The organism is Bradyrhizobium sp. AUGA SZCCT0222 (assembly GCF_018130205.1).
GTDB lineage: Bacteria > Pseudomonadota > Alphaproteobacteria > Rhizobiales > Xanthobacteraceae > Bradyrhizobium.
Genome location: NZ_JAFCLX010000012.1, coordinates 115344 through 198501, shown reverse-complemented (window position 1 = coordinate 198501; position 83158 = coordinate 115344). Strand labels below are relative to the sequence as shown.

At 62.9% G+C, this 83158-nt stretch carries 68 protein-coding genes (1 of these 68 running past the window's edge); 25 read left to right on the top strand and 43 right to left on the bottom strand.

Annotation, left to right across the window (positions count from 1 at the left end):
• Positions 1 to 410: 410 nt before the first annotated feature.
• Both JQ629_RS13700 and JQ629_RS13695 read right to left on the bottom strand, forming a co-directional pair.
• Entirely contained in the window at positions 411 to 1118 is a 708-nt protein-coding gene (locus tag JQ629_RS13700) for a TetR/AcrR family transcriptional regulator (RefSeq protein ID WP_212413125.1), read from the bottom strand.
• Between the two features lie 135 nt (positions 1119 to 1253).
• Complete coding sequence (locus JQ629_RS13695; RefSeq protein WP_212413124.1) at positions 1254 to 2168, bottom strand: VOC family protein; 915 nt, start codon at positions 2166 to 2168, stop codon at positions 1254 to 1256.
• Between the two features lie 245 nt (positions 2169 to 2413).
• On the opposite strand from JQ629_RS13695, the gene JQ629_RS13690 reads away from it, so the two are divergent.
• From JQ629_RS13690 to JQ629_RS13680, 3 genes are read left to right on the top strand one after another with little or no spacing between them, the layout of a single operon-like run.
• Positions 2414 to 3307: a sugar kinase gene (locus JQ629_RS13690; RefSeq protein ID WP_212413123.1), complete on the top strand. Its 894-nt coding sequence runs from the start codon at positions 2414 to 2416 to the stop codon at positions 3305 to 3307.
• A 20-nt stretch (positions 3308 to 3327) separates the two neighbouring features.
• Positions 3328 to 4236, top strand: coding sequence for a ribokinase (locus tag JQ629_RS13685; RefSeq protein ID WP_212413122.1), 909 nt, complete (start codon positions 3328 to 3330; stop codon positions 4234 to 4236).
• Between the two features lie 19 nt (positions 4237 to 4255).
• Positions 4256 to 5365, top strand: coding sequence for a mandelate racemase/muconate lactonizing enzyme family protein (locus JQ629_RS13680; protein ID WP_212413121.1), 1110 nt, complete (start codon positions 4256 to 4258; stop codon positions 5363 to 5365).
• Positions 5366 to 5413: 48 nt separating this feature from the next.
• Here the strand turns inward: JQ629_RS13680 and JQ629_RS13675 are convergent, their stop codons facing one another.
• A complete protein-coding gene (locus JQ629_RS13675) occupies positions 5414 to 6400 on the bottom strand; it encodes a sialic acid TRAP transporter substrate-binding protein SiaP (protein WP_249135020.1) in 987 nt (328 codons plus the stop codon).
• Positions 6401 to 6503: 103 nt separating this feature from the next.
• Complete coding sequence (locus JQ629_RS13670) at positions 6504 to 7739, bottom strand: NAD(P)/FAD-dependent oxidoreductase (RefSeq protein ID WP_212413120.1); 1236 nt, start codon at positions 7737 to 7739, stop codon at positions 6504 to 6506.
• 267 nt (positions 7740 to 8006) lie between these two features.
• Between JQ629_RS13670 and JQ629_RS13665 the strand changes: the two genes are divergently transcribed.
• Entirely contained in the window at positions 8007 to 8810 is an 804-nt protein-coding gene (locus JQ629_RS13665) for an enoyl-CoA hydratase/isomerase family protein (RefSeq protein ID WP_212413119.1), read from the top strand.
• Positions 8811 to 8826: 16 nt separating this feature from the next.
• Here the strand turns inward: JQ629_RS13665 and JQ629_RS13660 are convergent, their stop codons facing one another.
• Positions 8827 to 10536 carry an IlvD/Edd family dehydratase gene (locus JQ629_RS13660; protein ID WP_212413118.1) on the bottom strand — a complete coding sequence of 570 codons (1710 nt, stop codon included), beginning with the start codon at positions 10534 to 10536 and terminating at the stop codon, positions 8827 to 8829.
• A gap of 169 nt (positions 10537 to 10705) precedes the next feature.
• On the opposite strand from JQ629_RS13660, the gene JQ629_RS13655 reads away from it, so the two are divergent.
• On the top strand, positions 10706 to 11713 hold the full coding sequence (locus JQ629_RS13655; protein ID WP_212413117.1) for a Gfo/Idh/MocA family protein: 1008 nt from the start codon (positions 10706 to 10708) through the stop codon (positions 11711 to 11713).
• Positions 11710 to 12402 carry a GntR family transcriptional regulator gene (locus JQ629_RS13650; RefSeq protein WP_212413116.1) on the top strand — a complete coding sequence of 231 codons (693 nt, stop codon included), beginning with the start codon at positions 11710 to 11712 and terminating at the stop codon, positions 12400 to 12402. Before JQ629_RS13655 ends, JQ629_RS13650 begins: the two co-directional genes overlap by 4 nt.
• Before the next feature lie 107 nt (positions 12403 to 12509).
• On the opposite strand, the gene JQ629_RS13645 is transcribed toward JQ629_RS13650, so the two are convergent.
• Positions 12510 to 13328 carry an NAD-dependent epimerase/dehydratase family protein gene (locus JQ629_RS13645; RefSeq protein ID WP_212413115.1) on the bottom strand — a complete coding sequence of 273 codons (819 nt, stop codon included), beginning with the start codon at positions 13326 to 13328 and terminating at the stop codon, positions 12510 to 12512.
• A 94-nt stretch (positions 13329 to 13422) separates the two neighbouring features.
• Here JQ629_RS13645 and JQ629_RS13640 point away from each other — a divergent pair, with 94 nt between their 5' ends.
• The gene (locus JQ629_RS13640; protein ID WP_212413114.1) at positions 13423 to 14388 is read left to right on the top strand and encodes an SMP-30/gluconolactonase/LRE family protein; all 966 of its coding nucleotides are present in this window, start codon (positions 13423 to 13425) and stop codon (positions 14386 to 14388) included.
• Positions 14389 to 14415: 27 nt separating this feature from the next.
• On the opposite strand, the gene bla is transcribed toward JQ629_RS13640, so the two are convergent.
• From bla to JQ629_RS13625, 3 genes are all read right to left on the bottom strand, one after another.
• A complete protein-coding gene (bla, locus tag JQ629_RS13635) occupies positions 14416 to 15306 on the bottom strand; it encodes a subclass B3 metallo-beta-lactamase (protein WP_212413113.1) in 891 nt (296 codons plus the stop codon).
• 149 nt (positions 15307 to 15455) lie between these two features.
• Positions 15456 to 16886 carry an aldehyde dehydrogenase family protein gene (locus tag JQ629_RS13630; protein ID WP_212265013.1) on the bottom strand — a complete coding sequence of 477 codons (1431 nt, stop codon included), beginning with the start codon at positions 16884 to 16886 and terminating at the stop codon, positions 15456 to 15458.
• A gap of 284 nt (positions 16887 to 17170) precedes the next feature.
• Entirely contained in the window at positions 17171 to 19537 is a 2367-nt protein-coding gene (locus JQ629_RS13625; protein WP_212413112.1) for a thiamine pyrophosphate-binding protein, read from the bottom strand.
• Positions 19538 to 19677: 140 nt separating this feature from the next.
• Between JQ629_RS13625 and JQ629_RS13620 the strand changes: the two genes are divergently transcribed.
• A complete protein-coding gene (locus JQ629_RS13620) occupies positions 19678 to 20139 on the top strand; it encodes an Lrp/AsnC family transcriptional regulator (RefSeq protein WP_192734786.1) in 462 nt (153 codons plus the stop codon).
• Between the two features lie 1007 nt (positions 20140 to 21146).
• Here the strand turns inward: JQ629_RS13620 and JQ629_RS13615 are convergent.
• The 3 genes from JQ629_RS13615 to JQ629_RS13605 form a co-directional block, all read right to left on the bottom strand.
• Positions 21147 to 22787, bottom strand: a complete 1641-nt coding sequence (locus tag JQ629_RS13615; RefSeq protein ID WP_212413111.1) for an acetolactate synthase large subunit — start codon at positions 22785 to 22787, stop codon at positions 21147 to 21149.
• On the bottom strand, positions 22784 to 23323 hold the full coding sequence (gene msrA / locus JQ629_RS13610) for a peptide-methionine (S)-S-oxide reductase MsrA (RefSeq protein ID WP_212413110.1): 540 nt from the start codon (positions 23321 to 23323) through the stop codon (positions 22784 to 22786). Before msrA ends, JQ629_RS13615 begins: the two co-directional genes overlap by 4 nt.
• 253 nt (positions 23324 to 23576) lie before the next feature.
• On the bottom strand, positions 23577 to 23960 hold the full coding sequence (locus JQ629_RS13605) for a GYD domain-containing protein (protein ID WP_212265020.1): 384 nt from the start codon (positions 23958 to 23960) through the stop codon (positions 23577 to 23579).
• A gap of 579 nt (positions 23961 to 24539) precedes the next feature.
• Between JQ629_RS13605 and JQ629_RS13600 the strand changes: the two genes are divergently transcribed.
• The 3 genes from JQ629_RS13600 to JQ629_RS13590 all read left to right on the top strand — a co-directional run bounded on the left by JQ629_RS13600 (position 24540) and on the right by JQ629_RS13590 (position 27945).
• The gene (locus JQ629_RS13600; protein ID WP_212413109.1) at positions 24540 to 26342 is read left to right on the top strand and encodes an NAD(P)/FAD-dependent oxidoreductase; all 1803 of its coding nucleotides are present in this window, start codon (positions 24540 to 24542) and stop codon (positions 26340 to 26342) included.
• A 208-nt stretch (positions 26343 to 26550) separates the two neighbouring features.
• Positions 26551 to 27357 carry a hypothetical protein gene (locus tag JQ629_RS13595; protein ID WP_212413108.1) on the top strand — a complete coding sequence of 269 codons (807 nt, stop codon included), beginning with the start codon at positions 26551 to 26553 and terminating at the stop codon, positions 27355 to 27357.
• A 381-nt stretch (positions 27358 to 27738) separates the two neighbouring features.
• The gene (locus JQ629_RS13590) at positions 27739 to 27945 is read left to right on the top strand and encodes a hypothetical protein (RefSeq protein WP_212413107.1); all 207 of its coding nucleotides are present in this window, start codon (positions 27739 to 27741) and stop codon (positions 27943 to 27945) included.
• A 38-nt stretch (positions 27946 to 27983) separates the two neighbouring features.
• Here the strand turns inward: JQ629_RS13590 and JQ629_RS13585 are convergent, their stop codons facing one another.
• Positions 27984 to 28187 (bottom strand): hypothetical protein, encoded by a 204-nt coding sequence (locus tag JQ629_RS13585; protein ID WP_212413106.1) that lies wholly within the window; start codon positions 28185 to 28187, stop codon positions 27984 to 27986.
• Between the two features lie 276 nt (positions 28188 to 28463).
• Between JQ629_RS13585 and JQ629_RS13580 the strand changes: the two genes are divergently transcribed.
• The 6 genes from JQ629_RS13580 to fsrB all read left to right on the top strand — a co-directional run bounded on the left by JQ629_RS13580 (position 28464) and on the right by fsrB (position 36907).
• On the top strand, positions 28464 to 30779 hold the full coding sequence (locus JQ629_RS13580; RefSeq protein WP_212413105.1) for a tetratricopeptide repeat protein: 2316 nt from the start codon (positions 28464 to 28466) through the stop codon (positions 30777 to 30779).
• Positions 30780 to 31019: 240 nt separating this feature from the next.
• Positions 31020 to 31364 carry a hypothetical protein gene (locus JQ629_RS13575; protein ID WP_212413104.1) on the top strand — a complete coding sequence of 115 codons (345 nt, stop codon included), beginning with the start codon at positions 31020 to 31022 and terminating at the stop codon, positions 31362 to 31364.
• A gap of 166 nt (positions 31365 to 31530) precedes the next feature.
• A complete protein-coding gene (locus JQ629_RS13570) occupies positions 31531 to 31704 on the top strand; it encodes a hypothetical protein (RefSeq protein WP_212413103.1) in 174 nt (57 codons plus the stop codon).
• Positions 31705 to 32006: 302 nt separating this feature from the next.
• The gene (locus JQ629_RS13565) at positions 32007 to 32960 is read left to right on the top strand and encodes a cyclase family protein (RefSeq protein ID WP_212413102.1); all 954 of its coding nucleotides are present in this window, start codon (positions 32007 to 32009) and stop codon (positions 32958 to 32960) included.
• Positions 32961 to 33529: 569 nt separating this feature from the next.
• On the top strand, positions 33530 to 35518 hold the full coding sequence (locus JQ629_RS13560; protein WP_212413134.1) for a TonB-dependent siderophore receptor: 1989 nt from the start codon (positions 33530 to 33532) through the stop codon (positions 35516 to 35518).
• A gap of 99 nt (positions 35519 to 35617) precedes the next feature.
• Positions 35618 to 36907: a siderophore utilization protein FsrB gene (fsrB, locus tag JQ629_RS13555; RefSeq protein WP_212413101.1), complete on the top strand. Its 1290-nt coding sequence runs from the start codon at positions 35618 to 35620 to the stop codon at positions 36905 to 36907.
• A 5-nt stretch (positions 36908 to 36912) separates the two neighbouring features.
• Here the strand turns inward: fsrB and JQ629_RS13550 are convergent, their stop codons facing one another.
• From JQ629_RS13550 to JQ629_RS13540, 3 genes are read right to left on the bottom strand one after another with little or no spacing between them, the layout of a single operon-like run.
• Positions 36913 to 37752, bottom strand: a complete 840-nt coding sequence (locus JQ629_RS13550) for a GNAT family N-acetyltransferase (protein ID WP_212413100.1) — start codon at positions 37750 to 37752, stop codon at positions 36913 to 36915.
• Between the two features lie 35 nt (positions 37753 to 37787).
• Positions 37788 to 38480, bottom strand: coding sequence for an endonuclease/exonuclease/phosphatase family protein (locus JQ629_RS13545; protein ID WP_349631260.1), 693 nt, complete (start codon positions 38478 to 38480; stop codon positions 37788 to 37790).
• A complete protein-coding gene (locus JQ629_RS13540) occupies positions 38477 to 40510 on the bottom strand; it encodes a VTT domain-containing protein (RefSeq protein WP_212413098.1) in 2034 nt (677 codons plus the stop codon). The genes JQ629_RS13545 and JQ629_RS13540 overlap by 4 nt, the downstream gene beginning before the upstream one ends.
• 207 nt (positions 40511 to 40717) lie before the next feature.
• On the opposite strand from JQ629_RS13540, the gene JQ629_RS13535 reads away from it, so the two are divergent.
• Complete coding sequence (locus JQ629_RS13535; protein WP_212413097.1) at positions 40718 to 42781, top strand: ATP-dependent helicase; 2064 nt, start codon at positions 40718 to 40720, stop codon at positions 42779 to 42781.
• A gap of 304 nt (positions 42782 to 43085) precedes the next feature.
• Complete coding sequence (locus tag JQ629_RS13530) at positions 43086 to 43301, top strand: hypothetical protein (RefSeq protein ID WP_212413096.1); 216 nt, start codon at positions 43086 to 43088, stop codon at positions 43299 to 43301.
• Positions 43302 to 43410: 109 nt separating this feature from the next.
• Here JQ629_RS13530 and JQ629_RS13525 read toward each other — a convergent pair whose 3' ends face one another.
• From JQ629_RS13525 to JQ629_RS13495, 7 genes are all read right to left on the bottom strand, one after another.
• The gene (locus JQ629_RS13525; RefSeq protein WP_212413095.1) at positions 43411 to 44583 is read right to left on the bottom strand and encodes a fumarylacetoacetate hydrolase family protein; all 1173 of its coding nucleotides are present in this window, start codon (positions 44581 to 44583) and stop codon (positions 43411 to 43413) included.
• Positions 44584 to 44642: 59 nt separating this feature from the next.
• Complete coding sequence (locus JQ629_RS13520) at positions 44643 to 46154, bottom strand: hypothetical protein (RefSeq protein WP_212413094.1); 1512 nt, start codon at positions 46152 to 46154, stop codon at positions 44643 to 44645.
• A 162-nt stretch (positions 46155 to 46316) separates the two neighbouring features.
• The gene (locus JQ629_RS13515; protein WP_212413093.1) at positions 46317 to 47399 is read right to left on the bottom strand and encodes a zinc-binding dehydrogenase; all 1083 of its coding nucleotides are present in this window, start codon (positions 47397 to 47399) and stop codon (positions 46317 to 46319) included.
• A gap of 79 nt (positions 47400 to 47478) precedes the next feature.
• Positions 47479 to 51411, bottom strand: coding sequence for an autotransporter domain-containing protein (locus tag JQ629_RS13510; protein WP_349631259.1), 3933 nt, complete (start codon positions 51409 to 51411; stop codon positions 47479 to 47481).
• A 201-nt stretch (positions 51412 to 51612) separates the two neighbouring features.
• Positions 51613 to 52602 (bottom strand): DMT family transporter, encoded by a 990-nt coding sequence (locus tag JQ629_RS13505; RefSeq protein ID WP_312012000.1) that lies wholly within the window; start codon positions 52600 to 52602, stop codon positions 51613 to 51615.
• 190 nt (positions 52603 to 52792) lie between these two features.
• Positions 52793 to 53680: an aldo/keto reductase gene (locus tag JQ629_RS13500; protein WP_212413092.1), complete on the bottom strand. Its 888-nt coding sequence runs from the start codon at positions 53678 to 53680 to the stop codon at positions 52793 to 52795.
• Positions 53643 to 54272 (bottom strand): LysR family transcriptional regulator, encoded by a 630-nt coding sequence (locus JQ629_RS13495; RefSeq protein ID WP_212413132.1) that lies wholly within the window; start codon positions 54270 to 54272, stop codon positions 53643 to 53645. Before JQ629_RS13495 ends, JQ629_RS13500 begins: the two co-directional genes overlap by 38 nt.
• Before the next feature lie 186 nt (positions 54273 to 54458).
• Between JQ629_RS13495 and JQ629_RS13490 the strand changes: the two genes are divergently transcribed.
• On the top strand, positions 54459 to 55136 hold the full coding sequence (locus JQ629_RS13490) for an L-2-amino-thiazoline-4-carboxylic acid hydrolase (RefSeq protein ID WP_212413091.1): 678 nt from the start codon (positions 54459 to 54461) through the stop codon (positions 55134 to 55136).
• 138 nt (positions 55137 to 55274) lie between these two features.
• Here the strand turns inward: JQ629_RS13490 and JQ629_RS13485 are convergent, their stop codons facing one another.
• The 7 genes from JQ629_RS13485 to JQ629_RS13455 all read right to left on the bottom strand — a co-directional run bounded on the left by JQ629_RS13485 (position 55275) and on the right by JQ629_RS13455 (position 64091).
• A complete protein-coding gene (locus tag JQ629_RS13485) occupies positions 55275 to 57977 on the bottom strand; it encodes a nitrate reductase (RefSeq protein WP_212413090.1) in 2703 nt (900 codons plus the stop codon).
• A gap of 13 nt (positions 57978 to 57990) precedes the next feature.
• A complete protein-coding gene (locus tag JQ629_RS13480) occupies positions 57991 to 59208 on the bottom strand; it encodes an NAD(P)/FAD-dependent oxidoreductase (RefSeq protein ID WP_212413089.1) in 1218 nt (405 codons plus the stop codon).
• Positions 59209 to 59217: 9 nt separating this feature from the next.
• Complete coding sequence (locus JQ629_RS13475; RefSeq protein WP_212413088.1) at positions 59218 to 59643, bottom strand: globin family protein; 426 nt, start codon at positions 59641 to 59643, stop codon at positions 59218 to 59220.
• A 99-nt stretch (positions 59644 to 59742) separates the two neighbouring features.
• Positions 59743 to 60537 (bottom strand): ABC transporter ATP-binding protein, encoded by a 795-nt coding sequence (locus tag JQ629_RS13470; RefSeq protein ID WP_212265048.1) that lies wholly within the window; start codon positions 60535 to 60537, stop codon positions 59743 to 59745.
• A gap of 13 nt (positions 60538 to 60550) precedes the next feature.
• Positions 60551 to 61456 (bottom strand): nitrate ABC transporter permease, encoded by a 906-nt coding sequence (ntrB, locus tag JQ629_RS13465; RefSeq protein WP_212413087.1) that lies wholly within the window; start codon positions 61454 to 61456, stop codon positions 60551 to 60553.
• A 62-nt stretch (positions 61457 to 61518) separates the two neighbouring features.
• Complete coding sequence (locus JQ629_RS13460; RefSeq protein WP_212413086.1) at positions 61519 to 62832, bottom strand: CmpA/NrtA family ABC transporter substrate-binding protein; 1314 nt, start codon at positions 62830 to 62832, stop codon at positions 61519 to 61521.
• Positions 62833 to 63152: 320 nt separating this feature from the next.
• Complete coding sequence (locus tag JQ629_RS13455; RefSeq protein WP_212413085.1) at positions 63153 to 64091, bottom strand: dioxygenase family protein; 939 nt, start codon at positions 64089 to 64091, stop codon at positions 63153 to 63155.
• A gap of 134 nt (positions 64092 to 64225) precedes the next feature.
• Between JQ629_RS13455 and JQ629_RS13450 the strand changes: the two genes are divergently transcribed.
• Positions 64226 to 65488 (top strand): serine hydrolase domain-containing protein, encoded by a 1263-nt coding sequence (locus JQ629_RS13450; RefSeq protein WP_212413084.1) that lies wholly within the window; start codon positions 64226 to 64228, stop codon positions 65486 to 65488.
• A gap of 48 nt (positions 65489 to 65536) precedes the next feature.
• Here the strand turns inward: JQ629_RS13450 and JQ629_RS13445 are convergent, their stop codons facing one another.
• The 3 genes from JQ629_RS13445 to JQ629_RS13435 form a co-directional block, all read right to left on the bottom strand.
• Entirely contained in the window at positions 65537 to 66856 is a 1320-nt protein-coding gene (locus tag JQ629_RS13445; RefSeq protein ID WP_212413083.1) for a TRAP transporter large permease, read from the bottom strand.
• Entirely contained in the window at positions 66853 to 67368 is a 516-nt protein-coding gene (locus JQ629_RS13440; RefSeq protein WP_212265054.1) for a TRAP transporter small permease, read from the bottom strand. Before JQ629_RS13440 ends, JQ629_RS13445 begins: the two co-directional genes overlap by 4 nt.
• 138 nt (positions 67369 to 67506) lie before the next feature.
• Entirely contained in the window at positions 67507 to 68505 is a 999-nt protein-coding gene (locus tag JQ629_RS13435) for a TRAP transporter substrate-binding protein (RefSeq protein WP_212413082.1), read from the bottom strand.
• 276 nt (positions 68506 to 68781) lie between these two features.
• On the opposite strand from JQ629_RS13435, the gene JQ629_RS13430 reads away from it, so the two are divergent.
• Positions 68782 to 70290, top strand: coding sequence for a sensor histidine kinase (locus JQ629_RS13430; protein WP_212413081.1), 1509 nt, complete (start codon positions 68782 to 68784; stop codon positions 70288 to 70290).
• Between the two features lie 194 nt (positions 70291 to 70484).
• Here the strand turns inward: JQ629_RS13430 and JQ629_RS13425 are convergent, their stop codons facing one another.
• The gene (locus JQ629_RS13425; protein ID WP_212413080.1) at positions 70485 to 70808 is read right to left on the bottom strand and encodes a hypothetical protein; all 324 of its coding nucleotides are present in this window, start codon (positions 70806 to 70808) and stop codon (positions 70485 to 70487) included.
• A 591-nt stretch (positions 70809 to 71399) separates the two neighbouring features.
• On the opposite strand from JQ629_RS13425, the gene JQ629_RS13420 reads away from it, so the two are divergent.
• On the top strand, positions 71400 to 71795 hold the full coding sequence (locus JQ629_RS13420) for a helix-turn-helix domain-containing protein (protein ID WP_192734827.1): 396 nt from the start codon (positions 71400 to 71402) through the stop codon (positions 71793 to 71795).
• A 193-nt stretch (positions 71796 to 71988) separates the two neighbouring features.
• Here JQ629_RS13420 and JQ629_RS13415 read toward each other — a convergent pair whose 3' ends face one another.
• Positions 71989 to 72324: an aromatic-ring hydroxylase C-terminal domain-containing protein gene (locus tag JQ629_RS13415; RefSeq protein WP_349631261.1), complete on the bottom strand. Its 336-nt coding sequence runs from the start codon at positions 72322 to 72324 to the stop codon at positions 71989 to 71991.
• Positions 72325 to 72498: 174 nt separating this feature from the next.
• Here JQ629_RS13415 and JQ629_RS13410 point away from each other — a divergent pair, with 174 nt between their 5' ends.
• The gene (locus JQ629_RS13410) at positions 72499 to 73320 is read left to right on the top strand and encodes an enoyl-CoA hydratase (RefSeq protein WP_212413078.1); all 822 of its coding nucleotides are present in this window, start codon (positions 72499 to 72501) and stop codon (positions 73318 to 73320) included.
• Positions 73321 to 73488: 168 nt separating this feature from the next.
• Here the strand turns inward: JQ629_RS13410 and JQ629_RS13405 are convergent, their stop codons facing one another.
• The 8 genes from JQ629_RS13405 to JQ629_RS13370 form a co-directional block, all read right to left on the bottom strand.
• Positions 73489 to 74571: an isocitrate/isopropylmalate dehydrogenase family protein gene (locus JQ629_RS13405; RefSeq protein ID WP_212413077.1), complete on the bottom strand. Its 1083-nt coding sequence runs from the start codon at positions 74569 to 74571 to the stop codon at positions 73489 to 73491.
• 109 nt (positions 74572 to 74680) lie between these two features.
• Positions 74681 to 75748, bottom strand: a complete 1068-nt coding sequence (locus JQ629_RS13400; protein ID WP_212265062.1) for an alcohol dehydrogenase — start codon at positions 75746 to 75748, stop codon at positions 74681 to 74683.
• Between the two features lie 109 nt (positions 75749 to 75857).
• Complete coding sequence (locus JQ629_RS13395) at positions 75858 to 76838, bottom strand: ABC transporter ATP-binding protein (RefSeq protein ID WP_212265063.1); 981 nt, start codon at positions 76836 to 76838, stop codon at positions 75858 to 75860.
• Positions 76835 to 77830, bottom strand: coding sequence for an ABC transporter ATP-binding protein (locus JQ629_RS13390; RefSeq protein WP_212413076.1), 996 nt, complete (start codon positions 77828 to 77830; stop codon positions 76835 to 76837). Before JQ629_RS13390 ends, JQ629_RS13395 begins: the two co-directional genes overlap by 4 nt.
• Complete coding sequence (locus JQ629_RS13385) at positions 77827 to 78699, bottom strand: ABC transporter permease (protein ID WP_212413075.1); 873 nt, start codon at positions 78697 to 78699, stop codon at positions 77827 to 77829. The genes JQ629_RS13390 and JQ629_RS13385 overlap by 4 nt, the downstream gene beginning before the upstream one ends.
• On the bottom strand, positions 78686 to 79636 hold the full coding sequence (locus JQ629_RS13380; protein ID WP_212413074.1) for an ABC transporter permease: 951 nt from the start codon (positions 79634 to 79636) through the stop codon (positions 78686 to 78688). Before JQ629_RS13380 ends, JQ629_RS13385 begins: the two co-directional genes overlap by 14 nt.
• Positions 79637 to 79642: 6 nt before the next feature.
• Positions 79643 to 81184 carry an ABC transporter substrate-binding protein gene (locus tag JQ629_RS13375; RefSeq protein ID WP_212413073.1) on the bottom strand — a complete coding sequence of 514 codons (1542 nt, stop codon included), beginning with the start codon at positions 81182 to 81184 and terminating at the stop codon, positions 79643 to 79645.
• A 153-nt stretch (positions 81185 to 81337) separates the two neighbouring features.
• A complete protein-coding gene (locus JQ629_RS13370; RefSeq protein ID WP_212413072.1) occupies positions 81338 to 82543 on the bottom strand; it encodes a CaiB/BaiF CoA transferase family protein in 1206 nt (401 codons plus the stop codon).
• A 191-nt stretch (positions 82544 to 82734) separates the two neighbouring features.
• Here JQ629_RS13370 and glgA point away from each other — a divergent pair, with 191 nt between their 5' ends.
• Positions 82735 to 83158, top strand: partial view of a glycogen synthase GlgA gene (gene glgA, locus JQ629_RS13365; protein ID WP_212265069.1) — the 5' portion only. 1001 nt of this gene lie beyond the right edge of the window; the window shows 424 of its 1425 coding nt (coding positions 1-424); the start codon lies at positions 82735 to 82737; its stop codon lies beyond the right edge, outside the window.

Sequence of the window (83158 nt, the reverse complement as noted above, 5' to 3'; positions counted from 1 at the left end):
ACGGCAGCGACGGAGTCAACCAAGAACTCGTCTCCGGGGAGAGCACGGCATAAGCCGTAAAGCCATTGCGCAGGGAATGTCGGATGTTCTCCGCTGCCCTGTATGCTCATGTGCAGCATTTTTTGTGCTAACCGCACATGAGACCGCGGGTGCAGCGCGCATCCGGCATTCCCTGCGCCCTCTATCTTCGAGGGCAAGGAATTCTGGCAAAAGCTCGGGCGCAATGCGTCGCGAGAATGCGAAAGTGCGTTTTGGATGATAGTGTCAACAACAAACACAGCCGTCGTCCCGGGCTTGACCCGGGACCCATACGCCGCGGCCCATCGGTGAGAGCGCTGACGTTAGATACCTTCCGTTACAATAGCCGCCGCGGAGTATGGGTCCCGGCGTTCGCCGGGACGACAAAAAGCTCAAACCGGCTGAATTGCCGGAGCCCGCAATCCCGCCGCCTTGACCTTACCGAAATCCGCGGTGGATTTTCCGGTCAGGGCCGCCAGCACCAGCGCGACCATGTGGGCGAGGCGTTCGTCCCGCGCTTCCTTCTTCAGGAGGTCGCGGCCGAAGATCACGCTCAGCGTCGCGCTGTTCGACAGATAGAAGAAGCACAGTCCGGCGATCGAGATATAGAGCTGGACCGGATCGACCGCGACGCGGAAGTCGCCGCTTTCGACGCCGCGATTGACCACCGTGCGGATCATCTCGACGAACGGCGAATGCATCGATTTGACCTTGGTCGAGCGCTTGAGGTGGCGCGCTTTGGCAAGGTTTTCCGTATTGAGCAGCGCCAGGAATTCCGGATTGCGGATGAAGTAGTTCCAGGTGAAATCGATCAGCCGTTCGATCGCCTTGGGCGGATCGAGATGTTCGAGATCGAGGGTGCGCTCCTCGGCGCGGATCTGCTCATAGGCGCCTTCGAGCACCTCGAGGTAGAGGTCTTCCTTGTTGCCGACGTGATAATACAGCATGCGCTTGTTGGCGCCGGCATTGGCCGCGATCCGGTCGACGCGCGCCCCGGCGAGGCCGTGGGCGGCGAACTCCTGCTTGGCGGCCTCGAGAATGCGGATCCGCATCCCCTCGGGGTCGCGCTGCCATTTCAGAACACGTTTTGCCTTTGCCAATTCAATCGCTCGATGATCGCCTGGACGGGATGTAGCACGCTATCCCCGTCATTGCGAGGAGCGTCAGCGACGAAGCAATCCATGTATCCCCAGCGGCGGCATGGATTGCTTCGCTTCGCTCGCAATGACGTTGAATCAATCGAGCGCGCCCGGCTTCACCGACGGCTGTACCAGCAGCGTCGGCACGCCGCAGGTGCCGTTGCGCACGGTCATCACCCGCGTCCCCGGCTTGCGGCCGGTGCGGATTTCGGAGACGTCGACGCCGGCAGCCGTCAGCCGCGCATGGGTGGCGTCGATATCGGCGACGCGCCAGCACAGGCCCCGCAGCCTGTCGTGAAGTTTATCTTGGAGTTTATCTTGGAGTTTATCTTGGAGTTTATCTTGGAGTTTATCTTGCGCCCCGTCCGCCGGCTTGCCCGGCCGGTGTGTCACCTCGACGATGAGATCGCCGCAGCGGAAGAACATCAGCCGGCCCCAGTCCGGATGCGACCGGTCGAGCGCCATGTCGAGCCCGAGCCGCGCGCCATAGAGCGCGGCGGCCCGCTCGGGATCCGGCGTCGAGACCACGACATGATCCATCGCGGTGATCGATGCCGGCCCGGTTCGCATCGACAGCGGGCGCTCCTTTGCCAGTTCGAGGAAGAACATGCGGATGCCACGCGTCGCATCGGACGCGGCGCGGGTGCGCTTCCACGACAAGGTCGCCTCCGTGACCGCATCGCGGCTTTCGACCTCGGCGACCGGCTCCGGCTTCAGGGTCAGCCGGTCGAGCCTGCGATGCAATTTCGTGATGTCGTTGGTGCGAAAACAAAGGCTCGCCAGCCCCTCACCCTGCGCCGCGAGCACGGCGCGAATGCGCTCCGCCGCCTCGCCGTCGCCGCTCGGCGCCATCAATTCCAGCGTCACGTTATCGAGCGTGAACAACACGCGCTCGGCGCCGTCGCCACTGTTGCGCCAGGCCGGCGTCCGCCCAAACAGCGCCTGATAGGCCGCCTCGCCCGCCGAAATATCGCCGGTGAGTACGACCACATGATCGAGACCTGTAATCACGGCAAAAGCCCTCCCCCTTTTGTCGCACCGTCCGGAACCCCGGGCAGCGGTCAGCCGTTATGGCCCGGCATCCTGACGATGCCTCAAGGACGGTCCTAATCCCCTGACATGCCCTTCTCAAGCCGCAAACACGGCACGGCTGCGAATAATTTCAGCGAATGCATCCGACAAGCGGTGCTAGTGTAGCGCGCCGGGCCGGACCCACCCTTCAGCCCAACACTCTGAAGTACAATGACGGAAAACGAATGCAGGCCCTCTTCATCGGACAGACCTATATCGACGTCACCTTCATCACCGACCACATGCCGACCGGCGATGAGAAGCATGTGGCCTCGGCCTACGCGGTGTCGTTTGGCGGCAACGCCGTCACGGCCGCGTTCTGCTGCGCCAAGCTCGGCATCGTGCCGGACCTGATTGCGACTGTCGCCAACGACTGGCTCGGCCGCATGTTCTGGGACATGAGCGCGAAATACGGAATCTCGATCCATCCGCGCAAGGTCAACGCCTCCTCGCTGTCCTTCATCATGCCAAAGGACGGCAAGCGCGCCATCGTGCGTTGCCGCGACGACGAACACATCCATCCCTTCCCCATCCTCAATATCAAGGGATGCCGCGCGCTGCATATCGACGGCCACCAGCCGGACGCTGCCATCCATTACGCCAAGCTATGTCGCGAAGCCGGCATCCTGACCTCGCTCGACGGCGGCGGCCTGCGCAACAACACCCATGAGCTCCTGGAATTCATCGACGTTGCCATCGTCGCCGAGCGGCTGTGCGAACAGATGGACAAGACGCCAGAGACAATGCTGGATTATCTCAAGAGCCGAGGCTGCCGGGTCGGCGGCGTCACGCTCGGCGAAAAGGGCCTGCTGTGGTACGACGAGACCGGTTCGGTTCGCAGCCTGCCCGCACTGCCGATCCCGCGCGAGCGGGTGATCGACACCAACGGCGCCGGTGACGTCTTTCATGGCGCCTACGTCTATTCCTATTTGAGCAACCCCGGCAAAAGCTGGCGTGACCATTTCGAATTTGCGCGCGCCGCGTCGACCTTCAAGATCCAGCGGCTCGGCAACGAGGCGGGATTGCCGACGCTGACGGATATCGAAGTGGTCAAGATGGCGTTTGCGGCCAGCTCGTGACCGGATGAATCGGAGCTAGAATGGGGCGCGTCTTCGTCGCCGGCAGCATCAACATGGATGTGGTGGCGACCGCCGACCGGCATCCGCTTGTCGGCGAGACCGTCGCCGGCAAAGCGGTGCTGTATTTCCCCGGCGGCAAGGGCGCCAACCAGGCGGTGGCGGCCGCCAAGCTCGGGGTATCAACCACGCTGATCGGCCGGCTGGGAACGGATGCCTTCGGGCAACAATTGCGGGCGTTTCTCGCCGCGCAAGGCGTCGACCTCGCGCATCTCAAGGACACCGCCGAGGCCCACACCGGAACGGCGCTCATCACCATCGCCAATGCCGACAATACCATCGTCGTCGTACCCGGCGCCAATGCGCTGGTGAGTGCCGAGGATGTCGGCACGCCCGTTCTCGCCAGGGGCGACATCGCAGTCAGCCAGTTCGAAATCCCGCTGCCCACGATCGCTGCATTCTTCGAGCGCGCCCGCGCTGCAGGTGCGACCACGATCCTCAACCCCGCGCCCGCGACCAGGTTCGGACGCGAGCTGCTCGACCTCGTCGACATCCTCGTTCTCAACGAGACCGAGCTTGTGCTTCTCGCCGGCACCGAGCTTCGCGATACCGATGATGACAACAGCTTCATCGAAGCTGTCCGGTTGCTGCCGTCAAACCGCGACCAGATCGTCTGCGTGACGCTGGGCAGCCGCGGCGTGCTTGCGATGATCGATGGTCAGCCGTCGGTCATCCCCGGCCGCAAGGTGAAGGCGGTGGATACCACCGGCGCCGGCGATTGCCTTGTCGGCGCGCTCGCGGCGCAGTTGGCGGATGGAAAAGCCATCCGCGACGCCCTCGCCTATGCCAATGCCGCGGCATCGATCTGCGTGCAACGGATGGGCGCGGCACCCTCGATGCCGACGGCCGCGGAAGTAGCGGCCGCTATCTGAGCCAACAAGAAGGAAAAACATGGCCAAGATCGAACGCGTCGAAATCCTGCAGGTCGATCTGGTTCCGAAGGTGGTGCGCACCGACGCGATCCAGTCGTTCGCCGCGCAGGAAACCCCGATGGTGCGCATTCACACCAGCGACGGCGTCGTCGGCACCGGATACTCCTACACGATCGGCACCGGTGGCTCGTCGGTTGTCGGCTTGCTGCGGGATCATCTGGTGCCACGGCTGCTCGGCCGCGATCCACTCGACATCGAGGCGATCTGGAAGAGCCTGTTCTTCTCAACCCATGCGACCGCGGTCGGCGCCATCACCAGCCTCGCACTCGCCGCCATCGATACCGCGCTGTGGGACGTCAAATGCCTGGCCGCAGGCCGGCCGCTCTGGAAGGAGGCCGGCGGCGCGCAAGCCGCCATGCCCGTCTACTCCACCGAAGGCGGCTGGCTGCATGTCGAACCGCAGGCGCTGGTCGATGACGCGCTCGCGGTGCGCGCGCAGGGTTTTGGCGGCGCCAAGATCAAGGTCGGCCGGCCGCATGTCAGCGAGGACATCGCGCGTCTCTCGGCGGTGCGCGAGGCGGTCGGGCCCGGATTCGAGATCATGGTCGACGCCAATCAGGCCTTCACCGTCGGCGAAGCGATCCGCCGCGCGCGACTTTACGAGCCGCTCGACCTGGCCTGGTTCGAAGAGCCGCTGCCGGCGGAGGACCTCGGCGGCCACATTCGCCTCGCGGCCTCGACCTCCCTGCCGATTGCGGTCGGCGAGTCGATCTATCACCCGAGCCACTTCCGCGAATATCTGCAGCGCGACGCCTGCTCGATCGTTCAAGCGGATGTGGCGCGTATCGGCGGCATCACACCGTGGCTCAAGGTCGCCCACCTCGCTGAAACCTTCAACGTTCCGATCTGTCCGCATTTCCTGATGGAATTGCACGTCTCGCTGTGCGCCGCCGTGCCGAATGCGGCCTGGGTGGAGTGGATCCCGCAGCTCGACACCATCACCACCAGCCGCCTTGCGATCGAGAACGGCAAGGCCAAGCCGCCGTCGGCGCCCGGCATCGGTATCGCGTGGGACTGGCAGGCGATCGCAAAGCTGCAGGCGTTCACGCCGATCGTCGTGAGCGCCTGACGTCACCTGAGCAGGAAAATGCGCGGCGGTGGCATCGAAACGCAGCCGTTACTTCAGCGACTGCAATTCGTCGTACTGCGCCCGCGTCCATCCGGCGCCGGCGGCGGCATCATTGTGCAGCGGAACCGCTGCTTGCCGGAATGCCTCTCGATCCGGCTCGACCACGGTCATGCCGAGCTTCTTGAGCTGTGTCGCCAAAACCCGCTCGGAAGCTTCGATCGCCTCCGTCGCCTTCGCAGCGGCCTCCTTCATCGTATCCGCAAACAGCTTCTGCTCGTCCGGCTTCAGCTTGTTCCAGACGTGGCTGCCGATCACCGTCACCATCGATTCCGTGATGTGGCCGGTCAGCACGATGTGACTCTGCACCTCGTAGAATTTCTTGGCCATGATGGTGGGCAGCGGATTCTCCTGACCGTCCACCAGGCCTTGCCGGAGCGCATTATAAACGTCGGAGAATGCGATCGGCGTCGCGTTGGCGCCGACGGATCTGGTGAACATCAGCACCAGCGGCGCCGGCGGCACACGCAGCTTCATGCCCTTCATGTCGTCGGGCTTGCTGATCGGCTCGTTGGCGGTGACATGACGCTGCCCGTAATAGGTCAGCGCGACGATCTTGTGCCGGGTCTTGTCTTCATAGTCCTTCGCAAGATCGGCAAACAGCTTGCTGGCGCGATAGGCCTTCCAATGGTCGAAATCGCGCAGCATGAACGGCGCGCCGGTGATGCCGAGCGGCTTGTAGGTTGCCGCGACGAAGTTGATGCCGACGTAGACGATATCGATGGTGCCGAGCCCGAGCCCCTCATTGAGCTGATTCTCGTTGCCGAGGCGGGAAGCGGGAAACACCTCGATATCGAATTTGCCGTTGCTACGTTTCCTGATCTCGCTCGCCGCCCACAGCGCTTCGGTGTGGTAGGGCTCGGTGATTTCATAGACATGCGCCCATCGGAGCTTGGTCTGGGCCGAGGTCGGGCTGGCCATGACCACGGCAAGGATGACGGCATTGCTTAGCATCAGACAGCGTGTCCAGGCGGACATGCTACCCTCCCCGATTGACTCACCGAAGCCTCTGGCGGGCCTGCTGCAGCGTTGCCGAAATGATCCGCCGATGCAAGTGGACCGGCGGCAGAGCCCCTCCGACTTAAGTCAGCACGCTCTTCAGATCGAAGCTGCTATCAGCCGCCTGCTCCGGCCCGATCGAGCCGTTGGCGGCCAGCAGGCGCCGTCCGAACATGTGATCCCCGGCGCGGTTGACGGATTCGATGCCGACGAGTTGCCCGGACTTGTAGCAGAAGGCGGAGAACGCTCCCGCCCCTTGATCGCCGCGCACCACCACCTGGTCATAGCCCGTCGTCAAACCCGCGATCTGAAGCTTGTGGGGACCCTGGTCGCTCCAGAACCACGGCAGCCCGTCATAGACTTTGGCATCGCCAGTGAGCCGCGCCGCGACACAGCGCGCGTGGTCGGTGGCGTTCTGCACGGATTCCAGCCGCAGCGATCCGCCGAAGCGCGGGCTGGCATAGAGCGCGCAATCACCGACCGCCGAGATATCCGGATCGGCCGTCAGCAAATGTTCATCGACGATGATGCCGGCCGCAACCGGCAGGCCGGCATCGGCCGCCAGTTCGACGTTCGGCAGGACGCCGACACCGACCACCACGAGATCGGCTGGCATATGCCGGCCATCGCTGAGGCTGACGCCGGTAACATTGCTGCCGGTGCTCTCGATGCTCGTGACCTGCACGCCGAGATGAATGCGAATGCCGGCCGCCGTGTGGCTCGACTGGAAGAATTCGGAGATTTCCGCGGTCACCGCGCGCGCCATCACGCGGGTGCCGAGTTCGACCACGTCGACTTCCAGGCCCTTGCCCCGGGCGGTCGCGGCGAATTCCAGTCCGATGAAGCCGGCGCCGATCACAACGACGCGCTGGCCGGATCCGATCCGGTGCCGCAACGCCTCGCTTTCGTCGAGGGTGCGCAAATAGCGCACGCCCTCCAGATTGGCGTTGGGAATGTCGAGCAGGCGATTGCGCGCGCCGGTCGCCAGCACGAGGTGGCCGTAGTCGAGGAAGGAACCGGAGGCGAGCAACAATTTATGCGCCCCGCGGTCGATCGACACCGCCCGGTCGGAAATCAGCTCGATCTTCTGGTCGGAAAAGAATTTTTCCGGCCGGAACATCAGGCTGTCAGGCCCGCCGGTTCCCTTCAGATAGGCCTTGGACAGCGGCGGCCGCTGGTATGGCAGATGGCCTTCGTCATTCAGGAGCACAATGCGCTCGGCAAAGCCGTGCTGGCGAAGCGAGGCCGCAACCTGAAAGCCGGCATGTCCGGCGCCGACGATTACGACAGGCCCTTGCAAATCCGGTCCTTGCGTCATCGGGACAACCCAATTGCAGGCGCACAGGAATTACCCATGTCGTCTCCTCTCACTGCTGATGTTGGCTTGCTCGCCTCGTGAGAGCGGCGCTCGTGTCCGCGTCCCGAACGATGGGCACCCATTAAGCCCAAAGGTTCGGCAACGCGCAAGGGCACCCCTGCCCCGGAAGGACGGATAAGGCCGCATCCTGCGGCCGGGTCCGGGATTGTCTCCCCCGGGCTTCTGCGATTTAAATGCGGGCGTCCGTTCCGCCCGGAGGATTTTCCGATGACGACACAAGATCATACCGCTGCCCCATCCGATGAGCCGGCACGGCTCACGATCGAAGGTCCGATTGCGACCATCACGCTGAACCGGCCCGCGGCGTTCAACTCGATCGACCTGTCAATCGCGAAAAAGCTGGAACAGCTTGGCGCCGAGGTCGAGGGCAATGACGCGATAAGAGTGCTGGTGATCCAGGGCGAAGGCCGCGCCTTCAGCGCCGGCGGCGATCTGCAGACCATCGGTGCTGCCGCAGCCGCCGACACCATTGCGCCGGTGGTCGGCGAACTCTTGAGGCACTACCACGCCTTTATCGAAACCATCCGGCGGATGCCGAAGATCGTGCTGTCGAGCGTTCACGGCTCGGCGGCCGGCGCCGGCATGGGCCTCGCCTTCGTGACCGATCTTTGCATCGCCGCTGAAGACGCCCGCTTCACGCCGGCTTACGCCAAGATCGGCGTGTCGCCGGATGGCGGCAGCACCGTCGGCATGGTGGGCACCGTCGGCACCCGCCGCGCGCTGCAGCTGTTTCTCGCCGAAGACAGTTTTTCGGCGCAGCAGGCTTACGATTGGGGTTTGGTCGCCAGGGTCGTTCCGGCCGCAGAACTGAAGGCGGCGACGCAAAAATTCGCCGAGCGATTGGCCCAGAACCCGCCGGCGGCGATCAGCGGTACCAAGTCACTGGTCTACCAGGCCGCGGTCACCCCGACCAAACAGCAGCTTGATGCCGAGGAACAGAAGATCATCGACGCCATGCACACCGATGATTTCCGTGTTGCGGTGAAGAAGTTCACCAGCAAGGGGAAGTAGAGGCGGCAACCGAAGCCTAGCCCTTCCCCTCGCCGCGCATGAAATCGAAATCGCAGCCTTCGTCGGCCTGCAGGATGGTCTCGTTGAACAGATGCGCGTATCCGCGCCTGGCCCATTCGGGTGTTGCTGCCGGCGCCAGCGCGGCGCGGCGTTTTTCGAGCTCGGCATTGTCGACCAAGAGATCGATGCTGCGTTTGGCGACATCGAGCCGGATCATATCGCCATTCCTCACCAGCGCCAGCGGACCGCCGACAGCGGATTCCGGCGTGATGTGCAGCACGATGGTGCCGAACGCCGTCCCGCTCATGCGCGCGTCCGAGATCCGCACCATGTCCTTGACGCCTGCGCGTCCGAGCTTTTTCGGGATCGGCAGATAGCCCGCTTCCGGCATGCCCGGCGCGCCCTTCGGCCCGGCATTGCGCAGCACCAGCACGTCGTCGGCATTGACGTCGAGCGCGGGATCGTCGACCCGCAGCGTCATATCTTCAACGGACTCGAACACGACCGCACGGCCGGTATGTTGCAAGAGCTTGGGGCTTGCCGCCGAATGCTTGATTACGGCGCCGCGCGGCGCAAGGTTGCCGTGCAACACCGCCATCGCGCCTTCCGGCTTGATCGGATTGCTGCGGGGACGGATCGCGTCCTGCCCCGGTACTTCCTCGGCGTCAGCCACGACATCGCGCAGCGTCGCACCGGTGATGGTCTTTGCATCGAGATCGATGAGATCGCCGAGCTGCGCCATCAGCTTCGGCAGGCCGCCTGCATGATGGAAGTGCTCCATGTAGTGCTCACCCGACGGTTTCAGGTCGATCAGAACAGGCACCTCGCGGCCGAGCTTGTCAAAACCTTCGAGATCGATGCGGTGTTTGGTGCGGTTGGCGATCGCGGTCAGATGAATGAGGCCGTTGGTGGAGCCGCCGATCGCCTGCAGCACCACTTGCGCATTCCGGAACGACGAGGCGGTCAAAAACTCGCTCGGCCGCGGCCCCTTCGCCTTGGCCAACGCGGCGGCGACCTTGCCGCTCGCTTCCGCGGAACGGAAGCGTTCGGCGTGTGGCGCCGGAATCGTCGCGCTCATCGGCAGCGACAGGCCCAGCGCCTCGGTGATGCACGCCATCGTCGACGCCGTGCCCATCACCATGCAGGTGCCGACCGATGGCGCCAGGCGGCCGTTCACGGCTTCGATCTCAATATCGTCGATTTCGCCGGCGCGGTATTTTCCCCACAGCCGTCGGCAATCCGTGCAGGCGCCCAGCACTTCGCCCTTGTGATGCCCGACCACCATGGGCCCTACGGGAATGACGACGGTCGGAAGGTCCGCACTAACGGCAGCCATGATCTGCGCAGGCAGGGTCTTGTCGCAACCGCCGATCACGACAATGGCGTCCATCGGCTGGGCGCGGATCATCTCCTCGGTATCCATCGCCATCAGGTTACGCAGATACATCGAGGTCGGATGCGAAAAACTTTCGGCGATCGAGATGGTCGGGAACACCATCGGCATCGCACCGGTCAGCATCACGCCGCGTTTCACCGCCTCGATGATCTGCGGCACGTTGCCATGGCAGGGATTGTAATCGCTGTAGGTGTTGGTGATGCCGACGATCGGGCGGTTGAGCGCGTCGTCGGAATAGCCCATCGCCTTGATGAAGGCCTTGCGCAGGAAAAGCGAGAAGCCAGCATCGCCATAACTTGCCAGTCCCTTGCGAAGTCCGTCATCAGCCATCTTGTTCTTCCCTGTTGCTGCAGACTCGCACTAAAGGAGCCTGAGAAATTATTGTCAATATTTGATATCCGGCGTCAAAACTACGCTGTTTCGTCACCAATCATGTTGCATTATTGACAATAATACCCGTGCGTGCTGACTTCCAGCGATGATCGGAAGCGAGCATCCCATGAACAAGCCGTTGCGCGTTGGCCTCGTCGGCGCCGGCATGGTGAGCCGCCATCATCTGATCGCCTGGGCCAGTATAGCAGATCAGGCGCGCGTTGTTGCGGTCGCCGATCCCTCGGCCGACAACGCCGCACGCCGTGCAACCGAATTCGCAATATCCAACACCTACGCCAGCGCGGAAGCGATGCTGGCCGAGACCGAACTTGACGCCATCGACATCGCGGCGCCACGCGAGATGCACGCGCCGCTGGTCCGGCTCGTGGCAGCTAAGCGCCTGCCGGTGCTCTGTCAGAAGCCGCTGGCACCGAACCTGCAGCAAGCGACCGACCTCGCTGCCGAGGTCCGCGACCTGACGCGGTTGATGGTGCACGAGAACTGGCGTTTTCGCGGATATTATCGTGACGCCGCGGCCTGGCTGCGAGAGGGCCGTATCGGCAACATCAAGCAGGCGCAACTCACCTTGCTCACGTCGGGTGTGCTGCCGGGACCCGACGGGCTGTGCCCGGCGCTGGAGCGACAGCCCTTCATGCGGCGCGAGAAGCGCATGCTGGTCGCGGAGGTCTTGATCCACCACCTCGATACGCTGCGGATGCTGCTCGGGCCGCTGCGCGTGACGGCGGCTGCGCTTTCGCGCTCGAGCGAGCAGTTGGTCGGCGAAGACGGCGCGGTGATCCAGCTCCAGGCTGGCAACGGCGCCGGCGTCACGGTGTTTGCGAGCTTTGCCGCGCACGGGCATCCAGCCACCCAGATCGATCGGCTGGAAATTCTCGGTGACAAGGGCGCCATCAAGCTCGACGGGCCGCAACTCATCTGCTCGGGTGCTGCGCCCCAGGAAAAGGTCTACGATCTCGCCACCGAATATCAGGGGTCGTACAACCGGACGATTGCGCACTTCGTGCAATCATTACGGGACAACACGCCGTTCGAGACCGCACCGCAGGATAATCTCGAGACGCTGCGGCTGGTCGAGGATTGCTATCGGCTGTCAGGCTGGGAGGCTTTGCAATGAAGCCGCAGGAAGCTTTGACCGAGATTTCCGCGCTGACGCGCGAGGAAGAGCAGGCGGAGGTGATCCGCCGGCTGGAAGAGGACATCATCTTCGGCCGCTTCGCGCCGGGTTCGCGGCTGGTCGAAGACACGCTGATGACGCGCTACCGCGCCAGCCGGCATTTCGTGCGCCAGGGGCTGTTTCAACTTGAGCGCCAAGGCATCGTGCTGCGCGAGAAGAACATCGGCGCCACCGTGCGGTTCTATTCGGCCGAGGAAGTGCGGCAGATCTACGAGGTGCGGGAAATGCTGACGCGGCAGGCGGCGCTGATGATCGCCCTGCCCGCGTCAGCAAGCCTGATCGAGCAGTTGAACGAATTGCAGCGGCAATATTGCGCCAGGGCTGACGCCCAGGATCTGCGCGGCATTCACGAAGCCAACGACGCATTTCACGTCGCGCTGTTCTCCGCCTGCGGCAATCCCTATCTGGTGCGTTCGCTGCAGGACTACATGAACCTGACGCTGCCGATGCGCGCCAAGAATCTGGCCGACAAAGAGGGGCTCGCGCTGTCACGGCGCCAGCACGAATTCATGATCGAACTCTTGAAAGGCCGTGACAACTGGGCGCTGGCGCAGCTTTGCGTCGACCACATGCAATTTAGCAAGTCGGATTATCTCCGGCGGATCGCGGGGGATGAGGGCACGACATAGACGCCGTCATTCCGGGATGCGCCACTTGGCGCAGGCCCGGAATCCATAACCACCATCGGGAGTATGGATTCCGGGCTCGTGCTTCGCACGCCCCGGAATGACGGAAGTCACTTCCAATCCACGATCCTGCTCTTGTCGCCGTCGAACTCCATGCCGCAGAACGTGCCGCCCTGGTAGAAATCGCTGACGGGATCAGGCTTGAGCTTGGCCTGCTCGGCCATCGCATGCTCGCGATGATCTTCGCCGCGGCCGGTCGGGCGATAGCCGAGCTCGTAGGCGCGGTGATTATCCCACCACGCGCGCTCGTTGTACGACGCGCCGTAGAAGATCTCGAAATGAATGTCGGGGTGGTCGAGCCCGATCCGGCAAAGCTGCACCAGATCTTCCGGCTTCAGCCAGATCGCGAGCCGGCGATGGTCGAGCGGCTTTTCGCCGAAATTGCCGATGCGCAGACACGTTACCCCAAGCCCGTGCTTGTCGGCATAGAGCGATCCGACCGCTTCACCGAACACCTTGCTGACGCCGTAGCGGCTATCGGGACGCGGGGTGACATCGGTGCCGATCCGGTGGTGGCGCGGATAGAAGCCGACCGCGTGGTTGGACGAAGCAAACACCACGCGCTTGACACCCTTTTTGCGCGCCGCCTCGAACAGATTGTAGCAGCCGATGATGTTGGACTGCAGGATCGAATCCCACGGCCCCTCGACCGAATAGCCGCCGAAGTGCAGGATGCCGTCGACACCCTCGCAGATCGCCTCGACCTGCGCGGGATCGGCCAGATCAGCCGCCTTGAATTTCTCGTTTGCGCCGAGATCAGCAGGCGTCGCAAGGTCGCTCAGCAGCAGATCCGGATAGATCGGCGGCAACAGTTTGCGCAGGCTGGTGCCGATTCCTCCGGCGGCGCCGGTCATCAATATGCGTGGCATTTCTTTCCTCTTCGTTGCGACCGATTTGCGGTCGCTGGCCGACAATGATAGCAAACCAAACCGCGAGGAAACGCAACAGCAACGAGAACAGCAAATGTCCGAGGTAACACCCCGCGCCGGCTGGCAGCCGGCGACCTATTATCCCGATCCGGCGATTCACGCCCTCGATCCGCGATTTGAGAAATACTGGCTCAAGCTTTCGGCGGTAGAACGGCTGACCACCGGCCTGCGCTGGGCCGAAGGACCGGTATGGTTCGGCGACGGGCGCTATCTGTTGTGCAGCGACATTCCCAACAACCGCATCATCAAGTGGGAAGAGGAGACCGGCGCGGTCAGCCACTACCGCAAGCCGTCGAATTTCGCCAACGGCCATACCCGCGACCGCCAGGGCCGCCTGATCACCTGCGAGCACGGCGGCCGGCGTGTTGTCAGAACCGAATATGACGGCTCGATCACGGTGCTGATCGATTCCTTTGGCGGCAAGCGGCTGAATTCGCCGAACGACGTCGTGGTGAAATCGGACGGTTCGATCTGGTTCACCGATCCGATCTTCGGCCTGCTCGGCAATTACGAGGGCTACAAGGCCGAGCCCGAACTCGACATGAATGTCTACCGGATTGATGGCGCCACCGGACAAGCGACCATCGTCGCCGAGGGCATTTTGGGGCCGAACGGGCTTTGCTTCTCGCCGGATGAGAAGATTCTCTACGTCATCGAATCCCGGGGCGTGCCGACCCGCAAGATCCTCGCCTACGACGTCTCGCCCGGCGGCAACACGCTTTCCGACAAGCGCGTCTTCGTCGATGCCGGTCCCGGCACGCCCGACGGCATGCGCGCCGACATCGACGGCAATCTGTGGTGCGGCTGGGGGATGGGCGATCCCGAACTCGACGGCGTCGTCGTGTTCGCGCCCGACGGCGTCATGATCGGCCGCATCGCCCTGCCCGAACGCTGTGCCAACCTCTGCTTCGGCGGCCTCAAGCGCAACCGGCTGTTCATGGCCGCGAGCCAGTCGATCTACGCGCTGTATGTGAACACGCAAGGCGCGCTCGGGGGATAAGTCAGCGCCATCCCTGCCCGCGCCGGTTCAGCCCTTCTTTTCCTGCGCGGCGGCGGTCTGCTTGGCCAGGCCCTCCTCGAAGGCCTTTTCCAGCGTCGCGGCATAGGTGTTGAATTCACCGGGATTGACGAACGGATTGGGCGCGCCGTCGGCCAGTTTGGCGCGCTTCTCCTGCATCTTGTACATTTCCGGATGCGGCGCGAGCAGGACGTCCACCTTCATGTCCTTGGCCCGCGCGAACGTCTTGCGGTAATCGGCGACGATCCCGGGATAGGTCGGGTTGGTCACGAGGCGGTTCAGTGCCACCGTGCCGCTGCAGAAAATCAGGACCGAGCGGGTGGCATCGCCGTCCTTCACCGAAAATTCCCAGCTGGTGCAGCCCGGCGAATGGCCGGGCGTTTCGCGCGCGGTCAGCTTCACGTCGCCAAGCGTAACCGTGTCGCCCTCGCGAACCGTGCGGTCAACCTTGACCGGCGGAAACGCGAGCGCGGTGTCCTCGCGCGCTCCCGGATAGTAGCCGCCTTCGAGCAACGGCTTGTCGGCTTCGCCGGCGACAAGCTGGGCGCCGCTCGCAGCTTTCATTTCGGCCAGACCACCGGCGTGGTCAATATGGGCGTGGGTATTCAGGAGATATTTGATGTCGGTGATCTTGAAGCCGAGCTTCTCGATATTGCCTTTGATCTGCGACGTGGCGTCCGGCATGACAGTATCGACCAGGATATGCCCCTGCGGCGACGTGATGAGATAGGACGCAAGGCCGTTGGTGCCGACATAGTAGACGTTGCCGATCATCTTGAACGGCGGCGTCGGCTCGTTCCATTTCACCAGCAGCGCGGCGATCAGATCCTTTGGAGTCTGGGCTTGAGCTGCGCCGGTCAACGGAATCAGCGCGACAAGCGCAATGGCCAGTTTCCTCATATCCGATCTCCCTTTTTGTTTTTTTGTCTTCGCATCATTGCGGCTGCGCGTTGATGCAAGCCTCTACCATGCACTCTAACGACAATGCCGGCTGCTTTGGGGCAGCCGGCATTGTTTTGAATAGACGGCGTTAGCAGCGCCGCATCAGCTTACGCGGCGTTGTAGCCGGCGACCGCCTTCACTTCGAGATATTCCTCCAGGCCGTACTTGCCCCACTCGCGGCCGTTGCCGGACTGCTTGTAGCCGCCGAACGGCGCGGTGCGGTCGTTCGGGACGCCCTGCAGGTTGACGTTGCCGGCGCGGATCTGCTTGCCGACGCGGCGCGCGCTTTCGACGGTGTCACCGGTGACGTAACCGGCCAGACCATACGGCGTGTCGTTGGCGATCTTGACCGCCTCGGCTTCGTCCTTGGCACCGAGGATCGTGAGCACCGGTCCGAAGATTTCCTCGCGGGCGATGGTCATGTCGTTGGTGACGTCGGCGAAGATGGTCGGGCGTACGTAGAAGCCCTTGTTGACGCCCTCGGGCAGACCGGGACCACCGGCCACGAGGGTTGCACCTTCCTCGATGCCCTTGTGGATCAGCGCCTGGATCTTGTCCCACTGGATGCGGGACACGACCGGGCCGATGGTGGTGCCGTCGGCACGGGGATCGCCCGCCTTGGTCTTGTCGGCGACCGCCTTCGCGATGGCGGCGACTTCCTTCATCTTCGACAGCGGCACGATCATCCGCGACGGCGCGTTGCACGATTGTCCGGAGTTGTTGAACATGTGCATGACGCCGCCGGTGACGGCCTTGGTGAGGTCGGCGCCTTCCAGGATCACGTTCGGCGACTTGCCGCCGAGTTCCTGGCTGACACGCTTCACGGTCGGCGCGGCGCGCTTGGCGACATCGACGCCGGCGCGGGTCGAGCCGGTGAACGAGATCATGTCGATGTCAGGATGCTCGCTCATCGCGGCACCCACCTCGGGGCCGAGGCCGTTGACGAGGTTGAACACCCCCTTCGGCACGCCGGCTTCATGGAGGATTTCCGCGAAAATCAATGCCGAGGTCGGCGTGAATTCCGACGGCTTCAGGATCATGGTGCAGCCGGCGGCAAGCGCGGGCGCGACCTTGCAGGCGATCTGGTTCAGCGGCCAGTTCCACGGCGTGATCATGCCGATGACGCCGACGGGCTCACGCAGCACCGTGGCGGTGCCGAGGTTTTCCTCGAAATGATAGTTCTTCAGCACTTCCAGCGTGGAAGCGATGTGGCCGAGGCCGGCGCCGGCCTGCAGGCGCTCTGCCATCGGCAGCGGCGCGCCCATTTCGTCGGAAACGGCAGCGCCGATGTCCTTCATGCGGCCCTTATAGATCTCGATGATCTTTTCCAAGAGCGCGACGCGCTCCTCGCGGCTGGTCTGCGAGAAGGTCACGAAGGCGCGCTTGGCGGCAGCGACGGCCTTGTCGAGATCGGCCTTCGAGCCGAGCGCAACCTCATACATCGCCTCTTCGGTCGCCGGATTGACGACGGGCGTGGACTTCTTGACGGCGGGATCGACCCAGGCGCCGTCGATGTAGAATTGCATACGGTTGACCATCGGAAACCTCGTTATTTCACAGGACGGAAGGATTAAGGGAACGGGGGCGTTCGGCAGGCATCCTTGCACGAAAATCCCGGCAATTGAACCCGCCATATGCGGGATGCCGCGTCGCGGCAGGCACCGGATATAAGGTCAGGCGCGTGACGGATGCAAGACGGTAACCGTCGCCCCGGCGAAGGCCGGGGCCCATACGCCGTGAACTCTCATTTTGGCACTCCGGCCGACACCGATTAACACAACCACTGCGGAGTATGGGCCCCGGCCTCCGCCGGGGCGACGCGTCACACCGCCATCTTCCGATGCCGCACCGGCGCTCCCACCGTGAGGCTTTCCGCCGCATCGATGATGGCGTTGGCGTCCATGCCGTGGTGGCGGTAGAGGTCGGCGATGGTGCCGGTCTGGCCGAACTGCTCGACGCCCAGCGCCTCCACCCGGTGCCCGCGCACGCTGCCGAGCCAGCCCAGCGCCGCCGGATGGCCGTCGATCACGCTGACAATGCCGCAGTCGCGCGGCAGCGGCGCCAGCAATTGTTCGATATGGCTGAGATGCGCCACGCCGCGGCGGTCGCGGCGCAGTTTTCGCGCCGCGGTCCAGCCTGAATGCAGCCGGTCCGCCGAGGTCACCGCCAATAGTCCAACGTCCCGGTGGCTCTCCCCGATGAAGCCGACCGCCTCGATCGCCTCGGGCGCGACCGCGCCGGTATAGGCGATCACGACGTCGCAGTTCGCACCCGGCTTGCGCAGCCAATAGGCGCCTTCGGTGATCTCGCGCTGCAGGTCCGGTGTCATGATCCGCTGCGGCTGGTCGATGGTCCGGGTCGACAGCCGCAAATAGACCGATCCGCCTTCACCCGCTTCGCGCTGCATATGCGCAAAACCCCAGCCCATGATCACGGAGAGTTCATCGACAAAGGCCGGCTCGAATGAGGCCAGGCCGTCCTGTGCAATGCCGATCAGGGGCGTGGCGATCGACTGGTGCGCGCCGCCTTCCGGCGCCAGCGTAATGCCCGACGGCGTCGCCGCCACCATGAAGCGCGCGTCCTGGTAGCAGGCGTAATTCATCGCATCGAGGCCGCGCTGGATGAAGGGATCGTACAGCGTGCCGATCGGCAGCAGCCGCTCGCCGTTGATCTGATGCGACAAACCCAGCGCCGAAAGCATGATGAACAGGTTCATCTCGGCGATGCCAAGCTCGAGGTGCTGGCCCTTCGGCGAGAAATCCCAGTTGAAGGTCGAGGGGATTTTCTCCTGGCGGAACAGATCGTGGTTTTCAGCCTTGGCGAACAGGCCGCGCCGGTTGACCCAGGCGCCGAGATTGGTCGACACCGTCACGTCAGGCGACGTGGTGACGATGCGCGAGGCCAGTTCGGTGTCGCCGCGCGCCAGTTCGTTGAGCACGAGGCCAAAGCCTTGCTGGGTCGACATCTGCGCCGCCGCCTTGAAGGCGAGCCGCTCGGGCACCTCGATTACGGGCGCGGTGAGGCGCCGGCGGCCCTCGGCGTTGAACGGCGCTTCGGTGAGGAACGCTTCGAGATCAGCTGCATCATGCGACAACCCTTCGAACTTCTCCCATTCATGACCGGGGCGGATGTTCTGCGCCGCACGCCATTTTTCCATCTGCGCGACCGTCATCAGACCCGCATGGTTGTCCTTGTGGCCCTGCATCGGCAGCCCGACGCCCTTGATGGTGTAGGCGATGAAGCAGACCGGGCGATCATGATCGATCGACTCGAAGGCATCGATCATGCTGGTCATGTCGTGGCCGCCGAGATTGGACATCAGCGCCAAAAGCTCCTCGTCGCTGCGCCGGTCGATCAGTTGCGTCACCAGACCTTGATCGCCGATGTCGTCCTGCAGGTGCTTGCGGAACGCGGCACCGCCCTGGAAGCACAGCGCGGCATACATCTGGTTCGGGCAATTATCGATCCAGCGCCGCAGCGCCTCGCCGCCGGGTTCGGCGAACGCTGCCTGCATCAGCGTGCCATATTTCACGATTCTGACGTCCCAGCCGAAATTGCGGAACATGGATTCGAACTTTTCCCAGAGCCCTTCGCGCACCACGGCGTCCAGGCTCTGGCGGTTGTAGTCGACCACCCACCAGGTGTTGCGCAGCCCGTGCTTCCAGCCCTCGAGCAACGCCTCGAAGATATTGCCCTCGTCCATTTCGGCGTCGCCGACCAGCGCGATCATGCGCCCCTCGGGACGATCTTTCATCCAGCCATGCGACGTGATGTAATCCTGCACCAGCGAGGAGAACAGGGTTTGCGCCACGCCGAGGCCGACCGAGCCGGTGGAGAAATCGACGTCGTCGGCGTCCTTGGTGCGCGACGGATAGGATTGCGCGCCCTTGAAGCCGCGGAAATTCTCCAGCTTCTCGCGGGTCTGATGCCCGAACAGGTACTGGATGGCGTGAAACACCGGGCTCGCATGCGGCTTCACCGCGACGCGGTCCTGCGGCCGCAGCACCGAGAAATACAGCGCCGACATGATGTTGGCGAGCGATGCCGAAGAGGCCTGATGGCCGCCGACCTTCAGGCCGTCGGCGTTGGCGCGGATGTGATTGGCGTGGTGGATGGTCCACGACGACAGCCAGAGCACTTTTCGCGACAGCGCGGACAATAATTCCAGGCGTGCGGGCTCGATGGGCATGGCGGTGCTCCGGACTCAGGGGTCAAGCTGGCGAAATTTTAGCGGTCATCAGGCTCACAGAAATCTCAAATTTACGCGACATACCGGCCAAAATTGGGATAAAATCCCAATCTGAACCCCATTATCCAGAGTTCATTCCAATGCACGCCCTCGACGCCATCGACCGCAAGATCCTCAGCCTGCTGCAATCCGACAGCCGCATGACCATGCAGGAGCTCTCCGAGAAGGTCGGACTCTCGGTGTCGCCCTGCCACCGCCGGGTGAAACTGCTCGAAGAGCGCGGCGTCATCACGCGCTATATCGCCACCGTCGACCAGAAATCGCTCGGCCTGCATGTCAGCGTCTTCATCTCGATCAAGCTGGCGCGGCAGAAGGAAGAAGACCTCAACCGGTTTGCGAAAGCGATCTCGAAATGGGACGAGGTGCTGGAATGCTACCTGATGACGGGAAATCGCGATTACCTGCTCCGTGTCGTCGCCGCCGATCTGTCGTCCTACGAGGCGTTCTTGAAGAACAAGCTGACGCGGCTGGATGGGATTGCGTCGATCGAGTCGAGTTTTGCGCTGAGCCAGGTGAAATATTCGATCGCGCTGCCGGTGTGAGGAAAAGCACTCATCTCTCGTCGTCCCGTCTTTCGTCGTCCCGGCGAACGCCGGGACCCATACTCCGCGGCGGTTATTTTGCGAAAGGTATCTAACGTCAGCGCACTCACCGATGGGCCGCGGCGTATGGGTCCCGGCGTTCGCCGGGACGACGGCGGTGTTTGTTGTAGGCACCATCATCCAAAACGCGCCTTCGCATTCTCGCGACGCGATGCGCCCGAGCTTTGCCAGAAACTTCCCGCCCTCTCATCAAGAGGGCGCAGGGAAGACCGGGTGCGCGCTGCACCCGCGGTCTCGCGTGCGGTTTGCACAAAACAATGTGCACACGAGCATACAGGGCAGCGGAGAACACCCGGCCTTCCCTGCGCAATGGCTTTACGGCTTATGCCGTGCTCTCCCCGGAGACGAGTTCTTGGTTGACTCCGTCGCTGCCGTTCAGCTCTCGCCTACCCGACAGCTTGACACCTGCAACGGGTGCCAGGACCACACGGTTTTGCCGTACGCTTAGTCCGCGCCATCGTCTCAGCGCAAACAAGCGTCCACCGCAACCCGCCCAACGTCCGTGACGACGGCCGACGCCCTTCTGAGTAGGACGGGATGGACAAACACATACCTCTGATTTCTATTCTGGTAAACAGAAATATTTTTAATTTCAGGGCTTGACAAGAATTCCGTAAATCAGAACTGATTTGCCCGACGGGCTAGATGTTGTAGTCCGTAGCCCGGATGAGCAACTCGATATCCGGATCTTGTGTCGCATCGCCCCGCATATCGCGGAGCTCATGCGGGCTACGCGCTTCCGGTGTGAGGAGAAAGGTATTTCGTCGTCCCTGCGAACGCAGGGACCCATAACCCCGGTCATCTGTTGTTGAAAAAAGCCGTCGACCATCGTGCGCAACAATCTCTGCCGCGGCGTATGGGTCCCCCGATGCGCAATTGCGCATCTGCGCTCAAGGCCGGGACGACGGGGGTGTTTGTCGTTGGCACTTGGCGCCAGAAGCGCGCTTTCAGACCGCCTGGGCCACCGAGTGCAGCTCGTCGACCAGCACGCGTATGTTCTCGCTGTAGTCGACGGGCACCACGACGAGATGCACGCCGCCTTCGCTGAAAGCTCCCTCCAGCATGGTCGAGAGCTCCGAGACCTTGCCGACGCGCGCGCCCCTGGCGCCGTAGGACTTCGCATAGGCGACGAAATCAGGATTGCCGAACTCGAGGCCGAAGTCGGGAAATTCATCGACTTCCTGTTTCCAGCGGATCATGCCGTAGGCGCGATCCTCCAGTATCAGCACGACGAGGTTCAACTTGAGCCGCACCGCCGTTTCCAGCTCCTGCGAATTCATCATGAAGCCGCCGTCGCCGCAGACCGCCAGCACGCGGCGCCTGGGGTGGAGCAGCGCCGCTGCGATCGCCGAAGGCAGCCCGGCCCCCATGGTCGCGAGCGCGTTGTCGAGCAGCAACGTGTTGGCGACGCTGGTGCGATAGTTGCGGGCGAACCAGATCTTGTACATGCCGTTGTCGAGGGCCACGATGCCATCCGGCGGGATGACGGAGCGGACGTCGTGCACGATGCGCTGCGGCGTCAGCGGAAACCGGTCCTCGGTCGAGCGCTCGGCGAGGTGGGCAAGAATCCCTTCGCGCAAACTTAGCAATGCCGAGGCGTTGGGGAGCTTGCCTTCGAGGCGATCGGCCAATGCGGCAAGGCCGGCGCCGACGTCACCGACGATCTCGGCCTGCGGGAAGTAGACCTGCTCCACCGTCGCCGGCGTGACGCCGACATGGATCACCTGCGGTCCGTTATGGCCCATCAGGAACGGCGGCTTTTCGACGGTGTCATGGCCGATCGAGATGATCAGGTCGGCCTGGTCGATGGCCTCGTGCACCCAATCCCGTTCCGACAACGCGGCGGTGCCCATATAGAGATTGGAGCCGGCATTGACGGCGCCCTTGCCCATCTGGGTGTTAAAGAACGGAATCTTGCATCGCCGCACGAATGCCGACAGCGGCTCGGCGAGTTGCGGGCGGCTTGCCGCGGCGCCCAGCATCACGAGCGGCTTTTTGGCGGCCATGATCATGGCAGCGGCGCGATCGATCGCCGCTGATGGCGCCACCGGCAGCTCGACGGTGTGCGGCGGAATCATATCGGCAGTGGCTTCATCGGCCGCGATGTCCTCGGGCAGTTCGAGATGCACCGGGCCCGGCCGCTCCTGCTGCGCCACGCGGAAGGCATCGCGAACCAGGGTCGGAATACTCTGCGCTGACACGATCTGCGTCGCCATCTTGGTCAGCGGCCGCATGGTCGCGACGATGTCGACGATCTGGAAGCGCGCCTGACGGCTGCTCCGGATCGCCTTCTGTCCTGTGATCATCACCATCGGCATCGCGCCGAGATGCGCGTAGGCCGCTGATGTCGTCAGGTTGAGCGCGCCGGGACCGAGCGTCGTCAGGCAGACGCCCGCCCGTCCGGTGAGCCGGCCATAGGTGGCCGCCATGAAGCCGGCGGCCTGCTCGTGCCGCGTCAGCACGAGCTTGATCTTCGAACGCCGCAGCGACTCCAGCACGTCGAGGTTCTCCTCGCCGGGAATGGCGAAGATGTATTCGACGCCCTCGTTCTCGAGGGCCGCCACCAGGAGATCGGAGGCTTTGGTCACGCGGCTCCCCTCACACCCGGCTCCGCTTTCTCCGCCCGGTGCGGCAGCGTCCAGTCCGGCCGGATGAAGTGGCAGGTGTAACCGTCAGGATATTTCTCCAGATAATCCTGATGCTCGGGCTCCGCCTCCCAGAACGGCCCGACGGGCGCCACCTCGGTGACGACCTTGCCCGGCCACAAGCCGGCGGCATCCACGTCGGCGATGGTGTCTTCCGCGACCCGCTTCTGCTCATCATTGGTATAGAAGATGGCCGACCGGTAGCTCGGGCCCAGATCGTTGCCCTGGCGGTTCAAGGTCGAGGGATCATGGATCTGGAAAAAGAACTCCAGCAGCTTGCGATAGCCGATCACTTTCGGATCGAAGATGATCTCGATGCCTTCCGCGTGATTGCCATGGTTGCGATAGGTCGCATTCGGCACCTCGCCGCCGGTGTAGCCCACGCGGGTTGAGATCACGCCGGGATAGCGGCGCAGCAAATCCTGCACACCCCAGAAGCAGCCACCGGCAAGGACTGCGCGTTCCGTCGAAACCGTCATGTCGGTCCTCCCTTCGCTTCGCTGCGGGCGTCATTCCCCGCAAGCCATCAAGCGCGCATAATGCGGCCGAACGATGCCAAATTGCAAACGGCAACAAGCGGCTGCCTTGCGCCGGAAACGGCCGTTCATTCGAGTTGCATGAGCGATCCGGCAGCCCACGCTCAGCTGACGAAGCAGCAGCGGGCACGCCTATTGCCCACGACCCTGCTGGCTCCGTCATGTCGGCGGCAGCGCAGATCCCAGAATTTGGCATTCAAGCCTCGCCAATCTCACGGCCCGAATCGATCCCTACTCCGTAGTAATCGGCACGGCCCGCCGATCTGAATTTCAGAGTAAGCTCGCCTGCCCGCTGGAAGGCCTTTGCCGTATCACTCGCCGTGAGCGCCACGGTAGTGGTTATGTCTGAAAGGCTTCCACCCGCCGCGGCCGCAAGCACCGCTGAAATCATCGTGGGTTCATCCGGCGCTTCCGCTATGATTAGCCAATCGTAGGGTCCCAAAGTCAGATACCAACTGATCAGTCGAGCACCGGCGGCGGCGAACAACTCCGCGACCGCCTCGGAACGGTCCTCCGGCTTCGCAGTCATCCCCTTGATGGCCGCTGCGGTGTAACGACCTTGAGAAATGTAAATCGTCATGCTGGCCTCCTCTGCATTCGCTAGTGGACCATTCTCCGAAGTAACGTCGTGTCGCGGTGATGTTCGCATTAACATTGCAATCGAATGTCCGAAATGGGGGGTGGGCTCAATTGGTCAGCGCAACACTCTAATCTTTTAGCAAGGATGGAGTGTGGACATGAAGCAGCGACGTCGCATTTACTACTCGGCGGGCCCAGCGATCCGAGATCCGGGATCGCTGGCAGGCCGGCGGCATTCGTCCTCCGGATCGGCACCGTGCCAAACAGGCGCTCAGCCTTTCTGAACGAGAGGAGATCGCTCGATGGCTCAGCATGCGCTGCTCGTTGCGGTCGCTTGCGCGTCAAAAAACCGGACGTTTCCTGAAAATCAGGTGTCGGACCCAATCCCGATGCCTGGCCGCATTCTGACCCCGATTGGCTGATTCCCCCTCGCCTCTTCGGCGCAAAGTGCTAGAATTTAGATATGTCCTGAATGACCGAATGACACTGCGCGAGCTCATCGCTTTCGTCGGAGCCTCGGCTTCAGTTCGCCGGAACGAGAAAAGAGCGCAGCTCTGCCATCGGCACAAGGGAGGACATCATGCTCGACAAGGCCCCGGACGGAAAAGTGTCTGATCTGCTCAACGCGCTCGACAAAGCGCTGTCCGCTGGCGAGGTGGAACGCGCCGTCGATCTCTTTCAGGCTGACTGCTACTGGCGCGACCTCGTTACCTTCACCTGGAACATCAAGACAATGGAGGGCAAGGAACAGGTTCGCGACATGCTCACGGCGCGGCTCGCCGATACGAAGCCGTCGAGCTGGAAAATTGCGGACGGAGAGGACGCTTCCGAAACAGATGGAATTATAGAGAGCTGGATACAATTCGAAACGGAGGTCGCGCGTGGCTTTGGCCACATCCGCCTGAAAGACGGCCGGATCTGGACGTTGCTGACGACCATGAGCGAACTCAAGGGACACGAAGAGGCCGTGGGCTTCGACCGTCCGATGGGGGCAAAACACGGCGCCGAACGCAACCGAAAAACGTGGAAGGAAGAACGCGAGGCCGAAGCGGCCGAACTCGGCTACACGCGCCAACCCTATTGCGTCATTGTTGGTGGCGGTCAGGGCGGCATCGCACTCGGAGCCCGGCTGCGCCAGCTCAATGTGCCGACAATCATCATCGAAAAGAACGAACGACCTGGCGACAGCTGGCGCAAACGCTACAAGTCACTCTGCCTGCATGATCCTGTTTGGTATGATCATCTGCCCTATCTGCCGTTTCCCCGGAACTGGCCGGTCTTCTCACCGAAGGACAAGATCGGGGACTGGCTCGAAATGTATGCAAAGGTGATGGAGCTCAATTACTGGGGCTCAACCGAATGCAAGAAGGCATCCTACGACGACAAGAGCCGCGAGTGGACCGTCATCGTGCAGCGCGACGGCAAAGAAATCGTCCTCAAGCCAAAACAGCTCGTACTAGCGACGGGAATGTCAGCCAAGCCCAACACGCCGAAATTCGAAGGCATGGAGATTTTCAAGGGCGATCACCACCATTCGTCGCAGCATCCGGGGCCGGACAAATACAAGAACAAGAAAGCCGTGGTGATCGGCTCGAACAATTCCGCCCACGATATTTGTGCCGCGCTTTGGGAAGCCGGAGCGGACGTTACCATGGTTCAGCGCTCGACGACCCACGTTGTGAAGTCGGACTCGCTGATGGAGCTCGGATTGGCCTCGCTTTACTCCGAACAGGCGGTCCAGTCCGGAATGACGACGGCCAAGGCCGACCTGATCTTTGCGTCACTGCCTTACAAGATTCTGCACGAGTTCCAGATCCCGGTTTATAACGCGATCAGGGAACGCGATGCCGACTACTACAAACGCCTCGAGAAGGCAGGCTTCCTGCTCGATTATGGTGACGACGATTCCGGTTTGTTCATGAAATACCTGCGGCGTGGATCCGGATACTACATCGACGTCGGCGCTTCGGAATTGGTAGCCAATGGCAGCATCAAGCTGAAGAGCGGCGTCGATGTCAAAAAGCTCACGGAACATTCCGTCATCTTGACCGACGGGACCGAGCTGCCGGCTGATCTCGTCGTTTACGCCACCGGCTACGGTTCGATGAACGGCTTCGCCGCGGACCTGATCTCCAGGGAAGTTGCCGACAAGGTAGGCAAGGTCTGGGGACTAGGCTCGAATACGACCAAAGACCCCGGCCCATGGGAAGGCGAAGAGCGAAATATGTGGAAGCCGACGCAGCAGGAGGGGCTTTGGTTCCATGGCGGTAACCTGCACCAGTCACGTCACTACTCCCAGTTTCTGTCCCTCCAGTTGAAGGCACGAATGGAAGGCATTCCAACATCGGTTTACGGCCTCCAGAAGGCCCACCATCTGAACTGATTGCCTGTTCGATTGCTTTGAGCAGGCCTGGAGACGGCACCTATCGGCCGGCCCGGCTGGTCTGCTGATGTCCGACCAGCATAGGAGCATTCTCTCCATCATGCGGCCATTCTTTGAACAAGACTGAACGCAGTGTCGGCGGCTGGTCGACCCGACGAATAGTCGACCTCAACCTTGGGATGACGTTGGACGGAAAAGGGAAGCGCCAATGAACTCCACACCCACTTCGAAGGCAAATGCCTCCCCCGATGCCCCGGTCCCGCGCCCCGATGAACGACTCGCGCACGCCTACGGACAGATCACACGCGCGAGTGAAGAGCTTGCGCGTGTGAGTGAACAGGTTGCAAAAATGGAGCACGATGCCGAGCGCCCACCTTCGGCCGGACCTCCTTCGGCCGGACCTCGCCCGCAATCACCGCCTGGAAAGCCGGCGCGCCGGGCGCTCGTCGGCTTGGTGCTGGCGGCGTGCATCGTTGTCGCTGCCCTGGTTTTGCAGTCCTCCTATGGAGCCGGGGCCAAGCTGGTCGTCGCCCGTTGGGCCCCCCAGCTCGTTTCAACATTGCCGCCGGAAAATCCGCCGGTACCCGCCCTGCAGGCGCCCTCTACCGTTCAAGTGGCCGCGGCGGAGCCAACACCACCGCCAGCATCGCCCTTGCCCCAGCCCGCACCGCAAGACGCCGCGCCGACAACCACTGCAGCGCTTCCTGATCACGCAGAGTTGCTGCAAACGATGGCACGCGATCTGGCGGCTCTCGAGCGAAACATCGAACAGCTCAAGGCGAACCAGCAACAAATAGTCCGCGACAGTTCAAAGGCCATTGAGGAGCTCAAGGCGAACCAGGAAGAGATGAAACGCGCACTGGCGAGGGTTTCCGAGCAGAACCCGCCCAAGACGTCACCGCCTCCGGCGCAGCCGACTCCGACCTTGCGCAAGCCCGAGCGCACGCTTCAGTCGCCGCACGTAAGGGCGCGGCCTCGAATCCAAAGAGAGTGGATCTACGACGAGGACTGGTAACCTTCGATGCAACGTCCATCAAAGTCTTGTGCTGAAACAGCGATTTGATCCGATACAGCGCGTTAAGCGTCGCGCGATGTCGTCGTCGTTTGTAGCCACCGATCGATTCGCGTTTGACGTAAGGCACTGACATCCGCATTTGGCCGAATGACCGCTTCGCGCCAGAAGCGGCCGTTTGCGCCCGATGGTCCGTTACACTTTGCTATCAGGCTACCAACTCCATTTCGCGCGACGAACATTCGTGCCGAGCCGCCAAAGTTCCACTGATCGTTCATTTTGCATGCTCTTGTGATCTCGTTCACACGAGCGTTTTCAGGGCTCTGCTAATCGTTCCAAGCCACTAGCCGCTGGATGCCGGACCTGCAGCATTTGGGGATCTTTATGGACGACGCGTTTTATAAAGACCGAGCCCGGCATATCAGGCAACTTGCCAACGAAGCCGACCCCTTCATCAAGAAACGACTGTTGCGTCTTGCGAGTAACTACGACGCCATGACGACGCCCGTCAAAGGGGGGCCTGCTCCGTCCAACGTGACCGAAGGCCCGGAAGATAACCTGGCAGAAACCGGAAGAGGTCACGGGGAGTGAAGTCCACCACCTCATAGTGCTTCAATCCATTTCCGCCCCTACAGCACCAGATCCCGGATCAGACAGTCGCGCCCGATGCTCATCGGAGCCAATCGGCAATATTTGAAGTACGCCATCGCGCGATTCGTCAAATCTTGAGAGAGGCGCTTCAAACCCTGCGCATCGATGCATCGGCATGCACAACGACATTGGTCCTGTTCATTCGCAATCAGCCACGAGCTCAAATGCATTTGCTTGCGCATTAACGTCTCCTTTGCGGCCCGAAGCGGCCGTTCGAAAGAGGGCGGCGGCTATTTCCGGTAAGTAACGGTGAGTTGCCCGCCATGGCCGCACGCGCTCGCACAAGACGACAGAATGCACATGGGCATGGACGAGCCTTTCATCTCGCCTTGCGCAATCGCGCGAGCGGCCTCATTCTCGTCGCAGGCTATGCTGGCCATACCCGGGGGGGCGATCCACGCCGTGACGACAATATGCGCCGCGCCGCCTCCCCCTACGCGCTTTGGATGGAGTACGAGATGTTTCGGCGTTGCCTTTTCCTAACCCTTTTCCTTGCTCCGGCGTTCCTGCCCCTGCTCGCGTCGCCGGCCCGCGCGGCGGACAAGGCGTGGGAGGATTGCGGTCAAATCGCCGACCAGGAACGCAAGATCGCCGGATGCTCGGAGGTGTTGGCGCGCGGCGCAGCAGAGAGCGAGACGAGCCGGGCCAACGCCTATGTCAATCGCGGCTATGCCTACGGCACCGTCGATAACGACCGCGCCATCAAGGATTACAACGAGGCGATCCGCCTCGATCCGAAAGCGGAGCGTGCCTATAACGCCCGCGGTCGAGCCCACTTCTTGAAAGGCGATTACGACCGCGCCATCAAGGATTACGACGAGGCGATCCGCCTCAATCCGAAATATGCACTTGCTTTTACCGGTCGCGGCAAGGCCTATCACAGCAAGGGCGACAACGACCGTGCCATCAAGGATCACGACGAGGCGATCCGCCTCGATCCGAAATTGGCGGATGCCTATAGCAATCGCGGCAATGCCTACTCCGGCAAGGGCGACAACGACCGCGCCATCAGGGATCACGACGAGGCGATCCGCCTCGATCCGAATTTTGCGGAGGCCTATTTCAATCGCGGGCTTGCCTACACCAGCAAGCGCGATCACGACCGCGCCATCAAGGATTACAGCGAGGCGATCCGCCTCAATCCGAAAGATGCGAGCGCCCATTTGCATCGTGGCGGCGCCTACTTCTTCAAAGGCGATTATATCAGCGCCATCAAGGAGTACGACGAGGCGATCCGCCTCGATCCGAAATATGCGCTTGCCTATGAGATCCGCGGGCGGGCCCATGAAAACAAGGGAGACGCCGCCCGGGCCAGGAAGGATTTCGACGAGGCGGCGCGGCTGCGGCCGAGAGCGGGGCAAACGGCGTTGGTCCCAAAGAATGCCGACGACTATAACGATCGCGGACACGCCTACGCCGAAAAGGGCGATCACGACCGCGCCATCAAGGATTTCGCCGAAGCGATCCGCCTCGATCCGAAAAATGCGACGTCCTACAGCAATCGGGGCGGCGCCTACGCCAACAAGGGCGACAACGACCGCGCCATCAGGGATTTCGACGAGGCAATCCGCCTCGACCCGAAATTTGTGGCCGCCTATTTCAATCGCGGCAATGCCTCCAGGGAAAAGGGCGATCACGACCGCGCCATCAAGGACTACAGCGAGGCGATCCGCCTCGACCCGAAATATGCGGCGGCCTATTTCAATCGCGGGGCGGTTTACACCACCAAGGGCGATTACGACAGCGCCATCAAGGCTTACGGCGAGGCGATAAGTCTCGATCCGAAAGATGCGAAAGCCTATTACAATCGCGGCGTCGTCTATTCCAACAAGCGCGATAACGATCGCGCCATCAAGGATTTCGACGAAGCGATCGGTCTCGACCCGAAGTACGTGGCCGCCTATTACAATCGCGGCAATCTCCACAGGGAGAAGGGCGACAACGACCGCGCCATCGAAGATTACAGCGAGGCGATCCGCCACGACCCGAAATATGTGGCCGCCTATTTCAATCGCGCGGCTGTTTTCGTCGCCAAGGGTGATCCTGACCGCGCCATCAAGGAGTACGACGAGGCGATCCGCCTCAGGCCGGACGATGCGGCGGCCTATGCCAATCGCGCCAGCGTCTACGCCAGCAAGAGCGACAACGACCGCGCCATCAAGGATTTCAGCGAGGCGATCCGACTCGACCCGAAGAATATGCGGGCATACAGCGGTCGCGGCGATGCCTGGCGCCGCAAGAGCGATTTCGATCGCGCCGCCAGGGATTACGGCAAGGTCATCGAACTGGCCGGCAAGCCGGAGAAGGCGCACTGGACCTACTGGCTTTACCGCGGCGTGAGCTTTGAGCGGCTCGGCAAATGGCCGCAGGCGGAGGCGGATTTTCTCAAGGCGATGGAGCTCGATCCCGATCAACCCGACGTGCTCAATCAACTCGGCTTTAACTGGGTCGATCGGAAGCTCAAGCTCAGGGAAGGCCTGGCGCTGCTCGAGAAGGCCGTCAAGCTCAGGCCGGACGACGGCTATTTGCTCGACAGTCTCGGCTGGGCGCACTACCGCCTCGGCGATTACAAGGAGGCGATCAAGCTGCTGGAGCGCGCGGCCGCGCTTGAACCGGACAACAACGAAATAAGAGACCATCTCGGCGATGTGCACTGGCGGGCGGGACGCCAGGACGAGGCGCGCAAATCCTGGGAGCAGGCCTTGTCGCTCAGGCCCGATCCGGCCGAAGCAAAGAAGATCAAGGGCAAGATTGCCAAAGGGCTGGAAAAATGAGGCGCCTGGCGGCGCAAGCGGCGACACGACCGGCCGCGTCCGCCTCTTTCGCCTGCACTGCTTTGAAGCAAAGCCTTCTTTGAAGCAAAGCCTTCTTTGAAGCAAAGCCCTGGGAACATCTAAAAAGATACACAAAACGGAGCGAAATCCAAAACGGTTCGCAACCTATCTAAATTGAGTGTTCCTCAACTTCGCAGGTCGATGCTCAGTGCAACCGATGGGGCGCATCAGGAGCCGATCATGCCGACCAAAGCCCGAGCAACCGCAACCACCGGCCCCGCGCAAGCGCGCGAAGATATCATGAGCGCGCAAGCCCTCAGTACCCTGAGCGCGGGTGCGGTCAGTGCGATGAGCGCCGTTGGGGCCGCAGTCCTCAAGAGGCACAAGCATGCGATGGCTAAAAAGCCGGAATGGTTTTGGCACATCTTCGCGAAGTGCGAGGCAAAGGCCGCTCGCATCGCCGAGCAGGCCGCCCGCGCCCCTCAAGCGTGCGGCGATGCGGCATTCATCGAGTCCTATGCCAGGAGCCTGCCGAAGCTGATGGCCGCCGCGCTGAAAGCTCACGAGAAAGCTCTAGGAGACTGAGCCTGAGGCATCAGACTGAGCCCGAGGCATCAGAGACTGAGCCTGAGGCATCGCTTGGAGCAGCCTACGGAGACCGACCTCTCTTTGTGGGTTCGACCAGCAAGCTGCGAAGTTCGTCGATCCGTCGCGCGAGATCTATCGCATTTTCCTTCAACACGTTCATCGCATGACCGCGATGACCCTCATCTTCCAATTCTGCGATCCGGTCGTTGAAGGCGTGCAGTTCCTCTTCCAATTGCTGAATTCCATGCTGAATAGGAAATCGCCGAGCAGGATATTTATCGACGGTTGGTCGCTTCGCTGGACCCGCACCCTGCAAACCTCGCCGGCGCTGTGTTGACATGGCTCCTCCGAATCGCGAGCACGTGGCGACCTCAATCTACCGTGTTTTTCGTCGGAGGCACCATGTTGTTTGCTGCGGTGCAGGGTCTGCTTTGGCACCCAACCGACGTCGATAGTTGCGTCTGCTTCGCGCTATCTTAGCGTGCTTCTGCAATTCCGTTGCAGCACAATGTGGATTACCTCGCCCGGATGGCACATCGTCTCAGGCACGTTGTCATGCCTTGAACCGCCCGGACGGGACCCGCATACTCTATTCTGGGGTGCCGTTTTCCAGAGCACCCGCTCTTGGGAGGAACAGGGATGAAAGCATTCACTTTGGGTGCGGCGATCACGCTTGCGTTTTCCGCCGCCGCCTATGCGCAAGCGCCAAGCTGGACCGTTCCGGCGGAAAGCCAGCGCTGCCCTTCGAAATGGGGCGCGGCCGACGAGCGCGGATCGGCCAATCACCAGAAACCCGCGGCCGTGATGAACGCCGCGAAGCTGATCAAGAGCGGCGAGGTGATCGAGCTCGCATACGTGCTCGGTCCCAGCATGCCGTTTTTCGGGACACGGCGCTTCGACGTGCACACCAAACGCACCTTCATGAACCAGTTCTCCAACATGCGCGGTTCGAACGAAGAGCTCGTCGTCACCGAACTCGGCCAGGTCGGCACGCAGTTCGACGGCTTTGCGCACCAGACCCATCTCAATAGCTGGTACAATTGCCAGAAGGTCGACGAGAACGCCGAGCGCAACGGCTTCAAGAAGTTCGGCATCCACAATGTAGGCACGCTGTTCACGCGCGGCGTCCTGATCGACGTCGCAGGCTTCAAGGGCGTCGAGATGCTGGGTGACAATTACGAAATCACCGTGGAGGATCTCGAGGGCGCGCTGAAGAAGCAGAATCTGACGCTGCAGCCCGGCGACGCGGTGCTCATCCATACCGGCTGGGGCAAGATCTACGGCAAGGACAATCCGCGCTACGTGAAATCCTGCCCGGGCATCGGCGTGCCGGCCGCGCTCTGGCTCGCCACGAAAGACCCGATGCTGCTCGGCGCCGACAACTGGCCAGTCGAAGTCTCGCCCAACCCCGACAAGCAATTGTCGCTGCCGGTGCACCAGATCGCGCTGGTGGTGAACGGCATCCACCTGCTGGAGAACCTCAAGCTTGACGAACTCGCGCAAAAGGGCGTCGGAGAATTCGCCTTCGTGATGCAGCCGCTCAAGATTCAGGGCGGCTCCGGCTCGACGGTTTCACCGGTCGCGGTGAGGTAGCGTAATCCGCGATCACGCCCGGGCGCCGTGCGATGTCCGCTCTGGAAGCAGAGCGGACGTCGCACGAGACATGTCTCACTTGCAGATTTGGCGGGACGACGGTCGCTGGTCGCTAGCATCGCGGGCGCTAGCCCGCATTTGAACCGGAAGTTTTCAATCTGGAGCAATTCTAGTAACCACCCATCGCGCTGCGAAGGTGCCTGCGTTAGAGCGAAGGCTCAAAAATCGTACCGGCCAAGCCGGCAGGCTTCAGGATACATCGCAGCGTGATACCCAAAGAGTTCCACTCGCCTTCCGCCACCCGACTTCAGCTGACACGAATGATCTGCCTCGGGGCAGTCAGCGGATTTGCCCTCGCCCTGCCGACCGGCGCCGCGCTGGCGCAGTCGTCACTCCCGCCAATCACAGTGGAATCGCCGCAGCAGCGCGCGCGCCCGGCCACGGCCCAGCCATCCCGCCGCGCCGCAACCGCGCGCGGCGTACGCGCCAATCGCGCAGCCCGGGCGCCGCAAGCGGCGCCGGCTGCGATCCCATCGGGTCCCGGCGCCGGCGAGCGCGCCAATGGTCCGGTGCGCGGATTCGTCGCGACTCGCTCCGCCACCGCGACCAAGACCGACACGCCGCTCATCGAAACCCCGCAATCGATTTCCGTCGTCACCACCGACCAGGTCAGAAACCAGGGCGCGGTGTCGATCGGTGAGGCGTTGCGCTACACCGCCGGCGTCAGCGGCGATGTCAACGGCGGTTCAGACACGCGCTTCGGTGGCCTGCAGATCCGCGGTTTCGACATGACCATGCCGGGACTCTACATCGACGGCCTGCGGGTGCCGTCCAGCAACTACGTGCATTTCAACGGTCTCGATCCATACGGTGCCGAGCGCCTGGAGGTCCTCAAGGGGCCGTCGTCGGCGATGTATGGCGGTAGCGGCACCGGCGGCATCCTCAATTACGTTACCAAGCTGCCGACCGCGCAACAGTTCGGTGAAGCCTCGATCTCGGGCGGCAGCTTCAACCGCTATCAGGGCCAGTTCGACATGGGCGGTCCCGCCAACAAGGAAGGCACCGTGCTGTGGCGGCTGACCGGCGTCGTTCGCGACGGCGAGACCCAGGTCGATTTCACCAAGGACAACCGCGTCTTCATCGCGCCGGCCGTCACCTTCAAGCCGAACGAGGATACGACCATCACCTTCCTGGCCAACTATCAGAGGGACCGGGCAGGATGGGGACTGCAGTTCCTGCCGGCTTCGGGCACGGTGTGGCCCAATAACGGCCGCACCATCCCGGTCTCGTTTTTCGCGGGCGTGCCCAGTTTCGACGCTTTCAACACCGAGATCGCGACCGCCGGCTACCAGCTCTCGCACGACTTCAGCGACGCCATCACCTTCCGGCAGAATCTGCGCTACGCCTACCAGCACAACGAAGAAAAAGTGTTCTATGGCGGCGGCTACACCAACGAGGCCGCAGGTCTGCTAGCGCGCTACGGCAGCACGAGCAACTCGTACATCAATTCCTTCGCGGTCGACAATCAACTGCAGGGCAAGTTCACCACCGGCTTCCTCAGCCACACGACGCTGGTGGGCATAGACTACCGCAACACCTCATTCCGCGACACCGCCTATGGCGTGACGACCTCGGCCCCCGAGATCAACGTGTTCGCCCCGGTCTACAGCTACGACTGGACCATTGGGGCCATGAGCGACAACACCGGCATCAAGCAATCGCAGGTCGGGCTCTACGCGCAGGACCAGATCAAGCTCGGCCGGCTCTCGTTCCAGCTCGGCGGCCGCCAGGATTTCGTCACCACGAAGGTCGACAGCGGTCTCTTCAACACCTCGGCCACGACCGACGCCTCGGCGTTCACCGGCCGCGCAGCGGTCATGTACAATTTCGACAATGGAATCGCGCCATATTTCAGCTATTCCGAATCTTTCCTGCCGGTGCTGGCGACCAACGCGGCGGGCCAGTTGCTCAACCCCGAGACCGGCGTTCAGTATGAGGTCGGCGTCAAGTACCAGCCGGTCGGCCTGAACGCGCTGTTCACGTTCGCGGCGTTCGACCTGACGCGCTCCAACGTCGTTACATACCCGCCACCGCTCTATACCGCTGAACAGACCGGCCAGGTGAAGTCCCGCGGCATCGAGCTCGAAGGCACGGTGTCGCTGGCCGACGGCTGGAACCTGCGCGCCGCCTACGCCTATGTCGACGCCGTGATCACGCAGGACCCGGTCAACGTCGGCAAGGCGCCCCCCACGGTGCCGCTCAACCGCACCTCGCTGTGGAGCGACTACACGCTGCGGAGCGGCCCGCTTGCCGGGGTCCAGTTCGGCGGTGGCATCCGCTATGTCGGCGCGACCTGGGGCGATGACGCCAACACCTTCAAGGTCGAAGCGGCCACCGTGCTGGATGCGCTGCTCGCCTACAACAAGGACAATTGGCGCCTCTCGCTGAACGTCACCAATCTCGCCGACACGCGCTATGTCGCCGCCTGCTACAGCCTCTCGGGATGCTTCTACGCGGAGGGGCGCAAGGCGATCGGCAAGGTGACCTATCGATGGTAGGTCAAACACGACACACTGCGACGGATACGTCACCGCCGGTCGGCCGACCGGCGGTGACGATGTTTGATAATTGAGGCAACCCCAACACGGGCGAACGCCATGAGATCGATCTTCGGGCGACTGCATCGCTGGGCCGGCCTTCTCACGGCCGGCTTTCTGTTTTTTTCGGGCATTACCGGCGCGATCATCTCGTGGGATCACGAGATCGACGATTTGCTCAACAAGCAGCTGTTCGACGTGACCAGCAGCGGTCCGGCTATACCCTCCATCGATCTCGTCAAGCTGATCGAGCAGCGCGATCCCCGTGCGCGCGTCGTCCACATGTTCATGACGCCGGAAAAAGACCACTCGCTGTGGTTCTTCGTGCTGCCGCGGATCGATCCCGCCACCGGCAAGCGATTCAGCCTCGATTACAACCAGATCTTCCTCGATCCCAACACCGGCGTAGAGCTCGGGCGGCGCTACTGGGGCGCGGTGTGGCCGGTGACGCGCGAGAACTTCGTCTCGTTCCTCTACAGGCTGCACTACACCATGCACATTCCGGAGTTCTGGGGCAGCGACCGCTGGGGCATGCGCGTGCTCGGCGTCATCGCCATCATCTGGACCATCGATTGCTTCGTCGGTTTCTATCTGACGCTGCCGTCGCGTCGCCGCGCCCGGGCGGGCCGCGCCCCTGCCGTCGAGCGCGAGCTCGGCCGTGGCTTTTGGGCGCGCTGGGCGCCGGCCTGGAAGATCAAGACTTCGGGCAGCACCTACCGGATCAATTTCGACATCCACCGCGCCTTCAGCCTGTGGACCTGGGCGCTACTGTTCGTGATCGCCTTCACGGCGTTCTCGCTCAACCTGTATTTCGAGGTGTTCTCGCCGTTGATGAAGACGGTGTCGGACTACACCCCGACGCCGTATGAGCAGCGTCCGTACCGGCATCTCGACGATCCGATCGAACCCAAGGTCAGTTTTGCCGACATCGCCGCGCGTGCGGCGGCCGACGGCAAGAGCCGCGGCTGGACCACGCCGGTCGGCTCGATCAATTACGGTCCGGCGCACGGCGTGTATGCCGCGGGCTTCTTCCACCCCGGCGACGATCATGGCAGCGGCGGCGTCGGACCGGCGCAGCTTTACTACGACAGCGAGGACGGGCGCCCGATCGGCGCGCGGCTGCCGTGGGTCGGCACCGCCGCCGACATCTTCGTGCAGGCGCAGTTCCCGTTGCATTCCGGCCGTATCGTCGGGCTGCCCGGCCGCATCCTGATCTCGATCATGGGCTTGGTGGTTGCGGCGCTGTCGGTAACCGGCGTCGTGATCTGGTGGCGCAAGCGACGTGCCCGGGTCCGGGTGCGCGAGACCGCGGCGACACGGCCTGGCGGACAGCTCGCGCCCGCGGAATAGCGCCGCTACCCGAGCTCAAACGTCGTGACGCCGAACACCCGCTCCAGCCGCAGCGGCGGGATCGCGCCGGTATACATCCGCGCCGTCTCGAACACCGGCGTGAGCCCCAGATCCTGCGCCAACGCGACGGCGTCGCGGTTGATGCCGGGAACGTCGAGGAAGATCTCGCCGCCGCCCACGCTGGCCAGCAAAGCCGATAGAACGACCTCGGCCGTGGCGCGATCGTCGGCCACCAGCGGGCCGATCTTGTGGCCCTTCCGGCATGCGCGGATCACGCCCCATCCGGCAAGCGCGCCATCGCGCACGAGGGCGCGACCGCTATGCCCGGGCGCGTTGATCCAGGCGCGCAGGAACGCGGTGCGCGGCGCCGGAAACACGGTCGCGTCGTAGGCCGCCACGGCCGCCAAGGGTATTTCGGTCAGCGCCACGACGCCAGATGGCACGGCCGGGGCCGCGACGGTGCCCCCGTAACGGACGTTGGCATAAGCCAGTTCGAACCCGGACCGCCGATAGTTTTGCTGCTGCGCGACCACGCCGTCGAGCCCGATCACGCGCGGGCCCGCATGCGCGATGGCCGCGTTCCATATCCCCAGCCCGTAGCCGCGGCCGCGCAGATCCGCGCGCACGATATAGAAACCGAGGAAGGAAAAATGATCGCTGTAATTGACGCAGGAGACCGTCGCCGCCGGAGCGCCATCGAGCTCGCCGATGAAAAAACCCTGGGGATCAACGGTTGCGAAGCAGGCGGCGTCGGCGAAGCCCGGGTTCCAGCCTTCGGCCGCCGCCCAGTCGACGGCTATCGAGATGTCGTCCGGCCGCATCGGCCGGATGCGCAAATCATTCATGGCTGCGATCGCACAGTTGGAATTATCAACCGATATCACAAATTATCATGAGAAAACGCGATGTCCGCAATAACCGGCAGATGATCTGAACAACTCCTCGCCTCGTGATCGGACCACGCCTTCACAATCGTCCCGCTCGGGGTGGCGTAGACGCGGTCGAGGCGCAGGACGGGGAATCGCGACGGGAACGTCCGCAGGCGCGTTCGAACCGGACATCGCGCTGCCAGGGCCCGGCGCACGGACTTGAACCAGAACCAGTCGTTGAAGTCACCGAGGACGATGGTCCGGGGCGCATTCACCAGCGCAGCGAGCGCCTGCGCCTGCGCGTAACGTTCGTGCATGCTAAGACCAAGATGGGTCGCCACCACATTCACCTCGCCGATCGGCGTGAGGATGCGCGCGGAAATCGCCCGGCGCGGTTCCCTCTCCTGATAGGAGACGTCGGTCACTGTGGGTTCGCAGGCGAAGGGCCATCTGCTCAGCAGGACTTGGCCATAGTGACCATCCTGCGTGACGATCGAGTGGGCTTCCACGCGGTGCTCGCCGACGGCGTCCGCCAGCCGTCCGAACACATCGTCGAGGCGTCCGCGCGAGTCGACTTCCTGCAGGGCCACGACGTCAGGCGACCATTTCTCAATGACCGAACAGACACCTTCAAGGTCGAAGTCCGGATTGAGATTGAACGTGCCGTGCACGTTCCATGTCATGACGCGCAGCGTATCCGTCACGAGCGCCGACCGCTCAGCCAGGTCACGAGGAACTGGACCGCGAGACAAACGGCGATCCACAGCACGATGGTCAGGCCGAGCGGCACGATATTCGACCATGATGCATTCCTGGCGAAGTCCGCGATCTGCGCGCCCAGCGCGGCCATCGTGATGATGCCCGGCGCCATTCCAAGCAGGGTTCCGATCAGAAAGTCGCTCAGCCTTAGCTGGCTCGCGCCAGCCAGAAGGTTGACCAGCGTAAAGGGAGCGATCGGGACCATCCGGATCATCGCCACCGCGACAACACCCCGGCCGGTGATGCGGTTCTGAACGCGCAAGGCGCGGGCGCCGAGTACCGCCTGAAGGCGTTTGTGACCCACTAGACGGCCGATCATGAACAGCAGCAGTGAGCTCAAGAGGACCCCGACCGTGGCGCTCAGGGCGCCGATCCAGGGCCCCAGCGCCGCCGCCGTCGCGGCAATCAGGACGATCACTGGAAATACCACCAGCCCGCCCAGCACGAACAGCGCAACCGCATAGAGCGGCGCGAATGCCGATTGCGCGTGCTGCGAAATCAGCGAGGCTACGTATCCGAGATCGGTGTAGTTGCTCAGCGGCGTATAGCGCCAGGCAAGGGCCAGTCCCGCCAGCGCGGCCGCGGTGCCGGCCGCCGCCATCACGGTACGCCCGTTCCACATCCGCCGCGCGGCGCGCTGGAGGTTGAGCGGATGCCTTGGATCCGCGAGCGGCTGGACGATACCGATCAGCGCCGGCGCATGTTCGAAATCGATCGGCACCAGCGCCCTGCCCGCGCCACTCGCCGCATGGCGGTCGATAAATCCAAACAGGTCGTCCTCGTTGTCCGCGATGACAGCTTCGTCAAGCCCGCAAAAATGCCCGATCAAGCGGCGCCGCTGGCTGCGGATGAAATCACGGTGACGTTCGGACGTCGCCTCGAACGCCAGGTCGCATTCGGTATCCGCCCCCATGGAGCGGTTGTTGATATTGGCGGAGCCGACGCGGAGAAAGCCGTCGTCGACGATCATGACCTTGCTGTGCACCATCACCGCCGCGGATGATTTCTCATCGGCGACCGACGGATAAAGGATACGAAGACGATCGGTAACACCGGCGGCAACGAACGGATCGAGGAAGCCTCCCCGGCCGCCCTGCATCGCCTGGGATTCGAACCATGACGAATGCCCCTTCGGGGTCACGATGAGAACACGCAGCGCGGGAACGTCCACCATTCGCCGCGCCAGCGAGCGCGCGATCTCGTTGGCGCTGGTGAACTGGTTCTCGATATAGATGAAGCGGTTCGCCGCGTTGATCGAGGCCTCGAACAGCCGGGCGACCTCATCTATTTCCTCGCAGGTCTCGGTTTTCGGTTCGGTTCTCGCAATGCCGGCCGTAATCGCCTGCGCCTGCGCCAGTACGGATGCCGGCCAATGATCGCCTGCGACGGGCAGCAAAGGTTCACTGGTGCAGCCGGCCGCCGTCCACCTCGCCATTGCGATTTCGCCGAGCGCGGCTGCCGCCGGGCCCTCGACCATGCACTGGACATCATGGAATGGCGGGTAAGGCTTGCCGTCGGGATCGCGGCGCAATGGATGGTCGAGACGGTGCTCGCTGGTGTCCCACCTGCGGATCGTGAGGTCGAGGCCACCGACGAAGGCGATCGAATTGTCGACCACGACGATCTTCTGATGCTGGGCGGAGCCCAGGGGCAGACAGGCATCCAGGCAGAAGCAAAGTCGTCCGTCGCAACCCGCCGTGAATTTTGCAGCGGAATTCCATTCGCGCTCCGCGGCATACAGCGCCGCGAAGTCCCAGGTCAGGATGTTGATGCGCAGCGCCGGCTTGCTCTGCAGCAAGGCCTTCAGGAAGGCGCCGAGCTTGATCGGCAATCCATCTTCGGCACGGCCTGACGGCCCCACCAGGTCGGTCTCGCTGTGAATATCCCAGCCGACGATATAGATCTGCCGCTCCGCGCGGAGCAGCACGTCCCGCAGGGCCGCGAAATATTCGGCCGCGTCGTTCAGCACAGCCACCCGGCTTGCGTCGCCCTTTTTCCAGATGGTCTGGCCAGGGACGAGAATGGATGCACGTTGAAGCAGTCATCACCTCTGCGGAATGAGAACGCATACCCATTCAAACGCCCTGGAACTTGCTGAGTTCCCTGCCCGGCAATGGCGAGGGATCATTGCGAACAAAGCGAGAATCAGTGACCGTTGATTCGCTCCTGGGGACGATCATTCGTGTCAATTGCCGCTGCCTATCTCGACAATCTCAATCCGGAACAGCGCCGTGCGGTCGAGCATGGCGCGATCGGGCCGGGCCCTGTTGCGCCGCTCCTGGTGATTGCCGGAGCCGGATCCGGCAAGACCAACACGCTTGCGCATCGCGTGGCCCATCTGATCGTCAGCGGTGCCGACCCCCGCCGCATTCTTCTCATGACGTTTTCACGCCGCGCCGCATCCGAAATGAGCAAATGCGTCGAACGGATCGCGCGGAAGGTGATGGGTGACAATGCCGGCGTGATGACCGATGCGCTGGCCTGGGCAGGCACCTTCCACGGCATCGGCGCGCGTCTGCTTCGCGAATACTCCGACCAGATCGGCCTCAACCCCGCCTTCACGATCCACGACCGCGAGGACTCCGCCGACCTCATGAATCTGGTCCGGCATGACCTCGGCTTCTCCAAGACCGAAAATCGTTTCCCGACCAAGGGTACGTGTCTTTCGATCTACTCGCGATGCGTCAACGCCGAGGCGCCGATCGAGCAGGTTTTGGGGGCATCATTCCCCTGGTGCGCCGGATGGGCAGCCGAATTGAAAGAATTGTTCGCCGGCTATGTCGAGGCCAAACAGCGCCAGAACGTGCTCGATTATGACGACCTCCTGCTCTACTGGGCGCAGACCATGAACGATGCTGAAATCGCCGACGATATCGGCGGCCGCTTCGACCATGTCCTGGTCGATGAATACCAGGACACCAACCGCCTGCAGTCGTCCATTCTGTTGGCACTCAAGCCCGGCGGCCACGGCCTCACGGTCGTCGGCGACGATGCGCAGGCGATCTATTCATTCCGCGCTGCGACGGTGCGCAACATCCTCGACTTCCCGACACAATTCTCGCCACCGGCCAGCATCATCACGCTTGATCGAAACTATCGGTCGACACAGGCCATCCTGGCCGCGGCCAACGGCGTAATCGATCTGGCCCGCGAACGCTTCACCAAAAATCTATGGACCGACCGGAATTCGGGGACAAAACCCCAGCTTGTCACGGTGCGCGACGAAGCCGACCAGGCGCGCTGCATCGTGGAACGCGTTCTGGAGAACCGGGAGTCCGGCGCGCGGTTGAAGGAGCAGGCCGTCCTGTTCCGGACATCCAGTCATAGCGGTTCGCTGGAAGTCGAGTTGACCCGGCGCAACATCCCCTTCGTCAAGTTTGGCGGCCTCAAGTTTCTCGACGCCGCCCACGTAAAGGACATGCTGGCGTTGCTGCGCTTCGTCGAGAACCCGAAAGACCGTGTGGCCGGCTTTCGGCTGATGCACCTGATCCCGGGCGTCGGCCCCGCCTCGGCGCAGCGCGTGCTTGATCACATGGCTGATGATCCCGACCCGATCGCAGCCCTCGCCCGGGCACCGATCCCGCCGCGCGCCGGCGAGGACTGGAAAACATTCACCGCCGTCATTGCGGACCTGCGCCGTTCAACCTGGCCTGCCGATCTCGAACGCGCGCGTTTGTGGTACGAACCGCATCTGGATCGAATTCACGAGGATGCCGAAACCCGCCGGGCCGATCTTGTCCAGCTTGAACAAATCGCGAGCGGATATGCTTCCCGTGAACGCTTCCTCACCGAGCTGACGCTCGATCCGCCCGACGCCACCAGTGACCAGGCCGGGGTTCCCCTGCTCGACGAGGACTATTTGATCCTGTCGACGATTCACTCTGCCAAGGGCCAGGAGTGGAAGTCGGTGTTCGTGCTCAATGTGGTCGACGGCTGCATGCCCTCCGACCTCGGTACCGGAACGACGGCCGAGATCGAAGAAGAACGACGGCTGCTCTACGTCGCCATGACCAGGGCCAAGGATGATCTGCATCTTGTCGTCCCGCAGCGTTTCTTCACGCACGGGCAGCACGCGAAGGGCGACCGCCACGTCTATGCGTCGAGAACCCGCTTCATTCCCGATCGCCTGCTCGCCTTGTTCGACAAGACGACCTGGCCGCTCGCGGTGAGCGGAGCCGCTTCCCGGCCCGCAAGCAACGGTCCGCGCATTGACGTCGGTGCTCGCATGCGCGGGATGTGGCGGTAGAGCGTTTTCCAGCGAAGTGGACACCGGGTCGCGTCAAGAAAACGCGTCAAAGCAGAATCCAGAGCCCCGTTCCGATTCCATCGGAACGGAAAAGGCTCTAGTCCGCTGGACAACACTCAGGCATCTGCCAATGAGATGGGCAGTTCGCAGAGCTGCGCTGGTTCCAATTGTCTTATGTTTGCAACAGGTGCGGCGAAAATTTCCGGCGACACAATCGCGCCGCACGAAAATCCAAATTGAAAACGCAACTGGTCCCCGATCGACGCAAATCAGGGGACACTGAATGCGACATGAACGAAATCGAATGAATGGCGATGGGGAACCGGGTGGCTACAGTTTCTTCTTCCAGATCGCGAATGACGGTGAACGTCGGGCCTGCTGCGTCAAGGTCGACGCGCCAAGCATACAGGAGGCGTCGGTTCTGTTCCGCGAGAAATGGCCTGTCATCGAGGAGATGGCGCGCGACGGCATCAAGGGCGGCACCGTCGACGACGGTGTCATTACGCTCGTGATGCCGTAATCACAGGCATCGTAGGGTGGGCAAAGGCGCCCTTGCGCCGTGCCCACCATCACCTGCACGAAGCGAAATGGTGGGCACGCTTGCGCTTTGCCCACCCTACGAAGCAACGCTACAGCACCTTCCGCTTGGAGAGGTTCCGCATCAGTTCGCCGATGCCGAAGGTCCAGGGCTCGCATTCGTCGCTGGTGCGCATGCGGTTGACGAGCTTGCCAAGCTGCGGCGCCGAGATCGTGACGATGTCGTCGCGCTTGTGGGTAAAGCCCTCGCCCGGCGCATCGCGGTCTTTCACGGGCGCGAACATCGTGCCGAGGAACAGCGCAAAGCCGTCGGGATATTGATGCACCGGCCCGATGGTCTGGGCGACGAGGTCGGTGGGATCGCGGCTGATCTTGCTGATCGAGGAATGGCCGTCGAGGACAAAACCGTCCTGTCCCTTCACGGTCAGCCCGACATCCATTTTCCGCACGTCATCGAGCGAAAAACCATTGTCGAACAGCCGCAGCAGCGGGCCGACGGCGCAGGAGGCGTTGTTGTCCTTGGCTTTCGACAACAGCAGCGCCGAGCGCCCCTCGAAGTCGCGAAGATTGACGTCGTTGCCGAGCATCGCGCCGACGATCGCGCCGCGGCTCGACACGACCAGCACGACTTCCGGCTCCGGATTGTTCCAGGTCGATTTGGGATGCAGGCCGGCATCCATGCCCGTGCCGACGGAAGACATCGTCGGCGCCTTGGTGAACACTTCGGCGTCCGGACCGATGCCGACTTCCAGATACTGGCTCCAGGCGTTCTGCTCGATCAGCACCGCCTTCAGCTTCATCGCTTCGCCCGAGCCAGGCTTGAGCTTTGAAAGGTCGTCGCCGACCAGCCGCACCACTTCCGTGCGGATCGCTTCCGCCGAGGCCGGATTGCCGCGCGCCCGCTCCTCGATCACGCGCTCCAGCATCGAGATCGCAAAGGTGACGCCGGCGGCTTTCAGGACCTGAAGATCGAGCGGCGCCAGCAGCCAGGGTTTTGCCCGGTCGCGGCGATCGGGCGGCGTGTTGGCGACGATGCTTTCGAGATCGCCGATGCGCGTCCCCGCGGTGCCGCGCAGCGCCTCCGCGGGGTTGGCCTCCTCGCACAGCGCGCTGACGGTAGAGAACCGCGCGCTGACATCGAAGACGCCGTCGTTGCGGACTGCGACCACGGCCGGCCCTGCGAGATCAGGCATCCAGACCCGCCCCACCAGCGTGCCATCAGCGCCGTCTTCCGGCAGGACGTCTTTTGTGGTCAGTGTGATCATTTACTCGTCTCCCCTTGCGACTGGTTTTTTATCACTCTACACGCGCGCCGGCTTTGGTGCTAACGCGCCGATCGAAGCGCGGTCAGCGTTGCCAGCATTTTCGCCCGATCGGCCGAGTCCTGATACGCCTTCACCAGCGCTATGGCCTCATCCAGTTCGGGCCCCGCGGCGCAGCCATGCCGCGACAGCCATATCAGATTGGGCAGCTGCTCGCTGGTTCCCAGCCGTTGCAGCAGTTCGGAATAGGGCCGCGGCTCGTCGGTCGGCGCCGGGCGGTAGATTTTTGCAAACTGGGCGTGCAGCTCGCTCAGCGCGTTCATGCACAGAGGCTGCGTCGCCTCGAGGTCGAGCCTGACGAGGAAGCGCTGCAGTTTCCAGCGGCTTTCCTCGTCGTATTTGTCGCGCAGGATTTCGACGGCGTCGGCGGTGCGGCTGCCCACCTGGCGGGCGCCGGCCAGCGCCTGTGCCTGCAGGCCGGCCTCATCGACAAACCTGAGCCATCCCCGCAAATGCGATTGCGCGTTCAGCATCGAGAAGCGCTCCGGACGCTCCCGCGCAGTTCGTCCGAGTTGTTTGGGGTCACGAAGCTCGGCCAGGCGATGAAGGTCGTAGCTGGGGTCGGTATACGCCTTCGCCATGGTTTCCCACGCCGTCGATTCCGCATCGCAGGAACAGCCATATCCGACCAGCCAGCCCATCGCGGCGAGCGCACCGGATACCTGGTCGGCGATCGCTGCATAGGGTTGGGGCTTGGCGCTATTAAGCACAAGCGGCTCAACCTGCATGCCGAGCAACGCGCGGGCTTTCGCACACAGCGCCGGCGTCGGATCGAGATCGAAGAAGGCGAGGTAGCGAAGCGGAAAGTCACCACGCTCAAGCATCGCCTCGGCCTGGACCTGGCGCTGATCCAGCTTGCGAATACTGTCGAGCACCTTCTGTTGCTTGGTGCCGTCACGCGTGTCGAGGAACGGCGTCCATTCCCATAGCGGCGCATTGGCGGCCACGCGCGCGAGATCGGCGTCGTATTTTTGCAGTCGCGCGGCCTCCTGATCGTCCACCGCCTTGCGCATCTGCGACAGCGGCCAGATCGAGGCGCAGACGACAACGATCGCCGCCAGCAGGACCCCGCCGACAATCCGAACGATGCTGGCGCGCAACCGCGCGGCCGACAGCGCGAACAGAGCCCACACAACGATCAGCGGCGGCACCAGCGCCGGAATAACGATGGGCCACGAAAACGGTGCAACGAAAGGGCGCCCGAGCAAATCAGCAGCAAGCGCCGCCACGAGACCCGAGGCCGGAACGATGACAAGCGCGGCAATTTTAGCGGCCCGGGGTGCTACACCTCTGGCGCCGGCGAGAATCGTCAGGACCATCAGCAGCAGCCACAGCACGATCATCTGGATCGCCGCATAGGCCTGCGCGAGGCCGTTGCCCGCCGGATCGCTCTGGCCGAGGCTGGCCACGGTCACCAGCTGCAGGGCCCATAGCAGGAGAATGACGGCGCTGAGCACGGCACCGGCGGCGATCGCACCGACGGGAGGTTTTGGCAGGGCTGGTGTGCTGTTCATCGTCCCTGCCTAGCACACGGATCACGTCGTCGTCCCGGCGAAGGCCGGGACCCATAATCCCGATCATCTGTTGTTGAAAGCAACCGTCGAGCATTGTGCTCAACAACTACTGCCGCGGCGTATGGGTCCCGGATCGCGCTTCGCTTGTCCGGGACGACGGAATCACCGCCACGGCTCCACGATGATCTTGGTATGCCGCTCCGGATTGGCCAGATCGGCAAATGCTTGCGCGACGCCGTCGATGCCGACGCTTGCGGTCACCAGCGAGGCTGCATCGACCTCGCCTTCCGCGATCAGGCGCAGGGAATAGGCGAATTCATCCGCCGTGTAGCCGAGCACATATTGGACGTTGAGCTCTTTGAGGATGCCGAGCATCGGCTCGGAGCGGTCGGTCTCCATGCAGACGCCGACCACGACGATGCGCGCATCGCGCGGTGCGCCTTCGAACACCTGCTGGATCACGCCGGGGATGCCGACGCATTCGAAGATCAGCGCGGGTTTCAGCGCCGGCAACAGGGCCTGCAGCGGCGGCCGCGCGGCTTTTTCCTCCGGTGACATCGCCGCGTGCTCGGCCCAGGTCGTGTAAGGTTGGGTGCGCGCAGGGTCCACGACGATGTCAGCGCCGAGCTTTTCGGCCAGCGCCCGGCGCGCCGGTGAATAATCCGCCGCGATGATCGGGTGCAATCCCCTGATCTTGAGGGCCGCGATCACGGCGAGCCCGACCGGGCCGCAGCCGATCACCAGCGGCACTTCGCCTCCTTTGATATTGGCTTTCGCAACCGCGTGAACGCCGACCGCAAGCGGCTCGGTCAGCGCCGCATGCTCGGCCGCCAATCCGTTCGGGACTTCGAGCAGCAGCGCTTCGCTGAGCAGCATGCGCTCGGCATAGGCGCCGACATTGTCGTTGGAATAGCCGATGCCTTGCGGGCCTTCCGCGGTCAGCAGCGCCGGCAGCGAACATACCCTGGTGCCGGCCTTGAGTTTTCGCGTAGTGCCTGGGCCGTAGTCGACAATTTCGCAGCAGAATTCGTGGCCGAACACGACGTCACGCGAAAGGTCCATCGGTTTGCGGCCGGGAAAATGTTTTGCAAGTTCAACCATGCGGTGGGCGTGCTTGCGCGCATGCAGGTCAGAGCCGCAAATGCCGCAGGCCAACGATTTGACCAGCACCATGCCGGGGCCCGGCTTGGGCTCCGGCATCTGGTCGACGACGATCTCACCGTTCCGGAAGATTGCAGCCCGCATCGGCGTTCTCTCCTGTTATTCGTTGTTTCCTTCCTGTCCCACAGCCGGGCGCAGAAGGGAAGAACGAAAGCAGGCGACGCTACCAGCTGTAGCGCACGACGCCCTTGCCGGCGTAAGACCGGGTGATGTCGGAGAACTCGCCCTCGAAGGTAGCGGCGGCGGACCAGCCGTTCAGCCATTTCATTTCGGCGGAGGCCGTGGTCAGCGCGGTGTTCGGCGCCTGCGCCGCGCCGCTGACCAGGAAGGTGGCACCGGGCACCGACTGGAACAGCGCCGTGATGCTGCGGTCGGTGTTGAAATTATGCGCCCAGGCGGCGCGGCCGCGCAGTGTGAGGACCGCGTTCTGCATCGCAAAGGAGCGGTCGAGCCGGACGCCGAGTTCGCTGCGCCCGGTCGTGACATCCTTGGCCGCATAGTTCAGCGCAAAGGCATTCGAACCCGACAGCACCTGTTCGGCATAGGCCGGCAATTGATAGGTGGTGAACTGGCCGGCGGCATAGGGCGTGATGCCCATCCATGGCGTGACGTAGCGGTAGCCGCCCTCGACGCGGCCGGACCAGGCGTTGGCGTTGAACTCGGCGCGCAGGCGGTCGACGCCGGCCACGGTGACGGTGCGGTCCGTCGTCACGTCCTGCCAGCCATAGACCGCCGCGGCGGTGACATAGGCCGCACCCATAGTGTGGCGCACGAAGGCGCCGGCCTGGAACAGGTCCGACCGCCCGTAGCCCGAGCCATTGACGCTGAAATTGGTGCCGCCGCCGGCCAACGCGAAGCCGACCAGCGTCGATGGCGAGATCCGGTAGTCCGCGCCGGCGGCGAGACCGAATGCGCGCACCGAGGCGTTGTTCGATCCCACATTGGCGTTGCCGTCGCTGTTGCTGCCGCCACCAAAGGCCGAACCCCACACGCTCCAGCGCTGATCGAACAGGTCGTTGCGCGCGACATCGGCCTTGGTCGGGAATTTGGCGAAGGCGTCGCGCGCAGTGCCCTGCCGCTTCGCGGCGTAGGCGTATGAACCGCTCTCCGCGGCGAACGACGCAGCGCTGCCGCCGCCCACGCTCGCGCCGCCATTGCGGCCGGCGATGAAGGGATCGGTCAACAGGCCGAGGAAGATGTTCATCGCATCGAAGGTGGCCTGCTGCGATCCGGTCGCCAGTTCGCCCGAGATCTGCGTCAGGCCCGCAGGTGTCAGGGAGCCGACCGCGACCGGAACGCCGCTACCCGCATTGAAGGCGTTTGCCAGCGCGTTGCCGACGTTCTGCTGGTTGGGGGTGAGGCCAGGGCCGAAGCTCAGCGCGAGATTGAGATAAACATTGTTGAGGTCGTAGCTCAGGGTGGGTTTGAAGTTCGGCGCGTTGGTGCCGACCACCGGATTGAACGTGCCACCAACGCCACCTGCAGCGTTGAGGATGGTGTATTGCTTGACCACGTTGCCGGGTCCGAAGCTCGCATTGACGGCCGCGCCGCCGAGCGTCGCGGCTCCCGTCACATTGGTGCGGTCGGCGGTGGCTCCCGAGACATCGACCAGATAACTGGCCGCGGCGGTGAATGCCAGACTGCCCTGCACCGTGAGCAGGCCGACCGAGTTGCCCGGCGCCAGCGCGCCGCCGTTGATGGTGGTGTTGCCGACAATGCCGTTGCCGCCGAGCGTGCCGCCGGCGTTGACGGTCACGCCGCTCGACGCGACGATCGAACCGTTGACGGTGAGCGTGCCGCCGTTCACCGTCGTGCTGCCGGTGTAGGCGTTGACGCCGGACAGGATCAGATTGCCGGTACCGACCTTCTCCAGCGAACCGGGACCCGGGAAGCAACCGCAGTCATCGGCAATCACGCCGGTCACCTCGGTGGAGAGGTTGTTTCCACCGACGAGCAGGGTATTGCCGCCACCGATATAGTAAGTGCCGGAACCGGCAAGCGAGCCTACCGTGATGCGTCCATCACTACCCGGACCAATGCTGCCGCCGAAGTTGACCTCGCCGGTGCCATTGGTGATGAACTGCGCGGTTCCGCCGTTGGCATTGTCCAGGAATCTGGTTATGCCGCCGTCGTTGGTCACGATTTTGGCGTTGCCGGCGGTGCTGTTGTCCCAGAAATTGGTGACGCCGCCGTTGTTGGTCGTGATGGTCGCATTGCCGGCGGTGGAGAATGCGTTGAACTCCGTAAACCCGAAATTATTGTTGGTGATCGTGGCGCTGCCGGCGGTCGAAGTATCCGTTCCTACGGCCAGACCAAACGACGTCCTGCCGCCGAGTTCGTTGACGATGCTCGCGTTGCCGGCACTGGTGCTGGCAAAGAAAGTGGTCTCGCCACCGAGATTGTTCTGGATCGTTGCGTTGCCGGCTGTGCTGGTTTCGATGCCGCCGGCCTGACCGAACACCGTGGTGCCAGCCGTGGTATTGATGATGGTGGCGCTGCCGGCGCTGCTGGTCTCGAGGAACACCGTGGAGCCAAAGGCCTGGTTGGTGATCGCAACGGTGCCGGCGGTATTGCTGCCCATGAACGTCGTGACGCCGAACCCGAACGAGGCGTCGTTGGTGATCGACGTAACGCCCGCCATGTTGGCGTTGACGATGAACAGCCGGCCCTCGTTGAAGACGGTGCCGACGATTGACGCCTTGTGGGTGGCGTCGCCGAGTTGCAGCGTCGCGCAATCGCAGATCGTCGTGCCGCCGGTATAGGTGTTGGTGCCGAGCAGGACGACGGTGCCGTTGCCGCCGCCCGCGCTGTCCAGCACCGTCAGCTTGCCGGCGCCGACGCCGTCGGAGATGTTGCCGACGATCGTCAGGATGACGTTGTTGGCGTCGAGCGCACTGCCTGCGGGGGAGTTGTTGATCCTGAAATTGTTGTTGAAGGTCAGGTCGCCGCCGAGACCATCGGGCTGGAACACCGCGTTATCGAGCGTGACGGTTCCGGTGCCGACCGAATTGTTGTTGGTGACCTGCAGCGTGGTGTTGGTGACCGTCGTTCCGCCGGTATAGGTGTTGTTGATGCCGGACAGCAGCACCACGGTGCCCGCGGTGTTGGTCGAATCGGTGATCTTCAACGCGCCCGCGCCGCTGATGTCGCCTGCGATCGCCAGGCTGAAGCTGGCCCCGACGAAGCCGTTGGCATCGATAGTGCCGCCACCGGCATTGAGCGTGAAGTTATTGTTGAAGACCATGTCGGCAGCAGCAACCTGGAACGTGGCGTTGCTGAGCGCTACCGTCGCGTTGCCGACCGAACCGACGGTGGTCGCTCTCACCGTAGCTCCGGTCACGTTCAGCGTGCCGGCGATCACGTTGGCGTTCGTCAGCACCAGGGTGCCAGGACCACCGGAACTGATAACGTTCAACACGGGCAATGCGGCAATGTCGTTAATGATGCCGGAGAGCGTCAGTTCGAAGGAGTTCACGTCGATGGTGCTGCCGCCCGCGCTGTTGACGAGAAAATTGTTGGCGATGGTCAGATTGCCTACGGCCTGCAACGTGCCGCCGCCCATGAGCACCGTGCTGATGCCGAGCGCGCTGGCGTTGGAAACCTGCACGGTGCCGGCCCCGATCACCGTGAAACCACTATAGGTGTTGGCAGCGGACAGTTGAAGCGTGCTCGATCCGGCCTGCACCACGTTAATGCCCGCGCCGCCGATGATATTGGAGATGCCGATAGTCTGGCCGGCATTGGCGACGTTGAAGATGCTGCCGCCGCCGGTGAAGGTTACATCCCCGCCGCTGATCGAAAACGATTTCGAATTGGCATTGAAGGTCCAGGAATCGGGGGTGATCGGCCCGAAGGTTACATTGACCGTGCTAGATCCCGTCGCGTCGAAAACGGCCGACTGGCCGCCAGAAATGGGCGCGCCGGTGGGGGTCCAGTTGTTGTCGTCGTTGTAGTCCGACGTGTTGGCGGGGCCGCCCCAGATGGATTGGGCATGAGCCGCCGGCACAACCGCGACAGCCAGGCCAATGCCAAACAGCGGCGCAACCAAGCGCTGCCGCAGCCGTTTTTCCACGCCGGATGCCGATCGAAAAGCCACGCCCAAACCCCACTACCCCCAGCGCTCTCTGGCGCTGTCCGGGCACAACCTAGCATGGGGTTCCACCGTACAATTACGGTTTGGCGGGAATCCCTTGTTCTGGCTTCGGAAAATGGGTGTTTTCCGGACACACTGTGGTACCCGGGCAACGCTTGGGGCGCGGTCCTTCTCATCCAGCGCAAGGTCGTCGGCCGGGATCGCTCAGGCGTTCGGAGACGACTCGGCCGCGACCGTCAGAAGCTGCGAGCGGCGCACCCGTTCGCGATGGGCGGTGTAGAGGCCGCTGGCGACGATGAAGCCGGCACCGGTCACGGTGTAGACGTCAGGCACCTCGCCGAAGATCAGGAAGCCGAGGATGCTGACCCAGAGCAATTGCGTGTAGGAGAACGGCGCCAGCACCGAGGCGTCGGCGTAACGGAACGCCAGCACCACGATCCACTGTCCCGCGGTCGAGGCGACGCCGATGAAGACGCCGAAAGCGATGTCGTGCCAGCTCGGCGTCACCCAGACGAACGGCACCAATGCAGAGAGGATGCAGACGCCCGCGATCGACGAATAGGTCATCACGGTGATGGCGCGCTCGGTGCCGCTCATCATCCGCGTCATGATTAGCGTGCAGGCCCAGGCCAGCGCCGAGACCAGCGGAAAGAACGCGGCGGGGTGAAACGCACCGGTGCCGGGACGCAGGATGATGATGACGCCGATCAGGCCGACGCCGGTCGCGATCCAGCGCCGCATGCCGACCTTCTCGTTCAGAAACACGATCGACAGCGCGGTAACGAGCAGCGGCGCGACGAAGCCGGTGGCGGAGGCTTCCGCGATCGGGAGAAACCGAAGGCCGGAGATGAAGAACAGCGAAGAGGCCAGCACGGTCAGGCCACGCATCAACTGCAGGCCGGGCCGTTTGGTTTGCAGCGCGAACAGCGGCGAGCCCGGCAGCATCGCCGGCGTCATGATCATGGCGAACACCACGAACCGGATCCACGCGATCTCGATCGAAGGCAGCGTCGCGGACAGATATTTCGCCGTCACGTCCGAGATGCCGAGGAAGACCGTCGACGCCAGGATCAGCGCGATGCCCTTGAACGGACGATCAGCACGAGCGGGCGCTTTCGGGGTCGAGTACTTCTTCTCGGGCAACGGCAATGGCGCGCTGTCCAGCCTGGCGGCTGCGGCGGGGGGCGGTGTCACGGCAATCTCGAAAGCAATAATGATCGAATCGGGCGAGGCTCTAAAAAACGCCATTTGAGGGGGAACAACAAGGTCCGATAACGGGATGCGGATATGCGCTGAGGGCGCGATTGCAACACTTTGTTAAGAACCGTGCCCCGCTACAAGATGCCTGTCATGGCCGGGCATGACGCAAGGTGAAATGTGTTCACTACAGCATAGGCAGACCGCGCGGCTTCGGGCCACGCGGAAAAGCGTTGTCGAGGGCTTCGATCTCGCTGGCGCTCAGCGTCAACTTTCCCGCCGCCGCATTATCCGCGGCATGCTCCGCGCTCGCGGCTTTCGGAATTGCAAACACCGCTGGAATGCGCGTCAGAAATGCGAGCGCGATCTGCCGCGCGGTGACGCGGCGCGCATCGGCAATCGCCTGCAACACCTCGCCTTCCCTGCTGTGCGGCGAGGGGAAATCATTGTGACCGAACGGTGAATAGGCGACGACGGCAACGCCGTGCCGTTCGCACCACGGGATGACAGCATGCTCGATCGCGCGCTCCTGCAAATGATAGAGCACCTGGTTGCAGGCGATCCTGCCCTCACCGGCGACCGCCAGCAGTTCGTGGAGATCGTCGGTGTCGAAATTGCTGACACCCCATGAGCGGATTTTTCCGGCTGATATCAACTGATCGAACGCAGCCACGGTATCTTCAAGCTCATGGGATCCGCGCCAGTGCAGCAGATAGCAATCGAGGTAATCGGTCTTCAGCCGCTTCAGCGATCGCTCGCAGGCGGCAATGGTGCCGCGACGCGACGCGTTGCTCGGCAGCACCTTGGAGACGAGATAGAGATCCTCGCGCTTGCCGGCGGCCATCGCCTCGGCGATCACGAGTTCGGCATCGCCGTACATTTCAGCGGTGTCGACATGGGTCATGCCGAGCTCGATGCCGCGGCACAGTGCTGCGACCGCGCTCTTGCGGTCGCCGCGATCGATGTACCAGGTGCCCTGCCCGATGACGGACACTTCCGGGCCTTTGACGCCGAATTTCTTTTGCTTCACGGTCGCCTCAACTTCTGATGTTGCCGACCAGACGAGGGCGGCCATGGACTTCGAGCGGGTTCTCGACCGGCAGCGCGCGCAACCAATCGCGGAAGCTGACGATTTCGGGACAGTCAGCGGTGCCTTCAGGCGCAATCAGCCAGTCGCCCAAACCGGATCCCTCATTGACGCGGTCGCAGCGATAGCCCGGATGGTGGCCAAGACCGCGGGCGATCAGCAGGTCGACTTTGCCCTCGACCAGTTCGTGCAGGCCAGCGGGCTGCAGCACCCGCAAGCCGATTTCCGCATACGCGCTGCGAAACGCCGCCAACTCCAGCCGGCGCAGGTCGAAGCTGCCGTGGACCCCTAACTGCAGCAGCACCGCGCCCGCCGGTTTCAATTGCGAGGTCGCGTCCGCAATGCGACGAAAGCCGTCGGAAATCTCGGGCAGATAGGCCTGGCCGGCCGCGGTCAGGATGAGCTGCTTATGCAGCCGCTCGAACAGGCGTACGCCGAGGCGCGCCTCCAGCGCTTTCACCTGCTGCCCGACGGCGGCAGGTGTCACATGCAGCTCGTGCGCAGCCAGTTTGAAGCTGAGATGTCGCGCGGCGGCTTCGAACGCGCGGAGCGCGTTGAGTGGCGGAAGGGTGTAGGTCATCGCGTCGTAGTTTGACACCGATAGGTGACAGCCTTGCAATAGATTTTCTAGGGCTTGAGCGAAGGAACTATGCTTTGCGCTGACTTGATCTCCCCGGTTACGGTCGCCGCAACATCCGGAGATCCCATGCCCCGCCGACTAGATCCAGCGGCTCCTGCATGGGGCTGGAACCAGAGAGGATGTCCAATGGCTGAGATCATCCATCCCTTTTACGAGCAGCATCGCGGTGCAATGGAGGCCGCCATGCGCCATCGCCTCGACCTTGCCGAAGCGATGTTGTGCGAGCGCGCGCATCTATCCGATATTGGTGGGATCAGGCAGGAGGTGATGGACGAATTCGAAATCGTGCTCACCCAAATGCCCTATGTCGGAGGCGCGGCAAGTCGTATGAGCGACTTCTTCATGCGCCTTATGGGTTTTATCGCTATCAGCCGGGTGCTCCGGCGACACGGCGTATCGCTGTCCGTGATCGGCGAAATCGAGCGCGAAACCTACAAGGCGCAATTGCTCACCGTGCCCGAAGCGGAACGCCTCGCCTCGGGGCGTCAATTCATGTCGCCAGAGAATCAGACGTTGCTGCGCGAGCAGGCTGCAAAAAGCCATCGACAAGAATTTCCGGAAGATTTCGTCTACGATTTCGTCGAACCGGGCCCGGGTGACAAGTTTGAATTCGGCATCAACTACAAGGCTTGCGGCTTCTGCAAATTCGCGGCCCGCCATGGAGACAAGGAAATCCTACCGAACATCTGCGGGCTTGATTTCGACGCCTATGCAACGCGAGGCATCCACCTCGAAAGGACACAAACGTTGGCTGGCGGCGCCAACCACTGCGATTTCCGATTCTCGCGGCTCCCGTCGGAGTAGGATGACGTACGTGTGTGCTTGGCCCGTTCGCGTCGCCTCCTCCGTCATTGCGGCGAAGCGAAGCAATCCATCGGGCGGCAAAAACGAAGAAAGAATGGATTGCGTCGCTACGCTCGCAATGACGTTGAGGGACCGGTTTTAGTTCGCCACGGCCAATTGCTGCGGCACGGCGTTCGGCGCGGTCTGCGCGATCAGCCGCTTCAACTCCGGAATGCAGGAGCCGCAATTGGTGCCGGCCTTCAGCTTGGCGCCGATGTCGGCAGCGGAACGCGCGCCGGCTGCGATTGTCTCGCAGATGGTGGTGCGGCCGACGCCAAAACAGGCGCAGACGATCGGGCCGGCATTGGCCAGGCCATCGATCGATTTGCCCGACAGCAGCATGCGGCGCTGGTCGTTGCTGAGCGTGTCGGCGGCAAACAGGCCCTTGACCACATTCCAGTCGCCGGCGTCCCGTGCCGGCCCGATGAACAGGCAGGTCTCGATACGGTCGGCGGCAAAGGACGCCGCGCGATAGACGCCGCCGCCAAAGTCCTTGTATTCGGCGAGGTCATCGCCGGCGATGGCGCCGAGCCAGGACTGCCAGCCCCTGAGATCGGCATTGTCGGCGAGCAGATAGCCATAGCCGCCATTGACGGCGACGCGCGCCCACCAGGCATGATCGGGCAGTTCGAGCGGCGTGCGCGACAATGCAAAGCCGCGGAACACATATTCGTAAGGGGTGATCGAGGCCGGCGTCGCCTTGTTCTCGGGCTGGCCGGAAAACGGATCGGTGAGCGGTGCGACAAGCGATCCCACGCGTGCGCCGGTCGCCGTGACCGCGCTCCAGTGGATCGGCGCGAACAACATGCCGCGCTGCTGGCGCTCGCTGACGACAACCCGCAGCGTGCATTGTCCGTAATCGGTCGTGACCCGCGCAAAGTCACCATCGGCGACACCGTGCCGTGCGGCGTCGTCCGGGTGCACCTCGACGAACGGCTCCGGCAGATGCTGGCCGAGCCGCGGGCTCATCCCGGTGCGGGTCATGGTGTGCCATTGGTCGCGGACACGGCCGGTGTTCAGCCGCAGCGGGCGCGCGGCCGTGGTCTCGGTCCGCAGCGCGGGAGTCTCGGGTGCGATGAAACGGGCCTTCTGTTCGTTGGCAAAGAATCCGCCTTCGGCAAAGAACCGCGCCTGCGGTTGCGCATCGAGCCGGATCGGCCATTGCACCGGCGCCATCGCGTCGAACGCTTCGTCCGACAGCGCCTGCAAGCCGCCGATGTCGAAATCGCGGCCACCATCGTTCTCGAACGCCGACAGTGCGGCGTGCTCGCGAAAAATGTCGGCGGCTGATGCAAAATTGAATGCCGCGCCAAAGCCGAGCCGTTTTGCGATCTCGCCGATGATCCACCAATCCGGTCGCGCCTCGCCCGGCGCGGACAGGAATGCGCGCTGCCGCGAGATGCGCCGTTCCGAATTGGTCACGGTGCCGGATTTCTCGCCCCACGCCTGCGCCGGAAACAGCACCTGCGCCCCCGCATCGACGGTGTCGTTGGTAACAACGTTTTCGGAGGCGACGAACAATTCGAGCTTCTTCAGCGCCGCGCTGACGGCATCCGCGTTGGGCAGCGACACCGCCGGATTGGTGCCGATCACCCACAGCGCCTTGATCTCGCCGCGTGCGATGGCCTCGAACATCTGGACTGCTTTCAGCCCTTCATGGGTGGCGATCCGCGGCGCCTTCCAGAACCGGCGCACGCGGTCGATGTCCGGCGGCGTAAAACCCATATGGGCCGCCAGCTGGTTGGCGAGCCCGCCGACCTCGCGGCCGCCCATCGCATTGGGCTGTCCGGTCAGCGAGAACGGCGACGCGCCCGGCTTGCCGATCCGACCCGTCGCAAGATGGCAGTTGAGGATCGCATTGACCTTGTCGGTGCCCTGCGCGGACTGGTTGACGCCTTGCGAATACATCGTGACCACGCGCGGCGTGCTGGCAAACATCTGGAAGAACGCCGCGACATCAGGCTCGGACAGGCCGGTTGCCAGCGCGGTTGCACTGAGGCTGCCGGCCATGCTGCGCGCCCGCGCCATCGCGTCGTCGAAGCCTGACGTGTGGCGTTCGATGTAATCGCGGTCGAGCGCCCCATTGTCGGCGAGGTGCACCAGCAAGCCGCTGAACAGCGCGGTGTCGGTGCCCGGCTTCAACCCCAGAAACAGATCGTCATCGCCGACCGTATCGGTCCGGCGCGGATCGATCACCACGATGCGGGCGCCGCGGCTCTGCTTGTTGACCAGCATGCGCTGGTACAGCACCGGATGACACCAGGCCGCGTTGGAGCCGACCAGCACCAGCAAATCGGCCTCGTCGAGATCTTCGTAACAGCCGGGCACCGTGTCCGCGCCGAACGCGCGGCGATGGCCGGCGACCGATGACGCCATGCACAGCCGTGAATTGGTGTCGACATTGGCGCTGCCGACGAATCCCTTCATCAGCTTGTTGGCGACGTAATAGTCTTCGGTCAGCAGCTGCCCCGAGAGATAGAACGCGACGGCGCCGGGGCCGTCGCGTGCGATGATGTGCTGGAACCGGTGCGCGACATGGTCGAGCGCGTCGCTCCAGGCCACGCGCTCCATGGTCCCATTGTCGCAGCGGATCATCGGATGCAGCAGGCGATTTTCCAGGCCCAGCGTCTCGCCGAGCGCCGAGCCCTTCGAGCACAGCCGGCCGAAATTCGCCGGGTGTTCGGGATCGCCCGAGATCGCAGCCCCGCCCCGGCCGTCGGGCGTCGCCAGCACGCCGCAACCGACGCCGCAATAGGCGCAGGTGGTCTGGGTGGCGCGCAGATGGGGATCGACGGCGGTCATGCGAGCAACCGGCTCATGCTGCCTCTGAACGGATCGCGAGCGAACGGCCGAACATCATGTCGGCGCGAATGCGCGCGGTGGGCTGACGGGTGCGGATCAGTTCGAGATACCAGAGCGCGTCGCTGACATCGCCGATCAGCACCGCGCCGGTCAGCCGTCCGTCCGCGACCACGAGCTTCTTGTAGGTGCCGCAGTTGAGATCGCTGAGAACGATGGTCTCGGAGCCCTCGGTGCCCACGAAATCTCCCGCAGAGAACACGCTGACGCCGGAGACCTTCAGATTGGTCGCCACGATGCTGCCGCTATAAGAGGCGTCGCTGCCGGCGAGATGCCGCGCCAGCACGCGCGCCTGCTCATAGGCCGGCTCGACCAGGCCATAGCAGATGCCGCGGTGTTCGGCGCATTCGCCGATCGCAAAGATGTCAGGCGAGGCGGTTTGCATGACGTCATCGACGACGACGCCCCGGTTGACGGCGATGCCGGCTTCTTTTGCCAGACCGATATTCGGCCTGATGCCCGCTGCGAAGATCACGGCATCGGCGTCGATACGGCGGCCGTCCGTCAGTTCGACGCCCTCGACCCGGGTTTCGCCATGGATGCGCGCAGTATTGGCGTTGAGCAGGATCTCGATGCCCTTGCGCTCGACCAGCGATTTCAACAGTTCCGCGGCGGGCGCATCGAGCTGGCGCTCCATCAGCCGGTCCATCAAATGAACCAGCGTCACCGGCGCGCCGGCCTTGGCGAGCCCGTAAGCCGCTTCCAGTCCGAGCAAACCGCCACCGACCACCACCACGCGCTTCTTCTGCGCGGCCAGCGTCAGCAGGAGATCGACGTCGCGGCTGTCGCGAAACGTGTGCACCCCGGCAAGATCGGCGCCGGGCACATTGAGCCGCAACGGTGACGAGCCCGTGGTCAGGATCAGTTTTGAAAACGGGATGCTTTCCTCGTTCGCGATCTTGACTTCGCGCCGACCGACATCGACCTCGGTGGCCCGGCAGCCATATTTCAGGGTAACGCCGCGGTCGCGCCACCATGAAGCCGGGCGGAGCTCGATGTCATGCGAGGCGGTCTCGCCGGCGAGAACCGACGACAGCAGCACGCGATTATACGCAAGCCGCGGTTCGTCCCCGATCACGGCAATGGCGTAGCGCCCCAGCGCAACCTTAGCCAGCTCGTCGACCAGACGCGCGGCAGCCATTCCGTTGCCCACAATGACCAGCGGCTCGCTCATGGCGTATCCTCACTCGGCGGCTTGAGCGCTGCCGTAGGCTTCCGAAATCATGTAACCGGACAGCGTGCCGTAGGCGGCGGTCCAGGCGGATGCCGTTTCCGGCGTCCAGGCGTCGCCGAGCCCCTTTTCCAGGGTCCACAGCAGGGCGCCGCCAACGACGGGATAGTGCTCGGCCTTTGCGCCGTAATCGACATGGCGCTTGGCGAGCGCGCTCGCGGCGGGGAGCACGGCTTCGAGGTTGGTCAGTCCGCCCACGACGACGGCGAGCGTCGCCATCAATTTCTTGCGCTGTTCGGTCATGTCGTCCGGAAACATCGCCCGGACGCCGGGGGCCACTTCAAACAGGCGACCGTAGAACAAAACCGCCGCCTGCTCGGAAATCGGCGCGACCTTGGCGAAACTTTGTTGCACGAGTTTGACTTGCTCTGGCGTCATGTCGTTCTCCTGCCTCTTCCAAAGCCTTGCCCGGTTCGGGAGCGAAATCCTTCGCCCCGGCGGGAGCGAAGTCCTTCGCCCCGGGGAGCAAAGCAAGAACTACGCCGCTTCGACGAAGCGGTGCCGCTCGTAAAGGAATTCGAGCACGCGCTGCCGGCACTTGAGGTAACCGGGGTTGGTTGCGAGCTCGAGCCGCTTGCGCGGACGCGCCAGCGGCACTTCCAGCACTTCGCCGATCCGCGCGCTCGGCCCGTTGGTCATCATCACGATGCGGTCCGACAGCAGCACGGCCTCGTCGACGTCATGGGTGATCATCAGGATGGTGTTGCCGAGCTTCTGATGCAGCGCCATCACCGAGTCCTGCAGATGCGCGCGGGTCAGCGCGTCGAGCGCGCCAAAGGGCTCGTCGAGCAGCAAAACCTTCGGCTCCATCGCCAGCGCCCGCGCGATACCGACGCGCTGCTTCATGCCGCCGGAGATTTCCGACGGGCGCTTGTCCTTGGCGTGGGCCATCTGCACGAGGTTGAGATTGTGCATCACCCAGGCATCGCGCTCGCTGCGGGTCTTGCTCGAAGCGAACACCTTGTCGACGCCGAGGCGGACGTTTTCATAGACGGTCAGCCAGGGCAGCAGGCTGTGGTTCTGGAACACCACTGCGCGATCCGGTCCCGGCGAATTGACTTCGCGGTTTTCCAGCAGCACGCAGCCATTGGTGCAGTCGGTAAGGCCGGCCACGATATTGAGCAGCGTGGACTTGCCGCATCCGGAATGGCCGATGATCGAGACGTATTCGCCCTTGTCGATCGTCAGGTTGATTTCCTTCAGCACCTCGGTCGTGGCATTGCCGCGGGTGAAGGTCTTGTCGATGTGGTCGAGCTTCAGATAAGCGTGCATGATTATGTTTCCTTCAGCCTGCGGAAGTGCCGCGGGTCACGATCTTGCCCAGTCCTGCGATCAAGCGATCGAGCACGAAGCCGATGATGCCGACATAGAACAGCGCCAGGATGATTTCGCTGATGTGCGAGGAGTTCCAGGCGTCCCAGATGAAGAAGCCGATGCCGACGCCGCCGATCAGCATCTCGGCCGCGACGATCGCGAGCCAGGACAGGCCGATGCCGATGCGCAGGCCCGTGAAGATGTAGGGCGCCGCGGCCGGGATCATGATCTTGCCGAAGAACTCCAGCGGATTGAGCTGCACCACGGCGGCGACGTTGCGGTAGTCCTGCGGGATGTTGCGGATGCCGACCGCGGTGTTGATGATGATCGGCCACACCGAGGTGATGAAGATCACGAAGATCGCCGAGGGCTGGCCGTCGCGGAACGCGGCGAGCGACAGCGGCAGCCACGCCAGCGGCGGGATGGTGCGCAGCACCTGGAACAAGGGATCGAGCCCGCGCATCGCCCAGACCGACTGGCCGACCAGCGTGCCGAGCGCGACGCCGACGATCGCAGCGATCGAATAGCCGAGCGCGACGCGCTGCAGACTTGCGGAAAGATGCCAGAACAGGCCCTTGTCGATGCCGCCACGATCGAAGAACGGATCGAAGATCAGCTCCTTGGTGTCCTTGAACACGCGCGAGGGCGGCGGCAGGGTCGAACCGGTGCGACGGCAGACCAGCTCCCAGAACAGCATCAGGAGCGCGATCACGATCAGCGGCGGCACGACGCGCACCGCGGTGTCCTTTGCCATCTTGGCGTATTTTTCGGCGCGCGGCGGACGCTTCGGCGTCATCGACACGACCGGGGTGGCAGCCGCAGCCGCAGGCGCAACAATCGCGGTGGCGGGCTCGGTCTTGATCGCTGGCATATTCATGGGAAATGCGTCTCCGTATTTAAATGGCCGGCCGCACGCCAAGGCGTGCGGCCTCACCTGGATCAGACATCAGCACGCTTGATGGACAGGGACTTCAGGTACGCAGCCGGATCTTCCGGATCGAACACTTTGCCGTCGAAGAAGGTCTCCTTGCCGCGCGACTTCGAGGTCGGAATATCCGCAGCCGCCACGCCGAGCGCCTTCGCGGCATCGCGCCAGATGTCTTCGCGGTTGACCTTGGCGATCAGCGCCTTGGAATCGTACCCGGGCTCGAACTTGCCCCAGCGGATGTCCTCGGTCATGAACCACAGATCGTGGCTCTGGAACGGATAGGAGGCGTGGTCGCGCCAGTACTTCATGATGTGCGGTGAGTTCTCGACCACCTTGCCGGTGCCGTAGTCGAACTTGCCCTTGGCGCGATCGAGAATGTCCTCGACCGGGCAGTTGATCCACTGCCGCTTGCCCATGATGGTGGCGAGTTCTTCCTTGTTCTCCATCTTGTCGCACCATTGCTGCGCCTCCAGCACCGCCATGGTGATGGCTTTCGCGGCGTTCGGGTTCTTGTCGACCCAGGCCGAGCGCATCGCGAACGACTTCTCGGGGTGCTTGTTCCAGATCTCGCCGGTGTTGACCGCGGTGTAGCCGATCTTCTGATGCACGAGCTGGCCGGGCCAGGGCTCGCCGACGCAGAAGCAGTCCATGGTGCCGACCTTCATGTTGGCGACCATTTGCGGCGGCGGCACCGTAATGGTTTCGATGTCCTTGTCGGGGTCGATGCCGCCGGCGGCGAGCCAATAGCGAAGCCACAGATCGTGGGTGCCGCCCGGGAACGTCATCGCCGCCTTGATCGGCTTGCCGGCAGCCTTCTTCTTTTCCAACGCTTCCTTGAACGACTTGACGTCGATCCCGACCTTGAGATCGGCATATTCGGCGGCGACCGAGATGCACTGCGCGTCGAGATTGAGCCGCGCCAGGATGTACATCGGCGTCGGCTGGTTGTTCTGCGTCACCTTGCCGGCCGAGATCAGGTACGGCATCGGCGTCAGGATGTGTGCGCCATCGATGCCGTTGCCTTCCGATCCCAGTACGAGGTTGTCGCGCGTGGTGCCCCAGGAGGCCTGCTTCTGCACGTCGACATCGGGCACGCCGTGTTTGGCGAACAGGCCCTTGTCCTTGGCCACGAACAGCGCGCCGGCATCGCTGAGCGCGATGAAGCCGAGCTTGGCTCCCTTCACTTCAGGCCCTGCCCCTTGCGCGAAGGCGCCGGCCGGGAAATTCAGCTTGGCCGCGGCCAGCAACGCCGCCGTGCCGGCCGTCGCTTTCAGAAGCCGGCGGCGGCTGAGGCCGCGTGAGGTCGGATGGGTGGGCTTCGTCATGGGTATCGCGCTCCTTTGCGTCTGAACAGGCCGTCCGATTGGTGCCGCCGCGCAAGGCGCAAAAAGGCGCGTTCCGGGGAGGCCCCGGAATGGCGGCGATACAATTCGGATGAGTGGTCTCAAGGGACGGCATCAATGGCGTCAGCACTAACTATTCAAGCTTCATGCCAAGCCTTTTTCAGCGAAAAAAGCCTAATTATTTCAATTAATTGATGATTTGGAGAGGTGACGCCGAAGGATAGCTAGTCGCATTCTAAATTTGCGATTCGCTCAATTCTTGTGCGGCGCACAAGAATTGAGCAGAAGCAAAAACAGTGGTTTCAGGCGTGCTCGGTGGCCTTGTCAGTTGTCTTGTCAGTCGTCTTCGCCATCATCGGTTTTGGGGCGGCGCCATCGCCCGCCTTCATCCTGAACTCGTAGGTCATCAGGTGCCACGGCGCGGCCGCGGGCTTGCCGTCCGGCATCGTTGCGTCAGTGCGTTTTTCGATCTTCGCGACCAGCTCGTCCTTGACGCCGAACACCACGTCGGAATCCAGATATTTGTCGCCTTCCATGAACACATGGGTGATCAGCGGCTGATAGCCGGGCGCATCGACCAGGAAGTGCACATGCGCTGGCCGCATCGCGTGCCGCCGGGTCTGGATGATCATTTCGCCGACCGGACCATCGGTCGGGATCGGATAGCTGCACGGCAAAATGGTGCGGAAGAAGAACCGGCCGTCGGCATCGGTGACGAAGCGCGCCCGCGACGAGGGTCCCTCGGTGGCATAAGACGCCTTCTGTGAATCGTAATAGCCCTCATCGTCGGCGTGCCAGATATCGACGGGAACATTCGCCAGCGGCTTACCCGTGAGGTCGGTGACGCGGCTCTGCACGAACATCCGCTCGCCCGGCAAATTGGCCGAGACATCGGTGCCGTGCGGCATCACCTTGTGTTCGCCGACATAGAACGGCCCGAGCACGGTGGTCTCGGTGGCGCCTTCGCGTTCGCGATGATTGACGGCGTCGACCAGCATCGAGACCCCGAGCACGTCGGAGAGCAGGATGAACTCCTGGCGGATCGGGGTGCACTTCTGACCGGTCCGGGTCAGGAAATCGATCGCGTATTCCCATTCCTCGAAGGTGAGATCGGTCCGGCTGACATAATCGTGCAGCGATTTCACCAGTTCCTGCAGCAGGAATTTCGCCCGCGGATCCGGCGTGTCTTCGAAGCTGCGGATCACGGCGGCGGTCAGTTCGGTCTCGTTGAATTGGGGCATTTGGCTGTCCTGCGGGGTGCATGGTGGCTGGGTCAAGCCTACACCACCGTACCGCTCGGGGTAAGCGCAGGCGGTTGGAACGGGGCACACTTTTCGGCTATCAAGGCTCCCTCGCCAGCCGGAGATCAGCCCTGATGTTAGCCCCTACCCCCGCCTCGCCCGAGTCTGCCGGAATGTCGAAGCCGGCGCTTGACCGTCTCGAGAACCATCTGAAGCAGCGCTACATCGACGCCGGCCGCTTCCCGGGAACGCAGGTCCTGATCTACCGCCGTGGCAAGGTCGTGCACTCCACCGTGCAGGGCTTTGCCGACATCGAGCGCAAGGTCCCGGTCAAGGACGACACCATCTTCCGCATCTATTCGATGACCAAGCCGATCACGAGCGTGGCCTTCATGATGCTGCTCGAGGAGGGCCGCGTCGCGCTCGACGAGCCGGTCCATAAATACATTCCGGAATGGAAGAACCTCGGCGTGTTCCAGGCCGGCACCTTCCCGGCCTTCCTGACCCGGCCGCCGTCGCGGCCGATGCTGATCGTGGACCTGTTGCGGCACACCTCGGGTCTTACTTATGGCTTCCAGCAGCGCTCCAATGTCGACGCCGCCTATCGCGAGAACAAGATCGGTGAGGTCATCAAGGCCGGCACGCTGCAAAGCATGATCGAGGACCTCGCCAAGATCCCGCTGGAATTTTCGCCGGGCGAAGGCTGGAACTATTCGGTTGCCACCGACGTCGTCGGCTATCTGATCGGCAAGATCAGCGGCATGCCGTACGAGCAGTTCCTGAAGGAGCGCATCTTCAATCCGCTCGGCATGAACGACACCGACTTCTTCGTGCCGGCAGACAAGGCGCATCGGTTCGCGGCCTGCTATTCCGCCGGCGTACAGATCGGCATGACGGCCGGCGAGGCCACATTGAAGCTGCAGGATGACCCGGCTACGAGTTCGTTCCTTACCCCGCCCTCCCTCGTCTCCGGCGGCGGCGGCCTGTGCTCGACGGCGGCCGACTATCTGACCTTCTGCCGGGCGCTCCTCAATGGCGGTGAGCTTGGCGGCGTCAGGCTGCTCGGTCCGAAGACGCTGAAGCTGATGACGTCGAACCATCTGCCTGGCGGAGCGGACCTGCCGGCGATGTCGCGTTCGCTGTTCAGCGAAGCGGCCTATAACGGCATCGGTTTCGGTCTCGGCTTTGCCGTCACCATGCATCCGGAGCAGACGCTGATTCCCGGCAGCCCCGGCGAATACAACTGGGGCGGTGCGGCGACGACGTCGTTCTTCATCGATCCCGCGGAAGAACTGATCACGATCTTCATGACGCAGGTGCTGCCGTCGAGCGCCTATCCGCTGCGACGCGAACTGCGCACCCTGGTGTATTCGGCGATCACCGACAGCAATCTCTGAAGCCGGAGCCTCATCCCGCGGCATGATCGCCGCGGGATAGATGGCCTGCTACTTCAACATCTCCGGCACGATCAGGCGCGGCAGGAACAGCGACACGCTGGGCCAGATGATCAGCGCCGCCAGCACCAGCATCATCGGAATCAGCATGATCACCGTGTCCTTGAGCGCATAGCGCAGCCTTACCCCTGCGATCGAACAGGCAATCATCAAGCATAGTCCGTAAGGCGGCGTCACCAGCCCGAACGCCAATGAGACGATCGAGATGATCGCGAACTGCACCGGATGCAGATCGACCGACCGCGCCAGCGGCTCCAGCACGGTGCCGACGATCACGATCGCCGGAATGGCGTCGAGGAAGCAGCCGACGACGAGAAAACAGAAGGAGATGAAGAAGCCCGCCGCGATCGGTCCCATGCCCCAGGTCGAGACATTGGCGAGCAGCCCCTCCGGTATCTTGTAATAGGCGAGGAGCCAGCCGAATGCGCTGGCCGTGCCGATGCAGAACAGCGCGACCCCGGCGAGGCGCCCGGTGTCGAGCAAAGCTTTGTAGAGCTCCTTCGCGCCGGTCTCCCGGTAAAAGAAGGTCGACAGCGCCACCGAATACAGCACCGCGACGCAGGCGGACTCGGTTGCCGTGAACCAGCCGAGCAAAATGCCCCCGACGATGATGAACGGCGTTATCAGCGCCGGAATGGAGCGCCAGAGCGAGCAACGCATCTCCACCCAGCTCGACTTCGGATAGGTCGGATAGCCGCGGCGCACCGCATAGACGTGCACAGTCACCATCTGCGCGCCGGCGATCAACAGTCCCGGGACGATGCCGGCCAGGTACATCGCGGCGATCGATGTCGAGATCAGCCCGCCCCACACGATCATCAGGATCGACGGCGGGATGATGACCGCGAGCACCGCCGACACCGCGGTGATGGCGATGGAGAACGAGAGGTCGTAGCCCTCCTTGGTCTGGGCATCGATGAAGATCTTCGACTGGCTCGCCGCATCCGCGGTCGAGGAGCCGGAAATGCCGGCGAAGAACACCGACAGCACCACATTGATCTGTGCCAGCGAGCCCGGCCAGTGCCCGACCATCGCGCGCGACAGCGCCACCAGACGGTCGGTGATGCCCCCGATGCTCATCAGGTTGGCCGTCAGCAGGAAGAACGGCACCGACAGCAGGATGAAGGAATTGTAGGCGTTGAAGGTTTCCTGCGCGAGCATCATCATCGACAGCCGCGGCTCGATCAGCAGGATCGGCAGGCAGGCGAGCCCGAGCGCGAAGGCGACCGGTACGCGGATGATCAGCAGCCCGATGAAGGTGCCAAACAATACCAGCGCGGCCTCGCCGGAGGAGAGAACACTGCCGCTCATCGCTGAGCCCCCATCAGGATTCGCATTTCATCGACGATCTGTTCGCCCGCGAAAGCGATCCAGGTGAAGCCAGCCACCGGCCATGCGACGTGAATTAGCCAGAGCGGCAGATCGGCCAGCTCCGACGTCCTGTTCCAGGCAAAGCGCGTGAACTCGATGCCCGCCCACACGAACACCAGCGCCAGCGCCAGGATGCCGAGGCGCGCCAATATCCGCACCGCAGCCTCGGAGCGCCGCGACAAATCGGGCCACACATCGACTTCGAAATGCTGCGCCTCCCTGACGCCGACCATCGCCCCGATCATGATGGTCCATATGAACAGGAACCGCGCCATTTCCTCGGTCCAGATGTAGGACGGGATGAAGGGCGTATAGCGCGAGATGATCTGCAGCGTGACGGGAATGACCAGGATGCCGACGCAGGCGGCGAGCAGGATTTCCAGCAATTTGCCATAGGCGCGCGTCAGTCGCCGCCACAGAGAGGGGTTGAAATCGATCGGCAGTTCGGTCATTGGCGCCCCCGCGCGGTAATACTCATCGAACGGGGCAAGCGGTGAAGCTTGCCCCGAAACTCCGGTCTGCGACGGGCAGCCGTCTTATTTGGGCATGATCTTTTCGGAAAACCGGTACCCACTTTTCCGGATCATGCCCTAGGCGATGTTGATTTTTTCGAAGATACCCTCGGCGCCGATTTCCTTGGCGTAGGTGGCCATCACAGGATCGGCGAGCTTCTTCATGGCGTCGCGCTCCTCGAACGGCACGCGCTTGAGCTTGCCCGCCTTCTCCAGCGCGTCGAGCTTGATGACTTCCTCACTCGACTCGAGCTTGCGACCGAAATCACCGGCCTCCTTGCCCGCCTTCATGATGGCGTCCTGCAGATCCTTGGGCAAGGTCTTGAGCGTTTTGACCGAGAAGCAGATCGGGCGGATCGACACCGCGTGCTGGGTCAGATTTAGGTGCGGTGCGACTTCGTAGAACTTCATCGCCTCGACGCCGGCGGCTTCGTTTTCGCCGGCGGAGATCACGCCATTCTGGATGGCGTTGTAGACCTCGTTATAGGCGATGACCGTCGGAGACATGCCGGCGGCGGCAAACGTCTTCGACCAGATCGGCGCGCCCTGTACACGCACCTTGAGGCCCTTGATGTCGGCCAGATTCTTGAGCGGCTTGTTGGCGAAGATGTTGCGGATGCCGCCTCCGGAGTAGCCGACCAGCACCACCTCGGCCTTCGCAGCGACTTCGTCGGCGATCGGCGCCAGGATATTCGCTTCAACGACCTTGTTCATGTGGTCGATGCCCTTGAACACAAAGGGAGCATCGATGAACGGCGCCGCCTTGGCGAAGGTCGACATGTGGGCCGGCGAGACGATGCCGTAATCGACCGCCTTGCCCTGCGACATGTACTCGAAATACTGCTTCTCGAGACCGAGGGACGAGTTCTTGTGCAGCGTGAAATTGACGGGCTTGCCGTAATACTTCTTCACCAGCTCTTCGAACCGAACCAGCGCCTTGGTAAACGCGTGGTCGTCGTTGAATTGCACGGCGCCGTTCAGCGTGACAGGCGCCTGCGCTTTCAAAATGGACGGCATTCCAAGAACGCCCGCGGCCGCTGTCGCACCGAGCCCAGCCAATACAGTTCTGCGCTTCATGTTGTCCCTCCCTGTGCTCCGCCCTTGTACCGGGTCGTGAGCTTTGCCGACGTTGCGGCTTGCAATTTTCCGAGCGTATTCAAAAGAGCGCTGCGATGGAAGCTAATTCCAATGCGCGGATCGAACAGCATAGTGCTGCAGCATACGCAATGATGCGGCGCACCACGCAGGCCGCCGCACCGCCGGTCACGAATGCGAAATCGGACTAAAATCCTTGGCGGATGCCGGTTGCTTCTCCTATGCTCGCGGCGGTTGGGGGCCGATCCGGGACGAGCATTGCCAAAGCTTTCACTGCCGATGCGTCTCGTCCTTCTGGTGACGGGAACCACGCTGCCGCTGATCATTTTCGCGGCCGGCATCGTTTTCAACAATTACGTCCAGGACCGCAAGGACGCCACGCAGCGCGTGCTGGAAACCGTGCGCGGCATACGTCTCGTGCTCGATGCCGAAATGCTGCGCATGACCGGCGGGCTTCAGGTGCTGTCGCTGACCAACGCGCTGCGGGAGGGCGACTTCGACGGTTTTCGTCGCATCGCTACCGGTTTCCTCGAACAATACGGCGAGGACGGCGTCGTGCTGGTGGCAGACCGTGAAGGGCGCCAGCTGTTCTCCTCGGTCACGCCTGACACCGCCACCCTTCCGCTGCGCAACAACCTCGACATCGTCGAGAAGGTCTTCGCGACCAAGCGTCCGCACTACTCGAACCTGTTCACCGGCGTGGTCAAGAAGAGGCTGATCGTGACGGTCGAAGTGCCGGTCACTCGGGACGGCGAGGTGCTCTACGCCATATCCTTCAGCCCGCCGATCGAAATTTTCCAGACCATGATCGAGCAGCAGCTTCCGGGCCTGGACTGGACGATTTCGATTTTCGACGGCGAAGGCGTCAATTTCGCGCGTGTGCCGAACCCGCAGAACACCATCGGCCAGCGTGCATCGCCGTCGCTCTATGCGGAGCTGTTCCGCAAACCAGAGGGAACCTTTGCGACCGTGTCGCTCGAGGGCGTGCCGCTGATCACCAGCGTGACGCGCTCCTCGCTCACCGGCTGGACGGTCGCCGGAGGGATTGCGGAAAGCTCGCTGGTCGCGCCCCTGTGGCGCAGTCTCGCGATCACCAGCGTGATCGGGGGCGTGCTCCTGCTGGTCGGCCTTGCCTTTGCGGTGCGGATGGCGACGGCGATTGCCCGCGGCGAGATGCTGCACGATCTCCTGATCGACGAGCTCAACCACCGCGTCAAGAATACGCTCGCGATCCTGCAGTCGATCACCACCCAGACCTTCCGCAGCGCCAGCCGGGCCGAGCGCGAGAAATTCGAGGGCCGGCTGGGTGCGCTCGCCGAAGCGCATAATCTGTTGAGCCAGGAGAAATGGCAGGGCTCCGAGTTGCAGGACGTCATCGCACGGGTTCTCAAGCCCTATCTGCTCAACAATCCGGATCGGGTGCGGATGTTCGGACCGATGGTGCCGCTATCGCCGCGGCTCGCCGTGGTGCTGTCGATGATCGTGCACGAGATAGCGACCAATGCCGCAAAATACGGTGCGCTGTCGAACGACAGTGGAATCGTTACGCTGGATTGGGAGATCATCGCGCAAAGCGATGGCCGCAAACTTCGGATGATCTGGACCGAATCCGGCGGGCCGCACGTTTCTGCGCCGGTGCAGCGCGGTTTCGGCTCGCGCCTGATCGAGCGCAGCGCGCGAGACCAGCTCGGCGGCGAAGCCACCGTCGACTTTCTGCCGCGCGGCGTCGTCTGCACGGTGACCGCAGCGCTCGAGCAGGAGACTTGAGCGGACAGCGATTTCGACCGCGACGAGCCGCGGCGCGTGTTCGAAGGACCGAACCGGTGGATGTCACCGCAGGCGGGAGCCGGGATGGGGTTGCCCGCAACCAAAGAGCGACAACGAGTCGCACCGGCCAAGCCGCCCTGCAGCTCGACCGGTCGGGGAGTTTTTGCGCTGGCCTATCGGGCCGAAGGCGGCGCTTATTTAATGAGCTTCAGATACGGCGGCAGCCGCGGGCCTGGTGCGGCCTTGGTGCTTTGCGCAGCCTGAGCATCCGTCACCATCAGGTCGCACAATGCCTTAAGTTCGGAATCCGTCACCCGATGCAGTTCCATCCGAAGCTCGAGAATGGCCAATGACAGCAATCTCGCGGTCTCCGGGCTGGCCTTATCCATCAGAAACGCCCGGCATTCCTCCAGCGTTGCGAGGAGCGACAGCAATCGTTCTTCTGAATGGGCCGCCGGCATTTTTTCAGTTCCTGAGCTTGCAAGGTAGATTGGAGGCGGTCCGGATCGTCGCTTCATGAGCCTCTCCACGAAAAAGGCACCCAAAATAATTCGGCCGCTGTCACGCAATGGATCGTGTGTGAGCCTGCCTGATGATCCAGAACTTTTACTCAATTGTCCAGCGCGCTATCGATTTGAAAATCGTATCGACCGTGCTGTATTTTTTCAGATATCACGGTTGAAGCATGCGCGTGATACAAGCCAAGGGAAGTCCTCGCGTAGACCTGCAGAGGTATTTCATCGGCCCACAACCCGCCACAAATATCCGTAGAAGTACCGGGTACACAGGCGCTACGCGGTAAGTATGCTCCCAAAATCTGTGGCAAGTGAACTCGCGGTGGTTGTAGTTTGTCGAATAGTTTGCCAAATGTAGGAGCGCGGGGTTTTGCTAAAATTATGCCCCGGGCGCCAATGGCTGGAGGCAGCCGACGGCGCCGGTATCAGGGTGTTTCCAATACGCAAATGCGTTTGGCTACCATCCCGCAATCACTCGATATCCCGTGGTTCTAACGACGAACTCACGATCCTGACGAACTTAACGCGGTAAATGCGGATGAACCCCTGGCCTAATCGCTCAGGGTTTCCCGATCGAAGGACGGTAAAACCAGAATGAAAACATCAGCAGCAAAGAAGATGAAGCAGCGCAGTGCCGGCAAACCCGACATTGAATTGGGCAAGCGGATTCGCCTGCGGCGTGTTGAGCAGAAGATCTCGCAAGCAGAGCTTGGCGACAAGCTCGGCGTCAGCTTCCAGCAGGTCCAGAAGTACGAGAAGGGCGTCAACCGTGTCGGCGCAGCTCGTCTTCAGCAGATCGCTACCGCGCTCGATGTGCCCGTCACCTTCTTCTACGACGGCGACGGCAAGGCGCGTGAGGTCGAGAGCCTGCTGTTCCTCGACAGCGCTTTCAGCCTGCGGTTGTTGCGAGCCTACAGCAAGATCAAGGACCAGACCGTACAACGTCAGCTGGTGTCCTTGATGGAATCGATCGCAGCGAACGAAGACTGATCGGTCGCCTGGTGTTTTCGCGCGGACCAGGGGCCGGTTCGCGCGAAGAACACGCGTGAAAAAAAGTATGCGTCAAAAAAATACGCCGCGAACAACCACGCCTCCAACAAATCGCCTTGAACAAATCGACGTCTTCGACAAATAGAGCCCGCTGCAACAAATAGAGCCCGGTTGTGACTCCGTCAGAACGGCTCTAGCTTCCGGCGCCGCGCGCACGATCGATCAACCCAAGCGGATCGTCCGGCACCCGAACGCCCCGCCAGGCCACGTGCTGGTCCGGCCGCGACAACACCAGACCCGACAGCACCAGACCGTTGCCATCATCGGTGGCAATGTCCGCTCCCTCGACATCGAGCACCCCAAGCGGCCCCCTTAAGCGCGCCGCCGCTTCGAGCGCCGCGACGTCTGCGGCTGAATCGAACCTCAACAGCGTAAACCGCTCGCCCATGGCGTCGTAAATCGAACTGCCATCGGCGCGCCGGAAATGCGGCGTACGGCAGCTCGGGACCGTCGAGGACGTATGGCGTATAGAGGCTCGTCGTGTAGGCCGGATGAGTCATTCTTCTTGTCTGTTGCGAACCACCATAGCACGCCACAGCGAAAACGCATGGCAGGATTGGTCTTGATTCCGGACCTTGCCCGGGGTCGCTGAACCATGGCACGACAGCCGGAAGCTTCCTGAACCCGGACTGGAGTCCGAGCGATGCTAGATGTTTCCGGCAACACCGAAAATTCCTACGCCGACGGCAAGATCCTGCAGAGCGTCAGCGACGGCGTCGGGGTCATCACCTTCAACAATCCCGAGAAGCGCAACGCCATGTCGCTCGAGATGTGGGAAGGGCTCGGCAGCGCGCTGATCGAATTGCGCGACAATCCCGAAATCCGCGTCGTGATCATGGCCGGCGCCGGCGACAAGGCGTTCGTCTCGGGCGCCGACATCAGCCAGTTCGAGAAGACCCGCCACAACGCCGAGGCGTCCGAAGAGTATTCCAAACGCAGCGCCGCGCAACGCGCGCTGCTGGCGGACTATCCGAAGCCGACGATCGCCTGCATCCGGGGCTTCTGCCTCGGCGGCGGCATGCAGGTCGCGATGCTGGCGGACATCCGTCTTGCGGCCGACAACAGCCAGTTCGGCATTCCCGCCGCCAAACTCGGCATCGCCTATGGCTATGACGGGCTCAAGCACCTGGTCTCGCTGGTCGGGCCGTCCTGGGCGCGGCTCATAATGTATACCGGCATGCGGATCGACTCTGCCGAAGCGCTGCGAATCGGGCTCGTCGATCGCGTCTTCCCCGGGCCTGATTTGTGGGACGCGACCATGGAGATCGCACGCACGATTTCCGGCAACGCGCCGCTCGCGATCAAGGCCGCCAAGATCACCATCGCCGAGGTGCTGAAGGACGAAAGCCGTCGTGACATGGAATCGATCAAGCAGATCGGCACCGCCTGCATGGACTCTGAGGATTTTCGCGAGGGCCGCACCGCGTTCATGGAAAAGCGCAAGCCGAAGTTCAAGGGCAGGTAACGGTACGTAGGCCGCGTGCAAACATCCACGTCGTCCCTGCGAAAAGCAGGGACCCATACGCCGCAGCCTCTCGGCTGCGCTCAGGCGTCAGACACTTCAGCAACACAACTCGGGCCGGTGGTTATGGGTCCCTGCTTTCGCAGGGACGACGATAACCCTCGGTTCAGTTTACAACGCCGCCAGCACCGCCTTCGTAATATCCACCGTGCCGTTGCCGCCGCCGAATTCCATCGGCTTGATTCCGTCCGCATAGGCCTTGTCGACCGCGCGCTCGATGCGCTCGCCGGCTTCGGCGACGTTTTCGAGACCGTGCTTGTCGGCGAGCCAGTCCAGCATCATCGCCGCCGAAAGTATCATGGCCGTTGGATTGGCCTTGCCCTGCCCCATGATATCGGGCGCCGTGCCATGGCAGGGCTGGAACACCGCATGGCGGTCGCCGATATCCGCCGATGGCGCCATGCCGAGGCCACCGATCAGGCCGGCGGCGAGGTCGGAAAGAATATCGCCGAACATGTTCTCCGTCACCATGACGTCGAAATCCCAGGGGCGCTTCACCATCATGAGCGAACAGGCATCGACGTAAACCCGTTCGGCCCTGACATCAGGATGGCGCCGGGCGGCCTCATCGAACATCGCGCGGAAGAACGCGAACGCCCTGAACACATTCGCCTTGTCGACACAGGTTAGCCCGCCATTCGCCCGGCCGCGCGCCTTGCGGCGTTCGGCGAGACGGAACGAAAACTCGAACAGCCGTTCCGAGGTCTTGCGGGTGATGACGAGCGTCTCGCGCGCTTCGGTGTCGGTCACGACGCCCTTGCCCATCGACGCGAACAGGCCTTCGGTGGATTCCCTGATCAGAACAAGATCGATGCCCTTCTGATCGGCGCCGACGATCGGGCTCGGCACGCCTGGAATCAGCCGTGCCGGGCGCACGCCGGCATAGAGATCGAAATGCATGCGCAGTTCGATCTGCGGCGCGATCTCGGTATTGTCGGGGTAGCGTACCGACGGCAGACCGCAGGCGCCGAGCAGGATGGCGTCGGCTTCTTCGCACAGCCGCACCGTACTGTCCGGCATCGATTTTCCCGTCGCCAGATAATTATTGGCGCCAGCCGGCGCGTCGGTGAAGCGAAACTTCAGATCCGTTGTCGCCTCGATCTTCCGCAAGACTTCGAGCGCCGGAGCCATCACTTCAGGGCCGATGCCATCGCCGCCGAGTACGGCGATGTGGAGTGCGTTATTGGCGGACATGGGATTCCCGAATGGTTGAGAGAGTCATTCCGGGGCGATGCGAAGCATCGAACCCGGAATCTCGAGATTCCGGGTCTGGTCCTTCGGACCATCCCGGAATGACGGAGGCCTACGGCGTCAGCACCGCGCGCCCTACCAGCTTGCCCTTCTGCAAATCGGTCAGTGCCTCGTTGGCTTTCGCGAGCGGCATTGTCGTTACCGGGATCGGCGCGATCTTCTTGGTGCGGACCAGATCGAGCAATTCCTGGGTTTCGCGCAAATTGCCGACATAGCTGCCCTGGATCGTGATGGCCTTGATCGGAATCAGCGGCAGCGCCCAGGTCGCCCCGCCGCCGAACAGGCCGACGATCACGAGCTTGCCGCCCTTGGTCAGGCAGTCGAATCCGAGCTGCGTGGTCTGGGCGTTGCCGACGAGGTCGATCACCGCGCGGATCGGCCCGCCCGCTTTTTTCTGCAGCTGCTCCAGAGCATCAGCGGCCTTGCCGTCGACGGTCGCAAGCGCGCCCGCCGCCTCGGCGGCTTCGCGTTTGCGCGCGTCGATATCGACCATGATCGCGCCCTTGCCGCCCATCGCCTTCAGCAGCGACAGCGCCATCAGGCCGAGGCCGCCGGCGCCGAAGATCACGATCGGCGTATGCAGGACGTTCTCGACCTTTTTCAGCGCGCTGTAGGTGGTGACACCGGAGCAGGCATAGGGCGCGGCGGTGACGGGATCGAGCCCGTTCAGGTTCAACAGATATTTCGGGTGCGGCACCGTCATGTGATCGGCATAGCCGCCGTCGCAATAGACGCCGAGCGAGTTCGGCTTGACGACGCACATGTTCTCGTCGCCGCCGACACAGGTCTCGCATTTGCCGCAGCCGAGCCAGGGATAGACCAGCGTGACGTCGCCGACCTTGAGGCCACCGGTCGCGGCCTTGGCGTCGGGACCGAAGGCCAGGATCTCGCCGACGGTCTCGTGGCCCATCGTGCGCGGCAGCGAGACGCCGCGGTCTTTCAGCGACAGTGGCTTGCGCCCGTGGCCGAGATCGTAGCCGCCCTCCCAGATGTGGAGATCGCTGTGGCAGACGCCGGCTGCCTTCACCTTGATCAACACCTGCGATCCCGAGGGCTCCGGCGTCGGATGATCGACCTCTTTCAGGGGGGCATTGAACTCGGCGACCTGGAAACTCTTCATCGGTTCTCTCCCGTCATTCTTGTTCTTGAGCAGGCATTTTCGAACGGACATTTTCTCGGGATGACATTGCCACGTCCATCCAGTCGAGACAAACGCGACCTTCCGATATTCAGATCAGCGGATGATGGCAAGCCACGAACTGCCCCGATGCCACGGCGCGAAGTTCCGGCACCTCGTCGCTGCATCGTTGATCCGCGCGAGGACAGCGGGTCCGGAAACGGCAGCCGGACGGCGGCGAAATCGGCGACGGCGGCTCGCCGATCGGCACGGTCTCGGCGGGACGCACGTCCGGATCGGGCACCGGGATCGCCTCGATCAACAGCGCGGTATAGGGGTGCGCCGGTTTTGCGAACAGCTGCTCGGAAGGACCGACCTCGCACAACCGCCCGAGATACATCACCGCGACGCGGTCGCTCACCGCCTTCACCACGGCCAGATCATGCGCGATGAACAGCAGCGTCAAGCCATAGCGCGCCTTCATCTCCTCCAGCAGATTGAGGATCTGCGCCCGGATCGAAACGTCGAGCGCGGAGACCGGCTCGTCGCAGACGATGAATTCCGGATTGAGCACCAGCGCGCGCGCAATGCAGATGCGCTGGCATTGCCCGCCGGAGAATTCATGCGGCAGCCGTCCGACCACGAGCGCCGGATCAAGACCAACGGCGCTGAGCGCTTCGTCGACGAGCTGTTGGCGTTTGGCCGCATCCTTGACGCCCGAAATGATCAGCGGCTCGGCGATGATATCGCCGATCCGCCGCCGTGGGTTCAGCGATGCGATCGGGTCCTGGAAGATCAGCTGCACGCGCTGGCGCATCAGGCGCAGCGTATCGCCCTGCATCGCCGTGAGGTCCTGGCCGTCGAACAGCACCCGGCCCGAAACCGGCCGGCGCAGCTGCAGCACCGCGCGGCCGAGCGTCGACTTGCCGCAACCGGATTCGCCGACCAGCCCCAGCGTTTCACCGCGGGCGATCTGCAGGGACACGCCGGACACGGCATGCACGATCTTGTTGCCGACCGGATACTCAACGACGAGGTTATCGACGTCGAGCAGCGGGTCGTTTGAAACGGCCGATAAGGCTTGCTGCATCATGCGCCGGCACTCGCGCTGGCGTCGATCGGACGGAAGCAGGCAAATTGGTGACCGGGCGAGTCCGCTTCCTCAAGCCGCGGCTTCTCGACATGGCATTGGGCCCACGCATAGCGGCAGCGCGGCGAGAACGAACAGCCTTTCAGCGGCCGGGTCGGATCGGGTGGACGGCCCGAGATCGCCGGCAGCGGCGTATGTGGCGCGGCGTCGATCTTTGGAAGCGCGGCAAGCAGCGCCTCGGTATAGGGCATCCGCATTTTCTTGAACAAGGCCGGCGTCGGCGCACGCTCCACCACGCGGCCGGCATACATCACCGCGACTTCGTCAGTGCGGCCGGCGACGACGCCGAGGTCGTGGGTGATCAGGATCATCGCCATATGCCGGCGGCGCTGTTCGCGCGCCAGCAAATCGAGGATCTGCGCCTGGATCGTGACATCGAGCGCGGTGGTCGGCTCGTCCGCGATCAGCAGCTTCGGTTCGCACGACAGCGCGATCGCGATCGCCACCCGCTGCCGCATGCCGCCCGACAGCTGATGCGGATATTGCATCAGCCGCTGCTCCGGCGCGGGAATGCCGACCGCGGCGAGCAGCTCGATGCCCCGTTTGGTCGCAGCCACCATGTCAAGCTCGAGATGCTCCTGCAGCGTCTCGATCAACTGGGTGCCGATGGTCAGCACCGGATTGAGCGAGGTCATCGGGTCCTGGAACACGACCGCCAGCGAGCGCCCACGCAGCTTGCGCAGTTTCTCCGGTGACAACTGCAGCAGGTCTTGTCCGTCGAACATCACGCGGCCGGAAAGTTTTGCTTTTTCCGGCAGCAATTGCAGGATCGCGCGGGACAGCATGGTCTTGCCGCAACCGGACTCGCCGACCACGCCGAGCGTCCGACCGGCGCCGACGGTGAGGTCGACATGGTCCACCGCGCGCAGATTGCCGCGCGGCGTCGGCAAATCGACGATGACATCCTCGACGGAAAGCAGCGTACTCTCTGTCACAGCGCGCCCTGACGAGGGTCGGTGAGCGCCCTCAGCGTGTCGCCGACCAGGTTAAAGGACAATACGGTCAGGAACATCGCGATGGCGGGAATGAAGGCCAGCCGTGGTGCCATCTCGAGACTTTCGCGCCCCTCCCCGATCATGCTGCCCCAGCTCGATATCGGCGGCGGCACGCCGAGACCCAGGAACGACAATGAACCTTCGGCCACGATGGTGATGGCGACGGCGAGCAGGAAGAACGCAAACAAGGGCAGCATGACGTTGGGCAGCAGCTCGCGCAGCAGGATGCGCGTATGCGTCGCGCCAAGCGCCTGTGCCGCGATCACGAATTCGCGGCGCGCCAGTGTCAGCGTTGCCGCCCGCGCCACCCGCATGAAGGCGGGAACGCCTAGCAGGCCGAGAATGAAGGTCAAATGCAGGATCGACTGCCCGAGATAGGCGGTCACGGCCAGCGCCAGGATCAGCGGCGGAAACGCCAGCAGCACATCCATGCTGCCGACCACCACCGATTCGAACCGGCCGCGGAAATAGCCCGCCAGCATGCCGAGCGCGCCGCCGAAGGTAAGCCCGATGATCGGCGCACAGAGCCCGACAATCAGCGAAATCCGCGCGCCATAGATCACGCGGGCGAGTTCGTCACGGCCAAGGCCGTCGGTGCCAAGCCAGTGCTCTGCCGAGAACGGCGCGCGCTTCTCCAGCATGTCCATGTCGGTCGGGCTCGGTAGCGGCAGCACGTCGGCGAAGATCGCCACCGCAAACACGAACATCATCCAGACGATCGCCATCCAGAACAGCGGTCCGAGCCGGCGGCCACGCCGCGCCGGGGCTTCCGCAATTGACGCGTCGATGCCGAGTTCAAGCGTGGCCATGGCGGATCCTCGGATCGAGCATGGCGTAGAGCATGTCGACGATGAAGTTGATCAGCACGAACCCTGCGCCGACCAGCAGCACCACGCCCTGCAGAATGATGAGGTCGCGCGTAGCGATGGCGCCGACCAGGAGCCGGCCAATTCCCGGCAGCGCAAAAACCGTCTCGACGATGACGGCGCCGCCGATCAATCGCCCGATATTGATTCCGGTGATCGTGACCAGCGTGAGCGACGAAGGCTTGAGCGCGTGCACGAACAGGATGCGCGATGCCTTCAGGCCTTTGGCCTTGGCCAGCGCGATATAATCTTCCTGCAGGGTTGCGATCATGTCGGAGCGAAGCACGCGCATGATGCCGGGCCATTCGGCGAGCGCAAGCGTCAACGCGGGCAGCACCATGAACCGCAGGTTTTTGGCCGGATCTTCGCCGAAGGGCACGTAGCCCGTCGCCGGCAGCCAGCGCAACTCCACCGCAAACAGATAGATCAGCAGGATCGCCGACAGGAAAGTCGGCACCGACAGCATGCCGAAAGCGGTGCCGGTCATGAAGCGGTCGAACGGCCCCCCGCTGCGCGCCGCGCAAATGATCGCCAGGGGAACGCCGATCGCGAGCGCGATGACCTGGGCCAGGACCATGAGTTCCAGCGAGATCGGAAGCCGCTCGGTAACCGCCTGCAATACGGTTTGTCCGGTGCGGAACGATCGGCCCAGATCGCCTTGGAGGATGTTGCCGAGCCAGCCGAAGTAACGGACCCAGATCGGCTGGTCCAATCCCATTTCCTGACGAAGGGCTGCGACCTTCTCCGGCGTCGCCTGATCGCCGAGGATCGTGTAGGCGAGATCGCCTGGCAGCAGCGACGCGATCAGAAACGTCAGCAGTGATACCGCGATCAGCACCGGCACGAGATACAGGAGCCTTCGCGCGACGAAACCCAGCATGCGCTGTTATTCCAGCCAGACGCGGGATACGTCGACGATTCCGCTGTACATCTTCGGCAAGCCTTTAACCTTCGCGCTCGACATTGCGTAATAGGTGTTCTGGAAAGTCCAATACCAGATCGCTTCCTTGTTGATGAGCCGGCTGATGGCGCAGTAATCCTCGGCGCGCTTGGCCTGGTCGGCGGTGACCCGCGCGCGGTCCAGCAATTGATCGAGTTCCGGGTTCGAGTAATTGGCCAGCGCAACCGGGCTGCCGGTGCGGAAATTGGCATACATCTGGACGTCGGGATCGGCGAGATCGACAATCCGCCATGGCGTCACCTGAAACTGGCGCATGAAGGCACGTGGCGGAATCGTGGCCTGGTCGACCTGTTCGATTTCCATATTGGCGCCGACCCGCTTCCAAAACTGTTGCAGCACCTGGCCGGTGGCGCGCCCACGCGGCGTCGCCGTGACCAGCATCTTGAATTCGACCGGCTTGCCGTATTCCTTGATCAGCGCCTTCGCCTTCTCGGCGTCTTCGGGAAGCGCGCCGTCATCCTTGCACTTCACCCAGGAGCCGTCGCCATAGGGGTTGGTCGCCGGCCTTGCGAGACCATTGGTCAGCGCCTGCGACATCTTCTTGCGGTCGAGCGCCATCACCAGCGCCTGGCGCACGCGCACGTCGTCGAACGGTGCGACTTTTGTGTTGAAGGCGGCGACCGCCGCGCCGGAGCCGGCATAGGTATGCACCGTCAGCTTCGGATCCTTCTGCGCCTTCTGGATATTGTCGGCGTCAGCCTCGTCGTCCCAGATGACATCGGCTTCGCCGGATTGCAGGCTGGCGAAACGCGACTGCGCGTCCGGCAGCGGCTTCAGGACGATGCGATCGAGATAAACGCGGTCCTTGTCCCAGTAGTCCGGGTTCTTCTCAAGCACCAAGCGGTCGCCCGCGGTCCAGGATTTCAATATGAACGGTCCGGTGCCGACCGGATTGCGGTTGTAGTCGTCTCCCTTGGCTTTCCACGCCGTCGGTGAATGCACGGAATTGTTCCCGCTTGCGAAGCTCACCAGCGCCGGCATGTTCACCGAAGGATCCTTCAGATTATAGACCACCGTCAGTTCGTCGGGCGCCTCCACGGAATTGACGAACGCAATGTAAAACGCGCAACGGCACTTGTTGGCGGGATCCTTCTGCCGGTCGACATTGTCCTTGAAGGCTTGCGCATTGAACGGTGTGCCGTCGTGGAACTTGACTCCGGGCCGCAGCTTGAAGGTCCAGGTCTTGAAATCTTCGGAGGACGACCAGGACAGCGCGAGCTTTGGTTGCACGACGCCCTTGTCATCGAGATAGGTGAGGGTGTCGAAGATCGCCGCAGCCGCCGTCAAGGCGGCCGTATCGTACACGCCGACCTTCAGCGGGTCGAAGCCTGCAATATCGAGTTCCAGCCCCATCGTGATGCTGCCGCCCTTCTTCTGGGCGCTGGCGGGAACGGCACACAGCGAGACTGCAAATCCCGCCACAAGAAATAATCGCGCGAGTGCGCTCGCTCGGACCGCAGCTGTCATGGATGCTCCCTCTCAAAGTGTCGTCCGTCCGGTGTTCCGGATCGTCGATGGCTGACGGTAAGATTGTCTGGAATCGCAGCCACGGGCAAGACCGATCGCAAGGCGGGATGAAAAGCCGCAGGCTCAAGCCTCGTTGCCGATTCGCGATTTCCCTCAGCCGCGCGCCGACTTCGGCGGTTTGCCGGCAAAGGCCGCGATTTCGTCTTCCGACAGGCCGGTCTCTTTCAGATAGGCACGCGTGTGCTCGCCAAGCGTCGACATGCGTTTCGCGGCAGAAACCCTGGCGCCCGACATGCGGAACGGCAGGTTGAGGACCTTGAAGCTGCCGCCGCCATCCTGGACCTCCGCCAACGCGCCGCGATGGGCGATCTGCGGATCCTTCAGCGCCTCGGCCACCGTGCGATAGGCCGATGACGGCACGCCGTGCTCATTGAGTGCGACGAGACACTGCTCGGTCGTCACCGCGCGCGACCACGCCTCGACGCCCTCCATCAGGCTGCCCCAGTTTTCACGGCGATCGGAATATTTCGCAAAGCGCGGGTCGCTGACCCACTCAGGATGACCGATCACCTTCATCAGGCTCTGGAAGGTCTTTTCGCTGGCGATCGCGACCATGACGTAACCGTCCGAGGTTTCGATTGGGCCGAACATCGGCCGCTGCGTCGCCTTGACCTCGAATTGCGACCACTGCACTTCGTTCAGTGTCAGACTCAGCATCGATTCCAGCATCGAAACGTCGATGTGCTGGCCCTTTTCGCTGTGGGCGAGCTGATACAGCGCGGCCGAGATCGCGCCGAACGCGTAGACGCCTGTGAGCACGTCGGCATGATAGATGCCGCAATAATCCGGCCGGGTGCGCCCGGGCTGATAGGCCAGATGCGCCATCTCATACCCCGAGGCCGCATGGATCACCGGCGCGTAGGCCGGCAGTTCGGCCGACGGCCCGGTCTGGCCGTAGCCGGAGATCGAGCAGTAAATCAGTTTCGGATTGAGGGCGTGCAGTGAAGCGTAGTCGAGCTTCAATCGCCGCATCACACCGGGCCGGAAATTCTCGACCAGCACGTCCGCGCCCGCGACCAGCCGGCGAACGGCTTCCACGCCAGCCGGCGATTTCAGGTCGAGCACGAGGCTGTTCTTGCCAACATTGAGCTGCCCGAACGCGGTGCTGCAGTTGTTCCGCACCGGCGGGCGGGTCCGCATCGTCTCGCCTTCGACGGTTTCGATCTTGATGACCTCGGCGCCCATGTCGGCGAGCATCCGCGTGCAGTGGGGTCCGGCGATCGTGGTTGAAAAATCTATAACGCGCAGGCCGGCGAAGCTCCCTGTCAAATTCCGCTCATCTGGATTATCTATAGTCATACTCAAAGCTCCCTCGGCCTTGCGGCTTCTCGTTCGCCTTTGGTTTTCCTGGCGCGGCATGACCCTAAATTGCGCGGCCACGGCATGGAAGCGTTTCTCCAGGAACCACCGGCTATCTGGCGCATTGCCGTAGATGAAAGTTGGACCTTATCTTGCATAAGTCATAGTCAGGATTGGTGCGAGGGCGTTCCTTGAAGGTCTTATTCGTAACCACGGAAATGGATGACTTCGTCCGGGTGGGCGGTCTTGCCGCCGTTTCCGCCGCCCTGCCCCGGGCGCTGCGCCCGTGGAGCGACGTTCGGATCATGTTGCCCGGCTACCGGGACATCCTCGAACAGTTCACCCACATTGAAATCGTTGGGCAATGCGCGCCTTTGGCCGAGATGCCGGCCTGCTCGCTCGGCCGGGCGTCGACGCGAGACGGCCTGCCAGTTTATGTACTGTTGTGTCCACAACTTTACGACCGGCCGGGTAACCCCTACGGCGACGAATCCGGGCGCGACTGGCCGGATAACGACATCCGCTTCGGACGATTTGCATCTGCCGCAGCCGAGCTCGCCGCAGGCAGTCTGGACAAGAATTGGGCAGCGGATCTGGTCCACGCCAATGACTGGC

Bases quoted from the DNA above. Each gene is read 5' to 3' on its own strand.
- JQ629_RS13585 (WP_212413106.1), bottom strand. From the start codon at position 28,187: ATGCGCAAGCAAATGCATTTGAGCTCGTGGCTGATTGCGAATGAACAG.
- JQ629_RS13690 (WP_212413123.1), top strand. From the start codon at position 2,414: ATGCAGGCCCTCTTCATCGGACAGACCTATATCGACGTCACCTTCATC.
- JQ629_RS13630 (WP_212265013.1), bottom strand. From the start codon at position 16,886: ATGGTCAACCGTATGCAATTCTACATCGACGGCGCCTGGGTCGATCCC.
- JQ629_RS13595 (WP_212413108.1), top strand. From the start codon at position 26,551: ATGAACTCCACACCCACTTCGAAGGCAAATGCCTCCCCCGATGCCCCG.
- JQ629_RS13520 (WP_212413094.1), bottom strand. From the start codon at position 46,154: ATGAACAGCACACCAGCCCTGCCAAAACCTCCCGTCGGTGCGATCGCC.
- JQ629_RS13605 (WP_212265020.1), bottom strand. From the start codon at position 23,960: ATGACGATTTACATTTCTCAAGGTCGTTACACCGCAGCGGCCATCAAG.
- JQ629_RS13525 (WP_212413095.1), bottom strand. From the start codon at position 44,583: ATGATCACACTGACCACAAAAGACGTCCTGCCGGAAGACGGCGCTGAT.
- JQ629_RS13435 (WP_212413082.1), bottom strand. From the start codon at position 68,505: ATGAAGCGCAGAACTGTATTGGCTGGGCTCGGTGCGACAGCGGCCGCG.
- JQ629_RS13580 (WP_212413105.1), top strand. From the start codon at position 28,464: ATGTTTCGGCGTTGCCTTTTCCTAACCCTTTTCCTTGCTCCGGCGTTC.
- JQ629_RS13650 (WP_212413116.1), top strand. From the start codon at position 11,710: ATGAAGCCGCAGGAAGCTTTGACCGAGATTTCCGCGCTGACGCGCGAG.
- JQ629_RS13385 (WP_212413075.1), bottom strand. From the start codon at position 78,699: ATGGCCACGCTTGAACTCGGCATCGACGCGTCAATTGCGGAAGCCCCG.
- JQ629_RS13565 (WP_212413102.1), top strand. From the start codon at position 32,007: ATGAAAGCATTCACTTTGGGTGCGGCGATCACGCTTGCGTTTTCCGCC.
- JQ629_RS13640 (WP_212413114.1), top strand. From the start codon at position 13,423: ATGTCCGAGGTAACACCCCGCGCCGGCTGGCAGCCGGCGACCTATTAT.
- JQ629_RS13515 (WP_212413093.1), bottom strand. From the start codon at position 47,399: ATGCGGGCTGCAATCTTCCGGAACGGTGAGATCGTCGTCGACCAGATG.
- JQ629_RS13395 (WP_212265063.1), bottom strand. From the start codon at position 76,838: ATGATGCAGCAAGCCTTATCGGCCGTTTCAAACGACCCGCTGCTCGAC.
- JQ629_RS13400 (WP_212265062.1), bottom strand. From the start codon at position 75,748: ATGAAGAGTTTCCAGGTCGCCGAGTTCAATGCCCCCCTGAAAGAGGTC.
- JQ629_RS13570 (WP_212413103.1), top strand. From the start codon at position 31,531: ATGACCGCGATGACCCTCATCTTCCAATTCTGCGATCCGGTCGTTGAA.
- JQ629_RS13380 (WP_212413074.1), bottom strand. From the start codon at position 79,636: ATGCTGGGTTTCGTCGCGCGAAGGCTCCTGTATCTCGTGCCGGTGCTG.
- JQ629_RS13375 (WP_212413073.1), bottom strand. From the start codon at position 81,184: ATGACAGCTGCGGTCCGAGCGAGCGCACTCGCGCGATTATTTCTTGTG.
- JQ629_RS13440 (WP_212265054.1), bottom strand. From the start codon at position 67,368: ATGACCGAACTGCCGATCGATTTCAACCCCTCTCTGTGGCGGCGACTG.
- JQ629_RS13500 (WP_212413092.1), bottom strand. From the start codon at position 53,680: ATGGCCGCCCTCGTCTGGTCGGCAACATCAGAAGTTGAGGCGACCGTG.
- JQ629_RS13685 (WP_212413122.1), top strand. From the start codon at position 3,328: ATGGGGCGCGTCTTCGTCGCCGGCAGCATCAACATGGATGTGGTGGCG.
- JQ629_RS13370 (WP_212413072.1), bottom strand. From the start codon at position 82,543: ATGACTATAGATAATCCAGATGAGCGGAATTTGACAGGGAGCTTCGCC.
- JQ629_RS13680 (WP_212413121.1), top strand. From the start codon at position 4,256: ATGGCCAAGATCGAACGCGTCGAAATCCTGCAGGTCGATCTGGTTCCG.
- JQ629_RS13410 (WP_212413078.1), top strand. From the start codon at position 72,499: ATGCTAGATGTTTCCGGCAACACCGAAAATTCCTACGCCGACGGCAAG.
- JQ629_RS13485 (WP_212413090.1), bottom strand. From the start codon at position 57,977: ATGACCGCCGTCGATCCCCATCTGCGCGCCACCCAGACCACCTGCGCC.
- JQ629_RS13620 (WP_192734786.1), top strand. From the start codon at position 19,678: ATGCACGCCCTCGACGCCATCGACCGCAAGATCCTCAGCCTGCTGCAA.
- JQ629_RS13490 (WP_212413091.1), top strand. From the start codon at position 54,459: ATGGCTGAGATCATCCATCCCTTTTACGAGCAGCATCGCGGTGCAATG.
- JQ629_RS13590 (WP_212413107.1), top strand. From the start codon at position 27,739: ATGGACGACGCGTTTTATAAAGACCGAGCCCGGCATATCAGGCAACTT.
- JQ629_RS13600 (WP_212413109.1), top strand. From the start codon at position 24,540: ATGCTCGACAAGGCCCCGGACGGAAAAGTGTCTGATCTGCTCAACGCG.
- JQ629_RS13460 (WP_212413086.1), bottom strand. From the start codon at position 62,832: ATGACGAAGCCCACCCATCCGACCTCACGCGGCCTCAGCCGCCGCCGG.
- JQ629_RS13455 (WP_212413085.1), bottom strand. From the start codon at position 64,091: ATGCCCCAATTCAACGAGACCGAACTGACCGCCGCCGTGATCCGCAGC.
- JQ629_RS13645 (WP_212413115.1), bottom strand. From the start codon at position 13,328: ATGCCACGCATATTGATGACCGGCGCCGCCGGAGGAATCGGCACCAGC.
- bla (WP_212413113.1), bottom strand. From the start codon at position 15,306: ATGAGGAAACTGGCCATTGCGCTTGTCGCGCTGATTCCGTTGACCGGC.
- JQ629_RS13530 (WP_212413096.1), top strand. From the start codon at position 43,086: ATGAATGGCGATGGGGAACCGGGTGGCTACAGTTTCTTCTTCCAGATC.
- ntrB (WP_212413087.1), bottom strand. From the start codon at position 61,456: ATGAATATGCCAGCGATCAAGACCGAGCCCGCCACCGCGATTGTTGCG.
- JQ629_RS13495 (WP_212413132.1), bottom strand. From the start codon at position 54,272: ATGACCTACACCCTTCCGCCACTCAACGCGCTCCGCGCGTTCGAAGCC.
- JQ629_RS13575 (WP_212413104.1), top strand. From the start codon at position 31,020: ATGCCGACCAAAGCCCGAGCAACCGCAACCACCGGCCCCGCGCAAGCG.
- JQ629_RS13675 (WP_249135020.1), bottom strand. From the start codon at position 6,400: ATGTCCGCCTGGACACGCTGTCTGATGCTAAGCAATGCCGTCATCCTT.
- msrA (WP_212413110.1), bottom strand. From the start codon at position 23,323: ATGACGGTTTCGACGGAACGCGCAGTCCTTGCCGGTGGCTGCTTCTGG.
- JQ629_RS13470 (WP_212265048.1), bottom strand. From the start codon at position 60,537: ATGCACGCTTATCTGAAGCTCGACCACATCGACAAGACCTTCACCCGC.
- JQ629_RS13625 (WP_212413112.1), bottom strand. From the start codon at position 19,537: ATGCCCATCGAGCCCGCACGCCTGGAATTATTGTCCGCGCTGTCGCGA.
- JQ629_RS13670 (WP_212413120.1), bottom strand. From the start codon at position 7,739: ATGACGCAAGGACCGGATTTGCAAGGGCCTGTCGTAATCGTCGGCGCC.
- JQ629_RS13425 (WP_212413080.1), bottom strand. From the start codon at position 70,808: ATGAAGCGACGATCCGGACCGCCTCCAATCTACCTTGCAAGCTCAGGA.
- JQ629_RS13445 (WP_212413083.1), bottom strand. From the start codon at position 66,856: ATGAGCGGCAGTGTTCTCTCCTCCGGCGAGGCCGCGCTGGTATTGTTT.
- JQ629_RS13660 (WP_212413118.1), bottom strand. From the start codon at position 10,536: ATGGCTGATGACGGACTTCGCAAGGGACTGGCAAGTTATGGCGATGCT.
- fsrB (WP_212413101.1), top strand. From the start codon at position 35,618: ATGAGATCGATCTTCGGGCGACTGCATCGCTGGGCCGGCCTTCTCACG.
- JQ629_RS13405 (WP_212413077.1), bottom strand. From the start codon at position 74,571: ATGTCCGCCAATAACGCACTCCACATCGCCGTACTCGGCGGCGATGGC.
- JQ629_RS13420 (WP_192734827.1), top strand. From the start codon at position 71,400: ATGAAAACATCAGCAGCAAAGAAGATGAAGCAGCGCAGTGCCGGCAAA.
- JQ629_RS13665 (WP_212413119.1), top strand. From the start codon at position 8,007: ATGACGACACAAGATCATACCGCTGCCCCATCCGATGAGCCGGCACGG.
- JQ629_RS13655 (WP_212413117.1), top strand. From the start codon at position 10,706: ATGAACAAGCCGTTGCGCGTTGGCCTCGTCGGCGCCGGCATGGTGAGC.
- JQ629_RS13475 (WP_212413088.1), bottom strand. From the start codon at position 59,643: ATGACGCCAGAGCAAGTCAAACTCGTGCAACAAAGTTTCGCCAAGGTC.
- JQ629_RS13480 (WP_212413089.1), bottom strand. From the start codon at position 59,208: ATGAGCGAGCCGCTGGTCATTGTGGGCAACGGAATGGCTGCCGCGCGT.
- JQ629_RS13550 (WP_212413100.1), bottom strand. From the start codon at position 37,752: ATGAATGATTTGCGCATCCGGCCGATGCGGCCGGACGACATCTCGATA.
- JQ629_RS13450 (WP_212413084.1), top strand. From the start codon at position 64,226: ATGTTAGCCCCTACCCCCGCCTCGCCCGAGTCTGCCGGAATGTCGAAG.